Raw genomic sequence first — 112,379 nt, 5'->3', positions numbered from 1 at the left:
GCCCGACCAAGACGATAACGCGGCAAGCACCTGTGCTGAGCGCGCGGCATCTTGCACTTGCATCCCACTTCGACGACGTGAGCTTTGATCTTTACCCGGGCGAGGTTCTTGGCATTGCCGGAATGCTCGGATCGGGACGAACCGAGTTGTTGCACTGCCTGTTCGGGGCCATCGTGCCGGATCAGGGCGAGATCACCGTGAACGGCCAGGTCGTGGCGCGGCCCGATATCCCGACGATGAAGGCGCTGGGCATTGGCTACACCTCCGAAGATCGCAAACATTCCGGCCTTGTGCAGCTCTTGTCCTCACATGCCAACCTGTGTCTTGCCGGACTGGATCGGATCGCACCCAAAGGCTGGGTCAGTCACCGTACAGAAAAGCCGTTTGTCGACCGCCAGATTGCGGGGCTTCACATCAAGGCCGGCGATCCGATGTTACCGGTCTCTTCTCTTTCCGGCGGGAACCAACAGAAAATCGTTGTCGGGAACTGGATGAACAACACGCCCGACATTCTGTTGTTTGACGAACCCGCGCGCGGCGTAGATGTGCAGGCGAAACGCCAGATCTATGAACTCATCTGGGAAAAGGCGCGCGAGGGTCTGAGCTCGATCGTTGTTTCGACCGAATTGGAGGATCTGACCGAATGCTGCGATCGTATCCTTGTGCTGCGGGATGGTCGTATCGCCGAAGAATTCATCAACGAAGGCCTTGATGCCAAGGATATCTATGCAGCTTGCATGGCGGCACCCACAACCCAACAGGAGAGCGATGCATGACGCGCGACAAATTCATTTCCCATCTGCGCCGAAATTCGATGCTGATGATCCTCCTGGTCTTGTACGTGATCGTTGCGACAACGGCGCAGGGCTTTTTCACCCTGAACAACCAGCTGAATATCCTGAGGAATATTGCCGTCCCGGGGATGATTGCCTTTGGCATGGCTCTGGTGATCATTGTCGGAGAAATTGACCTGAGCGTCGGCTCCATGGTGGCCGTGTCCGCCTGTCTGACCGCCTGGATCGTCGAGAAGCTGGCCGGAAACGCCATTGAACCCGCCACCTGGACTGTCATTGCCGCCTTTGCCGGGACGCTGCTGTTTGCGGCCTCGGTCGGGTTCATGTCGGGCAAACTGCGGCAATTGGTTCAGGTGCCGACCTTCATCACGTCTCTGGCGATGATGGCAACCCTTGCGGGCTTGGCCAACCTGATCACCAATGGCGTCCCGATTTCGAGCTTTCCAAGCTGGTATTACGTCATCGGGTCAGGCCGTTTCTGGGGTGTTCCGGTTCCGGTTTTCCTGCTGGCGATTGCCTTTGCCATCACCTTTACCATCTCGAATTTCACGGCGCTGGGCCGGTCGATCTATGCGGTCGGTGGCAATATGGAGGCCGCGCGCCTGTCGGGCATCAATGTCTGGCGCACCAAGACCATCTGCCTGATGATGACCAGTGTCTTTGCTGCAACCGGAGGTATTATCTATTCGTCGCTGGTCAATGCCGGCAATCCGACCATTGCGCGTGGGCTGGAGCTTGAGGTGATCTCGGCCGTGATCATTGGTGGCATCAGCCTGTTCGGCGGCAAGGGGACGATCTGGGGCGCATTCATCGGTGTGCTGTTTCTGGGCGTGCTGCTGAACGCGATGACGCTGTGGGGTTTCAACCCCTATGTGCAGCAAGTGATCAAAGGCGGTCTGATCCTTGGCGCGGTCTTCATCAACTTTTTCATCGACCGAAAGTGACTTGGCTCAACTGGGATAAAGGGCGTGCGCGTCTCACCCGATGTGGTGCGATGCTGACCGACCTTGAGTTTGACCTCCCGGACGGTCGCCGCATTGCGCCTTTGCATAAAGCACCCTGGCTGGGTGAGCTGTTGCCCAATGGTGTGCCGCCGCTGCTTGCCGGGCTGCAAGGAGAGTGGCCCTGTGTTCCCTTTGGCATGGCGCCACAGGGCCCTCTGGCCGGGGATTGGGCCGGTCTCTCCCGCATGCCTGATCCATGGCCGCACGGGTATGCCGCCAATCACGACTGGCGCATAACACCCGATGGCCCGCAGGCGGTGCGTGCAGACATCGCCTATCCGGGGACCGATCCAATCCATCACCTGACACGGCGGGTGAGCGGGGTGAGCGGCAAGGCTGCGGTAGACATCGCTCTTGGCATCCATATGCGCCGCAAGGCCTGCCTGCCAATTGGGTTGCATCCGGTCTTTCGTCTGCCAGCGGCCACCGGACAGGCGCGTCTGTGTCCCGGGCGCTATAAGCAGGCGTTTTGCTACCCCGGTGATTCCGGCGGCCCCCCCGGTATTTCACGCCCCGCGCCGTTCCGGTTGGAAGATCTAACAGGGTTCGGGTTTGATCCAGTGGCGCTGCCCTATCCTGACCGGTCCGAGACGCTTTTGCTCCTGAGCGGCACCGACGGGACCTTCGCGCTGGAGAACCGCGCCGAAGATTATCGCGTCACACTTGATTGGGATGCAGAGGTCTTTCCCTCGCTCATGCTGTGGATCAGCAATGGAGGGCGAAACGCGCCACCGTGGAACGGCCGCCATTGGGCGCTTGGGGTCGAACCCGTTTGTTCCGCATTTGATTTGGGATGCTCGATTTCAGCGACAGAAAATCCCCTGACAAAAACCGGTGTGCAAACGTCGCGCATGCTGACGCCGGATAGCCCATTTGACACCCGCTACAGCATATCCATCGCCGCGCTATAGGGTCTTGGGTGCGGGTCCGGTGCTGTCACGTTCGACGATCTGCAAGCTTAGAGCTGAAAGATCCGGTTTCGCGAAACGCTCCGGGTTGATCCGGTTCAGAAGCGTTTTTGCGGCCAGCTCTCCCAGCAATGAAATCGGCTGATTTACGGTGGTCAGGGTCGGAAAAATATGGGCGCTTTGTGGCAGGTTGTCGAACCCGATCACAGAAATGTCCTGAGGCATTTTCAGACCGCGTTCATGCGCGGCATGGATCGCGCCGATTGCCGCGATATCGGTTGTCCCAATCAGGGCGGTTGGTCGGTTTTTCGCCAGCACGTCCCGCGCCAGGGCGAAACAGGTATCAAAGCTATGCTCTTCGCCAAGAGACACGCTGACCGGTTCAAGCCCCTGAGCCGTCAACGCCTCTTTGATCCCCTCCAGGCGCAGGGTGATGGGTCTTGAATGGGTGGGCGCGCCAATGACACCAATGTTCCGATGCCCAAGGCGCAACAAATACTCTGCCATCAGACGCCCACCTTCCCGGTGATCAACGGATACCAGATTCACCGCGATCTCGTCGGGAGAACGGTCAACGGCGATAATTGGAATATTCTGATCTGACAGCCGCGTGAAATTCTGGTTCGTTGCAACCGACGCTGCGATTATGCCATCCACTTTCTGGCCAATGAGGGTCGAGATATATCGTTTTTCATTCTCTTCATTCTCCTCGGTATTGCAGATCAGGCAGTGGTAGCCGTTTTGAAACAAGGCTTGCTCAAGCGCCTGCGCCAGAATGCCAAAGAAGGGGACATCAAGGCTCGGCAGCAGGACGCCGACGAGCCCGCTGCGACCGCTGCGCATCTGACGTGCGCCAGCGTTTGGTTCATACCCCAGCTCTGCAATCGCCTTCTCAACCTGCGCGCGCGTCTTGTCGCTCACCGAGGCGCTTCTGTTCAGAACACGCGACACCGTTCCAAGCGATGTTCCCGACAGTCTCGCAACATCTTTTACGCTTGCCGGCTGTTGTTTTGGAGGCTTTGACGGCACAGGAAATCACCTTGTCAGTTGTGCACCGAGTTTAAGTGACCGCGACAGTTTAGACCAGCTGTCAAAACCTGCTTCGTGACCTGGTATTGCCTCTGATACTGGTCGGTATTGCATGCGAGAATTTGGGTACATTTCTGGCAGGTGACGAGTGTGCCGATCCCGAAGGAACGGTTCTCGTTTGAAGCTGGCTTGTCCTATAGGGGTTTATAGGCGATGGCGTCGATCTCGACCTTGGCGTCCACCATGATCTGTGAGCGCACTGTGGACCGTGCCGGTCCGCCGTTTGGGAAATAGCTGGCATAGACACGGTTGAAGGTCCAGAAATCACGCGGGTCATCGAGCCAGACGCCGATTTTGGCAACATCCTCCAAGGTGCAATCTGCCAGGGCGAGGGCTGCGATCAGGTTCTCCATAGTCCTGCGAGTCTGACTTTCGATGCCGCCTGCTTCGATCTCGCCGTTTTCCTTCATCGCAACCTGGCCTGAGATGAACACCAGATCGCCTGCGCGCACGGCGGGGGAAAATGGCAGCGGCTGTCCCCCGGCGCCGGTTCTGTCATGGCCGATGCGCTCGATTGTTTTGCGGGTCATGTCGGACGTCCTTCTTTTGATTGCAGTGTTGGTCTGTGCGGGATCGGCGCAACCGCCCCGTAGCCGGTGGTGGACAATGCAGCGCCGAGGTTCGCATGTTCTGCGGCTCTGACGCTGTCGCCATGACGCAGAAGCTCGGACAGGAATATGCCGTTGAAACAATCACCGGCGCCGGTTGCATCGACCGATTCCACAACCGCCCCCGGAACAAATGTGACCCCCTGATTTTCCGATACCGCCACGCCGTCGCGACCCAATGTCAGAGCAACGATGCGCGCGCCGAGGTTGTGATAGAACCGGATTATCTCGTCGGGGCTTTGACGTCCGGTGAGCTGGCGGGCGTCATCAAGTCCGGGAAGCGCAATATCGACGTGGCGCATCAGATCATGTGTCACGGCGCGTGCCTCCTCCAGTGACCAAAGCGCAGTCCGCAGGTTTGGATCAAATGCCGTGGTCACGTTTGACGCACGCGCGGTCCTGACGGCGTGATAGGTTGTGGCGCACATGGTGCTGCTGATGCCCAGATTGATCCCTGAGGCGTAGAATATCCTAGCGGTGCCGATGGCATGTGTTGGCAGGTCGTCGGGGGTCATCCTGCTGGCGGCGGAGTGCCGTCGCCGATATAGAAAATGATGCCCCAGGTCGTCGTGGAACACGAAGTAGAGGCCGGTTTCCCCGTCTGCGACTGTCGAGATCAGGCTGCTATCGACATGCTCGCGGTGCCAAAGCTCCAGCAGCGCCTGGCCAAAGCGATCATCGCCGAGGCGCGATATCAGGGAGGTTGCCGTGCCCTGTCTCGCCGCCGCGATTGCAACATTCGAGACATCGCCGCCATATCCCATTACTAGCTGCCCGTCGGGTTTTTGATTGAACTCGATGAGGGGTTCGCCGAGGCAGACAAGATCAGTCATTTTCCACCTCGCAGATCAGGGCCCGGCGGAGCCGGGTATTCGATGTATGGAAGGGAGGCTGTCACCAGACTGCCCCCCGCGCGGCGACGGGGCAGGCGCCCAGAGATGTGGATCCGCGAATGAGCTCGACCTGATCAAGCATGTTGCTGACCACACAGGCGTGGTTGGGAACGATCCTTAGACGGTCGCCAACGTTGAGATGGATCGCCTCGGCCCGCAGAATGCCGTGTTCCTCGGATAGGCTGTCGACCCGGATATCCGGGCGGCCCATTACGTGGCCATGACCGTTGAGGCCCAGAAGGTCCGAGGTCAGGACTTTGGAGCCGGCGTCAATGATTGCGCGATCTTCGGTCGGGACGGACACCACCGTTGCCAGGACTGTCAGAGCGCAATCATCCCATGTGCAGATGCCCCGCGCCACCAGCGAGCGATCATTGTAGACGTAGGTTCCGATCCTGTATTCGGTCGCGATCGGGACATCCTGCGCCTGCCACATGCCCGGTGAGCCGCCGCTGGACACGACGCTGACTGTCTCGCCCGTTGCGTGAATGCGTGCTCTGGCCTCTGCGAGCCAGTTCTGGACGGATGCGTCTTTTCCAACAGGGGGGTAGGTCATCAATCCGCGAAACGCCAAGCCGGGGCGCGAGGCGATATAGCGGGCCAAGCTTTCAGCTGCCTGAGCGGTTTGCACACCGCAGCGCCCGGCCCCGGTGTCGCACTCGACCAGCACATTCAGCGGGGCCTCGGCGGTTTCGAAGGCCTGGGACAGGCCGTCGACAGTTTCGGTGTTGTCGGCGACAACGCTCAGCTTCACCTGCTCTGACAGGGCCCGAAGCCGCTTCAGCTTGCGCTCGCCAAGAATATTGTAGGTGATCAGAACATCGTCAATTCCCCCTTCGGCCACCATGGCCTCGGCTTCGCTGATCTTCTGGCAGGTGATGCCAACCGCCCCGCCCGCGATCTGGCGCCGCGCCAGAAATGGCAGTTTGTGGGTCTTGATATGGGGTCGCAGGGATAGGTTGTGCCTGTCACAATGGGCTTGAAATCGGGCGATATTCGCTTCGGCAATATCAAGGTCGACAAGGACTGCCGGTGTGTCGATCTGGGAAAACATCATGAGCCCTCCGATGCGTGCGGGTTTTCCACAATCGGCCAGATCGCGCGGGTCAGCCGTTTGTAAGCCGTCTTGGTGGGATCATTCGGATAGGGCCCGTCGACAGCGGCATAGAGGATCTTGGATGCAACTGCTGAGAATGCGCCGTGGAAGTGATTGGTGGATTTGACGACCAGAATTTTCTTGCTGTGGATATCAATGCCCAGATTGGTGAAGAGATCCGGCGAGAATGCCTGACTGCGGTTGGTATTCAGCACAACTTCGATGCCATCGACCCTGATGACAGAACAATCTCCCAGTGGAACAACCGAGGTCCCGAAGCTTTGCACAGCGTTGCGCTGGTTGCGAAGAACGGTCACGACGGCGTCTATCGGATCACCGGCAAATGCAGAGGTCTTGCTGCCAAATCGCAGCTCCAGTTCCGCACCTTCCCCGGCGGCGTGACACAGGCGGACGGCAATGGGATCCCAGATTGTGCCGAAGGCCGCAGAGGTGATGCCCTGGCGTAGCGCTTCTGCGAGGATCAGCGTGGAATCGCCAGCTACGCCGCCGCCCGGATTGTCCCAGACATCGGCAATGACCACGGGGCCGTTTGGTGCATTCTGGGCCAGTCGCAGAGCATCAGCGGGGGGCAGATATTCGGGCTTGGCGATACCTCGAAATGAAAACAACTCCTGCCCCAGCTCGCGGGCAATTTTCTCAGCTTTTGGCAGGTCGCCGTCAGTGATCACGATGATCTTTGCGCCAAGATCGGGGGAATCCCCGGCCATGAACCCGTGAATGGCTGAGATGGACAGAACCTCGCCCGCTGCTTCCATCGCCTTCATCCTGTCGACAAATCCGCGCATCGGGTTGCGGCTGGTCGGCAAGACATCAATCATGCGAACGTCGTAGACTGCTTTTGTTGGTGTGATTTCGCCACGGGCCCTACGCAGGGTCAGGTCTACGCAGGCTTCACCGGTTTCGACAAAATCGGTGTGCGGGAATTCCTTGAACACCGTTATGATGTCGGCATTCTTCACCCGCTTATCACTCAGGTGGCTATGCGGATCGAAGCTGACGCCGATTGTGGTCTCGGGGCCGGCGATCTGGCGCACGCTCTCGATAAGCGATCCTTCGCAATCGACGCAGCCTTCGGCGATCATGGCCCCGTGCAGGCCAAGCACCACGGCGTCCAGAGGCAGTGCCGCCCGGACCTGACCCATAAGTTCCTGCTTCAGCTGGTGCCAGGTGGACGCATTCAGCAACCCGCCGGGTTCGGCCCATGTGGCGGTTCCTTCAATGAGTTCAAACCCTTCCTCTTTGGATCTTCGGCGAAGCGCGGGAAAGACGGCGCTGCACAGGGTCGGAGTGTCAGGGTGCTTTCCCGGAGGGGCGTAGAAGCTCTGCTCGAAATTGGAAAAATCCGTGCGCAACGGGGAAAACGTATTCGTTTCGGTCGCAAGAGATGCGCAGAAGATCCGCATTGTTGTGGTCCAATCCGTAGGGAGATGCCGGAGGTGTGTCTTGGCTTCCGGTGGGCGTTTCCGCCGGATTGCTCCGGCGGAAGGGAGGATCAATCGAGATAGGCGTCAGCGTTTGCCGCGGAGACGGCATCACGGAACTGGCTGAGCAGTTCGCGCGCCTTGTCATCCATGTTTTCGGCGACATGTGCTTCGAACGCAGGCTGAGCCGCCTTTGCCATCGCGGTGCGTTGCTCGGCTGTCAGGGCGGTCACCTCGATTTTGTCCATCAGCCCGGCAAGGCCGCGATCGGATGCCTCGATGATCCGGCTCAGGCCACGGCTGGCCACGACGCAGTTTTCTGCGGCGGTATGGATGGTTGCGCGTTCGTCATCTGTCAGACCTTCATAGAATGCGCGGTTCATCAGGAATGTGTATGGCGAGAACAGGTGGTTGGTCAGCGTCATATACTTCTGCACCTCGGCAAAATTTGCGAAGGAGATGATTGGAACCGGGTTCATCTGACCGTCGATGACACCTGTTTGCAGGCCCGAGTAGACCTCGCCCCAGGACAGTGGATAGGCTTCGGCACCAAGCGATTGCATGATCTTCTGGTGAGATGGCAGCGTCATGGTGCGCACCCGAATGCCGTCAAAATCCTCGAGATTGGCAATCGGTCGTTTTGAGTTGGTGACAGCGAAGAATCCGCCGGTGTCCGGGAAGCCGAGGACGACGACGCCGGGCAGTTCTGCTTCGATATCGGCTTTCAGCGCCTCACCAAAGGGACCGTCGAACACCGCATATGTGGACGCGTTACCCGTAAATGCGAAGGGCAGGTTCAGAATGTCGATGCGCGGATAATAGCTGGCCAGCGCCCCAGTCGATGTCAGTGTCGCCTGGATGATACCGTCCTGTAGCTGCTGCACGTGCTCGGCGGCAGATCCGAGCTGGTTGGACCCAAAAACTTCGACGGTCACCGCGCCATTGGTATCGGCGGCGACGAGGTTCGAAAACACGGCGGTACAAGCATGTGCCGGGTTTTCGAATGGGTCGGTTTTATTGTCATGGCCAAAGCGGATGACGCTTTCTGCGCTGGCAGCATTTGCCGTCGTAATGGCCGCGACGGCCAGTCCCGCGAAAAGAGATTTCATTTTTTCCTCCAGTTGGTTCTTGGTTGGTTGGGTCGTCTTATTGGGCGTAGCCAAGCGCTCTGGGCAGCCACAGGGCCGCGTCCTCCCAGAAGGCAAAGGCGAACAGGATGCCGATTTCCGCGATCAGGAACGGAAGGAGCTTGATCGAAATTCTCTCCAGTTTTTCACCGGTGACGGACGACAGAACGAAGAGGCAGGCCCCCACCGGAGGCGTCATCAGCGAGATGTTGAGGGCGAGAACAAAGATGATCCCAGCGTGGATCGGCTCAAGGCCGACGCTTTCGGTCAAAGGCACCAGAACAGGTGCCAGGATGATGAGAATGGCGGTGATATCCATCACCATGCCGATGAGCAGAAGCAGGCCGATAATGATGGCGATGACCATGTAGCGGTTGTCAGAGAGGCTCAGCACGGTATTGGCAATCAACTGGGGGATACGTTCGAAACTCATCCACCAGCCAAGAATGCCTGCGAAGGCGATAATGACAAAGATAACGCCCATGATGCGCGCGGTGCGCACAAGCATCATGTAAAAGCTCTTGAAGGTCAGCGTCCGGTAAACAAAAACGCCGATGAACAGCGCATAGGCCACCGCGATAGAGGCCGCTTCGGTTGGCGTGACGACACCGCCCAGAATACCGCCCAGAATGATAACCGGCATCGCCAACGCCGTAAGCGAGGACAGGAATGTCTCCCAGATTTCTCGCAGGGTGGCGCCGCGGATGGCTTTCGGTAGGTTTTCGCGTTTGCCGCCGATGACAATCACAACCATGCAGACGAGGCAGATCACCAGCCCGGGCAGCACACCCGCCGCAAATAGTCCCGCAATAGAGACGCCCATCAATGAGCCGTAGACCACCATGAGACCCGATGGCGGAATGGTCGGCCCGATGATTGACCCCGCAGCAGTCACGGCACAGGCGTAGTCGCGTTTGTAGCCCTCCCGGACCATGGCGGGCACAAGCGTACGTCCGAAAGCGGCGGCGTCAGCCGTGGCCGATCCGGTCAGCCCGGCAAAAAACACCGACGCCAGCATGTTGGTATGTGCCAAACCGCCACGGAACCGCCCGACCAGAACCTGCGCGAGTTTGACAAGGCGGCTGGTGATCCCGATGTCATTCATGATCTCGCCGGCCAGAATGAAGAACGGCATGGCAAGAAACGGAAAGATGTTGAGACCGTTGAAGATCTTGCTCGGCCCAACCGCGAGAAAGTTTCCGCCCCCCATCTCGATAAGGCCGACAACCCCGGCAAGACCGATAGCAAAACCAATGGGCATGCCAAACAATACGAGAACGACAAATGCGGCGGCAACGATCATGCTATCGCTCCTCAGCCTGGCCGGGATCCATGACCGGCGGGCGGTCGACATAGGTGCCCAGATCACGCACCAGGACGAGCAGGATCTGCACACAACAGATGGCGGCAGCGGCGGGGATTGCGGCGTAGAACGGGGCCAGGCTCATCCCGAATATCATCGCGTCACGCGGGGCCCCGCTCATCGCGAAGCCGACGCCGTAATAGGCGACGTAGAGAAACAGCAGCAGCGTCAGAACATCCATCAGTATCAGAAGCGCCTGACGCATCCGGACCGGAATGGCATGGATAAATGCGGTCAGCCCGATGTGTTCGCGGCGTGAGATGCCGGAGGACACTGCAAGCATCGCGGCCCAGATCATGAGATATCGGGCGATCACTTCGGGCCAGGGGAGCTGCCAGTGAAGGTAGTAGCGGTCCATAACGCCCAGCCAGACATCCAGCACCAGGGCCAGCATCAATGCCGCGACAATCGCTTCGATCACCGCATTGATTTTCGCGCTTGTCTGCGCAAACGCCTGTCGCATGAACATCCCTCCCAAAAAGGCCGGTAGCGTAACCGAGTTACACGATTACAGGGAAAATTGCGATTATCAAGACTAATTTGTTACTGAGGTCCATTGTTGCTGTTAAAACCCTCGTATGGCGACCCCATCTTGCGGAAATTCTGCGCCCTGTGTAACTTAGTTCCGTTGCACATTCTGAGGGAACTGAAACTTGAAAAGCCCCGCCAACTCGCTGCAGAACCGAGATATCCCGCCGCAAAACGCGCAGCTGAGCCCCGTTGATCTGATCTCCGTCCTTCGTCGCACCGACGGTAGTTTTGCGGCGCAGGAGCAGAAGGTGGCGGATTTTGTGCTGGAGAACCTCAATACCATCAGCTCGATGACAATTGGGGATCTGGCAGACAAATGCGGTGTCAGCAAACCCACGGTTATTCGTTTCTGTCGCAGCCTTGGTTGCGAGGGCTACCGGGATTTCAAGCTGCGGCTCGCTCAGAATGTTGCGGTCAGCGCCCAATATCTGTTCGGCGACGCAGACGATTCATCGAACTCAGGCCATTCAACGCTCGATCAGGTTCTGGGAGCGGTATTTGCCACCCTGAATGTGATGCGGCGTCAGGTTGATGTCGACCAGCTGATGCAGGCCAAAGCCGGGATTCTGGGGAAACGCCAAATTCTGTTTGCCGGAATAGGCGGTGGATCGTCGACAGTCGCACAGGAAGCATCGAACCGGTTTTTCCGCCTTGGCATCCCGTCATTCTTTGTCAGCGACAGCTACGTCCTGCAAATGCGCGCGGCTGCGCTTGGTCCGGAAGACGTTCTGTTTCTGGTGTCGGCAAGCGGTGAAGCGGATGCAATTGTGGGGGCGGCAGAAGTCGCCAATGGATATGGCGCAACAACCATCAGCGTGACGAAACCCGAAACACGCTTGTCATTGCAGACAAAGATCTCAATTCACACCGATCTGCCCGAAGACAACGATATCTATAAGCCAACCGCATCCCGCTATGCGCATCTGGCCATCATCGACACGCTTGCCATGATGGTCGCGCAGGAACAGTCCAGTGAAACCAAGGAAAACCTGAGGCGCATTCGTGCGTCCCTGACCGCCTACCATGGCCGGACAGGCCCGCAACCGCTTGGCGATTGACGACATTCGAGCTGATCATAGGGGCGGGCGCGAGCAAGCTCTTGCAGGCGCGGAGGATATTGATGATCAGATGGTAGCGGCGTCGCCCGAAGGGCCGAAGAGGAAAGGCTCCCGTCGCAGGCCGAGGCAGAGTAACATCCGAATCGTTGCGGATTGCGCAGCTTGGCCGGGTGGGGATGATATGGACATCGAACAGCTAATTGCCTGTCCTGTCTGCGACGTGCTGCACCGCGACCAGGCTGTGGCGGCGCATACGGTGGCCAGATGCGCCCGATGTGGCACGGTGCTGGCGGCCCCCAGAACCGGTGCCATGACCCGGATCGCGATGTTGTCGCTGACCGCTCTGATCCTGCTGGTCGCCGCTGCCGGTTTCCCGTTTCTGGAGCTGAAGGCGCAGGGGTTGTCTCATCGGGCCTCGGTGCTGGATGCGGTCATGGCCTTCTCGCGCGGGCCGATGGCGCCGCTGTCTCTGGCGACCGGTCTCCTGATCGTTCTATTGCCTGCCGCACGCTTCAGCGCGCTGATCTACACCTTGGCGCCGATGGCTCTGGGCTGGCACCCTGCGCCGCGCGCTGCAGCTGTCTATCGCTGGGCGGAGAAGCTGAAACCCTGGGCGATGGCAGAGATATTCATCATCGGTGTGGCGGTGGCCCTTGTCAAAGTCTCCGGCCTGGCGCAGGTCGGGCTGGGGCCTGCGTTCTGGGCCTTTGCAGCGCTGCTGGTGGTGACAATCCTGACCGACAATTCGATTTGCAGGCTGACTGTATGGAAAACACTGAAGACGCGCAGCGCTTCCTGACCGCCGCTGCGGCCGGGCTGGTCGGCTGCCGCGCCTGCGGCACGGCGAACCCAGGAGGCGCGCGGTCCTGCGGCTGCTGCGGCAGCAGCCTGGAGCCTGCCGGGCCGGGTGGCCTCCAGCGTGTCTGGGCCTGGCTCGTGGCGGGGGTGATCGCCTATGTTCCCGCCAACCTATACCCGATGTTGCGGACCACCACCTTTGGTCGCAGCTCCGAGAATACACTGATTGGCGGCATAGCCGAGCTGTTCAGCCATGGCGCCTATGGGGTTGCCTTTATCGTTTTCCTTGCGAGCATCGTAATCCCGGTCGCAAAATTCCTGGCCATCGCCTATCTTGCAGTTTCGGTCCGAAGGCCCGCAGCCTTGGGCAGCCATGGTCGACTGGTGCTCTACGAGATTGTCGAATTCATCGGACGGTGGTCGATGATCGATGTTTTTGTCGTGGCGATCCTGACCGCCCTGGTCCAGCTGGATTTTGCGGCGGCCATCACGCCGGGGATTGCAGCGGTCAGTTTTGCATTGTCGGTTGCCTTCACTATGCTGGCAGCTCAAAGTTTCGATCCGCGCCTGATCTGGAACGCGGAAAAGCGAGAATATGAATGAGCACCCCTGAACCCGCCCCGATGACCATCGCTGCGCAGCGTGTCTCGCCCTGGCGGAATCTCTCTCTGGTCTGGCTGGTACCGCTGGCTGCTTTGGCCGTATCGCTTGGGGTAGCCTGGAAGGCCTATAGTGATCGCGGCGTCCTGATCCGCATCACTTTTGAGAACGCCTCCGGCATCGTGGCCAATGAAACGACAGTGCGCTATCGCGACGTTGTTATCGGCCAGGTCGAGGATGTGGGGTTTGCCGAGGACCTGAGCAAGGTCGCCGTATGGGCGCGTATCGACAAGAAGGTTGCCCCCTATCTGGATCAGGATGCCGCCTTCTGGGTGGTGCGCCCCGAAGTCAGCGCGCGGGGGATCTCGGGTCTCAGCACGGTATTGTCCGGCGTCTACATCGAAGGCGCCTGGGACCAGGACCGGGGCAGTGCCGAAATCAGTTTTGAAGGGGCCGACCGGCCGCCCCTTGTGCAGCCGGGCCGGGGTGGGCGGCGGATTACCCTGCGCACCAACGACGGGCGGATGATCTCCGAAGGCGCGCCGGTGCTTTTCCGCGGCATCGAGGTTGGCCGGCTGGAAAGCCCGCGTCTGACCGTCAGCGGCAACAGCATTGTTGTCGATGCCTTTATCGAGGCGCCCCATGACCAGCGGATCAATTCGGCGACGCGTTTTTGGGATACATCCGGCTTCTCGGTTTCCATTGGCGCCAGCGGGCTGTCGCTTGATGTGGATAGCATCGCTTCGCTGGTGGCAGGCGGGATCGAGTTCGACACGGTATTCGATGGCGGCCGACCGATCAGTTCGGGCGCCGTCTTCGACATCCACCCGGATGAGGCCGCAGCCCGCCGCACGGCCTTTGCCCGTTCGCTGACGGGCGGGGTCGCGGTTTCGGTTGCCTTTGGCGAGTCGGTTGCTGGCTTGACCAGCGGCGCCGCGGTCAAACTTGGCGGGGTGAAGGTCGGCGAGGTCAGCAGTCTGAACGCCGCGATCGAGAACGGGACCGACGAGGCAGAGGTCAGGCTGATTGCCAAACTGATGCTTGAACCGTCGTTGATGGGCCTGCCGCCGGGAGCGGGCGAGACCGAAGTGCTGGATTTTCTGGAGCAGGCGACCGCAGGCGGTCTGCGAGCCAGGCTGGCTGCGGCCGGGCTGTTCAGCTCTGAGCTGATTGTTGAATTGGTCACCTTGGATGCGGCGGAGCCTGCACTCTTCAATCGCAACGCGGAGCCCTTCCCCGAATTGCCCAGTGCGCCCTCGGACCTGCCCGATTTTACCGCAACCGCAGAAGGCGCATTGGAGCGGATCAGCGAGCTGCCCGTCGAAGAACTGATGGCGCAGGCGATCGCGACCTTGGCCAGCATTGAATCCCTGGCCTCCGCTGAGAGTACCCGGCAGGCGCCTGCGGCGGCGGTGGCCCTGCTGGATGAGACCCGGTCGCTGGTTGCGGACCCGGAGACGCGGGCGCTGCCGGGGGAGCTGCGCGCAGCTGTGGCTGACCTTCGCGATATTCTGTCTGAGTTGCAGCAAGGCAGAGCGGTGGCCAGTTTGACAGAGGCATTGGAGCAGGGCAGCCAGGCCGCATCCAGCCTCGCGGCGGCCTCGGAGGAATTGCCGGCGCTGGTCAGCGACTTCCGCGCCCTGGCAGCCAAAGCCAACGCATTGGAAGCCGAAGAGTTTATCCGGTCCGCCAGCCAGCTGATGCAAAGCGCTGACAGCATGATCGATTCCGATGGCGCGCGCGCGCTGCCTCCGGCCCTGACCAGCGCGCTGGATGAAATGCGCCTCACCCTGTCGGAGCTGCGCAGCGGCGGGCTGGTAAACAACGCCAATGCGACAATGGCCTCGGCCCGCAGTGCTGCCGATACCGTCGCGGCCGCAGCCGAGGGGCTGCCGGCGCTCTCAGCCCGGCTGGAACGGCTGGTCGCACAATCCGAGACCTTGATCACAGCCTATGGCGCTCGCTCGAACTTCAACTCCGAAGCGCTGGATGCGCTAAGGGAGTTCAAATCGGCCGCCCGTTCGGTCTCCCAGCTTGCCCGCAAGATTGAACGTGACCCGAATTCCCTTTTGTTTGGAAAGTAAGATGAAAAAAGCCATGTTCCTGACGCTGACCCTTCTTGCGATGGCAGCCTGTGCTCCGACCAATGATGCCCGGTATCTGATCTCTGCGGCCCCGGGCGAGAAGATAGCCAATCTGCGCTCCCGTACGATTGAGGTCCGGCTGGCCTCTCTGCCGTCTTATGCGGCTGCGTCCGATATGGTCGCCGAGGGGGAAGGCGGCGCGCTCTTTGCGCTTGGTGGTGCGCAATGGGCGGATGATCCGGCTCGCGGCATAGCTGCCGCCCTGGCCCGTGGGCTGACGGAACGCACTGGCGCCTCTGCCGCAATCGAACCCTGGCCGCTGAACACCGGCCCTGACACCCGTCTGGATGTAAGGGTGGACCAGGCCTATGCGCGTGCTGACGGAGTATTCGAGCTGACAGGCCAGTTCGCGGTCTCCTCCCCCGAAGGCACAGTGCGGGAATTTGTTAAGCGTTTCGACATCCAGACACCCGTCAGCGGTGAAGGGCCATCCGCAACCGCCGATGCGCTCGCCCTGGCCCTGGCGGACCTCGCCCGACAGATCTCTCTGGCAATGTAGTGGCCTGCCGCGAGGGGGACCATGAAAGGGGCACTGCATCGCCCTCACAACATTGAGCTGAAAGTGTCTATTCGCTGTTGGGAGTCAAAGGACACCGATCAGGCCGCAGCTCACAGGGGGGGTCGGAGGCAACCCGGCCTTGCAGCAGGTTGAAGCGTGCCGGGTACACTCCGGCAACATCGGTCGGGCGCCCTTTGTCAGCGACTGCTGTGGTCACCACCAATGGCGGTTTCCCCGAACCGGTTCCGATAGTCGGTTGGCAGGATGCCTAGCAGTTTCATGAAGCTGCGCCGCATTTTCTGTTCAGTCATATATCCTGACAGCGCGGCGATTTCCTTAATGGGTTTCCTGCTGCGTTCCAGATATATTCGGGCGACTGCAAGCCGCCGCTCTTCGACGAAGCGCGAGGGGGTTTGGCCAAATTCATGTGTGAAATCGCGGTGCAGCGTCCGCTCGGTCGCGCCTGCTATCTCGGCCATCCTGGACACGCTCCAGGCGGCGCTCGGGTCTTGTTCGATGAGGTTATAGAGTTCGGTCAAACGCTTGCTTGATGTCGCCTGTGCCTTGAGCGGTTCTGAGTACTGAGATTGTCCTCCCTGCCTTTGCATGAACACCACCATTTCCCGAGCGACGCCCAAGGCAACCCGCCGTCCGTGATCCACTTCAACAAGTGAAAGGGCGAGATCAATCCCGGCCGTCACACCTGCCGAACAATGAAATTTGCCGTCATGGGTGAAAATTTCGTCCAGATGCCAATTGACACCCGGAAACCGCGCGCGGGCCAAGTCTACCCGTTCCCAATGTGTCGTGGCTTTTCTGCCGTTCAATAGCCCGGCGGAGGCGGTAAGGAGGCTACCTGAGCAGATCGAAACGAACCGCCTTACGTGAGGGTCCATTCGCGTCAGAAAACGTTGCAGGAGCGGATCATCAAGCCGTTGATCGACAACGGGGCCGCCCGGAACGATGAAGACATCCGCCTGGGTCATGGTTGCGAAGGATCCATGAGCGCGGAGGGTCAATCCAGTGTCGGTTACAACATCCGCGCCGTCCTCGCTTACAATGGCAATGTCGTAAGCTTGCCAACCCAAGATCTTGTTTGTGGATGTGAACACCTGTGCCGGACCGGCCACGTCCATCAGAAGGACGCCGCAGAGGCCCATGATGACAACAGATTGAGGGCGCTTTGTCTGATTTTGAAGGCAGATGGTCACGTCTGACATCAGTCATGCAGCCTAGGATGCTGTCAACAGCTTCCTTTGCAGTGAGACCAGCACATGCCACGCCAATTTATCACCGACGTCCCGGGTGTCCCCACATCACGCTCGCCGATTTCTCAAGCGGTCGTTGTTGGGGATACCTGCCATATCTCGGGCCAATTGGCCGTATATGAGGACGGCTACCGACCTGGCAGCGCAGCTGAAGAGACTGACAGGGCCTTCGATCTGGTGTTTAAAATCGCTGCCGCAGCCGGGTTCTCTTTGGAAGAGATCGTTTATGTGGATATCGCGTTTTCTGACATTGAACGGGATCTGGCGGAGGTAAATGAAGTCTGCCGAACGCGGTTCTCACAGTTTCCGGCAAGGACCATCTATGAGGCTGCGCGACTGCCTTATGGTGCAAAAATCAAGATACAGGCCATCGCGATGAAAGACGGCCTGTGATCGAAGAATAAGGTCGCTTTCGGGATGATCATTGGTTTGGCTGCGGTGGCACCTTTTACGGGGGGCTGTCGCCGGGCGGCTCGGTGCGCTCGTCAACCTGTCCAATTCATAGGGCATCGTCTTTGGTATGCGCCTGATGATTGGGCGAAGCTGAAGCGGATACCTGCTATTGATGATAAGACCATGCAAAGGGGTGGGAAACGATGACCGGTAAGACAGACAACACGAAATCCGCGCAGACATCAGCTGCGCGAACCACATCGGCAAGATCAAGCGACGTGGTACGACACCCTTTTTCTGATGTTGCTAGACAGCTGACCGAAGCTGCGCCCTTTGACGTCGTGTTCGAGGCGCCCGAGGTGACCGTGGAACTCTACGCGCCTGTCGGCACGGACAAACAGAAACCGCATGAGCGGGATGAACTCTATATTGTCGCGACCGGTACAGGTACTTTTTCGCGCGGTGACGAGTTGGTGCCATTCGGGCCAGGCGATCTGCTTTTCGTTCCCGCCCACGTGCCGCATCGCTTTGAGAGCTTCACTGACGACTTTAGGGTCTGGGTGATCTTCTATGGAGATGTGCGGTTCAAAGAGACAGGTGCCCATCCGAAATAGCCGCCAAAAGCGGAGCCTGAGAAGCGGCGGAACGGGTGCTGTCCGGTTCAGTCATGATCCCTGGTCCGCAGGTGGCGCTCACATCATGCCACAGCGTCCCGTAATGGTGTGGCGGTCGGTCGCCATCTCGAGATGGAGTGGCAAACTTCGGGCTCCGCTTTCAGAAATTCGGGATGGCTGTCGTAAGGTCATCTTTGACAGGTTATCCAACTGTGTCTCTGCTCGGCGGTTAGGGCGTGTTGGGAGGGCGCGGAGACATGCGGACGATTTTTCGAAAGAGCCTGCTGGGGCTTTTGGGTGGGTTTGTGGTCATGCTCGCCGTCCTTGCGATCAATACGATGCGATATCGGGCTGACATACGGACCGATGTGGCAGCCTATAGCCTGGGTGCGGATATTGGGCAGGCGACGGAGTTGCTGTCTCGGGCTATTCAGTTTGAGACGGATAGCACCAAACCCGATGCAGCTGATTTCAGCGCCTTCACGGATTTTCTTCAGCAGGCGTTTCCGGGCGTCTTTGCAGCTGTGGATCTGGAGATGATGGCTGCGAACACGCCGCTCCTGAGGTGGCAGGGAACTGATCCAGACCTCGCCCCCGTTCTTCTGGCAGCGCATTATGACGTCGTGCCCATCGCACCGGGATCATTGGATCGCTGGGATCATCCGCCTTTCGCCGGTGTGGTTGCCGACGGCTATATCTGGGGGCGCGGGACGTTGGACAACAAGGGCGCGCTGATCGCAATGCTCAGCGCGGCCGAGCATCTCATCCAAGAGGGTTTCACCCCCAAACGGTCTGTCTACTTCAGCTTCGGTGGCGATGAGGAAGTCGGCGGCGACGGCGCGCGGTCTGTCGCCAAACATCTGAACCAACAGGGGGTCCAACTGGCCTGGACATTGGACGAAGGGTCTTTTGTACTCGACAACGTGATCCCCGGGCTCGATGTGCCGGTGGCAAGTATCAACCTGTCCGAAAAAGGCTTTCTGACAGTGAAACTGGTGGCAGAGGCCGAGGGCGGGCATTCTGCTCTGCCACCCAAGATGACGGCTGTCGGGCGTATCGCCCGCGCGGTTGATCGCGTGCAGAATTCACCGCTGGAAGGTGGGCTTGACGGTGTGACGGCTGAGTTCTTTGATGCTTTGGGTCGTCACTTTACCTTGGACAAGCGCGCATTGTTTGCGAACCAATGGCTGTTCAGCCCCCTGCTTGAAACGGGGCTTTCGAATGCGGCCTCGACCAATGCGATGCTGCGCACGACGACAGCGCCAACCATGTTGAGCGGATCAAACAAGGCCAATGTTCTGCCGACCGAGGCGACCGCCACGATCAACTTCAGACTTCATCCGCGGGATACTGCCGAACATGTGATTGCGCATATCGCGAAGGTCATTGACGACCCGGAGATTGACATCGTTTTTGATCCTGCGGCGGTGCGCGAAGCCTCTCCTGTCGCAAGCTCATCTGCACAGGGGTTCGAGGATATCGAGAGTTCGATCCTGTCGGTTTTTGGCGAGATCGCTTCCGTTCCCGGCCTGACAATTGCGGCGACGGATGCCCGCCACTACGCACAGGCTTCGGACAACGCATATCGCATCAATCCGTTCCTGGTCGAAGACGATGATATTGCGCGTTTTCATGGAACGAATGAACGCCTGTCGGTTGCAAACCTGGAGCGCGGGATCAATTTCTTTGGCGCCCTCATAACCAGACAGTAGCGCAGAACCGGCCCGCGGCTCAGCTGTCCCCGCCGCACGGTCGCTATTGAGGCGACCGGCGGCGGGGTTTCCGCGGATCGGGCAGACACCCCTTGTGGATGCTCATAACCCTCGCTGTTCATTTGCAAATGACCGTTCTGACAGTCCGCTACCCCAATTGGCTAATCATTCGGGAGCTGTCATAACAGGGGCAGCTATGGAAACAGGAGACGATTCATATGCTCGTTGTCGGCTGGCAGGAACGGGTTGATCTCCCGCTTCTTGGACTTACGAACCTGAAGGCGAAAATCGATACAGGTGCGCGCACATCGGCGCTTCATGCTACAGATATTGTGACGTTCGAACGCGATGGCGTTCCTTGGGTTCGTTTCCACACACGGTTCGACGATGATTCACACGACACCGATGTGGAATCTCCGATCCATGATCAGCGAGAGATCAAGAACACCAGCGGCATTCCGGAAACCCGGATCGTTATCCGGACCAGATTTCGGATATCGGACCGCTTGTGGAAGATCGATCTGTCGCTGACCGAGCGTACCGAGATGAAATTCCGCATGATTGTGGGGCGCACGGCCCTGCGCGGGCATTCCATCCTGGTGAACCCCGCCAAGCGCAATTTGACGGCACCGAAACCAGCAGCCGCAATCGTCGGCAGAAGGAAAAACTCATGAAAATCGCGTTGCTCGCCAGAAACGCCAATCTCTATTCCCACAAACGGCTGGTGGAAGCCGCCGAGGAACGCGGTCACGAGATCCACGTCATCAATACGCTGCGGTGCTACATGAACATCGCGTCGCGGCGCCCGGAGATTTATTACAACGGGGAAAAACTGGAAGGTTACGATGCGGTCATTCCGCGGATCGGGGCCTCTGTCACCTTCTATGGCATGGCGGTTCTGCGCCAGTTCGAGATGATGGGTGTCTACCCATTGAACGAGAGCGTGGCGATCGGGCGGTCGCGCGACAAACTGCGCTCAATGCAGCTTCTGGCGCGCGACGGGGTTGGCCTGCCGGTGACGACCTTCGCCCATGATCCCAAGCAGACCGAAGAGGTGCTGGAGCTTGCGGGCGGTGCGCCCCTGGTGATCAAGCTGCTGGAGGGGACACAGGGGCTTGGCGTTGTTCTGGCCGACACGAATCGCTCCGCGAAATCGGTCATTGAAGCGTTTCGTGCGACCGACACGAATATCCTGATCCAGGAGTTCATCAAGGAAGCCGGCGGGACCGACATCCGCGCGATCGTGATCGGGGGACGGGTCATCGCGGCGATGAAGCGTACCGGGGCCGAAGGGGAATTCCGCTCCAATCTGCATCGTGGCGGCTCGGCGCAATTGATCAAACTGTCGCCGGAAGAGCGCTCAACCGCCGTGCGGGCTGCGAAATCCATGGGGCTGAATGCCTGTGGTGTCGACATGCTGCGTGCAAATCACGGGGCGGTGGTGATGGAGGTGAATTCCTCCCCCGGACTGGAAGGCGTTGAAAAGGCGACCGGTCTTGATGTTGCGGGCAAGATGATCGAGTTCATCGAGAAGAATGCCAAACCCGGCAAAACCAAAACGAAGGGCAAGGGCTAATGATCAAACGCCCGGGGTTTGATATCGGCGGGGAGCTGATCCCGCCCGGCACCCGGCGCACCGTTGATCTGCCTGTCAGTTCACTGTCAGACCATACGCCGGTGAATATGTCAGCCCATGTCGTTCATGGCAAAACGGAGGGACCGGTTGTCTTCGTCAGCGCAGGGGTGCACGGCGACGAGGTGATTGGCATCGAAATCGTACGGCGACTGCTGAAATCACCTGCGTTGCGGGGCCTCAAGGGCACGTTGATTGTGGTCCCGATTGTGAACTCCTTTGGGTTCATCAACCGGTCCAGATATCTGCCGGACAGGCGGGATCTGAATCGCTCTTTCCCTGGGAACGAGGGCGGATCGCTTGCTGCGCGTCTTGCGCATCTGTTCCTGAAGGAGATCGTGTCGCGCTCTGATGTCGGGATCGATCTCCACTCGGCGGCGATCCACCGGATCAACTATCCGCAGGTGCGCGTGTCGCCGGAGGATGCCGTGGCACGGGAGATGGCGGATGTCTTCGGCGCCCCGATCATCATGGAATCGGCGATACGACAGGGATCCCTGCGAAACTCGGCAAAGGAGCTGGGAAAGACCGTTCTGCTCTACGAGGCGGGTGAGGGTCTGCGATTTGATGAGGTTTCGGTGCGCGCCGGGCAGGCTGGCATTCTCAGGGTGATGAAATCATTGGGGATGATTTCCGCCCGCGGCGTGGCGCCCGCCAAGGCGCGCCCGCAGTTCTGCCCGTCCAGCAAATGGCTGCGGGCGCCGATGGGTGGCCTGTTTCGCAGCCTGAAGGCAGACGGCGATCCGGTGCGCCAGGGCGACGTACTGGGGGTGGTGTCTGATCCCTTTGGCGAAGAAGAAACCGAGGTCGTCGCGCCGTTCGATGGTATCATCGTGGGGCGGGCGGTACTGCCGGTGGTGAACGAAGGTGACGCCGTGTTCCATCTGGCGCGGGTTCAATCCATGAAACAGGCCGAGAATGCCATGGATGATCATTCATCACAGCTCGCGGATGATCCCATGTTCGACGAGGATGAGATCATCTGATCCAGGCGGCATGGGCATTTCAGTGTTCCCACTGTTGTCCGACAGCCCGCGGCGAGACAGGGGGGCTAGGTCGGCGTCGCGGTATTGCGGTCCTGCCTTGGAGATCTGCCAAACTTGCGGGAGTATTCGCGCGAGAACTGCGCCGAGCTCTCGTAGCCGACGGAAAAAGCTATTTCCGACACTTTTGCATCGGTTGACCTGAGCGCGTCGCGGGCTTTCAGAAGGCGCAGATCCTTTTGGTATTGCAGCGGGGATGTGCCGGTCACGGCCTTGAACTGTTCGAAGAAGGCAGAGTTGCTCATGCCGATCCGGTCGGCAAGCTCGCCGATTGCGATTGTCTGCGAGAGATTTGCCTGAAGGTCACGGGTTGCGAGATGGATGCGGCTTGCTGTGCTTTGGTGCCAGAGCAGCCGTTGCAGACCAGCCGCGTGCTGCCCGATCAGCAACCTAGCGTGGACTTCGCGGGCGGTGATCGGGGCCAGCACTTTTGCTGTCTCAGCCCCCTCGCATTGGTTGAGATAGCGCGAGAGGGCGTCCTCAAGGCCGGGATCGGTATCACACAGGCAGATCGAAAACGGGTCGCAAGGAGTGGATGTCGAGGCGGGCGGCACCGCAGATGCCAGAGACCGCAGCACATCCAGGTCCAGTGGGAAGACAAGTGCCGTGTAGGGGTGTTCGGCCGATGCCTGGGTGATGCGCGAGATGACCGGGAGTGTATGGCTGACCACGAGGGACTGGCCCGCGCTGACGGTGAGGCTTCTGTGGTTTGAGCCGACGGATTTTGCGCCCTGCAGAATCAGACATACCAAAGGTCTGTAGACGGTCGACTCCAGCCCCGTGCTGGCGTGGAGGCGCAGCATATGCGTGTTGCTGGCGTCGTGGTGTATCGCGCCATCCCTGACCCCCGACCGATCCAGTATCGCGGTCACCTGTGCGTATAGACTCTGCTTGGCCATGCAGCTTTTCCTCCAGGGCTGCTTCGGACATAGCAGTCGGTGAGGTATCTACATAACAGAAATCACCAGTTTCGGAGGATCAGGCAAGTATTCTGGATAATCGAGAAAGAATAACGGCGGGTCGGAGAGCATTGTGGGATCAGTGATGGTTGTGAACTTCAACAGAGGGGAGATGCACCATGATGGAAAAGGCGACGAGCCGGTGCCTCACCACATCACCCGCCATGTCACGACGCGCGTCGGTATCGAAGAGATGTTCACGCAGAACCCCTGAAGGAGAGCGACTATGAAAACCATTCTGATTACGGGCGCCTCGTCGGGTATCGGGGAAGCCACTGCCAGACACTTTCAGGCGCAGGGCTGGAATGTCATCGCGACCATGCGAAGCCCCGACAGCACGGGCGAGCTGGCGGCACTCGACAATGTCCATCTGGCGCGGCTGGATGTGACCGACCCGGCGTCGATAGCATCGGCAGTCAAACAGGGCATTGAGCGTTTTGGCCGAATTGATGTGCTGCTCAACAATGCAGGCTATGGCGCCTATGGCGCGCTTGAGGCGTTTTCGATGGAGCGGATCCGGCGCCAGTTCGACACCAATGTGATCGGGTTGCTGGAAGTGACCAAGTCCGTGTTGCCGCATATGCGGGAGAACCGGTCAGGCACGATCATCAATATCTCCTCCATCGGCGGACAGATCACATTCCCGCTCGGCACGCTTTACCATGGCACAAAATTCGCTGTCGAAGGTCTATCGGAAGCGCTGCATTACGAACTGGAACCGCTGGGCATCCGGGTTCGGATTGTCGAGCCGGGCATGATCAGAACGAATTTCGGTGGCAGCTCCTTTGATTTTGCACTGGATGACAGCCTGCCTGACTATGCGCCCACGGCTGAGGCCATGGGGCGGGTGTTCAGCAGGCTGGCCTCCAGCCCGTCTGCCCCCGCAACCGTCGCCGAAGTGATCTGGGAGGCCGCCAATGACAGCGGCGACCGTCTGCGCTTTCGGGCCGGGCCAGATGCTGTTGCGCTTCTGGATCAGCGGCATCAGCAGGATGACGCCACATTTATCGGTGGCATCAAGGAGCTGATGAAACCATAGTTTCAACGGTTTCGGCGCTGGCTTTCAGCGGTTGCAAAGTGACGCTGGAAGATCGGGCCGGATATCGGTTCGGGCGGGCCGTTTTACGGCTGGAACACGCGTTTCGGCGCCAGTTTACTCTTTTTTATCGCAAGACCTCTAAATTGGCCTTGGTATGTGTAGATACCATTGGCCATGGGTCCGTTCCCACTGGTCATGAATACTGCGTTTTGATCAGCTAAGGATTGATACCCGCCATGCCCCGTCCAAGTTGGCTCGAAGATCTCCTTGCTACTCTTGTCGGTGGCCGGGGTAATGACAGAATGGGCGGCACCACCGGTGACGATACCATGGATGCCGGTGAGGGAGACGATACCGTTGCCGGTGAGGAGGGCAGCGATGTCATCGACGGGGGCCTCGGCAATGACGTCATCTATGGCGACATGGGGGACGGTTTTGCGCAGGGGGCAAACGCATCACCGCTGACGCTCGACATCAACAACATCCAGAGCGTGGTCCATGACGGCAGCACCGGCTCCGTCGGGAACTATGCGATTTTCAGGGATATCGCCAAGCTTGAGGATGGCACCAGCATCTCCGGCAGGCTGATCCTGCTTGAAAAATCCAACGCCAATATGTCGGTTGAATTCGGCTATACCGCCGGCGCGGAAATCCTCTTGACCGGGAACCAGCCGGGGGATCAGGCCAAATTCCGGCTGGAGTTTTTTGATCCCATAACCGGTGAAACGGTCTATCTGAACTCGACCGCGACCTTCAACGACATTGATGACAACAGTCAAACCGGCGACGCCGAGGCGGTGATCATCGATGGCAACAGTTTCACCTCTTTTGGTATTTCCTCCGATTCCTCGCTGACCACGGGTATCGACGGAAATGTGGTCAAGGCCACCGGATCGGAACTGAACGATTATACGGATCAGGATTCCTGGTTCTCTGCCTCGTTTGAGGATCGTTCGTCGATCGAGTTCACCCTGCAGACCCGTGTCGGATTGTCGGGTTTTACCCTATCGGGTGATATTCTGGACGATCCGGTCACCACGATCATCGAACAGGGCGCCGATACCGTGCTGGCGGGCGACGGCAATGATATTGTCTACGGTCAGGGCGGCAATGACTCCATCATGGGCGAGGAGGGGGACGACCATCTGGAGGGCGGTGATGGCGATGACGTCATGGATGGCGGCGTCGGCGCGGATACCCTGATTGGCGGCGAGGGGGGCGATACCCTCTCCGGCGGTGACGGCGATGACTATATCGAAGGTGGTGCCGGTGATGACCAGCTGTCCACCGGAATTGGCAACGACACGCTGATCGGCGGCGAGGGCAATGACACCCTGAACAACTCGGCCGGTGATGACAGCCTGGTCGGCGGGGTTGGCAACGACAGCATTGTCGCGACCGACGGTTTTGACACGCTGGAAGGTGGTGCTGGCGACGACACCATGTACGGGGGCAATGACGGCGACCTCCTGCTTGGCGGCGCTGACAACGACCTGATGTATGGCGAGTCCGGAAACGACAGTCTCGACGGCGGTGATGGCAACGACGTCATGGACGGCGGCATTGGCAACGATACGTTGATGGGTGGTCTCGGGGCCGATACCATCTCCGGTGGTGACGGGGATGATTACATTGATGGCGGCGATGGCGACGACAGCCTGACCACCGGCCTCGGGAATGACACGCTGATCGGGGGTGCAGGCAATGATACCCTGCGCAACTCGGCCGGTGACGACAGCCTGGTGGGCGGGACCGGCGATGACAGCATCGTCGCAACCGATGGCAACGACACGCTGGAAGGCGGCGATGGCGCCGACACGATGTACGGCGGCAATGACAACGACCTGCTGGTCGGGGGCAGCGGCGCTGACAAGATGTATGGCGAAGCGGATGCCGATACGTTCCAGATGTCGGACGGCTTTGGCAATGACACGATCTCGGGCGGTGAGGCCGGCAATGACTCCGACCACATCGACATGTCAGCAGTCACCAGCAGTGTCACGGTCACCTATACCGGGTTTGAAGCGGGGCAGATCACCGACGGCGCCGATACGGTCACCTTCAGCGAGATCGAACGGCTGACCCTGACGAACCAGGGCGATGTGGTTGATGCCTCCGTTGACAATGCCGGTGTCAATATTGATGCCGGTGCCGGGGATGACACCATCACGCTGGGTAGCGGCCAGGACTCGATCATCGGCGGCGCCGGCGATGACCGGCTGATCCTCACCCAGGCGGGCGGCGTTGATACCGTCGGCGATTTCGATCTCAACGATGACGATGGCAATGGCTTCTACAACGATCAGCTGGATGTTTCGGGGCTGACTGGTGGCAGCGGAGTCGGCGGCGCGGTCATGACCAGCGATGTTGTCGTTTCCGACGATGGTTTCGGCAATGCCCTGCTGACCTTTCCGGGGGGTGAACAATTGGTGCTGCAGGGGGTTACCCCCGCGCAGATGAGCAGCCACAATCAGCTCTATTCAGCGGGGATCCCCTGTTTTACCCCGAATGTCCTGCTTGCAACGCGGCGGGGGGCGGTTCCGGCCGGTCAGATCCGGGTCGGCGATCTGCTGCAAACCGCTGACAACGGCTTTCAGCCGGTGATCTGGGTCGGCAAGCGTCATCTCAGCTCGGCCGAGCTGCTGCAGCGCCCGCATCTGCGTCCCTATTGCCTGCGCCCCGGTGGGATCCTCTCGCCGGAGCGTCCGATGCTGCTGTCACCCCAGCATCGCCTGATTGTCAGTGATCGCGCCCTAATGCCGGATCATTCCCGCGACGAAAAGTTCATCTCGTCGAAATTGCTGGCCGAAGCGGATCCAGACTTCACCTGCCAGATCGCGCATCACGCACCCGTCACCTATGTGCATCTGATGACCGAGCAACATGAGGTTATCTTTGCCGAAGGCATCGCGACCGAAACTTTCTGGCCCGGCCCCGAGGCCATCCGAGGCCTTTCGGTCGATGATATGCGAGAGCTGCTGACCTTGTTCCCCGACCTCGCTGCGGTGCATGGGTTGACCGGCGAGCCCGGACGTAGCCGCGTGCGCGGAGCCTATGGCGATCTTGCACGTCGATCCCTCAGGCGCCGCGACATCGGGCATCTGCACGCGGCCTGACACGGCGCGAGGGCATGGGGTGCTGACGCTCGCGCGACGCGAGGTGCCCGATCTGGGGATCGGCATGACCGCAAGGTGACCACGCCGCGTGACCGCATATCTGCTCGCAGCACATCTTTTCAAGCCATCGTCGCGTGCGGCGGGCGTCATGAGCGGATGGTGGTTGTGCTGTGGCCGTGGTCTTCGGCTCAGGGTCTATTATGCGCTGCCAAAAATGCAAAACGAGGAGATGGTCGCCCATCTGCCGCCCCCCGTTCTGACAGGAGAAAGGACTGCAAGGCGATCTTTCTGCCCAAGGGTGCGGATCAATGCGGCAGTGATTGTTGAGTGAAAACAGCACCGTGCGGCACAGATGAGCCAGTTAACGCTGTGGGGTGAGCCACGCCATCTTACTCATTTCAGAGAGGGTTTGGTGGAGCCTAGCGGGAGCTGTCTGCCGCCACCATTTATCATTCAAAATCAATGACTAATACTGAGTGCTACAGCCAATTGTGTACCACGTGTGTGGTCCACTGAAAAGCCCAATTTCGCTCACGTGATCTCGCGCAGGCAGGGCTTCTGCAAAGGAGCAACGTCTGGTAGCGGAGGAGGGATTTGCGGAGGCATCCTGTAAGGCATTGATTGTAGGGTGATCTATTTTCCGTCAGGTGTACCCATGTGTACCACCCACTTCGCTCACACAGTTTCACTCCTTGCCTCCTGAGAGCCGTCTGCGCCGGAACGTGGAGCGTACATGCCATACCTATGTGGGACCCTGCAAAACGCTTTGCCGATGTCCTCAGCAGACAAGCCAAGCTGCCTGAAGATGTGAAATCGCGACAACGCGCAGAGATAATAGCCGAACCACAACACCTTCTGATAGTCATCGTCTTCCAAGGTGGCGGCTCGGCCATGTGATATGTCGTTCCTGAGCTTTACTAGTTCCTTTGGCTCAGGCGAGCCTCGGAACCCGCTTTCGGACCAAGCCTGTTGCAGTCGTCCAAGGCGCTGTGCCAGAGAGTACCTGTTGGGCGATCTGTGAATAAGGTCGCTAAGTGCCTGCTTGTCCACTTCCGTACCATGCTCGGCGACAACCGCCTTAAGGGACTTACGCAGCGCTCTGAGATCAGAGGAAGATCCGTTTCCAAAGACAGATTGATCAAAGTCTTCTAGGCACCCGATGAACTCACTGAAGGTATTTGCTGACAGCTTCTTCGAATGCTCCATTAGCAGTACCATGTTCATCAGATAGAATAGAGCATCTGGCTGCTCCACCGCAGCGTTCAGTATGCTGCAAGCATCGAGTGTGCAATTGTGGCGTGTGAACAGCGCGTCATGCCATTCTACATGCTCCGTCTTGCTCTTGAAGGCAGGACGTATGAAAAGCTCCGCCACGATGGAACGGCTCTCATCGTTCCAAGTCCGGGTGTGGGTAGTATGGAGCCGATAGGGGGACTGCGCCATACGATGACCCAAGAGAAAACAAAACAGAGTATTAATGCGGCTGATCCGCTTTAAAACGGCTTCGTAGTTGGCGGCCTCTGAGAACTGAAGCCACAACGAAGTACGTTGCGTTACAGAAGTAACTGCGCCTTCATCGGAGGTACGAGCATAGCTATCGACCTGCACATTGGTCTGATCGCTCAATATGAATTCGCACCGCTCTGGCTTATCCACACCTACCTCAATTGCTGGAGGCCCTTTTGTGTCGCGCAAACTAAAGTCAGTATTGACCATCTTTGGCGCATACCAAGAGCTGAATGAAGGCAGCTCCATACTGATGCCTGTAAAGCAGGCCTCGTTTATATCGGTCAGGTGAATGTTCTTTAGTATCGCGCTACCTACGATCCGGGCCTTTGCGCGCATGACCGGCGTATCCACCCCCCAACGTGCACCCGCTTGCGATTGAACCCAAGGGTTAACAATGGTTGTTGGTCGCTGATAATCTAGGTAGCCGGTTATCGTCCCCGTGTCGCAGCTTGGAGCTTGGTAGAGGTCCCCGCCATCAGGGAAGGCTATCACCTCGAGTATTACTCCGTTCTTTTTGCTAAAGCTCAGACGCCCCGGCCAGATGCTGTCATCGTCATGTCCGTCTCGAACAGCAAACCATTCTTCAAAGTTCTCAATCAAACCGCTGCCTCTGAGAACAGAGCCTGTTGCTAACGCGGGTCATGTCGCCTCTCCTTGTTGATCTGCGGCTGCACAACTCGCCATGGCGTGGGTGGCGACGCCACGCTCCTTGGGTTTTGCGCTCATGGACGGAGCGATATCGGCAGCGCAGTATCAGGCGCCGCTGTCTTGCAGTGCGGTCACAGTGCTTGCCCCTTCAGTACACGGTAAACGGTCGCGCGCCCTATGGAAAGTCGCTTTGCAATGTCAGCTACCTTCATACCTTGGCTTCTTAACTGGCAGGCCTGTTCGACTTTCTCTTTCGGCACTGGTGTGCGACCTTTATATTTGCCTGCTAGCTTCGCTTTGGCGATGCCTTCCCGCTGCCTCTCTAGCATCATCTCACGCTCAAATTGAGCCATCGCCGCGAACATGGTTAGCATGAGTTTGCCGCTTGGGGATTGGGTGTCCACCTCAGCACCACCGAAATCGAGGATGCGAAGGGCGACACCCTTGGCTTCCAACTCATCAACGATCTTGAGTAGATGCTGGGTGGAACGTGCGAGGCGGTCCAGTTTGGTGACGACGAGAGTGTCTTTGCACCGGACGAATTTCAGCACGTTCTCCAGTTCTGCGCGTTGGGCGACGGACGAGACTTGTTCACTGAACACCTCCTCGCACCCAGCTTGGATGAGGTCACGCTTCTGGGCTTCAAACCCAGCGACCTGATCGGCGGTTGATGTGCGTGCGTAGCCTACCTGCATGGTGAACCTCCCAATAGCATCTAGAGTTGGAGAGAATGGTGTCTCTCTTTGTAAAAACACCTCATAGAGACAGATTTCAGGCGGCGCGGTCTGTCTCTGATAACCCCGCCCTATAGAGAACGGGGACGGGTCTGCGTCTGTGCGCTGGGCTGCTGCTTCCAGCCGATGTTGAACGCGTTGTCATTCTTGAACCGCTTAGGCTCTGTGCAGGGCAGAGAAGTCATCAGATGGTCTGCAAGGTCCTGCCATCCATCATGGCCCGTATGGCCCTCGTTGAAGGCGGGAACGACGATGCAGGCTGAGGCCCCTGCGTTGCCGACCGCATCGCGTCGGTCCCAGATATGTGCGGCGTAGTTCTTTTCGTTGCTTGCGCATTTGAGGCCTAGCCTGTGCCCTAGCGCATTCAGACGGGCAGAGCGAAAGCCAGAGCGGATGATGATCGGCCCGAACTCAGACACGATGGGTTCCAGCACATTGGCGCACAGCCCGCGCCCCATCTCGATAGCCAGTTCAGCGTCATCGGGCATGTTGACGACGCCATAAGCAGCGGCGATTTCAGAATGGAGGAACTGGCGGAAGGTGAAGTGCTTGGACAGCTTGACGCGCCCGAGCCTTTCCAACTCCCAGAAGGTAGATTTCATGTCAGGCCTCAAGTCGAGAGGGTGCAAAGAGCGGTGTTGCTGGCGCGGTTCGATGAGCGCAAGCAATCCGTAGCCTTTGCACCCGGGTTCATGATCAGGGTTAATTGAACTCTTCGCGAAGCGTGGTGAAGTCGACCTCCCCCGCGAACTCGGCTAGATAGGCGCGCGGGAAATCTGCGACCTGAACATAGTTTAAATCGCCAAGGCTGGTGATGTGAGTTGAGGTCTGACCATCCATCGGAGCAACCACAAGGCGACCATTCTTGAGGCGTGCGACGGTGAATAAATCCCAGTCAGAGATCGCTGAGAAGGATTGCAGCTTGCAGCCCACGACGCGCATGTCGCCAACGTTTTCCCATTTGCAGTTCACAGACGAGTACCGGTCGTTGTCGAAGAAGGGGGACGTGCCCGCAGACAGGTTACCAAGGTAGAAGTAATACAAAGCCTCGCGAGCTTCCTTCGCATCCGCTCGGGAGGTCCCCGCTGCAAGTTCTGGCGTGACCACTGCCCAGCCCTTGCTCTTTGCTCGACAGTAGGTGGGCCAAGGTGCATTCATGGAAAGCTTGTTGAGCTCCCATTCTTTGATCCCTAGCTGAGACGCGAGGTTCGCCGTTAGATCCCGCTGTAACGCGTCATAGCGCCCCGTGATTTCTTTGCGGGCTTCTTCGCCGGGGTTAGCGTTCAGCTCGGCATCACGCTGATGAGATAAGGCGCGTTGTGTCGTGTCCATTTCGCACCATAGCGCGATGGCATCGCCGTTGTTGCGTAGCCGATAGGTGGAGTAGGATTTCCATCCCAATGCTGCCGCCTGTTCAGCGACTTTTTGGGACGGGAAACCCGCGACCTTCCATGCAGGCGCATTTGTCGACTGCGCTGGTGTGGTTGTTGTCGAAGTGGTCGCGGCTGAAGCGATGATTGAGGCTTCAGAACCGGTGGTCTGTGTAGCGGTGAGGCTGGCGTCTGGTGCGGTGCCATACTTCTCCTGCAACACAGCCCCGGCACCGCCAAGGACAACAATGTTGAACAGTGAGATCGCGGCGATCCGAGCGCCTTTCTTTCGGCGGCTCTTGAAGAAGAGCATGACAAGCCCCGCCCAAATGGAGAAGCTGGAGGCGACAGCAATGACTGCAAGTATTATGATAATGACGTTCACGTCTAAACTCCCAACGGTCCAAAGAAACGGCCACCAGAGCGCCTCTGGTGACCGGGGAGTTCGTAAGCCGCCCGTAGACAGCCGCTACGGCCTTTAAGCCGAGGCTCTGGACATACGCCGCAGCCTCCCCGACCATAATGGTTGAGGAGGTGGCATTACGGCTGACACCAGCCGCTACGGGAGGGGTTACGACGCCCCGAGACCGCGCCGTTTTACGCAGTCCTGTCAGTAATTTACCCTGTGCCAAAGCCTAACTCAAGGAGAATGGGGTGTGGCTGACAGGTCATTTCGAGGCATGCACGGGGGTGTCGCGGTCGCTTTGCTGTGGTGTGTAGCAATGGTTCACATGGGACTGACATCAGAGACATACTCACCGCCTGAGCTATGCGTCAGTATCCTGCTCAGATGCGCCTTCGCCACCGTGTACCTCAGCAAGAAGCACTTCTCTGGCACGCCGATATTTCGGGGCAAGAGCGCGCACATGGCCACTGTTGGGGGCTAGGAGTACTCGACGCCTTTGCAGTAGCGCGACAGCCTTGCGGAGCCGCTCCTGTGGCATTGGTGCGGCTCCATTGCGTATCATGATGAGGCTAATCAGCATCTGCTGTGCAGTGGCTATTCGGCGTCTGTTCGCTGCAGTGTTGGCTAGGTCGCGGTGCTCGTCACTCACGGCCCGCATGATCTCGCGGACCAATTCGTAAGGCGGTGCTTGATCTACGTGTGTAGCCCCACCGGGAAGGCCCGGTCGCAACAGGTCAAGCGCTCGGTTCACGTGGGTGGCTGCATCTTCAGCAGTGGCCTCCATCAGGGCGATCATACCCTCAAGGTCTGATGTGGTCTGTGCCGTGAAGGGGAAGTTCCGGTCGTTCAGGCGCTCATCAAGCGCGGTGCGGGCCTCCACTCGGATACGTTTGTTAGTCTTCGCATAGATGACCAGCTCAAGACCTCGTGCCAGATCCACCCTATACCCGATTTCGTTGCCTTGGATGTAGTCGCTTTGGGACCAGTCGCTGATGCGCAGGTTTCTCATATTCTGGCTCAGGGTGCGGATGTATGGGCGCAGGCTTTCTATGGCCTGCAATGGGGTGTCGCACTGGAACTCATGATAGTTCTCGACGCTTTGCAAGCTGAAGCGAGGTAGGAAGCTGAACTGGCTGGGCATGTCAGGATCTTCCAACTGCGCTCGCAGGCGCTGATCGAAGAATTCCAGCCATGCACGAAAGTAATTGTCGCGCAGCTGCCTGTAGTGGGGCGGCTGGGACATGAGGTGACGTCGCACGTCGATGATGACGTTGTCATGATCGGCGAGGGTGAACTCGCCTTCGTGGTTGCCGTCCGCCACGCCGCGCCGGGAGGTGAGTAGCGTTATCTCGGGATAGGTGAACCCCGGTTCATTTCTTTGGGAAGCCGCGTCCCGCAGGTACTGATGGTTGATCATCCGCGTAGGATTGAGGGTTAGCTGTGCAGAGATACGATAAGGCGTCGGTTCGAAGTCATCGGGATCAGATGGCTCTTGCTCTTCAAGTTCCTGCCCGCCCCGGCGTGCCTCGCTTCGCCGCTGGAGGTACTCTTCTCTTTCCTGCCTTAGCCTCTGCAGTTCGATTTCAGGAAAGGGGGTGCGCCCCGCGCGGCTCTGGTCTGAAAAATCCAATGTGCCTCTGGCGAGGGGCAAGCCGTACAATGGACCGTCCTGATCATTGATCGGTTGCCGAGTGAATTGTACGGACCTGCTTCGATACCCATAGTCGCGCGGGGTGTTGAAGATACGTCGGGCAGCTGAGTTCTGGTTGCCGGGGATCGCATGCTCTTCTTGAGCGATTTGGGTTGCCGCGTGACGAGCTTGGTCTGTTATGTCGTGGAAGGTCCAATCTCCATATTTGACGCGCACCTTGTCTTGTTTGGCGGTGTCGGCGCTGACTTGTATCGTGCTGTCAAATAGAGGGAGACGTCTATAGCTCATAGCTTGAACGTCTATATGAGTGTTGTTGGTAGCAGAAGTGTAAATCTGGGGTGGTTAAGAAGGCGGGGTGGTGAGCTATGGGCAGCTTCTAACTTGTGCCATATCTGGGCGAGGGCTGACCTCTGCGCGGTATTTGTATACTAGCATAATCGCCCCATAGTGGCAATGGCCTTAGAGCTTTCCAGACAGCCCCTGTCTGAGTGTCGAGCCTTGCCCCATCGGCTTAGAAGTGGCGGAGGTCCAGCCCTTCCCAAGTGGTACTCCATAGCTCATCATGAGGTCATGACATCAAGCTGCCACCAGCGTAGGTTGTCTATCCCTCTCCAACCAAGTGGGCGTAGGAAACTAACCGGAACGCTGTCGCAAATGATTGAGCGTCAGGCCCTCGTATCTGACCTTGGCAACCTCGCTAGCAGCCGCCTTAAGCGCAAGGCTTGACGCATAGTGATCGGCAGTATCCTTAGATGACCAACCACCGACTTGACGAATGATATCCGGGTTCGCCTTGGCATAAGACATCGCCCCACGAAAGCAGTATCGAAAGCTGTGGAACACCTTCGAGCGGTCACTGATGCCAAGGTCGCGAATGTACCTGCCAAACCAGTCGCCCACATTGCGGGAGACTTTGCCGTCGCTGCGAGCCGGTAGTTCTGGGAAAAGATAGTGCTGCCCTTCAGCTTTGCGCCGTTGGTGAAACTCAAGAAGCCCCAACCTTACCAACTCAGGGTGTATCGGGATACGACGCACGGAGTTGTCATTCTTGAGGTGCTTCCTTCGCCCGGTTTCCAACTGGTCAGTCTCTTCAGCAATGTCCCACTCTGTCGAGATGAAGTGGATACCGTCTTGCTCTCCGATAGCGGCGACCTCGAGCTGGCAAATCTCTTGCAGTCGCATGCCGGAGAAGAGCGCAATCAAAGGCACCCAGTAGCGCGCGTGCATAGGAAAGGCTTCTGGATCGAAGCTCATGCGCGTCCGCGCAGGGCCAGCGTTTTCCTTATACGCCTTGCCAAAGATCATGCTCAACTCAGCATCGGTAAACGGTCCACGCTTCTTCAGGCTTGGTGGGTTGGCAGATTGGGCCTTAAGGCCGAGCGCCACGTTCTTGTCAGCGATTTCCTCAACCACGCAGAACTGCAAGAAGGCCCTGAAGTTTGAGAAGTGCTTGTTCAAAGTAGCAGGTGCGATAGTTTGGCCCTCAGCCATCTCATTGGCGCGGCTGGCCTCTGGAGCGGTCATGTGCCGGAACTCAGCGTGCTTGGCGGCATTGGGGGGAAGGTGCTCCAACATATGCAGGAAGTCGCGCGCATCCTGTCGTGTGATGTCCCGGATCGGTTTGTCCGGCCCGATGAAGTCCTTCATCATCTCACCGAAGGCTTTGAGGTATTCGACGGACTTGAGCCGAAGCTTGCGCTTGTCGGACAGATACTGCTCGAATGTATCCCGCAGGCAGGCGCAGCATTCTGAATGCGCCACAGAGCGTGTGGCCAAGGCGGCGCTGGGCGCAAGGTCCGGCGTGAAGTCGCCACGATAGCGATCAAGGCTTCTGCGTTCTGATCTGAGGGCTTGGCGCATCAGCAAACTGGTTAGTGTGCTGCGTGTGTCACTGGACAAGTCAAAGCCGTGCTCCGTGAGAAGTGCTTTTGCCCGCTGCTGGAAAGCCCCCAAGGCCGATGTGTGGCCGTTCTGGATGACGGCGATGTCCTCCAGCGTGTTGTTTAGCGCCGCTCTCTGCGCCTCGGGATCACCAAGTAGCTCGGTTGCGTTGCGTTCGGCGTCAGCCTCGATCTGGGCAAAGTAGGCTTCGGAAAGTGCAGTCAGGTCTTGCTCGGTCGCAGCGACCGGCTCGCGACTATAGGCGGAACGGATGACTTGGAATGCCGCTTCCAGTTCGTTGCGGAGCGCGAAGTAGGGGGCCTTGGCATCGGTGAGTTTGCGCACATTGAGCGTCTGCTTGAACTCCTTCTTCACGTTCACCGGCTGGCCGCGCTGTACAGTGGTCAACGTATCTCGCCACTTGCTCAACCGTGCACCGGGGTTCACGGCAAGAGCTTTCCAGACGGATGGATCACCTTCAATCAGTGCTGCAATGTCTTGCGGTATGCGTATTCGGACGGCGTAAACACCGCTCGGCTTTCGAACTAGGCCGGGATATGCAGACAAGTCTTCCACACCTCGTGTGTACCACCAATGTGTACCACTCGGGAAGATAAAGCTGTTTGATTTCAATGGCCTCCTGTAACATCAAGTACTTAGGAGGTGTTTGGTGGAGCCTAGCGGGATCGAACCGCTGACCTCCTGCATGCCATGCAGGCGCTCTCCCAGCTGAGCTAAGGCCCCAAACCGCCGCGTTTCGTTTCCGTCTCGCGGTGTGTGACGGTGATTTAAGGGAGGCTGGCGCGGGCCGCAAGCGGAAAATGCACCATCGTCCGAGATTTTTTTGGCAGCTGAATTTCGGCTGTAATTCTGGCTGTCCGGGGGAGGTGGCAGCACCTCCCCCAAGGGCCGTGTGGCCTTAGGAATCGTCGTCTTCAGAGGCGACGTCGGCGATATCTTCAAGCGAGACGTTGTCCTCGTCGTCATCGTCATCCAGGACGTCGTCGCCCAGATCCAGATCGACGTCATCTGCATCATCAAGCACCGCGTCATCGCCGTCGGTGTTTTCTTTGGCCTTGCGGCTTGCCGCGTCTTCGGCGTCGGCTTCGATCATCCGGCTTTTGCCGTTGTTCAGTTCGACCACCTCGCCAGTGTATGGGCTGATGATCGGGTTCTTGTTCAGGTCATAAAAACGTTTGCCGGTTGTCGGGCAAACGCGCTTTACACCCCATTCTTCATTGGGCATGTGGATCCCCTTGATTTTCTGCTGAGTCGGTTCGACGATTCAGGTGCCTTGCCATATGCGCCGGGTGCTGTCAAAGCCTTTGCCAAAAGGGGAGGTCGCCATGGCTGATCATCACCTGCCCGGAGATCCGCCGGTTCCGCTGACGCTGCGCCGCTCGGCGCGGGCGCGGCGGATCAGTTTGCGGATCTCCGGGCTGGACGGGCGGGTGACGCTGACGCTGCCGGCGCGGGTGCCAGAGCGAGAGGCGCTGGCCTTTGCCCAGGAAAAGGAAGACTGGATCCGCGGCCATCTGGCGCGGCACCCGGATCCCATAGAGGTAGGCTATGGCAGCCTGCTGCCCATTGACGGGCAACCGCGACGGGTGGTGGCTGGAACCGGGCGTCGCCTGCTGTTGCAGCCGGGACAACTGGCGGTGCCGGGGGCGGTGAACGGGGCGGGGCCGGGGCGCCGCATCCAGCGCTACCTGCAAGAGCTGGCCCGCGACCGGCTGGCGGCGGCGTCGGATCAATATGCGGCGGCGCTGGGCCGCAGCTATTGCCGGATCAGCCTGCGGGATACGCGGTCGCGATGGGGATCCTGTTCCTCCGATGGCGCGCTGATGTACTCTTGGCGGCTGATCCTGGCGCCACCGGAGGTGCTGCGCTACGTCGCGGCGCATGAGGTGGCCCACCTGGCGGAGATGAATCACTCACCGGCCTTCTGGGCCATCGTCCGAGAGCTTTACGGGCCATATGATGGGGCGCGTGGCTGGCTGCGCAGCGAAGGCAACCACCTGCATCGCTACCGGTTCTGACGGCCCCGGCGCGCGCGGGGGAGGGCTCAGGGCCTCACGCTGTGAGAGCTGTTGACGTGACGTGGTTTTGTGATCACAAGAACCTCATGTCCAATCCCGTTCGCCCCACCGCCGAGCCGCCCACAGGGTCCGCCCATGATCGGGTCTACCGTACCTTGCGCACGCGGATCATGCATGGCGAGATGACGCCAGGGGAGGCGCTGACCCTGCGGGGGATTGGTCGCGAGTTTGATGTGTCGATGACGCCGGCCCGCGAATCGGTACGGCGGCTGGTGGCTGAGGGGGCGCTGTTCCTGTCATCTTCGGGCCGGGTGTCGACGCCGGAGCTGACAAACGAGCGGATCGAAGAACTGGCGGCCCTGCGCGCGCTGATCGAGGTGGAGCTGGCCAGCCGGGCGCTGCCGCGTGCGCATATTGCCCTGATCGACCGGCTGCAAAGCATAAATACCAATGTGGCCGAGATGATCTCCAAGCGCGATGCGGTGGGCTATATCCGCACCAATCTGGAGTTTCACCGGACGCTTTATCTGCGGGCGCAGGCGCCAGCGATGCTGGCCATGGCAGAGACCGTCTGGTTGCAGCTGGGCCCGACCATGCGGGCCCTCTACGGGCGGTTGCGGCGGACCGAGCCACCGCAGAACCACAAGCTGATCATTGCCGCGCTGAAGGCGGGGGATGAGCCGGGATTGCGGCTGGCGGTCCGGTCTGACGTGACCCAGGGGCTGCGGCTGCTGGCAGGGTGAACGCAGGATCTGCGGTGTCCCAATGTCGGCCGGGTGCTCCCGCCGGCTCCGGCCAATTATACCAATTGTCCTCGCAGTTGGGCCTGGCCCGGCGCCATGCGCCGGGCCAGGCCCAAGGCCGCCAGCGGCAGCGGCGTAAGCCGGTGACGCGTGGCCGCGGGAGCGCTTGCGTACCGTTGCTCTGAGGGCCGGCGCTGATCGAGGATCGGAGGGAGCTGGATGACCGATCCCTCCTGTCTGGCCGATGAGGGCGGCGAGACCGGGCCAGCAGTGCGGGCCGCTTTGCTCAGTTGCTGGTTGGCATCCGGTGATGCACCGCTGATGTCACAAAGCCGACCGGGCGAGGGTCGGCTTTGTCGGCTGCTGTAGTGATGGCCATGCGCCCTGGCCCGGGCCGATATCCGCCCGGCGCCGCAAGGATGCGGACTTCAGGGCGGGGAAGGCGTCAGGCCGCCAGCCCCTTGGAGCCGATGTCCAGGAACTTCTGGCGCCGGTCCTTGATCAGCGTGGCGGCATCTTTGCCCTCCAGCTCGGCCAGCATCTCCGCCAGCGCGCCGCGCACCGCCTCAAAGGCGGCTTCGGCATTGCGATGGGCGCCGCCGAGCGGTTCCGGGATGATCTTATCCACCACGGCCAGCTCCTTGAGGTTCTGGGCGGTAAGGCGCAGGGCTTCGGCGGCTTCACGCATTTTCTCGGCATCCTTCCAGAGGATCGAGGCGCAGCCTTCGGGGCTGATCACGGAGTAAACCGAATGTTCCAGCATCGCGACGCGGTTCGCGGTGGCAAAGGCCACAGCGCCACCGGAGCCGCCTTCGCCGATGATGATGGAGATCAGCGGTACACCGATCTTGAGGCACATCTCGGTGGAGCGGGCAATGGCTTCGGATTGGCCGCGTTCTTCGGCACCTTTGCCGGGATAGGCGCCTGCGGTGTCCACAAGGGTCACCACGGGCAGGCCGAAACGACCGGCCATTTCCATCAGGCGGATGGCCTTGCGGTAGCCTTCGGGGCGGGCCATGCCAAAGTTATGGGCGATGCGAGCCTTGGTGTTGGACCCTTTTTCATGGCCAATAACCATAACCGGCTGGTCGTTGAAGCGGGCCAGGCCGCCCATAACCGCCAGATCATCGGCAAAGTTCCGGTCACCGGCCAGTGGCGTGTATTCGGTGAACAGCGCATCAATGTAATCGCGGCAATGCGGCCGTTCGGGGTGACGCGCGACCTGACATTTGCGCCAGGGGGTCAGATCCTTGTAAAGATCGATCAGCAACTGCGCCGCCTTGGCGTCTAGCGCTGCGGCCTCATCTGTCAGATCGGCCTCTTCATTGGCCCGGGCCAGGGCGCGCAGTTCTTCCGCCTTGCCTTCGATTTCGGCCAACGGTTTCTCAAAATCCATGTACTGGGTCATGTCGTCTCACTCGAGCGGTTTGCCCGATATATGGCCTCAAGGGGCGGCGGATGCAACTCAGCAAGATTTGTGAAGTGCTGCTATGGCATCCAAAACCGGTCAGAAGAGGGACGTTTTCCGATGAGCAACTCCTATGAGGACCGCATTCTGCGTGTGCTGGCGTATATCTACGACAACCCCGAGGGGGACCTGTCGCTGGATGCGCTGGCGGATGTCGCGGCGATGTCGCGGTTCCATTGGCACCGGGTGTTTCGCGCCCTGACCGGGGAAACCTGCGCGCAGGCGGTGCGCCGTATCCGGCTGCATCTGGCGGCGACCGCTCTGGTGCAGGGCAGCGCGCGGATCGAGCGTATCGGCGAGGCTGCCGGCTATCCCAATCCACGTTCCTTTGCCCGTGTTTTCGCCGATGCCTATGGGGTGTCGCCCGCTGCGTTTCGCAAAAGGGGCCGTCTTCTGCCGCCAAATCCCAATCTGATTGCCAAAGGAGAACCCATGTTACCCGTTACCCTTCGCACCGAACCCGGCCGCAGGCTGGCCGCGCTTGCCCACAAAGGCGCCTATAGCGAGATTGGTCGCAGTTTCGAGGCCTTTTCCGCGCTTTGCACGGCGCGCAATCTCTGGCCGCAGATGCGCCAGATGATCGGTGTCTACCTCGACAGCCCGGATGCTGTTCCGGATGCGGAGCTGCGCAGCTTCGCCGGGGCCAGCACGGCCGATGACAGTGTCCTGCCGGAGGGGATGGAAGAGGTTGTCTTGCCCGGCGGCAAGACCGCAGTCCTGACTTACAAGGGGCCATACTCCGGGATCCATGCGGCCTATGGCGATCTGTTCGGGGCCTGGTTACCGCAGTCGCAGGAAGAGCCGGCCGATGCGCCCTGTTACGAGATCTATCTCAATGATCCGCATCAGGTCGCGCCGGAGGAGCTGCTGACCGAGATCTGCCTGCCGCTGAAGTGAGTGTCAGCCCTGTAGCAGGATCGCGGCCAGCGAGGCCAACAGCAGCGCCGCCATGGTCCAGTTGAATGCCCGCAGCTGAGCGGGTCGGGTCAGCAGCCGTCGCAGTTGCTGACCCAGAATGGTCCAGGTCGAGGCTGAGAAACAGCCAATCAGCAGATAGGTGCCCGATACCCAGAGGATCGCCGTCACATCGCGGCTGGCTGCATAGAGGGTGATCGCGCCGAGTGCCATTGCCCAGGCCTTTGGGTTGACCCATTGGAAGGCACAGGCCTGAAGAAAGCTGAGCGGTGTGCCCTGTGCCTCGCCGTCCTGCGGCGGGGCCGCATTGGCGACCTTCCAGGCCAGCCAGAGCATATAGGCCACCGACAGGGCGGTCATGATCCAGGTGAGTGGCGGGAAGGCGTCGAACAGCTGCATCACGCCAAGGCCCACTGGCAGGATCATCAGCGGAAAACCGATCGCCACGCCAAGAAGATGTGGCAGGGTGCGCTGGAAACCGAAATTGGCGCCTGAGGCCATCAACATCAGATTGTTGGGACCGGGCGTGAAAACAGTGCCGAAGACAAAAGCCGCAAGGGCGAGGAAGAGTTCATAAGTCATGGCGATGAAAATGCAGGGTCTCGGCATGAATGAAATTGCGTTCTCTGCGTGAATGGATCATGTTTTGCAACAAATGGCGAAACTTGATCAAATAAACGACAAGATATTGCGTGAGCTGACCCGGGACGGGCGGATCAGCAATCTGGAGCTGGCCGACCGGGTTGGTCTGTCACCCTCGGCCTGTCTGCGCCGGGTACAAGAGATGGAGCGCAGCGGTCTCATCACCGGCTACCGTGCGGTGTTGAACCGTCAGGCGCTGGGCGTGGGGTTTGTCACCTATATCGGCGTTGGCCTTGGCGAACACACCAAGGAAGCGCAGGAGGCCTTTGAGGTTGCGATGCGACAGGCGCCGGAGGTGGTGGAGTGCCACAATATCACCGGCACCATCGAATATCTGCTGCGGGTCGAATGCGCAGATCTGCCAAGTTACAAGAAGTTTCACACCGATATTCTGGGCACGTCGCCTTATGTCACTTCGATCACCACCTATGTGGTCATGGGATCGCCCAAGGATCTGCGGGCCTGAGCGCCGGGGTGGTGGTATTTTTGAGTATTTGAGGAAAGGTGACAGGGCTGCTGTCACCCTTCGGCCAGGGCGGCGCGCATGGCGATGGCAGGGGAGGCCAGTACGGGGATCTCCGTTTTTACGAGATCAGCAGCCCCGGCCATCGAGGCCTGCGCCAGGACCACACAGGCGGTATCAGCCACCAAGGCCAGGCTGGTGCTGATCCAAGTGGCGATCTCGGTGTGGAACAACTCGCTGTTGCCATTGGTGAAATGAGGCCAGAGGCCGGTCAGCGGCAGGCTGCGGATCTCGGCGGTCTGGCCGTTTTGGGCGAAGGCGCGTTCGAGCAGCGCAGTGGAGGCCGCGCGGGTGCTGTCCAGGCAGTAGGCGAGCAGCACCGGACCGCCGATCTGGGCGGCGGCCTGCATCATCGGCCAGTCGAGTCGCGTGGCGCCAGCGGTTTCCGCCAGCTCGCCCAGCGTGGTGCAGGTGCACAGGGCGGGACCGGTGACCTGGCGGATCTCGGCAGTGACCTCCTTGCGCAGGGTGTCGTCGATGCCATTTTGCGCCCGTTCCAGCCAGTCGGGCCGGACAATGTGATGCAGTTTTGCCGAGCCGACCAGCGCCTCGAAGGTTGCCACATGGACGTCGGCCGTATGGATGAGCGTGAGGTCGGTCATGATCTGCGCCTGTGGTTGGGCGGGAGCGCGGTTGCGCTCCCGGCTTTCTGGGTCAGCTGTTGCTGGCGATCAGGTCCGATTGGGCGACAATCACCTCGGCCTGTTTGATCGAGGCGATATCGACCAGGCGACCCTTGTAGACGGTGGCGCCTTCGCCGTTGGCCTTGGCGGTTTCCATTGCGGCGAGGATTTCGCGGGCCTCGGAGACTGCCTCTTGCGACGGGGTGAAGACCTGATTGGCCAGTGCGATCTGTTTGGGGTGGATGGCCCATTTCCCGACCATCCCCAGCGTGGCGGAGCGTTTGGCCTGGGCGATATAGCCCTCGTCATCAGAGAAATCGCCGAATGGACCGTCCACCGGCAGGATGCCATGGGTGCGACAGGCGGCAACGATGGCGGCCTGCGCCCAGTGCCAGGGATCGGACCAGTGTTTTTCGCCCGCGCGCAGCATGTAGTAGTCTTCCTGCGTGCCGCCGATGCCGGTGGTCTGCATGCCCATCGAGGCCGCGAAATCCGCCGCACCCAGCGACATGGCCTGAAGGCGTGGGCTGCTGGCGGCGATGGCTTCGACATGGGCGATGCCCGCAGCGGATTCGATGATCACCTCAAAGGATACCGGTTTGCTGCGGCCCTTGGCGCGTTCAATGGCGGTGACCAGCGCGTCGACCGCATAGACGTCTTCAGCGCAGCCCACCTTGGGGATCATGATCTGATCGAGGCGGTCACCGGCCTGTTCCAGAAGATCCACAACATCGCGATACCAATAGGGTGTATCCAGCCCATTGATGCGCACCGACATGTATTTGTTGCCCCAGTCGACCGTGTTCAGGGCCTTGATCACATTGGCGCGGGCGCTGTCCTTGTCGGAGGGGGCTACCGAATCTTCCAGATCGAGGTTGATCACATCCGCTGCCGAGGCCGCCATTTTGGGAAAGAGCTTGGTGTTGGAGCCGGGGCCGAACAACTGACAACGGTTGGGGCGGGCCGGGGCGGCGGGTTGGATGCGAAAACTCATGCTGGTGACCTTTGGGTAATGAAGTGTCAAATTTTCCTTCTGTTTTGGTATTAAATTACGATCCGACCTGCAAGGAATTTGTGCAAGCGCAGCATTGCAGATGCAGAAAGCGGCAGCTCTGACGCGTGCCTGCGGGCGCAACCAAGCAAGGAACGCGCGCATCCGTCGCGAGGATCGAATAATCTTCGTGTAATTTGCGAAAACGTCGAAGAAATCTGCGTTGACCTGCGGATATTGCGCGGAATTCGGGAGCCTCTCGCAGAGCGGCTCTCTTACACTCGCGCGGAACTCGACTTTTACTCAGGAGGCCCCGCCATGATCGAGACCCCGTATCTGCTGTTTCTGGGCGACGCGCCCGATATGCTGGCTGCCAAGGTGGCCATCGGTATCCGTGACTGGCGGCCCGACCATGCGGTGGGCCAGATCCGCCTGCCGGGCTGTGGTGCCGATCTGGGGCTGACCGACATGACGCTGGCAGAGGCCAAGGCCGCCGGTGCCAAGACGCTGGTGATCGGTGTTGCCAACCGGGGCGGCGTGATCTCTCCGGCGTGGAAAGAGGTGCTGATTGCGGCCCTTGAGATGGGCTATGATCTGGCGTCTGGCCTGCACAACCTGCTGCGCGATGAGGGCGATCTGGTGGCAGCTGCCCAGACCCATGGCGGCACCCTGCATGATGTGCGCGTGCCCACTGTTGGCTATCCGATCGCCAATGGGGTGAAGCGCAGCGGCAAGCGCTGTCTGGCGGTTGGCACGGATTGTTCGGTCGGCAAGATGTATACCGCGCTGGCGATGGATGCCGAGATGCAGGAACGCGGGATGAAGTCGTCCTTCCGCGCGACGGGTCAGACGGGTATTCTGATCACCGGCCAGGGCGTGCCGCTGGATGCCGTGATTGCGGATTTCATGGCCGGTGCCGTCGAGTATCTGACGCCGGACAATGAAGACGACCACTGGGATCTGATCGAAGGTCAGGGCTCGTTGTTTCACGTGTCGTATTCCGGGGTGACCATGGCACTAGTGCATGGTGGGCAGCCGGATGCGCTGATCCTGTGCCATGAGCCGACCCGTGAGCATATGCGTGGCCTGCCGGGATATAAGCTGCCGAGCCTGGAGCAGCTGCGTGATACCGCGCTGCCGCTGGCGCAGGTTTCCAACCCGGACTGCAAGGTTGTCGGCATTTCCGTCAACACCCAGCATTTGAGCGAGGAAGAGGCGAAATCCTACCTCGCCGAGGTCGAGGCGCGGATGGGTCTGCCTGCGGTTGACCCCTATCGCCATGGCGCTGGCCGTCTGGTGGACGCGCTGAACGCGGTGTGATCTAACCTCGCTGTCGCCGGGGTGGTCCGACAGGATCGGAGCCTCCGGCGGGAGTATTTCGGGAAAGATGACATCCGGGGCCTGCGTCCTTGCCGGCGCCTTGTCCGGTTGGATCCCGCGCGGTCGGATTTGACCAAATAGAGATTGACTAAAACCGCAGTGATGGAGACAGCCATGCAGATCAGCGTGACCCCCGATACCTTCAAGCTGGCGCAGGTCTTTACCATCTCCCGCGGCTCGCGCACCGAGGCCAAGGTGCTGACGGTCCGCATTGAGCAGGATGGTATGACGGGCTGGGGCGAATGTGTGCCCTATGCGCGCTATGGCGAGACGCTTGAGAGTGTCACTGCCGAGATTGAAGGTCTGCCTGAGACATTTGGTCGTGAAGAGCTGCAATCGCTCCTGCCTGCGGGGGCGGCGCGCAACGCAGTGGATTGTGCGCTATGGGATCTGGAAGCGAAACGGGCGGGCAAGCGCGTCTGGGAGCTGGCAGGTCTGCCGGAGCCAAAGCCCGAGATCACCGCCTATACGCTGTCGCTTGATAGCCCCGAGAACATGCAGGCGCAGGCCGCGAAGAATGCCTATCGTCCGCTTCTGAAGATCAAGCTGGGGACCGCTGACGATATGGCCCGCCTGGAAGCCGTGCGCGCGGGTGCGCCTGATGCGCGGATCATCGTTGATGCCAATGAGGGGTGGAGCGCGGAGGTCTATGCCGATCTTGCCCCGCATCTGGTGCGGCTGGGTGTGGCGCTGGTCGAACAGCCGCTGCCCGCGGGAGAGGATGAGGCCCTGTTGGGGATGGAGCGGCCGGTGCCGGTCTGCGCCGATGAGAGCTGCCATGACCGTGAGAGCCTTGCTGCGCTTGAAGGAAAATATGATGTCATCAATATCAAGCTGGACAAGACCGGCGGGCTGACCGAAGCGCTGAAACTGCGCGAGGCGGCACTGGCGCGGGGCTTTGATGTGATGGTGGGCTGCATGGTGGGATCGTCTCTGGCGATGGCCCCTGCGACACTGGTGGCGCAGGGTGCGGTGGTCACGGACCTTGACGGGCCGCTGCTTCTGGCCGAAGACCGCGAGGAACCGTTGAATTTCGACGCAGCCGGCGTGCACCCGCCGAACGCAGCCTTGTGGGGTTAAGGAGACCAAGATGACCCGTACCGTATATGTGAATGGCGAATACCTGCCCGAGACCGAAGCCAAGGTCTCCATTTTTGACCGCGGCTTTCTGATGGCGGATGCGGTCTATGAGGTGACGTCGGTTCTGGGCGGCAAGCTGATCGATTTCGAAGGTCACGCCGTGCGTTTGAAGCGCTCGCTGGATGAGCTGGAGATGGCGGAGCCCTGCTCGAAGGAAGAGCTGCTGGAGATACACCGCAAGCTGGTTGAACTGAACGGTATCGAGGAAGGCCTGGTCTATCTGCAGGTCAGCCGTGGCTCGGACGGGGATCGTGATTTTGTGTTCCCCTCTGCCGATACCCAGCCGACGCTGGTGCTGTTTACCCAGAACAAACCCGGTCTTGCGGACAGCCCGGCAGCCAAGAAAGGCGCCAAGATCATCTCGATCGAGGACATCCGCTGGGGCCGTCGCGACATCAAGACCGTGCAGCTGCTCTACCCCTCCATGGGCAAGATGATGGCCAAGAAGGCCGGCGCAGATGACGCCTGGATGATCGAGGATGGTCATGTGACCGAGGGGACGTCGAACAACGCCTATTTCGTCAAGGATGGCGTGATCGTCACCCGCCCGCTGTCCAATGACATTCTGCACGGCATCACTCGCAAGGCGGTTCTGCGCATGGCGGAAGAGGCACAGCTGAAAGTGGAAGAGCGCCTGTTCACCATCGAGGAAGCCAAGGCGGCGGATGAGGCCTTTACCACCTCGGCTTCTGCTTTCGTGATGCCGGTTGTTGAAATTGATGGTGTAGCGCTGGGCGATGGTACGCCGGGTCCGATCGCCAAGCGCCTGCGCGAGATCTATCTGGAAGAAAGCATGAAAGAAGCGATCTGATCGCGCTGTTCTGCGAGACCGGAAAAGGCCGCCCCCCGTGATGGAGGGCGGCCTTTTTATTGGTGGTCTGTCGCGCGTCGTTAGAGAAGCGACATCAGCTTGCGGGCTGCATCCTCGGAGGAGGCCGGGTTCTGTCCGGTGACCAGCTTGCCGTCGATGATGGCAAATTCCGCCCAGTCGTCCTGTTTTTCATATAGGCCGCCATTGGCTTTCAGCATGTCCTCGACCAGGAAGGGCACCACATCGGTGAGGCCAACGGCCTCTTCCTCGGTGTTGGTGAATCCGGTGACACGCTTGCCCGCCACCAGCGGTTTGCCATCGGCCCCCTCGGTGTGGCGGAACACGGCCGGGGCGTGGCAGACGGCGCCGACCGGGCGGTCGCTCTTGGCGAACCCTTCGATCAGGCGGCGGCTGTCGGCATCTTCGGCCAGATCCCAGAGCGGGCCGTGGCCACCGGGGTAGAAGATCGCATCGAAACCTGCGTCTGTCACCTCGGACAGCACCTTGGTGTTGGCCAAGGCGCCCTGTGCGGCGGGATCGTCCTTGAACCGGCGGGTGGCTTCGGTCTGGGCGCTGTCATCGTCGCTTTTGGGGTCAAGTGGCGGCTGGCCGCCCTTGGGCGAGGCCAGCGTGACTTCGGCTCCGGCATCTTTGAACACGTAGTAGGGGGCGGCGAATTCCTCCAGCCAGAAGCCGGTTTTTTCGCCCGTGTCGCCCAGTTGGTCGTGGGATGTGAGAACCATCAGGATTTTCATCTCGGGTCTCCTTTCCATATGAAGTTCAGATCAGTCGGCGAGGTGAATGACGCGTTTGCCAAAGGCCTCGCCTCTCAGGAGACCAACGAATGCGGCGGGCGCTTGTTCCAGACCTTCGATCATTTCCTCGCGGTATTTCACTTTGCCGTCCTGTACCCAGCCGGTCATCTGCTTGGCGAACTCCGGGTAGAGGTGGCCGAAATCGTCAAAGACAATGAAGCCGCGCATGGTGATGCGCTTGCGCAGCAGCTGGCCCATCAGATAGTTCATCCGGTCGGGGCCTTCGGGCAGGGCGGTGGCATTATACTGGGAGATGAGGCCGCAGAGCGGGATCCGAGCCGAGGGGTTCAACAGCGGCATCACCGCATCGAAGACGGCACCGCCGACGTTCTCGAAATAGATGTCGATGCCATCCGGGACCGCCTTGGCGAGATCGTCGGCAAAGCTATCAGTCTTGTAATCTATGCAGGCATCAAAGCCCAAAGTGTCGACGACATGCTGGCATTTTTCGGCCCCGCCGGCGATGCCGACAACGCGCAAACCGAGGATCTTGCCGATCTGGCCTACGGTCGCCCCCACGGGTCCGCTGGCGCCTGCGACCACCAGTGTTTCGCCTTCCTTTGGCTGGCCGATCTGGGTGAGACCCGCCCAGGCGGTGAGACCGGGCATGCCCAGAACACCAAGCGCCCAAGAGGGGTTCTGCGGGGTCTTGCCCATATTGATGGTGAGGGTGCCATCAGACAGTGCATAGTCCTGCCAGCCGCCGAAGGCGACAACCCAGTCGCCCGGTTCGTACCCCTGAAGGTTGGAGGTCACGACCTGTGCAACGGTGCCACCCACCATGACCTCTCCGATTTCGACCGGAGCGGCATAAGACGGGGCGCTGCTCATCCGGCCGCGCATGTAGGGATCCAGCGACAGGTATTCGTTGCGCAGCAGCATCTGGCCTTCGCCGGGGGTCGGGATGTCGCTGGTTTCCAGGCGCAGGGTGCTGTCGGTCGGCTCACCCTTGGGGCGCTCTGCGAGGACGAATTTGCGGTTGGTGCTGTCGGACTGTGGCATGGGATGGTTCCTCTCTGATGAAGTTGCGAACTAGACCGATCGTCTAGTGGTTGGAAAATTTTTTTGGCGTGGATCAGCTCTGCGGTGGTGGGAGCATGATCAGGGTCTGGGACATGGCGGTTTCAAACGGCGCGCCGTCCTGGGACAGATGTGCCATGAGGCTGGCGCCCAGCCAGATCTGGTAGAGGGTTGTGGCGGTCTGGTCGGGATCGACACTGGCGGCCAGAGACCCATCCGCCTGCGCGCCGCGAAGGCAGTCGGACAGGCGGGCGACGATCGATTCCACGCCGTGTTGCAGGATCGCGCGCATGTCGGCGGACAGATCGGAAACTTCTGCTGCTAGCTTCACGATCAGGCATTTCTGCTCTGCGTTGCCGGAGATCTGGCGATCTTTCCAGCAGCGGAAATAGCCCAGCACCTGATCCCGCCCCGATTGTTCGGGATCATTCAGCGTGTGCCGGAGCTCTAGCCGGTATTGATCAACATAGTGGCGCAGGAGCGCGCAGCCATAATCCTCTTTCGAGGCGAAATAGTGATAGAAGGAGCCTTTTGGCACCTGCGCCGTGCTCAGCAGCTCGGTCAGGCCAACCGAGGTGTAGCCGCGCTGTGCGGTCAGCTTGCGGCCGGTGTCCAGAATTTGCAGGCGTGTCTCACTCATGACGCTACACATAAGCTGACTAGACCGATTGTCTAGTGGCGCTTGCAGAATTATTTCTGCGGCGGATCAAACCTGCTGAAAATGCGACAAGGCCCCGCGATTGCGGGGCCTTGTTCAGGCTGATGCCAAGTGTGAGGGAGGTGTTACTTGATCATCAGTTGTGGGGAGACGACGTCGATACCCAGTGCCTTGCCGACGGCGAAATAGGTCAGCTTGCCCGCGTGGACGTTCAGACCGTTCAGCAGGTGCGGATCATCGGCGCAGGCCTGTTTCCATCCTTTGTTGGCGAGGTTCAGCATGAAGGGCAGGGTCGCATTGCCCAGGGCCTGGGTCGAGGTGCGCGCGACGGCGCCCGGCATGTTGGCCACGCAGTAGTGCATGATGCCGTCGACTTCGTAGATCGGGTCGGCGTGGGTGGTGGCTCTGGAGGTCTCGAAGCAGCCGCCCTGGTCGATAGCGACGTCGACCAGAACCGCACCCGGCTTCATCTCGCTGAGCTGTGTACGGGAGACCAGTTTCGGCGCCGCGGCACCGGGGATCAGAACCGCACCGATCACCATATCGGCGTCACGGACCAGCTCGGCGGTGGCACCAGCGGTGGAATACTGGTTCTTGAAGTCGCGACCGAAGACATCGTCGAGGTACTTCAGGCGTGTGAGCGACCGGTCGAGAATGGTGACATCTGCGCCCATCCCCGCAGCGATCTTGGCCGCATGGGTGCCGACCACACCGCCGCCGATCACAACAACCTTGGCGGGGGCCACGCCGGGGACGCCGCCCATCAGAACGCCACGGCCACCGTTTGCCTTTTGCAGGGTGTATGCGCCAACCTGCGGGGCCAGACGGCCGGCCACTTCGGACATCGGCGCCAGCAGCGGCAGGCCGCCACGGTCGTCGGTCACGGTTTCATAGGCGATGGCGGTACAGCCGCTTTCCAGAAGGTCCTTTGTCTGCTCCGGATCGGGGGCCAGGTGCAGATAAGTGAACAGCAGCTGGCCTTCGCGCAGCATCTTGCGCTCAACGGCCTGGGGTTCCTTGACCTTCACGATCATGTCGGCGGTGGCGAAGATCTCTTCGGCGGTGTCGATGATGGCGGCACCAGCGGCGACGTAATCCTCATCGGTGAAACCTGCACCCATGCCAGCACCGGCCTGGATCAGGACAGAATGTCCGTGGTTAACGGCTTCACGGGCGGCGTCCGGCGTCATGCCGACGCGGAATTCCTGCGGCTTGATCTCTGTGGGGCATCCGATTTTCATGTAATCACTCCTCCTACATGCTTGCGCTATTATGCCGCAGGCGCAGTGAAAAGTGCTTCTTTTTTGGGCAGATTAAAAAGGTGCAGATCGAAGGTTCTTCGAATATATTGTAACTTTGACGAAGGATCTTTCACTATATGTCACTTGATCACACGGATCGTCGGATCTTGCAGGTGTTGCAGAAGCAGGGCCGGATCTCCAACGCAGAGCTGAGCGAACAGGTTAACCTGTCGGCGTCGGCCTGCCACCGACGGGTCCAGCGCCTGGAGGCGGATGGCTATATCCGCAATTATGTCGCGCTGCTGGATGCACGCAAGATGAACCTGCCCGCAACGGTATTTGTGGAGATTACCCTTCAAAGCCAGGCAGACGAACTGCTGGACGCGTTTGAGAAGGCAGTGGCACGCATTCCGGATGTGCTTGAATGTCATCTGATGGCGGGAACGGCGGATTACATCCTGAAAGTGGTGGCTGAAAACACCGATGATTTCGCCCGCATCCATCGCCAGCATCTGACGCGACTGCCCGGCGTGGCGCAGATGCAAAGCTCCTTTGCGCTGCGTACGGTGTTCAAGACCACGGCGCTGCCGGTCTGATCGGGGCAGCGCCCCTGTGGCAGGGCGGCTTGTAAGGCTCCGTGATCTGGGAAAGACTGCTCCGGCAGAACAAGACGGCAGGATCGTCGCGGGCGGGGGCATATGGACTGGGACTATATCATCATTGGCGCGGGCAGCGCGGGGTGTGTGCTGGCCAACCGGTTGAGTGCCGCAGGGCAGCGCGTGCTGCTGTTGGAAGCGGGAGGCCGGGACAACTACCATTGGGTGCATATCCCGATGGGATATCTCTATTGTATCAACAATCCGCGTACCGACTGGATGTATCGGACCGAGGCCGAGGCCGGGCTGAACGGGCGGGCGCTGATCTATCCGCGCGGCAAGGTGCTGGGCGGCTGTTCCTCCATCAACGGGATGTTGTACCTGCGCGGACAGGCGGCGGATTATGACGGCTGGCGTCAGCGCGGCCTGACCGGCTGGGGCTGGGACGACGTGCTGCCCTATTTCAAGAAGTCAGAGGATTATGTCGAAGGGCCGTCCGATCTGCACGGCTCGGGCGGCGAATGGCGGGTGGAAAACCAGCGGCTGCATTGGGATGTGCTGGACGACTGGATGCAGGCGGCCGCGGACTGGGGGCTGCCAAAGGTCACGGATTTCAACACCGGTAACAACGAAGGAGTCGGTTATTTCCGGGTGAATCAGCGTGGCGGCTGGCGGATGAACACCGCAAAGGCGTTTCTGCGGACCGCCACCGGCGAGACACTGAAGGTCGAGACCGGCGCCCATACACGGCGCATTCTGATCGAAGAGGGCCGGGCGGTGGGCGTGGAGTACAGCCAGGGGGGCGTGGTCAGGACCGCGCGGACGCGGGGGGAAATTGTGCTGTCGGCGGGCGCAATCAACAGCCCTCAGATCCTGCAACTCTCTGGCCTGGGTCCGGCGGAGCTGCTGCGGGCGCATGGGATCGAGGTGCATCGTGACCTACCTGAGATTGGCCGGAACCTTCAGGATCATTTGCAGCTGCGCTGCGCCTGGCGGCTGAGCGGGGCAAAGACGCTGAACACGCTGGCAAACTCGCTGATTGGCAAGGTGAAGATCGCTGCCGAATATGCGCTGCGCCGGTCTGGCCCGATGTCGATGGCGCCCAGTCAGCTGGGTGCGTTTTCACGGTCGCGCCCGGATCTGGCGACGCCGGATCTGGAGTATCACGTGCAGCCCCTGACGCTGGAGGCCTTTGGTCAGCCGCTGCATGACTTTCCGGGGCTGACGGCGAGTGTGTGCAACCTGCGGCCCGAAAGCCGGGGTGAGGTGGCGATCACCAGCGCCGATCCGATGCAGGCGCCGCGTATTGCACCCAATTACCTGTCAACCGCAGGCGATCGTCAGGTCGCGGTCGCCGCGATCCGGCAGGCACGCGCGATCATGGGGCAGTCCGCCATGCGCCGCTATCTGCCGGAGGAGCTGAAGCCGGGCGGCGGATCCGATGAGGAGGCGGATCTGATGCAGGCAGCGGGTGATATCGGCACCACGATATTTCACCCGACCTGTACGGTGCGGATGGGCATCGAGGAGACGGCGCCGGTGGATGGGGCGCTTCGGCTGCGCGGAGTGGCGGGGCTGCGGGTGGTTGATGCCAGTGTGATGCCGGTGATTCCCAGCGGCAATACCAATGCCCCCACAATCATGATCGCGGAAAAGGCAGCTGACATGATTTTGAGTGATCATCGCGCGTAATTGGCGTTTCTCGCACCGTGCCCCCTTGCGCCCGTTCGGATTATTCGATTCCCTGTTCTGACCCTGTCGGCGGTCGCGCCACGGGGAGCGATGGCCTGTTGGCAGTGACGGCGCGGAGTGCCGACGGATCTCTGCGACGGTATGGTGTGACATGAAACAATCACATCCGCCTGCTACTGCCGCGTGACTGACCACTAACCGACCAAGGAGCCCGAGCGTGACCAGCGAGTATGACCCTGATTCCTTTGACTGGCTGGACGCTGAACTTCAGGACACGTTGGACGAAGATTTCGAGATCGAGTTCGCCGAACCGATGCTGTCGATGGAGCTGCGCAAGATCTATCGCTCACAGCATCCGGAGATGCTGGACCGTAAGGTCTATTTCCGCAATCTGCTGCGGTTGCAGGCGGAGCTGATCAAGGTGCAGGACTGGGTCCAGCACACTGGGGCAAAGGTCTGCATTCTGTTTGAGGGCCGCGACAGCGCAGGCAAGGGCGGGGTGATCAAGCGGATCACCCAGCGCCTGAACCCGCGGGTAGCGCGGGTGGTGGCCTTGCCCGCCCCCAGCCGCCGTGAGCAGAGCCAGTGGTATTTCCAGCGCTATGTGCCGTATCTGCCGGCGGCGGGTGAAATCGTGCTCTTCGACCGCTCCTGGTACAATCGCGCCGGGGTGGAGCGGGTCATGGGATTTGCCAGCGATGACCAGGTCGAACAGTTCTTTCAGGACGTTCCCGAATTCGAGCGGATGCTGGTTCGGTCGGGCATCATCCTGCTGAAATACTGGTTCTCCATCACCGATGAAGAACAGCAGCTGCGGTTTCTCATGCGGATCCATGATCCGATGAAACAGTGGAAGCTGTCGCCGATGGATCTGGAGAGCCGAATCCGCTGGGAGCAGTATACCAAGGCCAAGGAGGATATGTTCGAGCGCACCAATATCCCGGAAGCGCCCTGGTATATCGTCGAGGGCAACGACAAGAAGCGCGAGCGGCTGAACTGTATCGAGCATCTGCTGACGAAGATTCCATATAGCGAGGTGCCGAGCGAACGGGTCTCGCTGCCGGACCGGGAGTACAAGCCCGATTACGAACGCCGGGTGCTGCCGGATGACCTCTACGTGCCCAAGATCTACTGACGGCAGGCCGTTTGTCGCGTCTGGACAGCCGCCGGGACCGGGCCCTGGCTGCGCCTGGTCGGGCGGGCGCGCAGGCGTGGTGCGGGGCTGTTAGGGAAAGCGCAGTCAGGGCGCTGTCTACCCGTGGGTTCTGAGGAGAGAAGGAACCCGGAGCGGCAAATGCCTTGGTTGTAAGGGGGTAAGACAAGCGCCTGATGGGGGGGAGACGCTGCCTGCTCCGGGTTTAAACCACCGGGTGTTCCAGATCCGATGGAGCGGGCAGCTGCTGGGGAAACGCTTCAGCCTGCCCGTGCATTAACCAGACTAGCGCAGTTTTCCTGAAACGAACACACGTATTGCGTGTATTTTTTGATAAAATATTAATTTTATAGGCGACGGATTGTCGCACTCGCTATTTTCGGGGAGGGCAAAAACGACAAACCCCCGCGGCAAAGCCTCGGGGGTCGTCAATTTTGCGTCCAGAACTGCGGATCGAAGGGCTCAGAGGAGGCCTTCGCGCTGTGCTTTCTTACGTGCCAGTTTACGGGCACGGCGAATCGCTTCAGCTTTCTCACGCGCTTTTTTCTCGGACGGCTTCTCGAAATGTTGCTTGAGCTTCATTTCGCGGAAGACGCCTTCACGCTGCAGCTTTTTCTTCAGGGCACGAAGCGCCTGATCGACGTTATTGTCGCGAACACTAACCTGCATGTGGTTTTCACCACCTTTCTAAGTTGAGTTGCAAGGATTTGCAGGAGCTGGCCATATAGCAAGGTCGTGCTAGCTTGTCCAGTGCCGGGCAGGGGCGGTGCAGATGCTCCTGTAGCTGTTTGATGCGTCATTGTCGCTGAGCCGAACAGTCCGGGCGTGTCTGTCCGCGCCGCAGGTGATACCCGGTGTCCAGAAGACGCGATTGCGATTAGAGAGAGATGAGATTTCGGAAGGCGATATCATGACGATTGAGGATCACACCGACCCGCGCTCCGTGCCTGAGGCGGGCGACACCATCGAGCGGCTGCTGAATGCCGCATTACTGCATGTGCCCTTTGATGGCTGGAGCGCCTCGACATTCTCTGCAGCGGTGGCGGACGCCGATGTTGCCCCGGCGCTGGCGGAGGCGTTGTGCCCACGCGGCGCGGTAGATCTGGCGGTTGCCTTTCACAGGCGTGGTGATCAGCTGATGCTTGAGCGATTGGCGCAAGAGGACATGACCGGCCTGCGGTTTCGCGACAAGATCGCACGGGCGGTGCGTCTGCGGCTGGAGGTCGTCGACGATAAGGAAGCCGTGCGCCGTGGCACCACTTTGTTTTCGCTGCCACAATACGCAGGCGATGGTGTTCGGCTGATCTGGGGCACGGTGGATGCGATCTGGACCGCGCTTGGCGATTCTTCGGAGGATATCAACTGGTACACCAAGCGGGGATCGCTTGCGGGCGTTTATTCTTCGACCGTGCTCTATTGGCTGGGAGACGACAGTCTGAACCACCAGGCCAGCTGGGAGTTTCTCGACCGTCGCATCGATAACGTCATGCAGTTCGAGAAACTGAAGGCGCAGGTGCAGTCCAACCCGTTGCTGAAACCTCTGCTGGTGGGGCCGAACTGGCTGGCCCAGCAGGTAAAGGCGCCGAGCGCGCGCGACGACCTGCCGGGCAGTTGGTCGACCCCGCGGCGCTGATGGGCGCAACGTTCTGGTTGCCTGTGCCAATGCAACGTCTTTGACGGGCAGCCGTCCTTTGCTAGGCAGTGACAACAGCGGAGGAATGCCAATGACCGAGATGATGCAGGCGATTGAGATTCGCGAGCCGGGTGGGCCTGAGGTTTTGCAGGGCTGTGCGCGCCCGATGCCGAGCCCGGCGCATGGGCAGGTGGTTCTGAAAGTGGCCTATGCAGGCGTCAATCGCCCGGATGCGCTGCAACGCGCGGGCAAATACGCACCTCCCCCGACCGCCAGCGACCTGCCGGGCCTGGAAGCCTCAGGCGAGGTGGTCGCCATTGGCGCCGGGGTCAGCGAGCTGACTGTGGGCGACCGGGTCTGTGCGCTGCTACCCGGCGGCGGCTATGCCGAATATGTCGCGACGCCGGCGGCGCATTGCCTGCCGGTGCCTGAGGGGCTGTCTATGAAGCAGGCGGCCTGCCTGCCGGAGACCTGTTTCACCGTCTGGTCCAACGTCTTTACCCGCGGGGGCCTGCTGGCCGGGGAGCGGTTTCTTGTTCACGGAGGGTCATCCGGTATCGGAACAACCGCGATTCAGCTTGCTTCGCAGCTGGGCGCGCGGGTCTTCACGACCGCCGGATCAGATGAGAAATGTGCGGCGTGCCTGACGCTTGGGGCCGAACGGGCGATCAATTACCGCGATGAGGATTTCGTCGAGGTAATGAAAAGCGAAGGCGGGGCCAATCTGATTCTGGACATGGTGGGCGGCGACTATATTCCGCGCAACGTGCGTGCGCTCGCGGATGATGGCCGCATGGTCCACATCGCGTTTCTGTCAGGTCCGAAGGTGGAGTTGAACTTTGCCCAGGTCATGGCGCGGCGTCTGACGCTGACCGGATCAACACTGCGACCACAGAGCGATCTGGCAAAGGCGCAGATTGCGCGGGATCTGCGCGAGGTGGTCTGGCCACTTATCGAGGCAGGGAAATTCGCGCCGGTGATGGACCAGACCTTTGCCCTGGAAGATGCGTCGGCGGCCCATGCACGGATGGAAAGCTCTGCGCATATCGGCAAGATTGTTCTGGAGGTCGGCGGCGAGGGGTAGGCCCCGCCGCGCGGGCTGATCGTGCTGGCGCGGTTGTCGCCGGCACGTGTCAGGCAACGGCTCGGCGATAGAGATGCCAGGTGGCGTGTCCCAATACCGGGACCACCACGATCATGCCCGCAAACATCGGGATCGCAGCAACCAGCAGCGCAAGCGCGACTATGAGGCCCCAGACCAGCGAGACCCAGAGATTCCGGCGCACCACGCGCAGGGATGTGGCGACAGCGATGGGCAGGCCGACATGCCGGTCCAGCAACAGCGGAAAAGACACAAGGCTGACCGCGAGCGCTGCAAAGGCGAAGATCCCGCCTACGGTGCCGCCGATCACCAGCATTGCCCAGCCGGCACCGGTGGTGAAGATATCCTGGGTAAAGGCCGCCAGAGATGTCGGGGCCTCGGGCCCGAGCGTGCGGTTGTAGATCGCCGCAGCCACCGTCAGCCAGAGGATGCAGAGCGCGGCCAGATATAGGCCCAGCATCAGGATCGACAGGAACGCCGGGGAGCGCAGCACGGCAAAGGCGTCCATCCAGCGCGGTGTGAAACCGGCCTCGCGGCGTGATGACATCTCATAGAGCCCAACGGCGGCGACCGGGCCAACCAGCGCAAATCCGAGGACCAGCGGGAGGATCAACGGCAGGAGGTTCATCGACAGGCTGAGGACAACCAAGGCCACGCCAATCAGCGGGTAGAGAAAGACAAGCGCCATGGCGTCAGACCGGCAGGCCGCGAAATCCTGCCACCCGGCCCGCAGCGCAGCACCGAGGTCTGCCATGTCCAGCTGGAGCACGCGGGGCATCGCGCCTGCCTTGTCACTGCCCAGATGGTCCACCGAAGCGGAGAGATGGGAACTGGTCAGGCCAACGGATTTTGCCAGCCAGCTGATGGGGTTTCCGATGGTTCGTGCCATGATTATTCCTCTCGGGTTCGCGCAGTGCGCGGCAGTCCGGTCAAGGGAGGTGAGCACGACAGGTCCGGATCTGAGGTGCTCTCAGAGTGGTGCATATGCTCAGTCTACCATAAAGACAGCGCAAATTGGGTCACTATGGCGCGAGGGATGCCATTTCCCGGTGCCTCTCCCTGTGCTTCGGCGCAGGAGTCGTCTGGCCGTGCGGATTGCAGCGCTAGCGGATCGGCTCGAACACCGCGTTTTTCTGCGTGCAGTCCCGGATCACATCGCGGCCGCAGGGCACGGGTCTCAGCTCGCGGGACAGACAGATGCGAGCTTCCTGGATGTGGCCATCGCGGCAGGTGATGGTCAGCGTGTCGGGCTTCAGATCGGGGTTGTCCTGCAGAAAGGCCTGCTCCACCAGACTGGCGGGTAGGGTCACGGCTTGGGTCAGCCTGCGAAAGGCACGCGGTCGGTTGATCTCTGCGTAGGCCTGCCGGGAGAGGGCGAAATATTCGCGAGCGGACAGGCCACTACAGGTTCCGTGTTTCTTCCACTGATGCCAGGCGAGGCCGGAGGTCCCCATGATGTCGGCCATCTGCTGCGTCTGCTGGCGGGTCGGCGGCGCCTCTGCGGTGCGGCAGTAGCTCGGCCAGCCACGATGGAACTGCGGCCAGAGCCCATGCAGGGTCCAGCCATGATCGTGGCGGGGGTCGCATTGCTCGGACCGTTTGGCATCGCCTTCCAGCGCACACCAGTTCGGCGACCAGCTGAGACTGAGGACATAGTAGTCGAACTGCCCGGCAATCTCGCCTTCGGCTGTTGCCTGTCTCGGCGATGTCGCGGCAAAGGCGATGCCCAGTCCGACAGTTGCTACCGCAATAAGGGCTGCCTTCAGGGTCCGTTTGATGCCGCGCATTCGCCTCTTTCCTTATAGAAACATCGCGACTATATAGAATTGAAGTTCCCCGACAACGGAAACCGCCCCAAATCGGGGAAGCCTCTTTCAGGCGACGGGAAAGATGTATCTGGGACAACCGTGTTACTAAGGAGATGAGCGCATGGCAAAACCGTTGATGGCCAAGGCGACCGCCGTGTGGCTGGTGGACAATACCACGATCAGCTTCAAACAGATTGCCGATTTTGTCGGTATGCACGAGCTGGAAATCCAGGGCATCGCTGATGGCGATGTGGCTGCTGGCGTCAAAGGGTTCGACCCGGTTGCCAACAACCAGCTGACGCAGGAAGAGGTGGATAAGGCCGAAAACAACCCGCTGCATAAGCTGAAGTTGAAGTTCAACCCGGCTGCTGCCGGTGAAGAGAAACGCCGTGGACCGCGCTACACGCCGCTGTCCAAGCGTCAGGACCGTCCGGCGTCGATCTACTGGCTGGTGAAGTTCCACCCTGAGCTGTCCGATGGCCAGATTTCCAAGCTGGTGGGCACCACCAAGCCGACCATTCAGGCGATCCGCGAGCGGACCCATTGGAACATTGCCAATATCCAGCCGATCGACCCGGTCGCGCTGGGCCTGTGTAAACAGTCCGAACTGGATGCCGCCGTACAGAAAGCCGCCGCCAAGAAGGCTGCCGAAGGTGGTGTGATGAGCGATGACGAACGTCGCAAGTTGGTGTCGACTGAACAGTCGCTGGAGATGGACGCAGAGCCCCGTATGCCGTCGGCGATCGAGGGTCTGGAGACCTTTACCCTCGGTGGCAGCGACAAGCCGAGCCGCGCCGAAGAAGAGGATGTGGTTGACGCTGACAGCTTCTTCAACCTGCCTGCCGGTGGCGATGACGAGGATGACGAGGACGATACGGATCCCCGTTTCTAAGCCACACGCGCCCCTGCACAGGGGTGACGCAAGATAGAAAAAAGCCACGGGATGCACAGCGTTCCGTGGCTTTTTTGCGTTTCAGGCGCCTTGCCTTCGGGGTGGCTGTGGCGTGGATGCTGGCAGGCCGCTGAGCTGCGGGCAGGCCAATTATTCGACCGTCACAAAAAATTCGCCTTTCGGTGCGGATCGCTGCATTTTTCTGACATTTCTGCCTTGACGCGCGGCCGTGGCTGGCGTACCTCGCACCCCGACGGCGCGGTAGCTCAGTTGGTTAGAGCGAACGACTCATAATCGTTAGGTCGGGAGTTCGAGTCTCCCCCACGCCACCATTTCTCCTTGAAAACAAAGACTCGACCACTGGCATAGTGCCGGGTGACTGCGCGGCGTTTCCGCCTGTGAACATCAGCGTCCAGCCGCTGTGTCTGATCAGATATCGCCTGGGCATGGGGCGTGGCCGTGGGCCAAGGGTGGCACGGGCGTGTCAGATGTCCTTGCGGGCGCGCAGGGCCGCCGTGATGGTGCCTTCGTCGAGGTAATCCAGTTCTCCGCCGATGGGCACGCCCTGCGCAAGAGAGGTGAGTCGAACCCGGCCGTTGAGCTGATCGGCAATGTAATGCGCCGTGGTCTGGCCGTCGATCGTGGCGTTGAGCGCCAGAATCACCTCCGTGACGTTCTCGGCCTGAACCCGGTCCACCAGACGGGGAATGCGCAGCTCGTCGGGGCCGACGGCATCCAGCGCCGACAGCGTGCCGCCAAGCACGTGATAGCGCCCTTTGAAGACCGCCGCCCGCTCCATCGCCCAGAGATCCGCGACATCCTCCACCACGCAGAGTTCGCCATTGGCGCGGGTCATATCCTCGCAGATGGTACAGAGATCGCTGGTGCCGACATTGCCGCAGTTGAGGCATTCACGAGCCGTGGCTGCAACGTCACTCATCGTTTCAGCCAGTGGTGTCAGCAGCAGGGCGCGTTTGCGGATCAGGTGCAAGACCGCCCGGCGGGCAGAGCGCGGCCCCAGCCCCGGCAGTTTGGCCATCAGGGCAATCAGGTCTTCGATATCGGTGGTGGAGTTCTTGATCATGCCTAACGCCCCTGTCTGCCCTGCTATATAGGCTGATTGCCCTTGGAAAGCACAAGGGGGCGCAGGCAGTCTGTTCAGGTTTTGTTTTACAGTGCCTGCGGAGCAAAAGAAAAGGCGGCCACAGGGCCGCCTGATCGGGTCTGCATGATGCCGCAGCTTAGAACGGCAGCTTGATATCCTTGGGCAGGCCCATGCTTTCGGTCAGCTTGGCCATTTCGTCCTGCGCCTTCTCGGCTGCCTTCGCTTGGGCATCCTTGATTGCGGCGAGGATCAGGTCTTCGACCACTTCCTTGTCGTCGCCGTTGAAGATCGACGGATCAATATCCAGCGCCTTCAGATCGCCCTTGGCCGAGGCGGTCGCCTTCACCAGACCTGCGCCTGCTTCGCCGGTGACCATGACATTGTGCAGGTCTTCCTGCATCTGCGCCATTTTGGTTTGCAGTTCCTGTGCCGATTTCATCATCTTGGCCATGTCGCCAAGACCGCCGAGGCCTTTGAGCATCTGTTTTCTCCTAAGTGCGAGGGCGCAGCGCGCCGTAAGTCATCCCGGCACATATCGCAACTGCAAGGCCGATGAACAAGTGGGGTGGCGCCAAGCAATCTTCTGCAAGGTCGTAGGCTACCGCATAATTCAGCGCGTTTTCGTACCGGTCAATCGCAACGACAAAGGCAAGACCGGCCCAGAGCACGGCAGCGATTGCGAAGGTCGGGCGGTTTCGTGTGGTCAGAGCGATGCCCGCAAGGGCAAGCAACGCAAGGGACACGGGCAGGGTGGAGAGGCCTATCAACTCATCCCAGGCGGTGGCCGGACCATCACCCGGTTTCCAAGATAGTCGTTCCTTATCACAGACTTCTGCAATTGCTGCAGCGGGAAACAGCGTCATTATACCTGCAAAGCAAGTTACTCTTCTTCGAAGGGATCCCATTCGTCCTCGACCTCTGGCAGGGCGTCTGCTTCGACCTCGGCGGCGAGGTCTTCGGCGGTGCGGATCTTGATGATCCTGGCCTTGGGGAAGCTGTCCAGAACGGCCTGTACGATCGGATGTTGACTGGCCTTGTCGCGCAGGGCGTTTTCAACTGCGTTGTCGCGTTCGGTGATCGTCTCACCACCGCCTTCGTTTGCGATGGAAATGACCCAGCGTGCCTGCGTCCAGGTCTGCAGCTGCTGGCCAAGGCGTTGTGCCAGATCCTTGGGCGCGTCATCGGTGGGCTGGATGGTGATCCGCCCCGGCTGGTAGGAGACCAGCCTCAGGTAGGTTTTGACATATTCCAGCAGCAGGCCATCCCGGCGGACGCGAATCAGTTCAACGATATGTTCAAAGCTGGGGTATCGGGCCAGCGCCTGATCCATCTGCGGCGCAAGGGCAGTGGCCGGTCCGCCGCCCGTGGCGGAGATGGTCTGCGACATCGTCGGCCCGCTGCCAGGGCCGGGCTGATAGCCGGAGACTGTCTGACCCGTGTTGTGGCCGGAGTTTTGATTCTGGCCGGTGTTTTGGCCCGCATATTGCCCGGCATGGTGCCCCTGCGCGCCCGCCTGCGGCAGGGGGGCGCCATTGCCGGGGCCAGCTGGTGGTGGCGGCGGGGTGTCCTGAAGCGTGCGCATCAGCTGTTCGGGGGTTGGCAAATCAGCCACATGAGTCAGACGGATCACGGCCATTTCGGCCGCCATCATCGCGTTGGGGGCGGCGGCAACCTCCTCCAGAGCCTTCAGAAGCATCTGCCACATCCGCGTCAGCACCCGCATCGGCAGGGCTTCGGCCATCTGGCCGCCACGGGCGCGCTCATCGGGGCTGACGGTGGGGTCTTCAGCCGCATCAGGCGTGATCTTCACCACAGAAACCCAATGGGTGATCTCCGCCAGATCGCGCAGCACCGCCAACGGGTCTGCGCCCTCGGCATATTGCGCACTGAGTTCCGTCAGTGCCGCCGCCGCATCGCCGCGCAGGATCATGTCCATCAGGTCCAGTACCCGGCCGCGGTCGGCAAGGCCCAGCATGGCGCGGACCTGATCGGCGGTGGTCTCGCCCGCGCCATGGGAAATCGCCTGATCCAGGAGCGAGGTCGCATCCCGGGCAGATCCTTCGGCGGCGCGAGTGATGAGCGCCAGCGCGTCGTCGGCAATCTGGGCGCCCTCAGCCGTTGCGATCTTGCGCAGGAGGGCAATCATCACCTCCGGCTCGATCCGGCGCAGGTCAAACCGCTGGCAGCGCGACAGCACCGTCACCGGCACCTTGCGGATTTCGGTGGTGGCGAAGATGAACTTCACATGCGCGGGCGGCTCCTCCAGCGTCTTCAAGAGCGCGTTGAACGCGCTGGTCGATAGCATGTGAACTTCGTCGATGATGTAGATCTTGTAGCGGGCCGAGGCGGCGCGGTACTGCACCGAGTCAATGATCTCGCGGATGTCTCCGACACCTGTGCGCGAGGCCGCGTCCATCTCCATCACATCGACATGGCGGCCTTCCATGATCGCCGTGCAATGCTCGCATTTGCCGCAAGGATCGGTGGTGGGGCCGCCCTGGCCATCCTCGCCGATGCAGTTCATGCCCTTGGCGATGATCCGGGCGGTTGTGGTTTTGCCGGTGCCGCGGATGCCTGTCATGATGAAGGCCTGGGCGATGCGATCGGCGGCAAAGGCGTTCTTCAGCGTCCGCACCATGGCGTCCTGACCCACCAGATCGGCAAAGGTCTCGGGCCGGTATTTGCGGGCCAGAACCTGGTATTGACCCGAGGTTTGGTCTGCTGTGTCGCCTGCTGTGTCGCTCATGATGTCTCGTGCCAGATTCGGGGGTCGGTCGTTGATGTCCGGGTAAAGTAGGCAAGCCCGCGCGTGGCGTCCACCGCTGATGGTGGTCGCGGCAGGATAAGCCGTGTGTGCCATCGGGCTTTCAGAAACCATTAGGTGCAGGGCCGACAGATCGCTACATTGGAGGATGTGATCGTCCGGGGGGATTGCTGGCGTAGGATCAGGCGGTGAATTGGCAGTGGGGGCTGACCATGGAGGATGGATCTCAACACGGTGACATCGAAGAGGAGCGGGCCGGGGGCACGCTGATCTTGCACGCGCTTTCGGTGGCGGATGGTATTCTGGCGCTATGCCCGCTGCCTGGTGCAGGGGGCGATTATCGTGGCGATATGGACCACATTCGAGAGTGGCAGCCCGGTTTGGTCATTTCGATGACCACGGAGGAGGAACATGCCGCAGTTGGTGCCGAGACGATCGGGACGGATCTGCAGAGTATCGGCAGCCGATGGATACATTTGCCCGTCCCTGATTTCAGTGCGCCGCCGCCGGAGATCCTGAGCCGTTGGCCGGAGGTCAGCCATCTGGCGCGCAAGGCGCTTGTTGGCGGTGGTCGGGTGCTGGTGCATTGCCGGGGTGGCTGTGGCCGGTCTGGCATGGTGGTGCTGCGGCTGATGACGGAATGCGGCGAGCGGCCGGATCTGGCGTTGGCACGGCTACGGGCCATTCGCCCCTGCGCAATCGAGACCGACGCTCAGATGATCTGGGCGTATGGCCCGAGGCGTATTCCCGGCAAAGGCTCCTGACAGCGGCTGTGTGAAAGGGGCCGGCGCAGGGAGATGCTCCCGCCCGGATATGACCTTCGGCAAGGTCATATCCCGTTGGGCGTGGCGCCGCGCAAGCGCGGCGTGCGGTCCTTTCAAAGCGGCGTTCAGCTGAAAGCTGCGAGCTGCGGAGGGGTGATTCGGGCCATCTGAGGTGCCAGCGGCACAGCCTGTGCCAAGCCGCAGGGGTAATCCGGCAGCTTGGCAAGGGGGAGGCTGTCAGCCGAGGGCAGAAAGAGGGCATCCGCGAAACGGTCAAGACCGGCCAGATCCGCCTCTTGCGAGACACCACAATAAATGCGGATGCGGTCATGTCTGGCGGCAAATCTCGCCTCGCAGGGCCGGTCGCAGGCGGTCAGCTCGCATGTCCCGGCAACTTCGAAATCCTCGGTTGTGACGGCTTTTGCCTGTCCCATGGCGGCGGCGAGGCGCGCAATCATGCGCTCTGCCGCCGGGCAGGGTTGCCCCAGATGCTGGCAGGTGCTCAGGGAATAGCCATGTGTCGTATCAGTCCAGTTCATTGCGCCCTCCGCGCGAAGGAGGGGATGAACGGTCAGAGCTGGCAGGCCAATCGGCGGACATGCAGACCCTGCCAGGACACCCCGCCCGGTTTCGAGTTTCTCATCAGATGGCAGGTCTCCTGACTCGCGGGTCGCGGCAACTTCGGGGCCTTCCCAACACCGTGGGATCCAACGGGATCCGTGGCATCAGTGGCATGGTCCGAGGTTGCTCACCGCTTACAGTTGCGGGGGCAGTCGCGGCATTGATCCGGTATGTCTACCATCTCGCACCGTGTTCCCTTTTCATCCTGATCGCGTGGCAGCGATGCAGGAACCATCTGCCACTAGGGCTAGCGGCTGGCGGGGCGAGTCGTCAAGCGCTACGTCAGGGGATGGGGTATTTCTTCGGCGTATTGTCTACCATATCGGGGCGGAGTGGCGCCCCGTGCCACTATATATAGCGGCAATGCCAGCGCCGTTTGGTGCGGCGGATCAGCGGCCAAACTGGCAAGAGGCAGCTAACTCTGCCGGGGGCGGCGACTGAATGACGGGGATGGTGGGAGGTGAGAGGTTGGACATCGACCCAAGCGGGGCTCGTTGTGGCTGCTTCCTTCCGGATCTGACCAGGTTGGCGAGGCGCTTGCCCGCGCCAACCTCTCACTGGTCGATATAGGAGGGCAGATCAGGAATGGCAAGCCCGTCTGACCGCAATAAGGCGCATGGCAGCGGGCGCATTCAGGCGGGGATCAGAGCTTGACACCGATCCGCAAAAATCCGTCGGCGGTTGTGCCGTACAAATTGTGGCGGGCCGGGTCGAGATCGGTGAGATATGTGCGGGCGCCGGGTCCGGTAAAGATCTCGACCTCGGTCGAGGGGTGACTGGACAGCCGCCAGGGGGGCGGCGCTTGTTCCAATGGATCGCGCATCAGGCGCCCGGCGACATAATCGCAAATCACGTCCCTGACCCGCAGGGGGGGCGTCGGCAGGCGGGTCGCGGCCTGGGCCATCGTGAAGTTGCCGCCGCCGCCAATGCGGTAACTGCTTACTGCTACGGCGAAATGTTGGTTCTCTGGTATTGGAGCCCCTTTCCAGCGCAGATTGCGGATTCGGTGATTGCTGGGGTCAATCAGCTCACCATCGCTGGCAAATCTGGCAGGTACGGAGACATCGATGTCGTATTGCAGCCCAAAGATGACATCAAAGTTGTGACCGGCCCGGTCCGTGTCCAACAGCGGGTCTCCAGAGGTGCCCGGCGCGATCTGATTGAAGAGACCCGCCGACATCTCCAGCCAATCGCGCAGCTGGGCACCATTCAGAACCACCGTGCGCAGCTCGTTCGGGAAGGGCTGGATGTCGACGACATGGCGCATGTACATCTGGCCGGCCGGTACATCTGTGTAGTTGGACGGACCTGACCGGGCGCCGAATTTGCCGGGAGCGGTCGCTGAGAGCAGTGGCAGGTTTCCGGCAACAGTATCTCGCAGGGCGGGGCGCACCGCAGCCGCCTGGGCCCAGGCCACCAGCGCGAGGGCCTGATCGCGACCAAGGAAGGTGAAATAAGAGTGCAGCGGTCTGCTGGTGCTGCCGACAGGCTGGGCCATCCGCCTGCGTGTCTCTGCGTGGTCTTCTGCGAGGGCGTCGACCATGACGGGGTCTTCGGCCACCAGGGGAACGAGCATGCCACCCGCGCCGGCGATGGTCTTGCGCCGGGCGATAGGGCGCAATCTGCAGGTGGTTTTGGTCACGGTCCAGCGGCCCGATTGCAGCTGGACGTGCAGGTCGATCACGCCGAGGTGTGAGCCATGGGCACCCGGCATCACCACAGGTGCGGATACGGGGTGGCGCGGATCCGGCAGGGTCAGATGAGTGTGACCTCCGATGATGGCGTCCAGAACGCCAAGATCTGCAAGCGGGTGGAGTGCGTTCTCAATGCCGTATCCGGTAGTTTGCTCTCCGATACCGGTATGGGCCAGCGCGATGACGATATCGCAGCCCCTGGCGCGCAACGCGTCGGCCTGCCGGGCGGCACATTGCACCATGTCGTCGATGGTGACGCGACCCTGCAGTTGATGCGCGGCCCATTTCAGGGTTTGCATCGGCAGAACCGAGAGCACGCCGATCCGAAGCGGCAGATCCTCCGAACCGGGGAAAACGCGTTCGAGCACTGCGGACTGGCAAAAAGGCAAGGAAGCCTGCGGATCCACCAGCTGCATATTTGAGCAGATGACGGGGCAGGAGATCTGCAGCAAGGCCTGCCTGAGCTGATCCAGGCCGAAATCGAAATCATGGTTGCCGAGCCCGATCGCATCGTAGCCGAGTAGGTCGAACGCGCGGGCAACCGGGGCCGGGCGGGTCTCGCTGAGCTGCATCGGGCGCTCTGCTATCGGGGTGCCGAAGATGCTGTCGCCATTGTCGACAAGCAGTGTCGCGGCGCCTTTGGCAGCGGCTTCCTTGCGCGCCTCAGCGATCAGTGTGGCAACACGAGAGAGCCCCAGGCTTGGGTCGGGGCGATCAGAATAATAGTCGTGACTCAAAAGATTAGCATGCAGATCCGTGGTCGCCAGAATGCGCAGGGATCCGACCTTTTCGTCTTCGGTTTGATCCGATCCTGTCATATTGCGTTTCTTAGCGGTCTCACGGCGAACCTCGGGGTGGCATTGATTGCCAATTTATTAACAAGCCTGTTTGCCTGTTTGAAGCAATCAAATGTGACGCCCGAAAGTCGCTTGTTGCCGAAAATTCTAATCAATCGCGTTGCTTTCCACTTGAGATGCTGCGGATTTACGGTTTTCACCTGTTGCGAGGGGTCAGGATATTTCTAGATCACTGTGGCGCAGAGGAAACAGCTTATCATCTCATAGATGTATTTCTCTGCCAGATTCAGGTGCTGCGACACATCCGTGCGCAGACGTAGCAGCGGGGCAGCGCGATGCGACAGGCGGAACAAGTGACATTTGGTGGCAGCGGTCTGGACCGGGCCGCACAGCTCCGGGATGATCCGGCGGCCCTGACAACACGCTGGCAGAGCGAAAATTGCCGTATCCTTTTGATTTGGAGAGGGAAACCGCTATGTACGTTACCCGATACGGGAGTGGAGAGCGGCGCTGTGCCCGATGCTCTGGCCTGGATCGGGTCCGATCATCCCCTGGCGACGGCTGGTGTGGGGCAAGCGGTCTTCCTGGGATGCTGTGCTGCTGGTTTGGCACGGTTCTCGCTTGATATCAGTGGGTGGCAGCCAGACAATCATGACGAGAGCGCGCTGCGCGGCTTTGTCGACAACAGTGAACAGCGGCACCCGGATTTGCCCACTGACACAGGGTTTGTGGAGCTGCGCCGCATCATGGCACAACTCAGCCGCGAGGACGCCGAACTGGCAGCGATGGCACGGGCGGTGTTCGGCTGGCATCACAGCCATGGGTTCTGCGCCTGTTGTGGCGCGAAAAGCAATATGGCGCAGGCTGGCTGGCAGCGGCTTTGTCCCAGTTGCGGTGCGGCCCATTTTCCGCGTACCGACCCGGTGGTCATCATGCTGATCACCCATGGTGATGCCGTTCTGGTTGGTCGCTCGCCGGGGTGGCCGGAGGGGATGTATTCGCTGCTGGCCGGTTTCGTGGAGCCGGGAGAAACGCTGGAAGCAGCCGTGAGACGCGAGACGGAAGAGGAAACAGGGGTGAAGGTCGGCGCCGTCAGCTACCTGTCCAGCCAGCCCTGGCCGTTTCCTATGTCGTTGATGTTTGGCTGTGCGGGCGAGGCTCTGGGGCGGGAGATCACCATCGACCCGAAAGAAATCGAAGCGGCGCGCTGGGTTTCGCGGCAGGAGATGATGACGGTTTTTGAAGGGGGCCATCCTGAAATTCGCAGACCGCGCAACGGCGCAATTGCACATTTCCTTTTGCAGAACTGGCTTGCAGATACACTGGATTGAGACGAATAGTAGAATTCAGCTCAAGACTGCCATTGGATCTTGCAGATCCGCCGTAACGACAGGATGCCCATGGATTTCTCCAGCAAAGAAGACATCGACGCACCTATCGCCGAAGTCTTTCGGTCGATTTCTGATTTCGAGAGCATGGAGCGGATGGCGTTGCGTCGGGGTGTCGATGTGCAGCGCCTGGGAGATGCGCAGCATCCGGAGAACGGACTGGCCTGGGACATCGAATTTCAGTTCCGCGGAAAGAAGCGCAATCTGCATCTGTCGCTCAGCACCTACGAGCCGGTAACTCAGATGATTCTGAGCGGCACGGGTAGCGGGATGGATGGCACGATGGATATTGAGCTGCTGGCCCTGTCGCCGCAGCGCACCCGGCTTTCCGTGACCCTGACGCTGACACCGAAGACACTGTCAGGGCGTTTGATGGTTCAGTCGCTGAAACTGGCCAAAACCAAACTCAAGCGTGGTTTCAAGAAGCGGGTGTCCGAGTTCGCCAAGCAGACGGAAGAGCGCGTCAATCGTTCAGCCTGAGCGTGGCCCGCGGGCCAACCGGCTGCTGGGTTGGATTCGGGATTACCGATCCGGGGCCGGTAGCTGAGGCCGCCATCGACGCGTTAGCCGCGACGACACCGGTCAGAATCGGTCGTCATTGGCCGGGTAGACACCCAGTATTTCAATGTTGGTGGTGAAATAGGCCAGCTCGTCCATGGCGAGCTGCACATTTGGATCGTCGGGATGACCGTCGATATCTGCATAGAACTGGGTCGCTGTGAAGGATCCGTCGACCATGTAGCTCTCCAGCTTGGTCATGTTGATACCGTTGGTCGCGAATCCGCCCATCGCCTTGTAGAGAGCTGCCGGGATGTTGCGGACCTGAAAGACAAAGCTGGTGATCATGCCGTGGTTGCCACGGCGCTCCAGATTCGGCTCACGTGACATGGTCAGGAAGCGCGTGGTATTGTTGCCATGATCCTCGATATGGCGTGCCAGCACCTCAAGGCCGTAGATCTCTCCGGCCAATTCGCTGGCCAGCGCCGCATGGCTCTTGTCGCCTTGTTCAGCGACATCGCGCGCGGCGCGGGCGTTGTCCGGGCTGACGCGGCCGCGAATGTTGTTTTCGCTGAGGAAACGCGCACATTGCGGGAGCAGCACCAGATGCGAATGAGCGTCCTTGATATCCTCAAGCCGCGCACCAGGAACGCCAAGAAGATTGATATGCACCCGCACAAAGGCCTCATCAATGATGTGCAAACCGCTGTGGGGCAGCAGGCGGTGGATATCCGCAACGCGCCCGTAGGTTGAGTTCTCCACCGGCAGCATCGCCAATTCGGCTTCGCCGTTGCGGACAGCGTCAATGGCATCCTCGAAGTTACGACAAGGCAGCACGTCCATGTCGGGGCGCTCCTTGCGGCAGGCTTCGTGGCTGTAGGAGCCAAGCTCCCCCTGAATGGCAATTCTATGGGTCATAACTGCGACATCCGTGCAAAACTTCAAAAACGGGCGTTTCGTCGCGCTGTCTATACCTTGCCACTTGAGAGGGGAAGCCTTAGACACCCTCCCAGACAGCTGAAATGGACTCGCGATCATGTTTGACACGATGACCCTTACCAAAGCGACCGCAGGCTTTTGCGGCGCTTTCCTCGTGCTCCTGCTAGGCAAATGGGCCGCAGAGGGGCTCTATCACACCGAAGCTCATGGCGAGGCTTCCTATGTGATCGAAGTGGAAGAGGCAGGTGCGGAAGAAGTAGTTGAAGTCGTCGACTTCGGCGAACTGATGGCCGCAGCAGATGTTGGCAAAGGTGCCAATGTCTTCAAGAAATGCTCCGCCTGCCACAAACTCGAAGCTGGTGCCAATAGCACCGGTCCTTACCTCTACGGTGTCGTTGGTCGCCCGATTGCTGCCGCAGATGGCTTTGGCTATTCCGCGTCGCTGGCGGGGATGGGCGGCGAATGGACAGCTGAAGAGCTCGATGCCTTTCTGACCAAGCCGTCGCAATATGCGCCGGGCACCACCATGAGCTTCAGTGGCCTGAAAAAACAAAGCGATCGGGTGAACCTGATTGCCTATCTGGACAGCCTCGACAACTGATTTCAGTTGCCTTTGCCCATGACCAAAAGACCGCGCCAGTTGGTGCGGTCTTTTTGCTTTCGGGGTGTGCTGGCGCGGATTTGATGTCTAGGCAGGCGGGTTCATGCCCTGACATCGGTTGACACACGGGAAATTCAGCCAATCTGAACTTGAATGTAGGGGGTCGGCCCGCTTAGCTTTGGGACAGAGAATGATCCTGGCAGCGAAGGCCGGACAATGGAGGTATTGGCAGATGAAGACGCCCACCACACCGCGTCGTGCCGTTTTGGCCCGAGCGATTGATCCGCAACCGCTTTTTCGGGCCGTGATGACAGGGTTTGCCGCATTTGCGATGCTGGCACTGGCCGCCACCCTGGGACATGCCGAAGACAAGGTAATCAAAAGCCACGGGTTCACCGAATTTGGAGAGTTGAAATATCCCGAAGGCTTTGAACATTTCGACTACGTCAATCCAAAGGCGCCCAAAGGGGGCGAACTGTCTCTGTCGGCGGTGGGCACCTTTGACAGTATGAACCCCTATACCCGCAAGGGTCGGGGCGGCGCGATGTCGGCGGACCATTTTGAATCGCTGATGATTGGATCCTATGACGAGCCGGGATCCTACTATGGGCTGCTGGCCGAAAGCCTTGAGTATCCCGAAAGCCAGGATTGGGTGATTTTCAACATGCGCCCCGAAGCGCGGTTTTCGGATGGAACCCCTGTCACAGCTGAGGATGTGGTGTTTTCCCACAACCTGCTGCTAGAGCAGGGATTGCAGTCCTATGCGGAGGCGGTGAAGAAACGCATCCCCAAGGCCGAGGTTCTTGGCCCGCATCGGGTAAAATTCTACTTTTCGCCGGATTTCCCGCGCCGGGCGATGATCACGCAGGTCGGCGGCACCTCGGTGTTCTCCAAGGCATGGTTCGAGGCAGACCCGGAGAACCGCCGCCTGGATGAGCCGCGTCTGGATCCTGGCATCGGATCAGGTCCCTATGTGGTGGAAACGGTCGATGTGAACCAGCGCATCATCTACAAACGCAACCCCGACTATTGGGGTAACGACGTCAACGTGAACGTCGGGCGTCACAACTATGACCGCATCCGCATCGAGTATTTTGGCGACAGCGTGGCCGCGATGGAAGGGTTCAAGGCAGGCATTTACACCATGCGGCCAGAAAACAGCTCCAAGAGCTGGGCAACGTCGTATGAGTTCGATGCGGTCAAGGAGGGGGATGTGGTGAAGGGGGAATTCCCGGATGGCAATGTCCCGGCCGCCAGTGGGTTTGTGATGAACCTCCTGCGCCCCAAATTCCAAGATCCGCGCGTGCGTGAGGCGGTTCAGCTTGGCTATAATTTCGAATGGACCAATGACAGCCTGCAATATGGGCTGTTCGCGCAGCGCCATTCCTTCTGGCAAGACACAGCGCTGGAAGCCAAGGGCCTGCCCGAGGGGCGCGAACTGGAGGTGCTGAAGGATCTGGGCGATCTCATTGATCCAGCGCTGCTGACCAGCGAGCCGGTGATGGCTCATAGCTCCAACCCGGATCGTCCGGCGGATCGGCGTAACCTGCGTCGGGCCATGAAGCTGCTGGATGAGGCGGGATGGACTGTTGGCAACGACGGTCTGCGTCGCAACGCCGAAGGAGAGCTGCTGAAGCTGGAGTTCCTGATCGATTCGCCGACGATTGAACGGATCGTGCAGCCCTATATCGCCAATCTACGCCAGATAGGGATCGACGCGATTTCCAACCGGGTCGATTTTGCGCAATATACCAGCCGCCGTCGTGAAAAAGACTTCGACATGATCACCTACGCCTACCCGAAATATCTGCAACCTTCGACCGGGCTCTATCAGCAGTTTGGGTCTGACGCGCACGAGTTTTCGGTGTTCAACCCGGCTGGAATGGCGGATCCAGCAGTTGATACGCTGATCGGCGCGATCGTGAAGGCAGAAGACCAGGAAGAACTATATGCCAATGTGCGTGCCCTAGATCGCGTCCTGCGCGCCAAGCGGTTCATGGTGCCGACCTGGTATCTGGATGTGAACTGGGTGGCGTATTGGAATTTCTATGAGCAGCCAGAGACCCTGCCGCTGTTCGATCTGGGGCTGAGTGATGTCTGGTGGGTCAACGCCGAGAAAGAAGCGGCATTGAAATCCTCCGGCGCGTTGAGGTAAGCGCCTGACATGGCAGCCTATATCCTTAGACGTTTTCTTCTGGTGATCCCGACCCTGTTCGGGATCCTCGTCATCAATTTTGCTCTGGTGCAATTTGTGCCGGGGGGGCCGGTTGAGCAGATGATCGCGCAGCTGGAAGGCGGCGGTGACGTCTTTGAAGGCTTCGCCGGGGGCGGCGGGGATGCGGGCAGTGAGGCCGTTGCCGCCAATGACAACTACGCTGGCCGACAGGGGCTGCCGCCGGAGCTGATCGCAGAGCTGGAACGGCAGTATGGCCTGGACAAGCCGCCGTTGGAGCGGTTCCTCCTGATGGTCGGCAACTACATGCGCTTTGACTTTGGGGAGAGCTACTTTCGCAAGATTGATGTGATGGATCTGGTGCTGGAGAAAATGCCGGTGTCGATCTCCCTGGGGCTCTGGTCGACGCTGATCGCCTATCTGATTTCGATCCCGCTGGGCATCCGCAAGGCGTTGCGCGATGGCAGCCGGTTTGACACCTGGACCAGCGGTCTGATCATCGCAGCCTATGCGATCCCCGGCTTTCTGTTTGCGATTCTGCTGCTGGTGCTGTTTGCCGGCGGCTCTTACTGGCAGATCTTTCCACTGCGGGGGCTGACCTCCGACAATTGGGAGAGTCTCAGCCTGTTTGGCAAGGTGGCGGATTATTTCTGGCACATCACGCTGCCGGTAGTCGCCTCGACCATATCCGCCTTCGCCACGCTGACGCTGCTGACGAAGAACTCCTTTCTGGATGAGATCAAGAAGCAATATGTCATGACGGCACGGGCCAAGGGGCTGAGCGAGCGGCGCGTGCTCTACGGCCATGTCTTCCGCAACGCGATGCTGATCGTAATCGCGGGTTTTCCAGCAGTCTTCATCGGTGTGTTCTTCTCCGGCAGCCTGATCATCGAAACGATCTTCTCGCTCGATGGTCTGGGGCGGCTGGGGTTCGAGGCGGCCGTGGCGCGCGACTATCCGGTGATCTTTGGCACGCTGTTCATCTTTGGTTTGATGAGCCTTGTTGTCGGCATTATCTCCGACCTCATGTATGTGATCGTCGATCCGCGTATCGACTTTGAAAAGAGAGAGGGCTGACAGATGGCTTTGTCTCCGCTCAACCAGCGCCGCTGGAACAATTTCTGCCGCAATCGCCGGGCTTTCTGGTCGCTGTGGATCTTCTCGGTCCTGTTTGGCATTTCGCTCTTTGCCGAGTTCATCGCCAACGACAAACCGATGCTGGTCAACTACCGTGGTTCATATTTTACCCCGGTGTTCAATTTCTACCCGGAGACAGTCTTTGGTGGCGATTTCCAGACCGAGGCGGCGTATCGCGACCCTGAGGTTCGGTGTCTGATTGCCTCCGGCGGGATCGAAGACTGCTTTGACGACCCCGAAACTATTCTGGAAGAGATCGAGGCCGGTACATTTTCAGCAGACGGGTTCGTAGAAGGATGGGCCATCTGGCCGTTGATTCCCTATTCGTTTAACACCACGGTCGACCGGCCCGGTGCGGCACCGCTGCCACCGAATGGAGAGAACCTGCTGGGCACCGATGACACCAAACGGGATGTGCTGGCGCGGGTCATTCATGGTTTCCGTCTGTCGATCCTGTTTACCCTGATGGTCACCGGTGCAGCAACATTGGTCGGTATTGCTGCGGGTGCGGTTCAGGGGTTCTTTGGCGGGTGGCTGGACCTGATCTTTCAGCGCGTGATCGAGATCTGGGGATCCATCCCGCAGCTCTATGTCATCATCATCATGTTTGCGATCCTTGGGCGCAGCTTCTGGTTGTTGGTGGTGCTGATGATCCTGTTCAGCTGGACCGCCCTTGTGAGCGTGGTGCGGGCCGAGTTCCTGCGCGCGCGAAATCTGGAATACGTCCGCGCTGCCAAGGCGCTCGGGGTCGGGAATATGACCATCATGTTCCGCCATATGCTGCCCAATGCGATGGTGGCGACGCTGACGTTTCTGCCTTTCATCGTGACGGGCACAATTGGCACGCTTGCAGGGCTGGACTTCCTCGGCTTTGGCCTGCCGTCCTCGGCGCCCTCGCTGGGCGAGCTGACCTTGCAGGCAAAACAGAACCTGGAGGCGCCCTGGCTTGCTTTCACCGCGTTTTTCACCTTTGCCATCATGCTGTCGCTGCTGGTCTTCATCTTTGAAGGGGTGCGCGATGCCTTTGACCCGAGAAAGACCTTCTCATGACCGGTTCAGGCTCTAATCCGCAGAATAGAGGCGTCGCGGCTTCCTGTTCGCCGCCGTGCGATGGTGCGACCCGCAAATGCTCCAACCCATGGGCAATCCGATGACAACACGCGATCAAACTGCGCCGCTATTAAACGTCGAGAACCTGCGCGTGTCTTTCCGCCAGGATGGAAAGGTGACCGAGGCCGTGCGCGGTGTGTCCTTCTCTGTTGGTCGCGGCGAAACAGTCGCGCTGGTGGGGGAGAGCGGGTCCGGGAAGTCGGTGACTGCGCTGTCCACCGTGTCATTGCTGGGGGACAGCGCCACTGTCAGCGGGTCTGTCACCTACGACGGACAGGAAATGGTCGGCGCCAGTGACCGCCGCCTTCGGCAGGTGCGCGGCAACGATATCAGCTTCATCTTTCAGGAGCCGATGACCTCGCTCAACCCGCTGCACTCGATCGAGAAACAGCTGGCCGAGTCGCTGGCACTGCATCAGGGGCTGGCGGGCGCTGCGGCGCGGAACCGGATTTTGGACCTGCTGAACCGGGTTGGTATCCGCGACGCTGAAACCCGTCTCGATGCCTATCCGCATCAATTGTCGGGTGGTCAGCGCCAGCGGGTGATGATCGCGATGGCCTTGGCCAACCAGCCCGATATCCTGATCGCGGATGAACCCACCACCGCACTGGATGTCACGATCCAAGCCCAGATCCTTGAACTGCTCGGGGACCTGAAGGCCAGCGAGGGCATGGGGCTGCTGTTCATTACCCACGACCTGAGCATAGTGCGCCGGATCGCGGATCGTGTCTGTGTCATGCAGGCCGGAGTAATTGTCGAGACCGGACCGACAGCTGAGATTTTCGCCAATCCGCAGCATCCCTATACCCGCAAACTGCTGGATGCCGAACCCACAGGCCAGCCGGAGCCGGTGCCTCAGGCTGCTGAAGAGTTGGTTCGGACCGAGGATCTGAAGGTCTGGTTCCCCATCCAGAAAGGCTTGCTGAAACGTACCGTCGGCCATGTGAAGGCTGTGAACCCGACATCGCTTTCGGTGCGGGCGGGCGAAACGCTGGGCATCGTCGGCGAAAGCGGCAGCGGCAAGACAACGCTGGCTCTTGCCATCATGCGGCTGATTGCGTCGGACGGGCGTGTGGAGTTCCAGGGACAGGATCTGCGCCAGTGGTCTACGAGGGATCTGCGGCGGCTGCGTGCCGATATGCAGATCGTGTTTCAGGATCCTTTTGGCTCGCTCAGCCCGCGTATGACCTGCGCGCAGATCATTGCCGAAGGTCTGGCAATCCACAATGTCGATCAGGATCGGGATCCTCGGGATCTGGTGGCTGAGGTCATGACGGAGGTTGGTCTCGATCCGGCCTTTATGGATCGTTATCCGCATGAGTTCTCCGGCGGCCAGCGGCAGCGGATCGCCATTGCGCGAGCCATGGTGCTGCGGCCGAAACTGGTCGTGCTGGACGAACCCACATCGGCGCTGGACATGACGGTACAGGTTCAGATCGTCAACCTGCTGCGCGACCTGCAAAAGCGCTACGGGCTGGCCTATCTGTTCATCTCCCATGACCTGAACGTCGTGCGCGCGATGTCGCACAAGATGATCGTGATGAAGCAGGGCGATGTGGTGGAGGCGGGATCCGCTGCGGAGCTCTTTGCCAACCCGTCGGATCCTTATACGCGGCAGTTGCTCGCTGCGGCTGGATGAGGGCTTGTTTCGGCGGATAGGCCGGATCCTGAGCTTTGGTTCCGATGGCATGGGTGTCGCGACAGTTTGGCAGATCCGGCTTGCTGAAACGGCTGAGGCTGTCGCCGGCGCCTAACCTGCTGAGATAGCTAACAATGCTGCCCTGCACGCGTTATTTGGTGGGGCAGCCGTCCGGTGGGTTGGCACATCATGCCAACAAACGCGGCGTCGCCAATTGTGATTTGCGCGGCACATGTTTAAGTTGGTGGTTGCAGGTTGGCTTTGGCCTTGGCGCAGATCAAATCGGATCAATCATGAACGCTCCTACCATTCACAATGTGAACTGCGGCGATTGCCCCATTCGTCACCGCGCTGTTTGTGCGCGCTGTGATGCGGATGAATTGGAAGTCCTGGATTCGATCAAATACTACCGTACATATGAGGCCGGTCAGCCGATCACCTGGTCCGGCGACCGGATGGATTTCGTAGGGTCGGTTGTGTCCGGCATTGCGACCCTGACGCAGACGATGGAAGATGGCCGCACCCAGATGGTCGGCCTGCTCTTGCCCAGCGATTTTGTCGGGCGACCGGGGCGCGATACGGCTGCCTATAATGTCGTGGCGACATCCACGGTGGTCATGTGCTGTTTTCGCAAGAAACCGTTTGAGGACATGATGTCCCAGACGCCGCATGTGGCGCATCGGTTGCTTGAGATGACGCTGGACGAACTGGACGCGGCGCGGGAATGGATGCTGGTTCTGGGACGCAAGACAGCGCGCGAAAAAATCGCCAGCCTTCTGTCCATTCTGGCCCGGCGCGATGCGTCCCTACAGCGCCACAAGGACAGCTATCGGCGGGTATTCGATCTGCCGCTCACCCGGGAAGCAATGGCTGACTATCTGGGGCTGACGCTGGAGACAGTCAGCCGACAGGTCTCAGCCCTGCGCAGGGATGGTGTCATTGAACTGGAAGGCAAACGGCATGTGACCGTGCCTGACATGGGCCGCCTGATGGAAGAAGCCGGCGACGACAGCGACGGGGGCTGTCTGATCTGACTTTCCGATAGAGCGCATGAGCAAGGGGCCAGCAACCGCGGCCCCTTCTTTTTTGGACCGCGGCTAATGCGCCATCAGAACCGGGACTTTGGCCTTCTCAAGCATGTTGCGGGTCGCACCGCCCAGGATTGCCTCGCGGAACCGGGAATGGCCGTAGGCGCCCATTACGATCAGATCGGCAGCCGTATCCACGGCGTGGCGGTTCAGCACATCGGAGACCCGGGTCATTGTTTTGCTCAGTACGTCGATCTCACATTTGACCCCGTGGCGTGACAGCATCTGGCAGAGCATTCCACCTGGATCGGAACGTTCTGGACCGTGCTGCGGCGGATCAATCACCACCACACGCACCACATCCGCTGCCTGAAGCATCGGCAGCGCCTTGCGAATGGCGGTCATCGCTTCGATGCTTTCGTTCCAGGCAACCAGAACGGTTTTGGGTTGGTCGGGCAGTGGGCAGTCATCTGGAACCACCAGTACCGGCGCGCGGCCTTCGAATAGGGCGGCCTCGACGATGGCCTCCGCTTCGGCGGGGCGATCCTTGCCATAGGGCTGGCCCAACACAACAAGATCAGAGAACCGCGCCATTCGTGCAACATGACGGCCGATATCGGCCATTTGCGCGACACCGGTCTCGACGTTGAAAGTCACGGCGGATCGCGTCAGCCGCTCGGTGGCGGCGGTTTCGATCTCGGCGACCTCCTCCTTGGCGCGGGCAAGGGTCTCCTGCAGTACCATCGCGTTGGCACCGGCGTAGTAATACCCGGTCTGGGTGCGATCCACCCCCAGGCACAGGGCATCCAGATGGCCGTCGCTCAGGCGGGTCAGCGAGATGGATTGCTCCAGCTGTGATCCGGTGTTTGCGGGTGTGGTCAGCACAGTCAGTAGTGTTTTGTAGGACATATTAACCTCACATGAGTATGAGCGACCGCAACAAACTTGTGGTTGTGCCGCGTGTTGCGCCATTGTGAAGGTGCTTCTCACATTCTGCGGCAAACCGTCTTGATACAGATCAAGGCGTTGTCCGGCGCAGTTTTGCATTTAAGGCTCAGAAAAAATCTGTCTGACGCGACCCAGAGAATCGTGTCGGGCAAGGAAAAGGGACGCAAGATGTCTAATTATATCAAGCTGATCGCGCTTGGTTTGGTCACGCTCTTTGCGATGATCGCGACCAATTACGCGCGGGATTTGGCCTATCAGGTTCATGCGATCATCATCATGATCGTGGCTGGTGGGCTGTTTCTATACACCCTACAACACACCGATGAGCCTGTGACTGCAACGGGATCGTTACAGGGCGAGTACTTTGACAGTGTTGTACGCGCCGGTGTGGTCGCAACCGCGTTCTGGGGTGTGGTCGGGTTTCTGGTCGGGGTGTTCATCGCCTTCCAGCTGGCCTTTCCGGTCCTGAACTTCGAATGGGCGCAGGGGCTGGCGAACTTTGGGCGGCTCCGTCCATTGCATACCTCGGCGGTGATTTTCGCCTTTGGCGGTAACGCGCTGATTGCGACATCTTTTTATGTGGTGCAGCGCACCTCGGCCGCCCGTCTCTGGGGGGGCAATCTGGCGTGGTTTGTGTTCTGGGGTTATCAGCTCTTCATCGTGCTGGCGGCGACCGGATATCTCTTCGGCTCGACCCAGTCGAAGGAATATGCCGAGCCGGAGTGGCACGTTGACCTGTGGCTGACCATCGTCTGGGTTGCCTATCTCGCGGTGTTCCTGGGCACCGTCATCAAGCGCAAGGAGCCGCATATCTATGTGGCCAACTGGTTCTACCTCGCCTTTATCGTCACCGTCGCGATGCTGCATCTGGTCAACAACATGACGATCCCGGTCAGCATCTGGGGATCCAAATCCGTGATCCTTTGGTCCGGTGTGCAGGATGCGATGGTGCAGTGGTGGTATGGCCACAATGCCGTCGGATTTTTCCTGACTGCGGGGTTCCTTGGCATGATGTATTATTTTGTGCCCAAGCAGGCGGAACGACCGGTGTTTTCATACAAGCTGTCGATCATCCACTTCTGGGCGTTGATCTTCCTTTATATCTGGGCGGGTCCCCACCATCTGCATTACACCGCGCTGCCGGATTGGGCGTCGACCCTTGGCATGGTGTTCTCCATCGTCCTGTGGATGCCCAGCTGGGGCGGCATGATCAACGGCCTGATGACACTGTCGGGTGCCTGGGACAAGCTGCGCACCGACCCGGTGATCCGTATGATGGTGATCTCGATCGGCTTCTACGGTATGTCCACCTTTGAAGGTCCGATGATGTCGATCCGCGCGGTGAACTCGCTGTCGCATTACACCGACTGGACCATTGGTCACGTTCACTCCGGTGCGCTTGGCTGGAACGGCATGATCACCTTTGGTGCCCTCTACTTCTTGGTGCCGGTTCTGTGGAAACGAGAGCGCCTCTATTCGCTCAGCCTGGTGTCCTGGCACTTCTGGCTGGCGACAATCGGCATCATTCTCTACGCGGCGTCGATGTGGGTGACCGGCATTATGGAAGGCCTGATGTGGCGTGAAGTGGATGCCAACGGGTTCCTTGTGAACTCCTTTGCCGACACCGTGGCTGCAAAGTTCCCGATGTATGTGGTGCGCGCCCTCGGCGGGGTCCTGTTCCTCGCTGGTGCTCTGATCATGTGCTACAATCTCTGGATGACCGTACGACGGGCGCCGGCCAAAGAGGCCAGCCTGACCGTTGCGGTTCCGGCTGAATAAGGAGGGCCGGACAATGGCAATTCTCGACAAACACAAAATCCTCGAGACCAATGCGACCCTCCTTCTGGTGTGCAGCTTTCTGGTTGTCACCATCGGTGGGCTGGTCCAGATCGCACCACTGTTCTGGTTGGAAAACACCATCGAAGAGGTGGAAGGCATGCGCCCCTACACCCCGCTGGAGCTGGCCGGGCGTGACATCTATATCCGCGAAGGCTGCTATGTCTGCCACAGCCAGATGATCCGCCCCATGCGGGACGAAGTGGAACGTTACGGTCCTTATTCGCTGGCAGCGGAGTCGATGTATGACCATCCCTTCCAGTGGGGGTCCAAACGGACCGGCCCGGATCTGGCCCGTGTGGGTGGCCGCTATTCTGACGAATGGCACGTGGATCACCTGCGCGACCCGCAGTCGGTTGTCCCGGAATCGGTGATGCCCAAATATGGCTTCCTTGAGAACAACCGGATTGACGGCGAATACATCGGCGATGTGATGGCGGCGAACGCTTTTGTCGGTGTGCCCTATTCCGACGAGATGCTGGAAAATGCAGAGGCCGACTTTCGCGCCCAGAGCAATCCCGACGCCGATTATGACGGGCTTCTGGAGCGCTATGGCGAGAAGGTCAGCGTACGCAATTTCGACGGTCAGCCGGGGATCTCCGAGGCCGACGCGCTGATCGCTTATCTGCAAATGCTGGGGACTTTGGTTGATTTCTCGACCTTCACCCCCGCAGCCAACCGCTGATTGGAGGCAGGCATGGATATCTACACTCTGCTTCGGGAATTTGCGGACAGCTGGATGTTGCTCTTTCTGTTCGTGTTCTTCCTGGCTGTTGTGATCTGGGCGTTCCGCCCCAGCAGCAGCAAGGTCTACAAGGACACCGCCAACATCCCCTTCCGGCATGAAGACAAACCCGCCCCAGAAATGGGTAAAGCCAAGGAGGCGCGGTCATGAGCAAGAAAGTGAAGAAGTTCGAGGACGATCCGAATACCACCGGCCACAGCTGGGACGGGATCGAGGAGTTCGACAACCCGATGCCACGTTGGTGGCTCTGGACCTTTTACGCGACCATTATTTGGGGCATTGGCTATACCATCGCCTATCCGGCCTGGCCGGGCATCCAGTCTGCGACTGCCGGTGTGTTGGGCTGGAACTCGCGGGCGCTGGTGGCAGAAGAAATCGCCGCGGTGAACGAGGCGAATGCCCCGATCAACAGCCGCCTTGAGGAGATTGAGCTTGCGTCGATTTCCACCGATCCCGAGCTGAACGGCTATGCGGTCTCGGCTGGTTCTGCGGTGTTCAAGACCTGGTGCGCCCAGTGTCACGGTGCCGGTGCCGCCGGGGCAAAAGGGTATCCGAACCTGTTGGATGACGATTGGCTTTGGGGCGGATCGATCGAGGATATCCACGCGACGATCGCCCATGGGATCCGCAACGAAGAAAGCGACGAGGCGCGTTATTCGGAGATGCCGGCCTTTGGTCGCGATGAGTTGCTGGAGAAGGAAGAGATTGATCAGGTCGTGAACTTCGTGATGTCGCTTTCGGGCGATCCTCAGGATGCGACGAAGGTGGAGGCGGGCGCGGTGGTCTTTGCCGACAATTGCGCCTCCTGCCACATGGACGACGGTACCGGTGACCGTTCGCAGGGCGCTCCGAACCTGGCGGATGCCATCTGGCTCTATGGCGGGGATTACGCAACCCTGACAGAGACCGTCCACAATTCACGTTACGGGGTCATGCCAAACTGGAATACGCGTCTGACCGAGGCGCAGATCCGCGCGGTTTCGGCTTATGTGCACCAGTTGGGTGGCGGCGAATAGCTCTGCCTGTTTCGTGTCGCTGGATATGATCTCTGGGGCTGCCTTCGGGCGGCCCCATCTGCGTTTTGATAAGGCGAATTGTGGCGCATTTTTTTCTTGAAGCTACAGTTGCTGTAGGGTTTAGCAGGGTGGGGCAACCAGATAGGTGACCTCATGTCAGATACCCGCTTCCTTACCGCAACCTCTATGCTGGATATCACCGCGCCAGCAATTTCTGCTTTGATTTCAGCGCGTGGCTGGCAGCAGCTCGCACCCGCTGACCGGATCGGCGCCGCCTATACCTACGTCCGCAATGATATTCTGTTTGGCTATAACATCGCTGATACGCGGACGGCATCGCAGGTTCTGGCGGACGGCTACGGCCAATGCAATACCAAGGCAACCCTGCTGATGGCGCTGCTGCGGGCGCTTGGCATTCCGTGCCGTCTGCATGGCTTCACCATTGATAAGAGCCTCCAGCGCGGTGTTGTACCCGAACTGGTGTATTGGATGGCTCCGCGCAATATCCTGCATTCTTGGGTTGAGGTTCAGCTGGACGGCCAATGGATCAACCTGGAGGGTTTCATCCTGGATCAGGGCGTGCTCGGGGCTTTGCAGGCGGCATTTCCGGGGCGCGACACGCTTTGTGGCTATGGCGCTGGCACCGATTGCCTGCAAGCGCCGATGGTCGCATGGCAAGGGCGCGACACCTATATTCAGAAAACCGGGATCAATGCAGATCTTGGTGTGTTCGATAGCCCGGATGCCTTCTACGCCCGCCACCGGCAGGACCTGCGCGGCATACGCGGTTGGCTCTATCGGAATGCCATTCGTCATTGGATGAACCATCGGGTCGCCGGGATCCGTCGCGGGCAGGTGCCGGTACTGCCAGGTGGGAGCAGTACATTGGAGCCGCAGTTCTCCAGTCCGCTTCTTGCCGCGGACACCGGCCCGTATTCAACAGAGGGAGAGTAGATTTTGGCCGGTCTTTGATCCCGGTCAAATACAATGGACGGGATGCCGGATAGTCTTGCCTCATCAGACAGTGCCACCGATGTGCCCTTTCCAGCGCCGGTGGCCGTCCAGTCCGCCACCTGTCTTGCAGGGAAACGGACCCAGCGTCGGCTTTTCGATCTGTTCGCGCGTTTCCTGAAAAGCCGACGCTCTCGCTATCCTAAGCGTTCATCTCCATGTGCGGTGCCGGTTGCTCAGCCGATTGGGTTCTATCCCGCTGGCCACAATCACGCTAGGCTTGTTCCCGGAGCGCGGGACCGGTGACATCTAGAGGCTGCGCCCTGGTGTCACATCTGCGACGTGGCGACGCGGCCGACCGCGGGGAGAGGAGCGCAAAGGCCTCTACTCTATGGATTTATTGGGCGCGCCGTGGTTTCGGACGGAATGCCGCGCCCGGTTGACGATGTCGTCGCGACGGCAAAGATGTGTTCCGCATACGCGTTTGATCCACGTCAAGGTTCGTCCGGGGCGCATCTGGGACAACCGCTACAACAATGCAAGATTTGGAGTGAGTCCGTGAGCGATTCCGATCCCGCCCCCAGCTTATATGCCGCCAGAGAGCCGATTTTCCCCCGCCGCGTGTCCGGCGCCTTTCGTAACCTGAAGTGGTATATCATGGCGGTAACGCTGGGGATCTACTACCTAACGCCATGGATCCGCTGGGACCGTGGTCCGGCGCTGCCCGATCAGGCGGTGTTGCTGGACCTGGCCAATCGGCGGTTTTACTTCTTCTGGATCGAAATCTGGCCGCATGAGTTCTATTTCGTTGCAGGCTTGCTGATCATGGCAGGGCTGGGGTTGTTTCTGTTCACCTCGGCGCTGGGGCGTGTCTGGTGCGGCTATGCCTGCCCGCAGACGGTCTGGACGGATCTGTTCATCCTGGTTGAGCGCTGGGTCGAGGGGGATCGGAACGCGCGCCTTCGCCTGCACCGCCAACAGAAGCTGGATTTTCGCAAGGCGCGTCTGCGGATCACCAAGTGGGTGCTCTGGCTGTTGATTGGTCTCGCAACCGGGGGGGCCTGGGTCTTCTATTTTGCAGATGCACCGACACTGCTGCATGATCTTGTCACCGGGAATGCCCACCCGGTCGCTTATACCACTATTGCCATCCTGACCGGGACCACTTTCCTCTTCGGTGGTTTTGCGCGTGAGCAGATCTGTATCTACGCCTGCCCCTGGCCACGCATTCAGGCGGCGATGATGGACGAGGATACGCTGACCGTCGGCTACCGCGAATGGCGGGGAGAGCCGCGCGGCAAACCGCGCAAGACCGATGAGCCGGGGCTGGTCCACGGCGATTGCATCGACTGTATGGCCTGCGTCAACGTCTGCCCGATGGGGATCGACATCCGCGATGGTCAGCAGATGGAATGTATTACCTGTGCGCTTTGCATAGACGCCTGCGATGATGTGATGGAACGGATCGGTAAGCCGCGCGGGCTGATCGACTATATGGCGCTCAGTGACGAGGCGAATGAGCGCGCAGGTCATCCACCCAAGAACATCTGGAAGCATATCCTGCGCCCGCGTACGCTGATGTATACGGCACTCTGGGGGGGCGTTGGTCTGGCGCTCCTGTTTGCCCTGTTCATCCGTTCGGACATCGAGTTGACGGTGGCCCCGGTGCGCAACCCGACCTTTGTGACGCTCTCGGACGGCTCGATCCGTAACACTTATGATGTGCGGTTGCGGAACAAGACTGGAGAGCCACGCCCGTTTGAACTTTCGATCAAGGGAGCGCCTGGCATGCAGCTGACGCTGGAAGGCATTGATGGCTCGATCGTTACGGTGCCTGCCGATACCAGCCTGCTTCAGCGCGTTTATATCGTGGCACCGAAATCCGCCGATGCCGCCGCAGCGCGCAGCACGCCGGTGCGGATCTGGGTTGCAGATATCGACAATGGCGAACGTGCGTATAAGGATACCAGCTTTAACGGGAACGGGAGCAGCCAATGACCGAGGGCAAACCGACACGACAGTTCACCGGCTGGCACGCGCTTATGATCTTCGGCGGCGCCTTCACCGTGATCATCGCTGTCAATATCGCGCTGGCGGTCAATGCGGTGCGGACGTTTCCCGGGCTGGAGGTCAAGAACAGCTATGTCGCAAGCCAGAGCTTCGATGCCCGTCGCGATGCGCAGCAGGCTCTGGGCTGGTCAGTCTATGCCTCGGCCGCCGGGGATCAGGTGAAACTGGAGATCACCGATGCCAATGGCGCACCGGTTGAGGTGGCACATTTGGCAGCGACACTCGGCCGTGCCACCCATGTGAAGGATGATCAGACACCTGAGTTTCGCTTTGACGGTACGGCCTATGTCGCAGCTGCGCAGCTGAGCGCGGGCAATTGGAACATCCGAATGGTGGCCCGGGCCGAGGATGGCACCGAATTCACGCAGCGGGTCATCCTGCATGTGGCGCGGTAACTGGCCATGAGCACCGCCTTTGGCCCCCAACTGGCCGCATGCCCCGGCTGTGTCGCAGCGCCAAACGGAGCGGTTGAGCAGGCGCCGACCGAGGCACGTCTGGCCCTGTCGCTGCCCAGTATCCATTGTCAGGCCTGCATCTCCACGGTGGAGCGGGGTCTGAATGCGGTGCCGGGCGTGCGGAGCGCTCGGGTCAATCTCACTCTGAAACGCGCGCTGATTGAGGCCGATCCCGAGGTGCGTGCGCTTGATCTGGTGCCAGTATTGGAACAGCTTGGGTTCGAGGCGCACGAGCTTGACCTGTCGGCGTTGGGCGCGACCGAGACCGATCAGGCGGGACGTGAGCTGCTGATGCGTCTGGCGGTGGCCTTCTTCGCGTCGATGAATGTGATGCTGCTGTCGGTCTCGGTCTGGTCAGGGGCAAGCGATGCAACCCGTGACATGTTCCACTGGATCTCTGCGGCGATCACCTTCCCGGCGATCCTCTTCGCCGGGCAGCCTTTTTTTCGCAACGCCTGGCAGGCTTTGCGGGTGGGGCGGCTCAATATGGATGTGCCGATTGTTCTGGCAATCGTCCTGGCGCTGGTGACCTCTCTGTGGGAGACCTCGCTCTCTGGTGAACACGCCTATTTCGACGCGGCGCTGACATTGACGTTCTTCCTGCTGGCCGGTCGCTATCTGGACCATCGTACCCGCGCCGTGGCGCGTTCTGCTGCCGAGGAACTGGCGGCACTGGAGGTCCCGCGCGCCCTGCGGCTGGATGAGGCCGGGCAACCGGCGGAGGTTGCCGTTGCCGATCTGGCCATTGACGATCGTATTCTGGTACGCCCGGGCGGTCGGATGCCTGTGGATGGTGTCGTCCTGGACGGGCAGTCGGAACTGGATCGCTCTTTGCTGACCGGTGAAACGCTGCCGGTTTTTGCCGAAGTTGGGAGCCTTGTTTCGGCGGGTGAGGTCAATCTGACCGGACCCTTGGTTGTGCGCGCGACCGCCGTCGGGGCCGAGAGTTCCCTGCATCAGCTTGCCGATCTGGTCGCCATCGCAGAGTCCGGGCGGTCACGCTATACCTCGCTGGCGGATCGCGCGGCGAAGCTATATGCGCCCGGGGTTCATATCCTGTCCGCGCTGGCCTTCCTTGGCTGGTATCTCTTTACCTTCGACATGCGAGTGGCGCTGAATATTGCCGCTGCAGTGCTTATCATCACCTGTCCCTGCGCGCTGGGGCTGGCGGTCCCTGCGGTGACAACTGCGGCCTCGGGGCGGCTGTTCAAAAAAGGCATGTTGATCAAACACGCAACTGCGCTGGAACGTCTCGCTGAGGTCGATATCGTAGTTTTCGATAAGACCGGCACGCTGACCAATGGCAACCCTCAATGCGATGACTTCGACCAGCTGTCTCTGCCAGATCAGCGGTTGGCCTATGCGCTGGCACAGGGGTCTGATCATCCGCTGTCGGTTGCAATCTGCCGTGCTGCGGAACAGGCCGGGATTGAGCCTGCGTTGCTGACAAGGCAGGAAGAGGTGCCGGGATTTGGCACCGGGGGGCAGCACGGGGGGCAGCGGGTGCGTCTGGGGCGCGCGGCATGGGTTGGCGCGGCGCCGGGGCAGAAGACCGCCGCCTATCTTGATCGCGGTGATGGTGCGCCACAGGCTTTGACGTTTTCGGATAGTCTGCGTCCCGGCGCCGCTGCGGCGGTAGAAGCGTTGCAGGCGGCGGGAAAGGACGTCTGGCTGATTTCGGGTGACACTGAAGGAGCGGTGAGCGAACTTGCAGGCCGCCTCGGGATCCAGAACTGGATGGCCTCCGCCTTGCCGCAGGATAAATGCGATCAGGTCTCGGCCCTGTCCAGCGCGGGCCACCGGGTGCTGATGGTCGGTGATGGTTTGAATGACACTGCTGCGTTGGCGACAGCACATGTGTCCATTTCGCCCGCTTCGGCGCTGGATGCAGCGCGGGTTGCGTCGGATATCGTTCTGCTGGGACTGGATCTGGCCCCCATAGCCGAGGCCTGCAATGTCGCGCAGAAGGCAACCCGGCGCATTCGCGAGAACTTTCGCATTGCGACACTCTACAACGTGATCGCGGTTCCCTTGGCTGTGGCAGGGCTTGCGACCCCTCTTGTGGCTGCCTTGGCGATGTCGACATCGTCGATTACAGTATCCCTGAACGCGTTGCGCCTGCGCTGATGATGACCGCAGGCGACCGGCAGGCCAATTCAAGAGAGCCAAGATGAGCGTACTTACCTATCTGATACCGATCTCCCTTTTCCTGGGGGGCGTGGGACTTGTCGGTTTTCTCTATACTGTGCGCTCGAACCAATATGACGATCCAGAAGGTGATGCGCGCAGGATTCTCAGCGACGAATGGGATGATCACCCCAAGCCGTGATTGAACGCTCGCGTGATGGCACGGACCTGCAAAAGAAAAGGCGCCAGAAGGCGCCTTTTCCTATTGGCTTTGTGGCCCGCTTCAGGAGGGGCCGACCGTTTCGCAGGTGATGTTGCGGGCAGAGAGGCGGCGGCAGGCGAGGGCCGCACTCTCCTTGGTCATGCCAAGAAAATTGGCATCAAAGCCACGAGGTGTCTTAACAACTTTGCGCAGGCTGCCATCGAGGGTTGCCATTTCGGCAAGTGCCGTGCGCAGCAGCACTTTTTCGGCCTGATAGCGGCTGCCGTAGCGGCCCACGTTGATACCCCAGTAGCGCCCGCCCGAGGTCGAGAGCCGGGTGACAACCACCGGTTCCGGCTCGGCTGCGGTCTGGTTCGTGGCCAGCCGTGCAGGACGGGCCATGGGGCGCAGACCTACAAAGGGGCGTGGCCTGGCAATCGGAGCAGCCGTTTGTTCGGCTACGGCCGCTACGATTTCTGCCTCGGCGATGGCCGCCGTGATGCTGGCCTGTAGGACATCGCGATCCAGCTTCGGCGGTGCCTCTGCTGCTGGGATTTCGCTGGTGGTCGTCTCGGTCTCAGCCTCGGTCTGAGCCTCGGCCAGCACTGTTGCGGCCTCAGGTTCAGCGGCGCCTGGACGGCGTCTGGGGCGCAGGCTGGTTTTCACCAGACCCGAGACGCGGATGGTCTTGCCTGCCGCCCCGTCGGCTGCGGGTTCGTCAGCGCTGGCCAGCTGGGTGCCAAGACCACGATTGCCCTGGTAGGGCGGGCGCGCCGGCCGCCGCAATTTGGCGCTGCTTGGCGCGCGGCGAAACCCAAGATCGAGGAGTTCGGCGACTTTGGCATTACGAGAGGTTGATGATTTGCCGCCAAAAACAGTGGCAATGATCCTTTCGTTGCCACGTTCTGCGGAGGCGACGAGATTGAAACCTGCGGCCCGGGTGTAGCCGGTCTTGATCCCGTCGGCACCGCGATAGGCCGCAAGAAGACGACGGTTGGTGTTGGGCACGTTGCGCACACCGGCATCCGCCGAACGGCGCGAGAACAGATTGTAATACTCGGGATAATCATAGAGCAGATGCCGCCCGAGCGTGGTCATGTCACGCGCGGTGGACAGATGCCCGTTCTGGGTGAGGCCATGGGCGTTTTTGAAGGTGGTGCGAGACATCCCAAGCGCCTTGGCCGTGCGGGTCATGCGGCGGGCGAAGGCGGCTTCGGATCCGGCGAGTGTCTCGCCAATGGCAGTGGCGGCATCATTGGCGGATTTTACGGCAGCGGCCCGAATTAGGTAGCGAAAGGCGATGCGCTGTCCGGCCTTCAAACCCAGTTTCGATGGTTGCTCGGATGCGGCGTTACGGCTGATCTTGACCTCTGTATCGAGGCTAATCTCGCCGTTGCGAATGGCTTCAAACGCAATATAGAGCGTCATCATCTTGGTCAGAGAGGCCGGGTGCAGCCGGGTGTCTGCATTTCGGGAGTGCAGGACTTCGCCCGTCCGGGCGTCGATGACCATCGCGGCATAGGGGGCTGCCATCGCACTGGGCGGCGCAGTTGCGACCATCGATAGGAAAATAACCAGTCCCAAGACCCAACGCCCCAAACGGGAATACACCCGCAAAGCGCGGATCAGCGGAGTCCGCCTGACCTGCACGATATCTGCCATTTTTGCCTCTTGTCGCCGGTTTTCCGACTGACGTTTTTGCCTGTATTAAAAAAGCGTAGCACAGGGTCACTTTGGAATAAACAGCCCGGTTTTTAAGGAAAAATCGAGTTCAGAGTTTGCTCTTCGACATCTAGTGGTGCGCTGCAATGATGACCACTAGATCGGCGGTTGGTTAAGGAAGTGTTAGCGAAAAAAATTGCTGCGGCGCGTGCTATTGGCGGTTGCACGCCTGCGTCTGGTGCCCTGCTGCAACAAGGCACGGCCGACACGCCGCCCATTGAGCGATTCCAGCAGGGCATGACGGGCTGAATCCGCGAGTCTGTCAGGGGTGATGCGGTCCTGTCGTGTAGAAGGGGCCCATGTAGGCCAGCTCCAGAGAGAAGGCGCAGGGGGTGGAGATTCGTGCTGTGATTGCGGTTTTCAACGCCGCAAGCAGCCTGTTGGAAAACGCGGCATCGCGATGGGGTTTCACCAGAACGGAGACCTTCACCACAACATGGCTGTGATGATAGGCGTCGGTCGGATAGCCGCGTCCCTTGCAATCACCGGCCCCATCGTCGTGGGATAGGATGACCTGTTCGATTTCGGCCAGGATCGCGGGGATGTCGAGATCCAGATCGCTGCTGTATTTGATTTCGGCGTGGGGCATTGGTGTGTCCGTTTGTTAGGTGATGAAGGCGAGAGTCGCGATAGCGCGGATCAGCCGATCTCGGCCACCAGCGCGGGCAGTGCGCCCAGATCCGCGATTTCGGTGTATCGAGGGCTTTGGGTCGGCGCCGGAGCAAACTCGACCTCCCAGATCAATCCATGCGGCACATATGTGCCCCAGCCGCCTGCCTCGATTGCCGGGACCACGTCCGAGCGCATGGAATTGCCAACCATCATCGCCCGCTCCGCGCCATCGCCGTGGCGCAGGAAAATATCGGCATAGATCTGCGGCGTCTTCTCCGAGACGATTTCGACCCCGTCGAACAGATCACCCAGCCCGGATTGCGCCAGCTTGCGCTCCTGATCCAGCAGGTCGCCTTTTGTGACCAGCACCACCCGGTGGCTGTCGGCCAGAGCTTCAACCGCTGTCCGCGCGTTCTCCAGCAACTCGATAGGGTAGGAGAGCATCATCTGCCCGGCGGTGATCAGCTCCTGTATGACGCAGGCAGGCACCTGGGCCTCTGTCACGTCAATGGCGGTTTCAATCATCGACAGGGTGAACCCCTTAACGCCATATCCATAACGCCCGAGGTTCTGTTTTTCCGCTGCCAGCAGCCGCTCCCCCAAAGCCTGCGAATCGAGATCATCGGGAACGTGATCCATCAGCAATTCGGCAAAGCGGTCCTGGGTGATGCGGAAAAATCGTTCATTATGCCAAAGGGTATCATCGGCATCGAAGCCAATTGTTGTCAATTTTCGAGTCAATCCGACACTCTCAATCCCTTTTCCTATCCATCAGAAAGGCTATATAAGCGGGACATCAAAATCCATCCACGATCGGAAGTCTGTGCCAATGCTGCCTACGCCAGTTATGATGTCGGATCATTCAGATGACGATACCGATCTCGGTGTCCTGACCAAGACCCGACCCAAAACGCAGCGTCCGCCGCGCTACAAGGTGCTGTTGCTGAATGACGATTACACTCCGATGGAGTTCGTGGTCATGGTGCTGGAACGGTTCTTCAGCATGACCCATGCCGAGGCCTTCGAAGTGATGCTCACCGTTCACAAGAAAGGCGTCGCGGTGGTCGGCGTTTTCAGCCATGAGATCGCCGAGACAAAAGTGGGGCAAGTGATGGATTTTGCCCACCGCCATCAGCATCCGTTGCAATGCACGATGGAAAAAGAAGAATAAAAAGAGGCTTTTAGATGTCTGTTCGCCTGTCCCTGGCCGTCGAGACGGGCGGATTTTCCGTGCCCGACTCCGGCCGCATCGTTGTGTTTCACCCGCTGTCCGACCTTGACCTGTCGGCGCTGCCAAAAGAGCGGCTGCTGATCGTACAACCCTTTGCGCCCGATCATATTGCGCTGGCGGGCCAAGGCTACGATTGCGTGCCCGAGCTGCCTGCGGACGAGCGGTTCGCGGCAGCGGTTGTTCTCTTGCCACGGGCGAAGGCTCTGGCGCGCGCGCTGCTGGCCAAGGCCGCCGAGGTCTGCGACGGCCCCGTGCTTGTCGATGGTGGCAAGACCGATGGGGTCGATTCGGTGCTGAAGGCGCTGCGTGCCCGCACCGAAGTGTCGGCCCCGATATCAAAGGCACACGGCAAGGCGTTCTGGTTCGACGCGACGCACTCCGATCTGGCGGACTGGCAGGGCGCAGCTGCCCAGGTCGAGGGTGGTTTTCAGACGGCTCCCGGTGTGTTCTCCGCCGATGGCATTGATCCGGCTTCGGCTCTGCTGGTCGCCGCACTGCCGGAGAAGCTGGGCCGCAATGTGGTCGATCTTGGGGCCGGGTGGGGCTATCTCGCCGCTGCGATCCTGCAACGCGAGGGCGTGACGGCGCTGCATCTGATTGAGGCCGATCATAATGCCCTCAGCTGTGCGCGAAAGAACGTCAGCGATCCCCGCGCCCACTTCCACTGGGCCGATGCCCGCAGCTGGTCTGCGCCAGAACGGGTTGATTGCGTCATCTCCAATCCGCCGTTCCACACCGGGCGCACGGCAGAACCGTCGCTCGGACAGGCGTTTATCACTGCGGCGTCCGGTATGCTGGCACCGTCAGGGTCGCTCTGGATTGTTGCAAACCGGCATCTGCCCTATGAGGCGACGCTTGCCGAGCAGTTCGTAACAGTCGATGAGGTCGCCGGGGACAATCGGTTCAAGGTTCTGCGGGCCAGCCGACCGCGTCGTCACCGTCGCTGACAACGACCAAACACAAAGGGTGGTTCCCTTGTTTCTGTCGGCAGTCTAGGTTGCTGAAAAACGGGCTGGTGCCGTGGCGCCCCCCGGATCCTGACGGAGATCATTCATGTCTTTTTCCATTTCCGGCAAAACGGCCATCGTCACCGGTTCGGCCAGTGGCATCGGTCTTGCCATTGGCAAGCAATTCGCAGCAGCCGGTGCCAATGTCATGTTTGCCGATACCGATGAGGCGGCGCTGCTGAGCGAGCTTGGCACGCAAGCGGATGAAAGCAATATCCGGTACTTTGCCGGGGACCTTCGGGAACGGCTGACCATTGCCAATCTTTTGTCGGCAACCATTGATGCCTTCGACGATATCGACATCCTGGTCAATGGCGCACGGCAGGTGGTGCCGACCGATCCGCTCGACCCGGAAGACAAGTCGATGGAGCTGCTGCTCAACGAGACGCTGTTGCCGACCATGCGCCTGTCGCAACAGGTCGCACGGCGGATGATCAAACAGGGTGAGCAACGCGACAATGGCGGGCCCAATGGCGCCATCATCAATCTGTCATCCATCGCCGCGCGCCGCTCGCACCCGGAACTGCTGGCCTATTGTGTGGCCTCGGCTGCGCTTGATCAGTTGACCCGGTCGCTGTCGGTTTCGCTGGCCCCTCATAGGATCCGGGTCAACTCCATTGCGTTCGGCTCTGTAATGAGCGCGTCGATGCAGGCGACGCTCAAGGATAATCGCGCCTATCGGCAGGATATCGAACGCCATACCCCCTTGGGGCGTATTGCCTCTCCCAGTGAACTGACCGAGGCGGCGCAGTTCCTGGCCTCTGACGCGGCGGCCTTTATGACAGGCCAGATCGTTACCCTGGACGGTGGCCGCACGCTGCTGGACACTGTCGCGGTGCCGGTCCATTAAGCGGCTTTCACCTTTGCGCATATAGGCGACCAGATGAGCATTGAAATGATCGACGAAAAAGCCCGAGCGGCAGCTTGGTTCAGATCCTTGCGTGATACGATTGTGGCCGCCTTCGAGGCGCTGGAAGACAGCCATGCCAGCGGCCCTTTCAGTGATCAGCCTGCCGGCCGTTTCGAGGTCAGCGAAACCACGCGCTCTGCCGAGGATGGCAGTGATGCCGGTGGTGGCCTGATGAGCGTGATGCGCGGCGGTCGCGTCTTTGAAAAGGTCGGCGTGAATATCTCTGAGGTCTACGGCACATTGGGTGAGCGCGCCCAGAATGCCATGGCGGCGCGCAAGGGCATTCCGGGGATGAAGGACGATCCGCGCTTCTGGGCCTCTGGCATCTCTCTTGTGGCACATATGCAGAACCCCCATGCCCCCGCGGTCCATATGAACACGCGGATGTTCTGGACCCCGCATGCCTGGTGGTTTGGCGGGGGGTCTGACCTGAATCCATGTATCGAATACGATGAGGACACCGCCCATTTCCACCGCATGCAGGAACAGCACTTGGCGGCCCATGGCGCCGGGCTGTATCCCCAGCTCAAGGCCTGGGCGGATGAGTATTTCTACATCCCTCACCGGCAGAGGGCGCGCGGGGTTGGCGGCATCTTCATGGATGACCGCAACAGCGGCGACTGGGAGGCAGATTTCGCCCTGACGCAGGATATTGGCCGCGCCTTCCTTCCTGCCTATCTGCCGTTGGTCGAAAAACGCAGGCCGATGGCATTTGGCGCAGCGGAGAAAGACGTCCAGCTGGTCCATCGCGGCCTCTATGCCGAGTATAATCTGGTCTATGACCGCGGCACCAAATTCGGCCTGGAAACCGGCCATGACGCCAATGCCGTCCTGATGAGCCTGCCGCCGATGGCGAAATGGGTCTGATCAGGGCGCGCGATCTCCTGCTGATGGCGCGGGCGCGCTGTCTTGATCATTGCTCTGAACGGGCTGGCGGGCTTTACTGAACCAAAGCGAAAATCGCAGAGATCGGGCAGGTCGGGATGAGCAGATTTTGGTGGGTGCTTGCAGGGATGATGGTCCTTGCCGCTTGTAGCGGCCGAACAACACCGGTTGCGCCACCGACACCGCCAATAGGCCAGCCGGTGCAGCCCGGAGAAACCACCGCCAGCCTTGCCGCGGCGCGGGCGCGGCTGATCACCCACCCTAAATTCGCCGACAGCGATCCGCACCCCTGGGACGGGCGTACGCCATGGTCGTACCCCATCCATGGCATCGACGTCTCACGCTGGCAGGGGGACATCGACTGGCGCCGGGTTCGGGCTGCAGGCATCAGCTTTGCCTATCTGAAGGCAACTGAAGGCGGTGATCTCACCGATCCGAAATTCCGCGATCACTGGCGTGCCGCACGACAGGCGGGCGTCAAACGCGGCGCCTATCATTACTTCTACTTCTGCCGCCCGGCCGCGGAACAGGCGCGCTGGTTCATCCGTCATGTCCCCCGCGACAGCGCGGCCCTGCCGCATGTGCTGGACATGGAGTGGACGCCGCATTCTCGCACCTGCACCAAACGTCCCTCCGGCGCCAAGGTGCGGGCGGAGGCAAAGCGGTTTCTGGACCTTCTGGAAGCGCATTATGGCCAGCGGCCTGTGCTCTACACGACGGTGGATTTCTACCGTGAGACCAGCATCGGCCGCCTGCGGGATACTGAGTTCTGGTTGCGCTCGGTCGCGGATCACCCGCATGTCACCTATCCCGGTGCGCTCTGGCGGTTCTGGCAATATACCGGCACCGGACGCGTGCCCGGGATCACTGGCAACGTCGACCTCAACGTCTTTGGCGGCGGGCCAGAGCGTTGGCTGCGCTGGTCGGGGCAGATCTGAGCTGCACCGGCCGGGCCATCTTCTGGCTCAAAATATCCCGGAGCGCGAGGCAGCGCCTCGCATTCTACTGCCGATCCTGGTGCTTCCAGTCGAAAAAGCCCGCTCCGGCCTGCGCCAGAAGTTTCGCGGCCATCTCGCGGCCCAGCTCCGCACCGTCTTCGAGCGCACAGGTCTGATCGTCATTGATCGCTTCCGATCCGTCAGGGCGCAGGACTTCGCCGCGCAGCCTCAGGCTGTTGCCCTCCAACGTCGCAAGACCAGCGATCGGGGTCTCGCAAGAGCCATCCAGCGCGGCAAGAAATGCGCGCTCGGCGGTCAGGCGCAGCCCGGTCTCGCGGTCATGCAGAGCCGCCAGCATATCACCGATACGGCTATCGCCCTGTCGGCGCTCAATGCCAATGGCACCCTGGGCGACGGCGGGTAGCATGTCTTCTGGGGGGATGGCGGTTGCCGGAACCTGATCGGCGCCAAGACGGTTGAGCCCGGCCATCGCCAGAAAGGTGCATTCGGCCACACCATCGCGCAGTTTGGTCAGCCGTGTCTGCACATTGCCACGAAATTCCACGACCTTGAGATCGGGACGCCGATGCAGAAGCTGTGCGCGCCGCCGCAGTGAGGAGGTGCCAACAACGGCGCCTTCGCGCAGCTCCGCGATGGATGAGACATCGGCGCAGATGAAGGCATCACGCACGTCTTCACGCGGCAGATAGGTGTCCAGCAGCAACCCCGCAGGCTGCGCTACGGGCATGTCCTTCATGGAATGCACTGCAATGTCGATGGCACCGGACAGCAAGTCCTCTTCGATCTCCTTCGTGAACAGCCCCTTGCCACCCAATGTCTTCAGCGGTTTATCTGCCGCGATCAGCGCCTGATTGTCACCGCTGGTCTTGATCACGACAATGTCGAATGCGTCCTGTGGCAGATCGAAGGCGGCCATGAGCCGGGCGCGGGTTTCATGGGCCTGGGCCAGCGCCAAAGGCGAACCGCGGGTGCCGATTTTCAGGGGCGAAGCGGGGGAGGGCAGATCGATCTGTGTCATATATCGACCCTTAATCGCGACATAATGCCATGACAAGCACCGGTCCCGCTGCCCTTGACAATTTGCCGCCAAGGCTAGACCTCAGATGCAACACAGATATGAGGGTGATCATGGCCGAACAGAAGAAGCTGCTGCGCGCATTGGCGGGCGAGACACAGGATGTGCCGCCGATCTGGATGATGCGCCAGGCGGGCCGCTATTTGCCCGAGTACCGCGCCACCAGGGCTGAGGCCGGCGACTTTCTGTCGCTCTGCTATAATCCAGAACTGGCGACTGAGGTGACGCTGCAGCCGATCCGTCGCTACGGTTTCGATGCAGCGATTCTGTTTGCCGATATCCTCTTGGTGCCGCAGGCACTCGGGGCTGATCTTTGGTTCGTGACCGGCGAGGGGCCGCGCCTGTCGACGGTCACAACGGAGAGCGATTTTGCCAAGTTGGGACCGGTCAGCGACATCCATGAGACGCTGAACCCGATCTATGAAACCGTGCGGCTGCTCTCGGCTGCCTTGCCCCGCGAAACCACGCTGATCGGCTTTGCCGGAGCGCCCTGGACCGTCGCGACCTATATGATCGCGGGACGCGGCACGCCGGATCAGGGGCCTGCGCATCTGCTGCGTCAGGAAAACAATTCGCTGTTTGAGGCGCTGCTGGACCGTATCACTGAGGCGACGATCGAATATCTCTCGATGCAGATCAAAGCCGGTGCCGAAGTGGTCAAGATCTTTGACAGCTGGGCAGGATCGCTCAGTGGCGAGGCGTTTGAGAAATACGCATTGGCTCCCTGCTGCCAGATCACTGCCGCGCTGAAACAGCGCCATCCCGAAATTCCGGTGATCGGTTTCCCGCGTGAGGCGGGGGAAAAATATGTCGGTTTTGCCAGGGCGACGGGTGTCGATTGTGTGGCGCTTGATAACTCCGTTGACCCCGAATGGGCGGCGGCCAATGTGCAGGTTGACGGCTGTGTTCAGGGCAATCTTGCCTCGCGCCATATGGTGACGGGGGGGCAGGAGCTGATTGATGACACCCACCGTATCGTCAAAGCTTTCGGCAAGGGGCCGCATATCTTTAACCTCGGCCACGGGATCACCCCGGACGCCGATCCGGACAATGTGCAACGGATGATCGACGCGGTGCGCGGCAGCTGACCGGGCCGAACAGAGCTGTCCGGCGATCATGTTCGTCTTGCGCGCTGAGGCCAATTGCGGCATCAGCGCGTTTTCCACTCACGCCGAAAGGGCAAGTCGATGGATTACAAGAAATCTGGAGCCCCCAGAATGGGCAAAAACAGCCCGCGTCATCAGGAGCATAATGCCAAGGGCAGCGCCAAGAACCCCTATGGTGCGCGCGAAACCAAAGCCGAACTCCTGGCGCGGATGAAAGCAGCGGCGGAGAAGGCCAAGAAAGACAGCTGATCCTAGCGCTGCCGTTGCCTCAGCTCCGCCAGTATCTCGGAATTGTGCTGGCCACGTGCCGGGGCCGGTGGGACCTCCCAGCTGTCCTGACCAGAGAACCGTGGCGCCGCAGCGGCCTGGAGGCCATTCTCAGCTGTTACCCAGGTCCTGCGCTGGTTCATCGGATGTGCCTCTGCCTCGATGGGTGACAATACCGGTGCCACGCAGGCGTCGCTGCCCTTGAATAGCCTGTCCCAGTGGTCGCGCGGCTGCGCGGCAAAGATACCGGCCAGCCTTGCGCCCAGCACCGGCCAGAGGCTTTTGTCGTGCTGCCGGGCGAATTGGGCATCCTCGCTCAGATCGAGGCGCGACAGAAACTCGGCGTAAAACTGTGGTTCCAGACATTGCACGCTGATGTACCCGCCATCGGCGCAGACATAACAGCGGCTCCAATGCGGCCCATCCAGCAGGCTTTTCCCACGCAGGCTGCTGAACTGTCCGGCCTGCTGCAATGTCATCAACAGGTTCATCATATGGGCCGAGCCATCGTAAATCGCGGCATCGACGACGCATCCGGCTGGCGTGTCGCCGTGACGGGTTTCGCGCCTTACCAGCGCTGCCAGAATACCCGCGACCAGATAAAGCGCGCCACCGCCGATATCGCCCACCAAAGTCGCCGGTGGCTGGGGAGGGGTGCCGGGCGTTGCATCATACCAAAGCGCCCCGGACAGCGCGATATAGTTTAGGTCGTGACCGGCGGTTTCGGCCAAGGGGCTATCCTGCCCCCATCCGGTCATACGCCCATAAATAAGGTCGGGGTTGCGGTCGTGACATGTGATCGGCCCCAGCCCCAGCCGCTCCATAACACCGGGTCGAAAGCCCTCGACCAGCGCATCGGCAGTCTCGACGAGATGCAGCAGCGTTTCGACGTCAGCCGGCGATTTCAGATCCAGCGTGATGGAGCGTTTGCCGCGATCAATGATCGGATGTGCAGGCATCAAACCCGCACCCTCGGCTTTGCGGTGAACGCATATGACATCCGCGCCAAGATCCGCCAGCATCATCGCGGCGAAGGGCGCAGGGCCCAGCCCTTCGATCTCGATTACACGAATTCCTGTCAGCATGGCGGGCCTCCTGTCGGGTAATGTCGGATGATGTCGCGACCTTGCCGTCAGCCTAGCGGCTTTCTGCCCGGCCCCAAGAAGACCGTTGCGGCACATCCCGAATACTGCTGTTTTCGGATCAGATTTTTCTGAAGAAAGCGCTTGAAGCTCCAGCTGCTGTAGCAATTACATAAGCAGCCGACACGATGTGATGACAAAAAAGGTGACATTGGAATGGCTAGGGATGCGATTGAGCAGCTGGAGTGGCGGGTAACCGGAATGGACTGTGGGTCCTGCGCGACCAAGGTGCGTGGCGCGGTTGAGCGACTGCCGGGTGTCAGCGGCGTCGAGGTCGCCATGATGTCGGAGCGGCTGCGCCTGGAGCTTGATCCACGCCAAGGCTCGGTGATGGCCGTCGAGAAGGCGGTGCGCGGGCTGGGGTTTGGTGTCACGGCAAGCAGCACTGCACCAGCTGGCACCTCTGCGCCCTGCTGTGGCGGCGTACAGCACGCCGATGCCGCCGATGCAGTGGCCCCGCCTTGGTATCACAGTGCCAAGGGGCAATTACTGCTGGTGACGGGGCTGCTGCTGGCGCTGGCCTGGAGCATTAAGCTGCTGGCATCGCCTACGGTTGGTCTCTGGGCGTTCATGCTGGCGACCCTGATCGGAGTGGCTCCTGTGGCGCGGCGTGCCTTTGCGATGCTGCGGGCGGGGATGCCCTTTACCATTGAAATGCTGATGTCGATCGCAGCGATTGGCGCCCTGTTTATCGGTGCTGCCGAAGAGGCGGCACTGGTGGTGTTTCTCTTTGCCGTGGGTGAGATGCTCGAAGGTCTGGCTGCCAACAAGGCGCGGGATGGTATCCGGGCGCTTGCGGATTTGGTGCCAAAGACGGCGCTGCTTGAAGGTGGTGACACCCTGGAGGAGATCGCCGCAGATCGCCTGCGGGAGGGGCAGATTGTCGTGGTGCGCCCAGGTGACCGCGTGCCTGCGGATGGCGAAGTGATCAACGGTATCTCGGGCGTCGACGAAAGTCCGGTGACGGGCGAGAGCGTGCCCAGCCTCAAGGAACCGGGATCCGAAGTCTTTGCCGGATCAATCAACACCCAGGCGGTGCTGCGGGTGCGGGTGACCCGCGCCGCAGCCAACAACACCATTTCGCGGATTATCCGGCTGGTGGAAGAGGCAGAAAGCGCCCGTGCGCCGACAGAGCGTTTCATCGACCGTTTCAGCCGGATCTATATGCCGATCATCGTGGGTATCGCGCTGCTGGTCGCATTGGTGCCGCCGCTGGTCTTCGCGATGGATTGGGACACATGGATCTACCGCGCCCTTGCCCTGTTGTTGATCGGGTGTCCCTGTGCCCTGGTGATCAGCGTACCCGCTGCCATCGCTTCGGCGCTGTCGTCCGGTGCGCGCCATGGGCTGCTTCTGAAAGGGGGCGCAGTGATCGAGGCCGCCGCCCGCACCACCGATGTTGCATTCGACAAGACAGGCACGCTGACCCGTGGGCGACCTCAGGTCACCGATATCGTTGTGGTTCAGGGCAGTGAGGGCAGCGTTCTGCAACTCGCCGCAGCGGTCGAGCGGGAGTCGAGCCACCCTCTGGCCGAGGCGATCTATGCTCGAGCTGTCGAAGCCGGGGTAGATATTCCTCCGGTGCAGGAAGCCCACGCGGTGCCGGGGAAGGGGGCCTCTGCCAAGCTCGGGTCGGTTGTCATCACCGTCGGATCGCCGCGCTTTGCCGCAGAAACAGGTGTGATGGCGCAGGCTTCCATGGTGCAGGCTGCCGAGCTTGAAGCCGAGGGGAAGACCGTTGTCGCCCTGTTCAGTGACGAGGTTCTATATGGATTGATCGCGCTCAGGGACGAGCCGCGCGAAGATGCGGTGGAAGCGATGCGCGCGCTCCGACAGATGGGGATCACCGCAACGATGCTGACAGGGGACAATGCCCGCACGGCAGCCGCCATCGCCGGCCAGCTGGGGATTGATCACCGTGCAGAGCTGATGCCGCAGGACAAGGTAGCGGCCCTGCAAGAGCTGACACAGCGCGGTCAGGTCATGATGGTCGGCGATGGGATCAATGATGCGCCCGCGCTTGCGACAGCGCAGGTTGGTGTCGCGATGGGGTCTGGCACGGATGTGGCCCTTGAGACCGCAGATGCCGCGATCCTGCGCAACCGGGTCAGCGATGTGATCGGCATTATTCGCCTGTCGCGCGCCACTTTGACGAATATTCGCCAGAACGTTGCCGTGGCACTGGGGCTGAAAGGCGTGTTTCTCGTGACATCGGTTCTGGGGATCACGGGCCTGTGGATCGCGATTCTGGCCGACACTGGCGCCACGGTCCTGGTGACGCTTAATGCGCTGCGGCTGCTGTCTTTCAGACCCTCGCCAACGTCGAAGGAGCGCTAAGCACAGGCGTGGACGACAGTCGCCGACTGAGGGAGAGATCAATAATGCGGAGGACGTTCGTCGCCAATGACAACCCCGCCGCCACCGTCCTGCTCGCGTGAAGCTTCCCGCTGAAACAGCATGGCGACACGATGGGTCAGCCGGTCAATCTCGGATTGCTGCCGGTTGACCACATCGCTCAGCTCATCGACGGTGCGCGTCAGGTGGGCGATCTGTTCTTCGAGATGTTGCATCGGTTTCTCCCTTCGGGTCTGCCGCTGTCATAGGGGCAGTTGCGTGCAGGGTCCATGCTCGGTTGTGCCAACGTCGCCGCCTTGGGTTGCATGGAGATCAGGCAACAACGGCACGGCCATAGGGCCTGCGAGCTCTGCCGCCTTGCTGTTGGGCCGCCCTTGGGCTAGACCGCCGGGCGAGTATCTGACCCATTTGACACCCCGAGGAGGCCAAGATGGCCAAAGTCAAGAAACAGCCCCGCCCCAAGGCGATCACGCCGAAGGGCTTCCGTGACTATTTCGGCGAAGAGGTGAGCCAGCGCAGCGAGATGTTGCGGGCCATTGCGGGTGTCTATCATCATTACGGGTTTGATGCGCTGGAGTCTTCGGCGGTGGAAACAGTCGAGGCACTGGGCAAGTTTCTGCCCGATGTCGACCGCCCGAACGAGGGTGTCTTTGCCTGGCAGGAATATGACGAAAGCGGCAACGGCGACTGGATGGCGCTGCGCTACGACCTGACCGCCCCGCTGGCACGGGTCTATGCCCAGCACCGCAATGATCTGCCGACGCCTTACCGCCGCTATGCGATGGGGCCGGTCTGGCGCAACGAGAAACCGGGTCCGGGCCGCTATCGCCAGTTCTACCAGTGCGACGCGGATACCGTTGGAACCGCCTCCATGGCCGCCGATGCCGAGATCTGCGCGATGTTGTCCGACACGCTGGAAACCGTCGGCATTCCGCGCGGTGACTATCTGGTGCGGGTGAATAACCGCAAGGTGTTGAATGGCGTGCTTGAGGCGATGGGCCTTGAGGCGGGCGATGCCAAACGTGACGACGTGCTGCGCACCATCGACAAATTCGACAAGGTGGGCGAGGCTGGTGTCCGCGAGCTGCTGACCAAGGGGCGTCTGGATGCCTCCGGCGCCTTCATCGACGGCGTTGGCCTAAGCGATGACCAGGCAGCACCCGTGCTGGCGTTCCTGACCTCCAAGGGCGCTGACGCCGCCAAGACCCTTGCCAACCTGCGCGCCGCCATTGGGGGTAGTGCGATTGGCGCGGAGGGGGTCGCCGAGCTGGAGCAGATCGGCGATCTGCTGGCCGCTGGTGGGTATGGCGCTGACCGCATCGATATCGACCCTTCGGTCGTGCGGGGCCTCGGCTATTATACCGGCCCGGTTTACGAGGCCGAACTCACCTTCGAGATTCTGGATGAGAAGGGCCGTAAACGGCAGTTCGGCTCGGTTTCGGGCGGTGGGCGTTACGACGATCTGGTGAAGCGCTTCACGGGTCAGGAAGTCCCGGCGACCGGCGTCTCCATCGGTGTTGACCGGCTCTTGGCCGCGCTGCGCGAGAAAGGCCGGATCGAGGCAAAGACCACCGGCCCTGTTGTGGTGACGGTGATGGATAAGGCGCGTATGGCGGATTACCAGACCATGGTGGCCGAGCTGCGCAATGCAGGCATCCGGGCTGAGGTCTATCTTGGCAATCCCAAGAACTTCGGCAATCAGCTGAAATACGCGGACAAGCGGAACTCGCCCATAGCGGTGATCGAAGGCGGTGAGGAAAAAGATCGCGGTGTGGTGCAGATCAAGGATTTGATCCTCGGCGCGCAGATTGCCGAGAACGCCACCCTCGAAGAGTGGAAAGAGCGTCCGAGCCAGTTTGAGGTGCCACGCGGTGATCTGGTCTCCAAGGTGCGCGAAATCCTTGCAGGGCAGGGCTGAACGATGGGTGATCGTCTGAGCGCTCTGTCGCTGGCCGCGCGGCTGCGCATGAGTTTCGAGGCCGCCGGGGCAAGGGTGGTCGAGCCGCCGTTTCTACAGCCTGCCGAAACGCTGCTGGATCTATATGGCGAGGACATTCGCGCCCGTGCCTATGTGACCTCCGATGCGCTGCGCGGGGAACAGATGCTGCGCCCCGATTTCACCGTGCCGGTGGTGCAGATGCACATGAGCCATGGCGCCGAACCGGCGCGTTACACCTATGCGGGCGATGTGTTCCGCCGTCAGGAACATGACGAGGATCGCGCCAATGAATATCTTCAGGTTGGCTATGAGGTCTTCGAACGCAACGATGCCGCCGGTTCTGATGCTGAAGTTTTTGCGCTGATTGCGCTCCAGCTTCGTGATTTGCCGGTGCGTGCGGCTACCGGAGATATCGGTATCCTGATGGCTGCGGTGGAGGGGCTCAACACCACCAGGCTGCGCAAGGCTGCGCTCATGCGCCACATCTGGCGGCCGCGCCGGTTCCGGGCGATGCTTGACCAGTTTGCTGGCCGCGTCCCTGTCGCCGAAAGCCGTCGCAAGCTGTTGTCGACCGAAGGCGTTCTGACCGGGCAAGTGCCTGCGATTGGCAAACGCCGCCCGGCGGAGGTGGATGCGCGCGTCGATGCATTGCGTGCGGATGCAGCCGCCCCGCCGATTGCAGAGAACGAACTGGCCGCGCTTGAGGCGCTGATGGCGGTGCGGGAGACTATCCCCTATGCCTCGGAACAGCTGCGCGATATCGCCGTGGATCTGCCAGCGATCAACCCGGCGCTTGACCGGCTGGACGCCCGGACAGCCGCGATGAAAGCCCGAGGCATCGATGTGGACAGCCTTGACTTCGAAGCCTCCTACGGGCGGACATCAATGGAGTATTACGATGGTTTCGTGTTCGGGTTTTACGCCGACGCGCGACCCGATCTGCCGGTGATTGCCAGCGGCGGTCGCTATGACGCGCTGACACGGCAGCTGGGGCAGGGAGCAGAGATCCCCGCCGTCGGCGGCGTCGTTCGTCCTGATCTGATGCTGCTCTTGGAAGGGGCACAATCATGAGCCTGAAGCTTGGTGTGCCGTCCAAGGGACGGCTGATGGAAAAGACCTTTGAATGGTTTGCCAAACGCGGCATCATCCTGTCGCGTACCGGGTCAGATCGTGAATATGCCGGTGCGGTTGATGGGATCGACGGCATCGATCTGGTGCTGCTGTCTGCCGGTGAGATGCCGCGCGAACTCGCAGCGGGGCGGATTCACCTGGGCGTCACCGGTACTGATCTGGTGCAGGAAAAACTACCGCTCTGGGAACAGCAGGTCGAAGAGATTGCAGGCCTCGGCTTTGGTCACGCTGACCTGATCCTTGCTGTGCCGCAGATCTGGGTGGATGTTGAGACCATCGACGATCTGGACGCGGTCGCAGCGGCGTTTCGGGCCAAACACGGCCATCGGTTGCGGATCGCCACGAAATACCATCGCCTGGTACGGGAATTCCTGATGGATGCCGGTGTCGCGGACTATCAGCTGGTTGATAGCCAGGGCGCGACCGAAGGGACCGTCAAGAACGAGACCGCCGAAATGGTCGCAGACATCACATCAACTGGGGAGACCCTGCGGGCAAACCATCTGAAGCTGATGTCCGACGGGCTGATCCTGCGGTCGCAGGCAACACTTTGGCGCAGCCGCGTGGCGAAATACAGCGCTGGTGAAAAAGCGTCTCTGAGCGAGCTTCTGAAACGTCTGCACGGTTGATTGCAGCACGCCAACGTCGGCGGGCCTATCGGGCGGGTTAGAGCCACATGTCTGCACATGCTTCCGAGAGGCCGCCCGCGCACCCCGTGGCGGCCTCTCTGTTCTTTTGTGGTGGGGGTTCGGTTAGGATCGTTTACCGGCGGCGCGATGGCTTGCGCGCCATTGGATCACGCAGATGTGCATCTCCCGCGAGCGGCGCCGCCAACCGCTCATTTGAAAATCTTCCGTCGGCCTCTACCTGAATACCTTGGACACGGGGGGCGAGGGCCTGTTTGCGTGATCTCAGTATTGTGCATCTCGCCTCTCTTTGTCCGATCAACAGGGAGAGATAGATATGATATCAACCAAAGCCGCTGCCAAAGCGGCACTCACCGCTATTCCGCTGCTATTAGCTGCCAGCCCGGCGGCACTCGCCCAGGACACCAGCATGAGCTTCTTCGTGACCAGCGTCGGTTCGGGAAAAGGCGGCGATCTGGGTGGGCTTGAGGGCGCCGACGCCCATTGCACCAATCTCGCCGAGGCGGCAGGCGTCACTGGCAAAACCTGGCGCGCCTATCTCAGTACCCAGGAAGAGGGCAAGCGTGGTATCTCGGCACGTGACCGGATCGGAAGCGGCCCCTGGCATAACGCCAAAGGGGTGCAGATTGCCGCCAACCTTGATGAGCTGCACCTCAATCCGAATATCGTCAAATCCACAGGGCTGGATGAAAACGGCAATCTGGTGAACGGGCGTGGTGACAAGCCAAATGTTCATGACCTGCTGACAGGGACCATGGCTGACGGCACGGCCTATTTCCCGTGGATGGAAGGCGACAAAACCTGCAGCAACTGGACCAGCTCCGGCGAGGGCAGTGCAACGGTTGGGCATCATGACCGGCATGGTGGCGGCAATACATCTTGGAATGCGGCGCATGACTCGCGCGGCTGCTCGATGGAGGCGCTTGCGATGACCGGAGGAGCCGGCCTCTTTATGTGTTTTGCGACAAACGGCGGCTGACCTGTTCAGACCAAGCCCGAAAAACATAAAAGGCGCCCCAGGGCGCCTTTATATTTGGTCGGAGCGAGAGGATTCGAACCTCCGGCCCCTGCCTCCCGAAGACAGTGCTCTACCAGGCTGAGCTACGCTCCGACCGTGGCGCGGAATTACACGGCAGCGGCTGGATATGCAAGCCCTATTCCGCCGGTTTCTCCGGGCTTTGCCGTTTCAGCATGAGCGACACATTGGTGCCGCCAGCCGTGTACCCACGGGTCCGGGTGCGCAGGACCGGGGTGTTGTCCGAACGCCCGCCAAACGCTTCGCGCAACACGATGAAAATACCGCTGGCAATAATGATCGCGGCACCGACCAGTGTCATCAGGTCGACCTTTTCATTGAACAGAACCACGCTGAATATCGTTGCCCAGATGATCTGTGAATATTGCATGGGGGCGACAATCGCCGCCTCGCCAATGGTATAGGCGCTGACCGTCAGCAGGGTCGCGCAAAAGCCGAACAGAGCGACGACTGCGATCCCGCTGAAGGTCACGCCATCCATCGGGACGTAGACCAGCGGCAGAGCCAGGCCCATAACCGCAAAGGTCATCAGCATCGGGTAGATCATCAATACCACCCGGCGTTCGTCGGCGCTGATTTTACGCAGTACAACCGATTGGAAGGCCGCACAGAGTGCGGCGAAGAGCGCCGCCGCATGGCCGAGGCCAAAGCTGGTCGCACCGGGGCGCAAAACCACCATAACGCCGATGAACCCGACCACAACGGCCGCCAGCCGTGGCAAGCCGACACGTTCGCCCAGAATCGGGATCGACAGCAGTGTAATCAGAAGCGGCGTGGCAAATAGCAGGGCATAGGTCTCGGCGAGCGGCAGCTCTGAAAACGCATAAAAGGCGCTGGCCGGAATCACCGCCATCGTCGCCGACCGTGCCGTCATCCACCAGGGGTGGACCGGTCGCAGGTGGCCTTGGGTTGCATCCTTGACCAGCATCAGTACCAGCAGCGGAAATGACAGAAGACTGCTGAAGAACACCAGCTGAATCGGCGACACATCTGCGCCAAGCACCTTTACCACCACGTCGTGGGTTGAAAATATCGCATAGGCCAAAAGAGCAAGCAGGGCGGCTTTTATGTTCATGGGACAATCCGACTAAGCGCAACAGGGCGGGGGAGCTTTTGCACTATAGCGCTAACATTATCAGGAAAATACTAAAACCCGTTCGCGCGCATGGAGCCGCACGCCCTAGGTTCGCCGGCCTCCTGCACCGCGGATATGAAGGTCCGGCGAGGGCTGGCTACGGTGCTGCGAGGGCCCGATATGGCCCTCGCGCTGATCAATGGATCGAAACCTTACAGGCTCGCGTCGAGGGCGCCGATGATCGCATCGCCCATGTCCGAGGTGCTGATCGGCGATACGCCTTCTTCGCCCAGCAGGTCGGCGGTGCGGTGGCCATCAGCGAGAACTTTTTCGACCGCCGCTTCAAGACGATCAGCCTCGGCGCCCTGATCAAAGCTGTAGCGCAGCGCCATGGCAAAGCTGAGGATGCAGGCGATCGGGTTGGCCTTGCCCTGGCCCGCGATATCCGGGGCGGAGCCATGAACCGGCTCATAAAGCGCTTTCGGACGGCCATTGGCCATCGGTGCGCCAAGGGACGCAGAGGGCAACATGCCCAGGCTGCCGGTCAGCATAGCAGCACAGTCGGACAGGATGTCACCGAACAGGTTATCGGTCAGGATCACGTCAAACTGCTTGGGTGCGCGCACCAGCTGCATGGCGCCATTATCGGCATACATGTGGGACAGCTCGACCTCGGGATAGTCCGCAGCAACGCGGGTCACCACCTCGCGCCACAGGATGCCGGATTCCATCACGTTGGCTTTTTCCATCGAGCAGAGTTTCTTGTTCCGGCGCATCGCCAGTTCGAACGCAGAGCGGGCGGCGCGCTCGATCTCCGACTCCGTATAGCGCTGGGTATTGATGCCGACGCGCTCATTGCCCTCTTCGAAGATGCCGCGCGGCTCGCCGAAATAGACGCCGGAGGTCAGTTCGCGCACGATCATGATATCGAGACCCGCGACGATATCCTTCTTCAGAGAGGAGAAATCCGCCAGCGCGTCAAAGCACTGCGCCGGGCGCAGGTTGGAGTAGAGATCCATCTCCTTGCGCAGGCGCAGCAGCCCACGCTCCGGCTTCACAGAGAAGTCGAGATCGTCGTATTTCGGGCCACCCACGGCGCCCAGCAGGACAGCGTCGACCTCCTGCGCCTTTGCCATGGTCTCATCCGCCAGCGGTTTGCCGTGCACGTCATAGGCGGCACCACCGACCAGATCCTCGCTCACATCGAACTGTAGATCGCGCTTTTCGCCATACCAGGTAATGACCTTGCGGACCTCGGCCATGACTTCGGGGCCGATCCCGTCGCCGGGCAGAATCAGAATCGATGGGTTGGACATAGGGATACTCCTTGAAAGCTTGCAGCCGGGGGTAACGGCACATCGCCCGTGGGTCAATGTTCCGGGCGCATATAGCGCGCCATCGCTTTGTTTTTATGGCTGAGAGGGCGGTTCCTGCGCCATCTTGTTGCCGTGACCTTAGTTCTGGATTTGCAAATCTGTCCAGACCAGCGCGTGACGGCTGGCAGGGCGCTCAGAACCGCTATAGCGATCCGCGATGTCTTCGGCCCATATCAGTCCCGAGGCGACGACCTGCGCAGACTGTGACGGGAGGATGTAGTCTACGCGCATACGGCCGGATCTGCCCCAGTTTACGGTTTCCGCGCCTCCGGTCTGATCCACCGGGCGCGGGTCCTGTAGCCTTGGGTCGCGGAGCAAATCTGCAATGGCCTGCCGATAGCCTGCCCCCCGGTCGGGATCAAGGTTCGCACCGCCAGCGATAACCCAGGGTTCGGCGGGAACGGGGCCAAGCCGGCCATCCAGCAACACCTGCCAGAGCCGGATCTCATCCCGGTTGCGCAACGCGTTACGACCCTCAGGGCCGTCAAACAGCGGCGGTGTCGCCTGAAAGGTCAGGACAGACAGTTCAGAACCATCGGGCAACAGGATCGGGACGATCCAATGGCCGGTGCTTGGCAGGCGCTGGATCGCTAGCGCCTGTGGGCTGGGAAACGGACGACCATCGGGGTGGGCAGGAAGGATGGCTCCGGGAAGATCCCGCCACAGCAGATCGGAGAGATCGCGCGCCTTGGCATGCAGGATCGGAAACCGCGACAGCAACGCAAGCCCGCCCTGTCCGGTGAACCGGCCATAGCCCTGCGCATCCCGGGCGGTCGAAGGCTCCCCGTCTCCGTCCATGTCCAGCCCGGTGTGCAACCCGCTATTGGGACGTGGGGCATAGATGTGATCATAGCGGGGCAGGCGTTTGTCCAGCTGATCGCGCAACTCGGCGATGGCGTGACCATCGTGATCCCAATCAATGCCCTGCAACAGCAGGATATCAGCCTCTGCCGCACTTAGGCTGTCCAGAATGGCGGTGATTTGTGGATCTTCGCCGCGGCGCAGATCGCGCAGCAATAAACCCGGCCCTTTGCGCGACAACTCGGTGTTGAAACTGGCGATACGGATCAGTGGCTTGACCTGGGGCTGGGCATGACAAATCAGCGGAAAGAGGGCGGCCAACAGCAGGATGGCCAGCGCTCTCATGCGGTCTGCAACGCCTCGGAACTGGCGTATGCAGCGCGGCGCTTCTGTGCGATCAGGTCGGAGACGCGCAGCATCGCAAGACCGCGCATCACCATGGAGGCAGGCACAAACGCCCAGGCGGCGACGACCCAGACCAGCGTCTGCGGGGCGGACAAAAGACCGGGATCGACCAGGCCCGAGGCCAGTTTCACAACGGCCGGAAGCGCAAAGGGAAAAAGCACCCCGCCAACAATATTGATGCGCGCATCCCGTTGCAGTCGTTCGACCACATCGCCGCCGGTTGTCGGGTCAAAGAGCGGCAGATTTGTCCAGACGTTGAATGGCCCATTGCCGAGCGGCCAGTCATAAAGCCGGATCGCCAAAGCAAAACCAGTGATCGCAAGCAGTGCAACGATATAGGTCAGCGCTGCCGCTGCCATCACCCGGGTCACCAGTTCAGGCTCCACATGCGCTGGCATCATCAACCCGATAAGCTGGACGGGGGAAAAGGCAAAATCCAGCGTAGTTCCTAACCAGGACGCCAGCCCATGCACCAGCGACGTCAGGGCTGTTGCCTCGATCGGGTGGCGCGCCAGCAGACTGACCAGAATGACAATCAGCGCCAAGGCGATAAACCGCATTCGGTTCAGCGGCGGGGCTTCGCGAAACTCGACGAAACTGGGGTAGCTTGAGAAATATTCGGCAAAAGTCAGCGCCGCTGCGAGGATCGCAAGAAGGGCAATCACCTCAGGTGATCGGGTTGCCGTATCCGGCAACAACAGCGATGGCATTGCGATCAGCAATGCAACAAAGATGCCGCGGATGGCCGCGCCTGTAATCCGTGCAATCACGCTTCGATCCCTTCAAACTGGACTGGCCGGTGCATTGCCGTGCCGTTGTTCCAACTTGATGCTCGGAGTCGTTTCTTGGTGAAACGTTGTTGCCGAGCGCTGCCTCATTTCTGCCTTATTTCTGCCTGTCAGCGGGAATTTGCTCAAGTTTGATGACGTGATTTGGGATCCTTCCGTGTACTTTGGGTTGCAGACTGGTGCCGGTTTGCATCAGTTGCATATCTTGAGTTGCAATGAAAACAATGGCTTATCGACTTCTTCACAAGATATTGTGGAATGTCAGCCGTAAAGGGCTAGTAGAATCGTTTCACGGGACGAGGGGGCGCAGCTCAGTCCAGTCAGCGCACTGACAACCGCCGCACCATCTGACCGGGGGAGCCATGACCAGAGAGATTGCCGCACGTTACACCAGATTCGCGCAGGTGGAGGCGGCAGGCCGGTCGCTGATTTACGAACGGCTTGCATTGCAGGTAGCCCGCTCGCCGCGCTGTCTGGCGTTCCTGTCAGCGCTCCCTGCGGATCGCCAGCAACCGAATCTGCTGTTCGCGGCACTGCGTTCGGTTACAGGCGATATCCCATGCGATGACCGGCTGGATAGGGCAATCCACGAGCAGGGGGATGATATCGCAGCCGTGATGCTGTGCCGGACAACCCAGACGAACGAGCCGGGACGCTGTGCGGTCCTGTTGCCCGTATTGGCCCAGATCACGGGACCGATTGCCCTGATTGAGGTCGGAGCATCCGCAGGGCTTTGTCTGTTGCCGGACTACTATGGCTATGATTGGGAACGTTATCAGCTGCCGCCGTCGCAGCAAATCGGGGTCCGTGCCCCTGTGATGATCTGCAATGCGTCACCCGGTACAACTTTGCCGCGGGCGCATCCCGAAATCATCTGGCGCGCGGGGCTGGATCTGAACCCGCTTGATGTCAATTGCGAGGCGGATGTCCGCTGGCTCGAACACCTGATATGGCCCGAACATCAGTCGCGCCTCGACAGGCTGCGCGCCGCTATCGCCGTTGCCAGGAAGGCTCCTCCGTCGATTGTCGCCGGGGATCTGACCCAGGATCTGCCTGCTCTAATTGCCAAGGCACCTTCCGAGGCGACGGTTGTCGTCTTTCATACAGCGGTGGTGACTTATGTTGCCGATCAGGGCCAGCGCGACGCCTTCGCGGAAATGATGTTGAACAGCGGGGCGATCTGGATCAGCAACGAGGGTACGCGCGTCTTCCCGCAGTTTGCGGACCGGGCGGGACCGGTGCGGGACAATATGTTTCTGCTGACGCAGAATGGCCATCCGCTGGCCTGGACCGGCCCGCATGGCCAGGTGATCGAGTGGCTGCCAGAAAATCGTTGAAACCTCGAGTTTGCCGATTTTCGCCCGCGATCCGCCTCATGGAAAAAGCCGCCCATGCGGGGCGGCTTTTCTGTGCATAGTCGGTTTGAACCGTCGGGTCAGACCCAGGGGCGCTCCTGCGCGGCCTTGTCTTCAAAGCTGGCGATGGAC

General features: G+C 60.4%; 107 protein-coding genes, 3 tRNA genes, 1 other RNA gene and 1 riboswitch (2 of these 112 only partly in view). Of the genes, 61 read left to right on the top strand and 50 right to left on the bottom strand.

Annotated elements, in window-relative coordinates:
• The 3 genes in view from VWZ81_RS12715 to VWZ81_RS12705 are tightly spaced (at most 50 nt apart) and all read left to right on the top strand, a layout consistent with a single transcriptional unit that may run on beyond the window.
• On the top strand, window positions 1-776 hold the 3' portion of the coding sequence (locus VWZ81_RS12715) for a sugar ABC transporter ATP-binding protein (protein ID WP_416542802.1). 736 nt of this gene lie to the left of the window's left edge; 776 of the gene's 1,512 nt are visible here — the last part of the coding sequence; its start codon lies beyond the left edge, outside the window; its stop codon occupies window positions 774-776.
• Window positions 773-1,738, top strand: a complete 966-nt coding sequence (locus VWZ81_RS12710) for an ABC transporter permease (RefSeq protein WP_340546636.1) — start codon at window positions 773-775, stop codon at window positions 1,736-1,738. The genes VWZ81_RS12715 and VWZ81_RS12710 overlap by 4 nt, the downstream gene beginning before the upstream one ends.
• Before the next feature lie 50 nt (window positions 1,739-1,788).
• Entirely contained in the window at window positions 1,789-2,709 is a 921-nt protein-coding gene (locus tag VWZ81_RS12705; protein ID WP_416542801.1) for a hypothetical protein, read from the top strand.
• Here VWZ81_RS12705 and VWZ81_RS12700 read toward each other — a convergent pair.
• From VWZ81_RS12700 to VWZ81_RS12665, 8 genes are all read right to left on the bottom strand, one after another.
• Entirely contained in the window at window positions 2,704-3,735 is a 1,032-nt protein-coding gene (locus VWZ81_RS12700; RefSeq protein ID WP_416535580.1) for a LacI family DNA-binding transcriptional regulator, read from the bottom strand. The genes VWZ81_RS12705 and VWZ81_RS12700 overlap by 6 nt on opposite strands.
• A 194-nt stretch (window positions 3,736-3,929) precedes the next feature.
• Entirely contained in the window at window positions 3,930-4,325 is a 396-nt protein-coding gene (locus VWZ81_RS12695; protein ID WP_340546639.1) for a RidA family protein, read from the bottom strand.
• Window positions 4,322-5,236: a sugar kinase gene (locus VWZ81_RS12690; RefSeq protein ID WP_416542800.1), complete on the bottom strand. Its 915-nt coding sequence runs from the start codon at window positions 5,234-5,236 to the stop codon at window positions 4,322-4,324. The genes VWZ81_RS12695 and VWZ81_RS12690 overlap by 4 nt, the downstream gene beginning before the upstream one ends.
• A gap of 61 nt (window positions 5,237-5,297) precedes the next feature.
• Window positions 5,298-6,353, bottom strand: coding sequence for a D-TA family PLP-dependent enzyme (locus VWZ81_RS12685; protein WP_416542799.1), 1,056 nt, complete (start codon window positions 6,351-6,353; stop codon window positions 5,298-5,300).
• Window positions 6,350-7,816, bottom strand: a complete 1,467-nt coding sequence (locus VWZ81_RS12680) for a M81 family metallopeptidase (RefSeq protein WP_416542798.1) — start codon at window positions 7,814-7,816, stop codon at window positions 6,350-6,352. Before VWZ81_RS12680 ends, VWZ81_RS12685 begins: the two co-directional genes overlap by 4 nt.
• An 89-nt stretch (window positions 7,817-7,905) precedes the next feature.
• Entirely contained in the window at window positions 7,906-8,943 is a 1,038-nt protein-coding gene (locus VWZ81_RS12675) for a DctP family TRAP transporter solute-binding subunit (RefSeq protein ID WP_340546643.1), read from the bottom strand.
• 37 nt (window positions 8,944-8,980) lie between these two features.
• A complete protein-coding gene (locus VWZ81_RS12670) occupies window positions 8,981-10,264 on the bottom strand; it encodes a TRAP transporter large permease (protein ID WP_340546644.1) in 1,284 nt (427 codons plus the stop codon).
• Window position 10,265: 1 nt separating this feature from the next.
• Window positions 10,266-10,787, bottom strand: a complete 522-nt coding sequence (locus VWZ81_RS12665) for a TRAP transporter small permease (RefSeq protein ID WP_416542797.1) — start codon at window positions 10,785-10,787, stop codon at window positions 10,266-10,268.
• 190 nt (window positions 10,788-10,977) lie between these two features.
• Here VWZ81_RS12665 and VWZ81_RS12660 point away from each other — a divergent pair, with 190 nt between their 5' ends.
• The 5 genes from VWZ81_RS12660 (at window position 10,978) to VWZ81_RS12640 (ending at window position 15,954) form a co-directional block, all read left to right on the top strand.
• Window positions 10,978-11,913, top strand: a complete 936-nt coding sequence (locus VWZ81_RS12660; protein WP_416542796.1) for a MurR/RpiR family transcriptional regulator — start codon at window positions 10,978-10,980, stop codon at window positions 11,911-11,913.
• Window positions 11,914-12,094: 181 nt separating this feature from the next.
• Complete coding sequence (locus tag VWZ81_RS12655) at window positions 12,095-12,712, top strand: paraquat-inducible protein A (RefSeq protein ID WP_340546647.1); 618 nt, start codon at window positions 12,095-12,097, stop codon at window positions 12,710-12,712.
• Entirely contained in the window at window positions 12,679-13,314 is a 636-nt protein-coding gene (locus VWZ81_RS12650; RefSeq protein ID WP_416542795.1) for a paraquat-inducible protein A, read from the top strand. The genes VWZ81_RS12655 and VWZ81_RS12650 overlap by 34 nt, the downstream gene beginning before the upstream one ends.
• On the top strand, window positions 13,311-15,395 hold the full coding sequence (locus VWZ81_RS12645) for an MlaD family protein (RefSeq protein ID WP_416542794.1): 2,085 nt from the start codon (window positions 13,311-13,313) through the stop codon (window positions 15,393-15,395). The genes VWZ81_RS12650 and VWZ81_RS12645 overlap by 4 nt, the downstream gene beginning before the upstream one ends.
• A 1-nt stretch (window position 15,396) precedes the next feature.
• On the top strand, window positions 15,397-15,954 hold the full coding sequence (locus VWZ81_RS12640) for a PqiC family protein (RefSeq protein ID WP_416542793.1): 558 nt from the start codon (window positions 15,397-15,399) through the stop codon (window positions 15,952-15,954).
• A 197-nt stretch (window positions 15,955-16,151) separates the two neighbouring features.
• Here VWZ81_RS12640 and VWZ81_RS12635 read toward each other — a convergent pair whose 3' ends face one another.
• On the bottom strand, window positions 16,152-17,174 hold the full coding sequence (locus tag VWZ81_RS12635) for a GlxA family transcriptional regulator (RefSeq protein WP_416542792.1): 1,023 nt from the start codon (window positions 17,172-17,174) through the stop codon (window positions 16,152-16,154).
• Between the two features lie 54 nt (window positions 17,175-17,228).
• Between VWZ81_RS12635 and VWZ81_RS12630 the strand changes: the two genes are divergently transcribed.
• The 6 genes from VWZ81_RS12630 to VWZ81_RS12605 all read left to right on the top strand — a co-directional run bounded on the left by VWZ81_RS12630 (window position 17,229) and on the right by VWZ81_RS12605 (window position 22,560).
• Entirely contained in the window at window positions 17,229-17,615 is a 387-nt protein-coding gene (locus tag VWZ81_RS12630; RefSeq protein ID WP_416542791.1) for a RidA family protein, read from the top strand.
• A gap of 203 nt (window positions 17,616-17,818) precedes the next feature.
• A complete protein-coding gene (locus VWZ81_RS12625; protein ID WP_416542790.1) occupies window positions 17,819-18,229 on the top strand; it encodes a cupin domain-containing protein in 411 nt (136 codons plus the stop codon).
• A 257-nt stretch (window positions 18,230-18,486) separates the two neighbouring features.
• On the top strand, window positions 18,487-19,941 hold the full coding sequence (locus VWZ81_RS12620; RefSeq protein ID WP_416542789.1) for a M20 family peptidase: 1,455 nt from the start codon (window positions 18,487-18,489) through the stop codon (window positions 19,939-19,941).
• Between the two features lie 218 nt (window positions 19,942-20,159).
• Entirely contained in the window at window positions 20,160-20,615 is a 456-nt protein-coding gene (locus tag VWZ81_RS12615) for an ATP-dependent zinc protease (protein ID WP_340546655.1), read from the top strand.
• Window positions 20,612-21,517 (top strand): 30S ribosomal protein S6--L-glutamate ligase, encoded by a 906-nt coding sequence (rimK, locus tag VWZ81_RS12610; protein WP_340546656.1) that lies wholly within the window; start codon window positions 20,612-20,614, stop codon window positions 21,515-21,517. Before VWZ81_RS12615 ends, rimK begins: the two co-directional genes overlap by 4 nt.
• Window positions 21,517-22,560, top strand: coding sequence for a succinylglutamate desuccinylase/aspartoacylase family protein (locus VWZ81_RS12605; protein ID WP_340546657.1), 1,044 nt, complete (start codon window positions 21,517-21,519; stop codon window positions 22,558-22,560). The genes rimK and VWZ81_RS12605 overlap by 1 nt, the downstream gene beginning before the upstream one ends.
• A 65-nt stretch (window positions 22,561-22,625) precedes the next feature.
• On the opposite strand, the gene VWZ81_RS12600 is transcribed toward VWZ81_RS12605, so the two are convergent.
• The gene (locus VWZ81_RS12600) at window positions 22,626-23,516 is read right to left on the bottom strand and encodes an AraC family transcriptional regulator N-terminal domain-containing protein (RefSeq protein WP_416542788.1); all 891 of its coding nucleotides are present in this window, start codon (window positions 23,514-23,516) and stop codon (window positions 22,626-22,628) included.
• Between the two features lie 286 nt (window positions 23,517-23,802).
• Here VWZ81_RS12600 and VWZ81_RS12595 point away from each other — a divergent pair, with 286 nt between their 5' ends.
• The gene (locus VWZ81_RS12595) at window positions 23,803-24,615 is read left to right on the top strand and encodes an SDR family oxidoreductase (RefSeq protein ID WP_416542787.1); all 813 of its coding nucleotides are present in this window, start codon (window positions 23,803-23,805) and stop codon (window positions 24,613-24,615) included.
• 236 nt (window positions 24,616-24,851) lie between these two features.
• Window positions 24,852-27,731, top strand: a complete 2,880-nt coding sequence (locus VWZ81_RS12590; protein WP_416535561.1) for a Hint domain-containing protein — start codon at window positions 24,852-24,854, stop codon at window positions 27,729-27,731.
• A gap of 675 nt (window positions 27,732-28,406) precedes the next feature.
• Here the strand turns inward: VWZ81_RS12590 and VWZ81_RS12585 are convergent.
• The 8 genes from VWZ81_RS12585 to VWZ81_RS12550 form a co-directional block, all read right to left on the bottom strand.
• Complete coding sequence (locus tag VWZ81_RS12585; RefSeq protein WP_416542786.1) at window positions 28,407-29,840, bottom strand: HEPN domain-containing protein; 1,434 nt, start codon at window positions 29,838-29,840, stop codon at window positions 28,407-28,409.
• 179 nt (window positions 29,841-30,019) lie between these two features.
• Window positions 30,020-30,583, bottom strand: coding sequence for a recombinase family protein (locus VWZ81_RS12580; RefSeq protein WP_416542785.1), 564 nt, complete (start codon window positions 30,581-30,583; stop codon window positions 30,020-30,022).
• Between the two features lie 110 nt (window positions 30,584-30,693).
• A complete protein-coding gene (locus VWZ81_RS12575; protein WP_416542784.1) occupies window positions 30,694-31,224 on the bottom strand; it encodes a hypothetical protein in 531 nt (176 codons plus the stop codon).
• 100 nt (window positions 31,225-31,324) lie between these two features.
• The gene (locus VWZ81_RS12570) at window positions 31,325-32,377 is read right to left on the bottom strand and encodes a hypothetical protein (protein WP_416542783.1); all 1,053 of its coding nucleotides are present in this window, start codon (window positions 32,375-32,377) and stop codon (window positions 31,325-31,327) included.
• 382 nt (window positions 32,378-32,759) lie between these two features.
• Window positions 32,760-34,337 (bottom strand): hypothetical protein, encoded by a 1,578-nt coding sequence (locus tag VWZ81_RS12565; protein ID WP_416542782.1) that lies wholly within the window; start codon window positions 34,335-34,337, stop codon window positions 32,760-32,762.
• A gap of 345 nt (window positions 34,338-34,682) precedes the next feature.
• Complete coding sequence (locus VWZ81_RS12560; RefSeq protein ID WP_416542781.1) at window positions 34,683-36,497, bottom strand: site-specific integrase; 1,815 nt, start codon at window positions 36,495-36,497, stop codon at window positions 34,683-34,685.
• A 101-nt stretch (window positions 36,498-36,598) separates the two neighbouring features.
• A tRNA-Ala gene (locus tag VWZ81_RS12555) sits at window positions 36,599-36,674 on the bottom strand.
• A 175-nt stretch (window positions 36,675-36,849) separates the two neighbouring features.
• Complete coding sequence (locus VWZ81_RS12550) at window positions 36,850-37,176, bottom strand: TIGR02300 family protein (protein WP_416535560.1); 327 nt, start codon at window positions 37,174-37,176, stop codon at window positions 36,850-36,852.
• Window positions 37,177-37,276: 100 nt separating this feature from the next.
• Between VWZ81_RS12550 and VWZ81_RS12545 the strand changes: the two genes are divergently transcribed.
• Both VWZ81_RS12545 and VWZ81_RS12540 read left to right on the top strand, forming a co-directional pair.
• Entirely contained in the window at window positions 37,277-37,969 is a 693-nt protein-coding gene (locus VWZ81_RS12545) for a SprT family zinc-dependent metalloprotease (protein WP_340546681.1), read from the top strand.
• 86 nt (window positions 37,970-38,055) lie between these two features.
• Window positions 38,056-38,712: a GntR family transcriptional regulator gene (locus tag VWZ81_RS12540; RefSeq protein WP_340546682.1), complete on the top strand. Its 657-nt coding sequence runs from the start codon at window positions 38,056-38,058 to the stop codon at window positions 38,710-38,712.
• 445 nt (window positions 38,713-39,157) lie between these two features.
• On the opposite strand, the gene VWZ81_RS12535 is transcribed toward VWZ81_RS12540, so the two are convergent.
• Complete coding sequence (locus VWZ81_RS12535; RefSeq protein WP_340546683.1) at window positions 39,158-40,120, bottom strand: acetyl-CoA carboxylase carboxyltransferase subunit alpha; 963 nt, start codon at window positions 40,118-40,120, stop codon at window positions 39,158-39,160.
• Between the two features lie 120 nt (window positions 40,121-40,240).
• Here VWZ81_RS12535 and VWZ81_RS12530 point away from each other — a divergent pair, with 120 nt between their 5' ends.
• Window positions 40,241-41,077, top strand: coding sequence for an AraC family transcriptional regulator (locus tag VWZ81_RS12530; protein ID WP_416534627.1), 837 nt, complete (start codon window positions 40,241-40,243; stop codon window positions 41,075-41,077).
• Between the two features lie 3 nt (window positions 41,078-41,080).
• Here the strand turns inward: VWZ81_RS12530 and VWZ81_RS12525 are convergent, their stop codons facing one another.
• The gene (locus VWZ81_RS12525) at window positions 41,081-41,677 is read right to left on the bottom strand and encodes a LysE family translocator (RefSeq protein ID WP_340546685.1); all 597 of its coding nucleotides are present in this window, start codon (window positions 41,675-41,677) and stop codon (window positions 41,081-41,083) included.
• A gap of 73 nt (window positions 41,678-41,750) precedes the next feature.
• Here VWZ81_RS12525 and VWZ81_RS12520 point away from each other — a divergent pair, with 73 nt between their 5' ends.
• A complete protein-coding gene (locus VWZ81_RS12520; RefSeq protein WP_416534626.1) occupies window positions 41,751-42,203 on the top strand; it encodes an Lrp/AsnC family transcriptional regulator in 453 nt (150 codons plus the stop codon).
• Window positions 42,204-42,256: 53 nt separating this feature from the next.
• Here the strand turns inward: VWZ81_RS12520 and VWZ81_RS12515 are convergent, their stop codons facing one another.
• Together VWZ81_RS12515 and VWZ81_RS12510 are read right to left on the bottom strand one after the other, a co-directional pair.
• Window positions 42,257-42,862 carry a hypothetical protein gene (locus tag VWZ81_RS12515; protein WP_416543220.1) on the bottom strand — a complete coding sequence of 202 codons (606 nt, stop codon included), beginning with the start codon at window positions 42,860-42,862 and terminating at the stop codon, window positions 42,257-42,259.
• A 52-nt stretch (window positions 42,863-42,914) separates the two neighbouring features.
• Entirely contained in the window at window positions 42,915-43,877 is a 963-nt protein-coding gene (locus VWZ81_RS12510; protein WP_416543221.1) for an L-malyl-CoA/beta-methylmalyl-CoA lyase, read from the bottom strand.
• A 315-nt stretch (window positions 43,878-44,192) separates the two neighbouring features.
• On the opposite strand from VWZ81_RS12510, the gene dgcN reads away from it, so the two are divergent.
• The 3 genes from dgcN (at window position 44,193) to VWZ81_RS12495 (ending at window position 47,205) form a co-directional block, all read left to right on the top strand.
• Entirely contained in the window at window positions 44,193-45,194 is a 1,002-nt protein-coding gene (dgcN, locus tag VWZ81_RS12505) for an N-acetyltransferase DgcN (RefSeq protein WP_340546689.1), read from the top strand.
• Window positions 45,195-45,368: 174 nt separating this feature from the next.
• On the top strand, window positions 45,369-46,334 hold the full coding sequence (gene dgcA, locus VWZ81_RS12500) for an N-acetyl-D-Glu racemase DgcA (RefSeq protein WP_340546690.1): 966 nt from the start codon (window positions 45,369-45,371) through the stop codon (window positions 46,332-46,334).
• Window positions 46,335-46,344: 10 nt separating this feature from the next.
• Window positions 46,345-47,205, top strand: coding sequence for a D-amino-acid transaminase (locus tag VWZ81_RS12495; protein WP_340546691.1), 861 nt, complete (start codon window positions 46,345-46,347; stop codon window positions 47,203-47,205).
• An 80-nt stretch (window positions 47,206-47,285) separates the two neighbouring features.
• Here VWZ81_RS12495 and VWZ81_RS12490 read toward each other — a convergent pair whose 3' ends face one another.
• The 4 genes from VWZ81_RS12490 to ald all read right to left on the bottom strand — a co-directional run bounded on the left by VWZ81_RS12490 (window position 47,286) and on the right by ald (window position 50,939).
• Complete coding sequence (locus VWZ81_RS12490; protein ID WP_416543222.1) at window positions 47,286-47,960, bottom strand: type 1 glutamine amidotransferase domain-containing protein; 675 nt, start codon at window positions 47,958-47,960, stop codon at window positions 47,286-47,288.
• Window positions 47,961-47,990: 30 nt separating this feature from the next.
• Entirely contained in the window at window positions 47,991-49,022 is a 1,032-nt protein-coding gene (locus tag VWZ81_RS12485; protein ID WP_340546693.1) for an NADP-dependent oxidoreductase, read from the bottom strand.
• 73 nt (window positions 49,023-49,095) lie between these two features.
• Entirely contained in the window at window positions 49,096-49,680 is a 585-nt protein-coding gene (locus VWZ81_RS12480) for a TetR/AcrR family transcriptional regulator (RefSeq protein ID WP_416541107.1), read from the bottom strand.
• A gap of 143 nt (window positions 49,681-49,823) precedes the next feature.
• Complete coding sequence (gene ald, locus VWZ81_RS12475; protein ID WP_416543223.1) at window positions 49,824-50,939, bottom strand: alanine dehydrogenase; 1,116 nt, start codon at window positions 50,937-50,939, stop codon at window positions 49,824-49,826.
• 137 nt (window positions 50,940-51,076) lie between these two features.
• Between ald and VWZ81_RS12470 the strand changes: the two genes are divergently transcribed.
• The 3 genes from VWZ81_RS12470 to ppk2 all read left to right on the top strand — a co-directional run bounded on the left by VWZ81_RS12470 (window position 51,077) and on the right by ppk2 (window position 54,362).
• Complete coding sequence (locus VWZ81_RS12470) at window positions 51,077-51,535, top strand: Lrp/AsnC family transcriptional regulator (protein ID WP_014875917.1); 459 nt, start codon at window positions 51,077-51,079, stop codon at window positions 51,533-51,535.
• Between the two features lie 102 nt (window positions 51,536-51,637).
• On the top strand, window positions 51,638-53,227 hold the full coding sequence (locus VWZ81_RS12465; RefSeq protein ID WP_416541108.1) for a GMC family oxidoreductase: 1,590 nt from the start codon (window positions 51,638-51,640) through the stop codon (window positions 53,225-53,227).
• A gap of 217 nt (window positions 53,228-53,444) precedes the next feature.
• Window positions 53,445-54,362, top strand: coding sequence for a polyphosphate kinase 2 (gene ppk2, locus VWZ81_RS12460; protein WP_340546697.1), 918 nt, complete (start codon window positions 53,445-53,447; stop codon window positions 54,360-54,362).
• Window positions 54,363-54,842: 480 nt separating this feature from the next.
• On the opposite strand, the gene rpsU is transcribed toward ppk2, so the two are convergent.
• Window positions 54,843-55,049, bottom strand: coding sequence for a 30S ribosomal protein S21 (gene rpsU, locus VWZ81_RS12455; protein ID WP_005614280.1), 207 nt, complete (start codon window positions 55,047-55,049; stop codon window positions 54,843-54,845).
• Between the two features lie 241 nt (window positions 55,050-55,290).
• On the opposite strand from rpsU, the gene VWZ81_RS12450 reads away from it, so the two are divergent.
• Together VWZ81_RS12450 and VWZ81_RS12445 are read left to right on the top strand one after the other, a co-directional pair.
• Complete coding sequence (locus VWZ81_RS12450) at window positions 55,291-56,013, top strand: COQ9 family protein (protein ID WP_416543224.1); 723 nt, start codon at window positions 55,291-55,293, stop codon at window positions 56,011-56,013.
• Window positions 56,014-56,104: 91 nt separating this feature from the next.
• The gene (locus VWZ81_RS12445) at window positions 56,105-57,097 is read left to right on the top strand and encodes an NAD(P)H-quinone oxidoreductase (RefSeq protein ID WP_416543225.1); all 993 of its coding nucleotides are present in this window, start codon (window positions 56,105-56,107) and stop codon (window positions 57,095-57,097) included.
• A 49-nt stretch (window positions 57,098-57,146) separates the two neighbouring features.
• Here the strand turns inward: VWZ81_RS12445 and VWZ81_RS12440 are convergent, their stop codons facing one another.
• Both VWZ81_RS12440 and VWZ81_RS12435 read right to left on the bottom strand, forming a co-directional pair.
• Window positions 57,147-58,004, bottom strand: coding sequence for a DUF2189 domain-containing protein (locus VWZ81_RS12440; protein WP_416538207.1), 858 nt, complete (start codon window positions 58,002-58,004; stop codon window positions 57,147-57,149).
• Between the two features lie 214 nt (window positions 58,005-58,218).
• Entirely contained in the window at window positions 58,219-58,902 is a 684-nt protein-coding gene (locus tag VWZ81_RS12435; protein ID WP_416543226.1) for a ribonuclease T2 family protein, read from the bottom strand.
• A 142-nt stretch (window positions 58,903-59,044) separates the two neighbouring features.
• Between VWZ81_RS12435 and VWZ81_RS12430 the strand changes: the two genes are divergently transcribed.
• Window positions 59,045-59,815, top strand: a complete 771-nt coding sequence (locus VWZ81_RS12430) for a DUF1013 domain-containing protein (protein ID WP_340546702.1) — start codon at window positions 59,045-59,047, stop codon at window positions 59,813-59,815.
• Between the two features lie 255 nt (window positions 59,816-60,070).
• Window positions 60,071-60,147: transfer RNA gene (locus tag VWZ81_RS12425), tRNA-Met, on the top strand.
• 152 nt (window positions 60,148-60,299) lie between these two features.
• On the opposite strand, the gene recR is transcribed toward VWZ81_RS12425, so the two are convergent.
• The 4 genes from recR to VWZ81_RS12405 all read right to left on the bottom strand — a co-directional run bounded on the left by recR (window position 60,300) and on the right by VWZ81_RS12405 (window position 63,666).
• Window positions 60,300-60,899 carry a recombination mediator RecR gene (gene recR, locus VWZ81_RS12420; protein ID WP_416534616.1) on the bottom strand — a complete coding sequence of 200 codons (600 nt, stop codon included), beginning with the start codon at window positions 60,897-60,899 and terminating at the stop codon, window positions 60,300-60,302.
• A gap of 157 nt (window positions 60,900-61,056) precedes the next feature.
• Complete coding sequence (locus VWZ81_RS12415; RefSeq protein WP_019298230.1) at window positions 61,057-61,401, bottom strand: YbaB/EbfC family nucleoid-associated protein; 345 nt, start codon at window positions 61,399-61,401, stop codon at window positions 61,057-61,059.
• Between the two features lie 10 nt (window positions 61,402-61,411).
• The gene (locus VWZ81_RS12410) at window positions 61,412-61,783 is read right to left on the bottom strand and encodes a hypothetical protein (RefSeq protein ID WP_260082097.1); all 372 of its coding nucleotides are present in this window, start codon (window positions 61,781-61,783) and stop codon (window positions 61,412-61,414) included.
• A 17-nt stretch (window positions 61,784-61,800) separates the two neighbouring features.
• Window positions 61,801-63,666, bottom strand: coding sequence for a DNA polymerase III subunit gamma/tau (locus VWZ81_RS12405; RefSeq protein WP_416543227.1), 1,866 nt, complete (start codon window positions 63,664-63,666; stop codon window positions 61,801-61,803).
• Window positions 63,667-63,896: 230 nt separating this feature from the next.
• Here VWZ81_RS12405 and VWZ81_RS12400 point away from each other — a divergent pair, with 230 nt between their 5' ends.
• Window positions 63,897-64,448 carry a protein-tyrosine phosphatase family protein gene (locus VWZ81_RS12400; RefSeq protein ID WP_340546844.1) on the top strand — a complete coding sequence of 184 codons (552 nt, stop codon included), beginning with the start codon at window positions 63,897-63,899 and terminating at the stop codon, window positions 64,446-64,448.
• A 125-nt stretch (window positions 64,449-64,573) separates the two neighbouring features.
• Here VWZ81_RS12400 and VWZ81_RS12395 read toward each other — a convergent pair whose 3' ends face one another.
• From VWZ81_RS12395 to VWZ81_RS12385, 3 genes are all read right to left on the bottom strand, one after another.
• Window positions 64,574-64,987: a hypothetical protein gene (locus VWZ81_RS12395; protein ID WP_416543228.1), complete on the bottom strand. Its 414-nt coding sequence runs from the start codon at window positions 64,985-64,987 to the stop codon at window positions 64,574-64,576.
• A gap of 91 nt (window positions 64,988-65,078) precedes the next feature.
• Window positions 65,079-65,320, bottom strand: a riboswitch (cobalamin riboswitch).
• Window positions 65,321-65,527: 207 nt separating this feature from the next.
• Window positions 65,528-65,626, bottom strand: an RNA gene (gene ffs / locus VWZ81_RS12390) — signal recognition particle sRNA small type.
• 86 nt (window positions 65,627-65,712) lie between these two features.
• Window positions 65,713-67,581 carry a 5'-nucleotidase C-terminal domain-containing protein gene (locus VWZ81_RS12385; protein ID WP_416543229.1) on the bottom strand — a complete coding sequence of 623 codons (1,869 nt, stop codon included), beginning with the start codon at window positions 67,579-67,581 and terminating at the stop codon, window positions 65,713-65,715.
• A gap of 314 nt (window positions 67,582-67,895) precedes the next feature.
• Here VWZ81_RS12385 and nudC point away from each other — a divergent pair, with 314 nt between their 5' ends.
• Both nudC and VWZ81_RS12375 read left to right on the top strand, forming a co-directional pair.
• Window positions 67,896-68,891, top strand: a complete 996-nt coding sequence (gene nudC, locus VWZ81_RS12380) for an NAD(+) diphosphatase (RefSeq protein ID WP_416543230.1) — start codon at window positions 67,896-67,898, stop codon at window positions 68,889-68,891.
• Between the two features lie 69 nt (window positions 68,892-68,960).
• A complete protein-coding gene (locus VWZ81_RS12375) occupies window positions 68,961-69,428 on the top strand; it encodes an SRPBCC family protein (protein WP_340546709.1) in 468 nt (155 codons plus the stop codon).
• 102 nt (window positions 69,429-69,530) lie between these two features.
• Here VWZ81_RS12375 and VWZ81_RS12370 read toward each other — a convergent pair whose 3' ends face one another.
• Window positions 69,531-70,364, bottom strand: coding sequence for a prephenate dehydratase (locus tag VWZ81_RS12370; protein ID WP_340546710.1), 834 nt, complete (start codon window positions 70,362-70,364; stop codon window positions 69,531-69,533).
• Between the two features lie 118 nt (window positions 70,365-70,482).
• Between VWZ81_RS12370 and VWZ81_RS12365 the strand changes: the two genes are divergently transcribed.
• The 6 genes from VWZ81_RS12365 (at window position 70,483) to fnrL (ending at window position 78,079) form a co-directional block, all read left to right on the top strand.
• Window positions 70,483-70,986 (top strand): c-type cytochrome, encoded by a 504-nt coding sequence (locus VWZ81_RS12365; protein ID WP_340546711.1) that lies wholly within the window; start codon window positions 70,483-70,485, stop codon window positions 70,984-70,986.
• 232 nt (window positions 70,987-71,218) lie between these two features.
• Window positions 71,219-73,141, top strand: coding sequence for an extracellular solute-binding protein (locus VWZ81_RS12360; protein WP_416543231.1), 1,923 nt, complete (start codon window positions 71,219-71,221; stop codon window positions 73,139-73,141).
• A 9-nt stretch (window positions 73,142-73,150) separates the two neighbouring features.
• Window positions 73,151-74,236 (top strand): microcin C ABC transporter permease YejB, encoded by a 1,086-nt coding sequence (locus tag VWZ81_RS12355; RefSeq protein WP_340546713.1) that lies wholly within the window; start codon window positions 73,151-73,153, stop codon window positions 74,234-74,236.
• Window positions 74,237-74,239: 3 nt separating this feature from the next.
• Complete coding sequence (locus VWZ81_RS12350; RefSeq protein ID WP_340546714.1) at window positions 74,240-75,346, top strand: ABC transporter permease; 1,107 nt, start codon at window positions 74,240-74,242, stop codon at window positions 75,344-75,346.
• Window positions 75,347-75,434: 88 nt separating this feature from the next.
• Entirely contained in the window at window positions 75,435-77,045 is a 1,611-nt protein-coding gene (locus VWZ81_RS12345; RefSeq protein ID WP_416538247.1) for an ABC transporter ATP-binding protein, read from the top strand.
• Window positions 77,046-77,338: 293 nt separating this feature from the next.
• Window positions 77,339-78,079, top strand: a complete 741-nt coding sequence (fnrL, locus tag VWZ81_RS12340; RefSeq protein WP_416543232.1) for a transcriptional regulator FnrL — start codon at window positions 77,339-77,341, stop codon at window positions 78,077-78,079.
• A gap of 63 nt (window positions 78,080-78,142) precedes the next feature.
• Here fnrL and VWZ81_RS12335 read toward each other — a convergent pair whose 3' ends face one another.
• Window positions 78,143-78,982 (bottom strand): universal stress protein, encoded by an 840-nt coding sequence (locus VWZ81_RS12335; RefSeq protein WP_416543233.1) that lies wholly within the window; start codon window positions 78,980-78,982, stop codon window positions 78,143-78,145.
• A 207-nt stretch (window positions 78,983-79,189) separates the two neighbouring features.
• Between VWZ81_RS12335 and ccoN the strand changes: the two genes are divergently transcribed.
• From ccoN to ccoS, 9 genes are all read left to right on the top strand, one after another.
• Complete coding sequence (gene ccoN, locus VWZ81_RS12330; RefSeq protein ID WP_340546717.1) at window positions 79,190-80,800, top strand: cytochrome-c oxidase, cbb3-type subunit I; 1,611 nt, start codon at window positions 79,190-79,192, stop codon at window positions 80,798-80,800.
• Between the two features lie 13 nt (window positions 80,801-80,813).
• Window positions 80,814-81,542, top strand: coding sequence for a cytochrome-c oxidase, cbb3-type subunit II (gene ccoO, locus VWZ81_RS12325; RefSeq protein ID WP_340546718.1), 729 nt, complete (start codon window positions 80,814-80,816; stop codon window positions 81,540-81,542).
• A gap of 12 nt (window positions 81,543-81,554) precedes the next feature.
• Complete coding sequence (locus VWZ81_RS12320; RefSeq protein WP_416543234.1) at window positions 81,555-81,752, top strand: cbb3-type cytochrome c oxidase subunit 3; 198 nt, start codon at window positions 81,555-81,557, stop codon at window positions 81,750-81,752.
• Complete coding sequence (ccoP, locus tag VWZ81_RS12315) at window positions 81,749-82,618, top strand: cytochrome-c oxidase, cbb3-type subunit III (RefSeq protein ID WP_340546720.1); 870 nt, start codon at window positions 81,749-81,751, stop codon at window positions 82,616-82,618. The genes VWZ81_RS12320 and ccoP overlap by 4 nt, the downstream gene beginning before the upstream one ends.
• Before the next feature lie 153 nt (window positions 82,619-82,771).
• Entirely contained in the window at window positions 82,772-83,572 is an 801-nt protein-coding gene (locus VWZ81_RS12310) for a transglutaminase-like domain-containing protein (RefSeq protein WP_416541117.1), read from the top strand.
• A 555-nt stretch (window positions 83,573-84,127) separates the two neighbouring features.
• Window positions 84,128-85,567, top strand: coding sequence for a cytochrome c oxidase accessory protein CcoG (gene ccoG / locus VWZ81_RS12305; protein WP_340546722.1), 1,440 nt, complete (start codon window positions 84,128-84,130; stop codon window positions 85,565-85,567).
• Complete coding sequence (locus VWZ81_RS12300; protein WP_416543235.1) at window positions 85,564-86,034, top strand: FixH family protein; 471 nt, start codon at window positions 85,564-85,566, stop codon at window positions 86,032-86,034. Before ccoG ends, VWZ81_RS12300 begins: the two co-directional genes overlap by 4 nt.
• 6 nt (window positions 86,035-86,040) lie before the next feature.
• Window positions 86,041-88,221: a heavy metal translocating P-type ATPase gene (locus VWZ81_RS12295; protein WP_416543236.1), complete on the top strand. Its 2,181-nt coding sequence runs from the start codon at window positions 86,041-86,043 to the stop codon at window positions 88,219-88,221.
• Between the two features lie 43 nt (window positions 88,222-88,264).
• On the top strand, window positions 88,265-88,423 hold the full coding sequence (gene ccoS / locus VWZ81_RS12290) for a cbb3-type cytochrome oxidase assembly protein CcoS (protein WP_024095921.1): 159 nt from the start codon (window positions 88,265-88,267) through the stop codon (window positions 88,421-88,423).
• A gap of 81 nt (window positions 88,424-88,504) precedes the next feature.
• Here ccoS and VWZ81_RS12285 read toward each other — a convergent pair whose 3' ends face one another.
• The 3 genes from VWZ81_RS12285 to VWZ81_RS12275 all read right to left on the bottom strand — a co-directional run bounded on the left by VWZ81_RS12285 (window position 88,505) and on the right by VWZ81_RS12275 (window position 91,498).
• Window positions 88,505-90,085: a D-alanyl-D-alanine carboxypeptidase family protein gene (locus VWZ81_RS12285; RefSeq protein WP_416538220.1), complete on the bottom strand. Its 1,581-nt coding sequence runs from the start codon at window positions 90,083-90,085 to the stop codon at window positions 88,505-88,507.
• A gap of 322 nt (window positions 90,086-90,407) precedes the next feature.
• Window positions 90,408-90,734 (bottom strand): hypothetical protein, encoded by a 327-nt coding sequence (locus tag VWZ81_RS12280; RefSeq protein ID WP_416538221.1) that lies wholly within the window; start codon window positions 90,732-90,734, stop codon window positions 90,408-90,410.
• A 50-nt stretch (window positions 90,735-90,784) separates the two neighbouring features.
• Window positions 90,785-91,498, bottom strand: a complete 714-nt coding sequence (locus VWZ81_RS12275; RefSeq protein ID WP_416543237.1) for an HAD family hydrolase — start codon at window positions 91,496-91,498, stop codon at window positions 90,785-90,787.
• An 88-nt stretch (window positions 91,499-91,586) separates the two neighbouring features.
• On the opposite strand from VWZ81_RS12275, the gene clpS reads away from it, so the two are divergent.
• The 5 genes from clpS (at window position 91,587) to VWZ81_RS12250 (ending at window position 95,728) form a co-directional block, all read left to right on the top strand.
• Window positions 91,587-91,928, top strand: coding sequence for an ATP-dependent Clp protease adapter ClpS (gene clpS, locus VWZ81_RS12270; RefSeq protein WP_340546728.1), 342 nt, complete (start codon window positions 91,587-91,589; stop codon window positions 91,926-91,928).
• 14 nt (window positions 91,929-91,942) lie between these two features.
• Window positions 91,943-92,935: a class I SAM-dependent methyltransferase gene (locus tag VWZ81_RS12265; RefSeq protein ID WP_416543238.1), complete on the top strand. Its 993-nt coding sequence runs from the start codon at window positions 91,943-91,945 to the stop codon at window positions 92,933-92,935.
• A gap of 106 nt (window positions 92,936-93,041) precedes the next feature.
• The gene (locus VWZ81_RS12260; protein ID WP_340546730.1) at window positions 93,042-93,845 is read left to right on the top strand and encodes an SDR family NAD(P)-dependent oxidoreductase; all 804 of its coding nucleotides are present in this window, start codon (window positions 93,042-93,044) and stop codon (window positions 93,843-93,845) included.
• Window positions 93,846-93,878: 33 nt separating this feature from the next.
• Complete coding sequence (hemF, locus tag VWZ81_RS12255) at window positions 93,879-94,772, top strand: oxygen-dependent coproporphyrinogen oxidase (RefSeq protein WP_340546731.1); 894 nt, start codon at window positions 93,879-93,881, stop codon at window positions 94,770-94,772.
• 116 nt (window positions 94,773-94,888) lie between these two features.
• Window positions 94,889-95,728, top strand: a complete 840-nt coding sequence (locus VWZ81_RS12250) for a GH25 family lysozyme (protein WP_416543239.1) — start codon at window positions 94,889-94,891, stop codon at window positions 95,726-95,728.
• A gap of 64 nt (window positions 95,729-95,792) precedes the next feature.
• Here VWZ81_RS12250 and hemC read toward each other — a convergent pair whose 3' ends face one another.
• Complete coding sequence (gene hemC / locus VWZ81_RS12245) at window positions 95,793-96,767, bottom strand: hydroxymethylbilane synthase (protein WP_416543240.1); 975 nt, start codon at window positions 96,765-96,767, stop codon at window positions 95,793-95,795.
• A 110-nt stretch (window positions 96,768-96,877) separates the two neighbouring features.
• Here hemC and hemE point away from each other — a divergent pair, with 110 nt between their 5' ends.
• A complete protein-coding gene (gene hemE / locus VWZ81_RS12240) occupies window positions 96,878-97,912 on the top strand; it encodes a uroporphyrinogen decarboxylase (protein ID WP_416543241.1) in 1,035 nt (344 codons plus the stop codon).
• A gap of 129 nt (window positions 97,913-98,041) precedes the next feature.
• A complete protein-coding gene (locus VWZ81_RS12235; protein ID WP_340546850.1) occupies window positions 98,042-98,179 on the top strand; it encodes a hypothetical protein in 138 nt (45 codons plus the stop codon).
• Between the two features lie 2 nt (window positions 98,180-98,181).
• On the opposite strand, the gene VWZ81_RS12230 is transcribed toward VWZ81_RS12235, so the two are convergent.
• Window positions 98,182-99,282 (bottom strand): CaiB/BaiF CoA transferase family protein, encoded by a 1,101-nt coding sequence (locus tag VWZ81_RS12230; RefSeq protein WP_416543242.1) that lies wholly within the window; start codon window positions 99,280-99,282, stop codon window positions 98,182-98,184.
• A 213-nt stretch (window positions 99,283-99,495) separates the two neighbouring features.
• Between VWZ81_RS12230 and VWZ81_RS12225 the strand changes: the two genes are divergently transcribed.
• Entirely contained in the window at window positions 99,496-101,676 is a 2,181-nt protein-coding gene (locus VWZ81_RS12225; protein ID WP_416543243.1) for a heavy metal translocating P-type ATPase, read from the top strand.
• A gap of 38 nt (window positions 101,677-101,714) precedes the next feature.
• Here the strand turns inward: VWZ81_RS12225 and VWZ81_RS12220 are convergent, their stop codons facing one another.
• Window positions 101,715-101,909: a SlyX family protein gene (locus tag VWZ81_RS12220; protein WP_340546737.1), complete on the bottom strand. Its 195-nt coding sequence runs from the start codon at window positions 101,907-101,909 to the stop codon at window positions 101,715-101,717.
• A 215-nt stretch (window positions 101,910-102,124) separates the two neighbouring features.
• Here VWZ81_RS12220 and hisS point away from each other — a divergent pair, with 215 nt between their 5' ends.
• From hisS to VWZ81_RS12200, 4 genes are all read left to right on the top strand, one after another.
• Entirely contained in the window at window positions 102,125-103,612 is a 1,488-nt protein-coding gene (hisS, locus tag VWZ81_RS12215) for a histidine--tRNA ligase (RefSeq protein WP_416543244.1), read from the top strand.
• A 3-nt stretch (window positions 103,613-103,615) separates the two neighbouring features.
• Window positions 103,616-104,704 (top strand): ATP phosphoribosyltransferase regulatory subunit, encoded by a 1,089-nt coding sequence (locus tag VWZ81_RS12210; RefSeq protein WP_340546739.1) that lies wholly within the window; start codon window positions 103,616-103,618, stop codon window positions 104,702-104,704.
• Entirely contained in the window at window positions 104,701-105,393 is a 693-nt protein-coding gene (gene hisG / locus VWZ81_RS12205; protein ID WP_340546740.1) for an ATP phosphoribosyltransferase, read from the top strand. The genes VWZ81_RS12210 and hisG overlap by 4 nt, the downstream gene beginning before the upstream one ends.
• Before the next feature lie 334 nt (window positions 105,394-105,727).
• Window positions 105,728-106,390, top strand: coding sequence for a hypothetical protein (locus VWZ81_RS12200; protein ID WP_416534599.1), 663 nt, complete (start codon window positions 105,728-105,730; stop codon window positions 106,388-106,390).
• Window positions 106,391-106,445: 55 nt separating this feature from the next.
• Here VWZ81_RS12200 and VWZ81_RS12195 read toward each other — a convergent pair.
• From VWZ81_RS12195 to VWZ81_RS12175, 5 genes are all read right to left on the bottom strand, one after another.
• Window positions 106,446-106,522, bottom strand: a tRNA-Pro gene (locus tag VWZ81_RS12195).
• Window positions 106,523-106,565: 43 nt separating this feature from the next.
• Entirely contained in the window at window positions 106,566-107,522 is a 957-nt protein-coding gene (locus VWZ81_RS12190; RefSeq protein ID WP_340546742.1) for a DMT family transporter, read from the bottom strand.
• 212 nt (window positions 107,523-107,734) lie between these two features.
• On the bottom strand, window positions 107,735-108,838 hold the full coding sequence (gene leuB / locus VWZ81_RS12185; protein ID WP_340546743.1) for a 3-isopropylmalate dehydrogenase: 1,104 nt from the start codon (window positions 108,836-108,838) through the stop codon (window positions 107,735-107,737).
• A 138-nt stretch (window positions 108,839-108,976) separates the two neighbouring features.
• Window positions 108,977-110,044 (bottom strand): endonuclease/exonuclease/phosphatase family protein, encoded by a 1,068-nt coding sequence (locus VWZ81_RS12180; protein WP_416543245.1) that lies wholly within the window; start codon window positions 110,042-110,044, stop codon window positions 108,977-108,979.
• The gene (locus VWZ81_RS12175; RefSeq protein WP_340546745.1) at window positions 110,041-110,874 is read right to left on the bottom strand and encodes a hypothetical protein; all 834 of its coding nucleotides are present in this window, start codon (window positions 110,872-110,874) and stop codon (window positions 110,041-110,043) included. The genes VWZ81_RS12180 and VWZ81_RS12175 overlap by 4 nt, the downstream gene beginning before the upstream one ends.
• 380 nt (window positions 110,875-111,254) lie before the next feature.
• Here VWZ81_RS12175 and VWZ81_RS12170 point away from each other — a divergent pair, with 380 nt between their 5' ends.
• Window positions 111,255-112,229, top strand: a complete 975-nt coding sequence (locus tag VWZ81_RS12170) for a DUF2332 domain-containing protein (protein WP_416543246.1) — start codon at window positions 111,255-111,257, stop codon at window positions 112,227-112,229.
• Between the two features lie 98 nt (window positions 112,230-112,327).
• On the opposite strand, the gene leuD is transcribed toward VWZ81_RS12170, so the two are convergent.
• A protein-coding gene (leuD, locus tag VWZ81_RS12165; RefSeq protein WP_416534594.1) for a 3-isopropylmalate dehydratase small subunit crosses the window boundary here: on the bottom strand, window positions 112,328-112,379 show its 3' end. The gene runs 554 nt beyond the window's last position; only the last 52 of its 606 coding nucleotides appear in the window; the start codon falls outside the window, past its right edge — the gene reads right to left on this strand; it ends in the stop codon at window positions 112,328-112,330.

Source organism: Phaeobacter sp. JH20_34 (assembly GCF_048056095.1).
GTDB classification, from domain to species: domain Bacteria; phylum Pseudomonadota; class Alphaproteobacteria; order Rhodobacterales; family Rhodobacteraceae; genus Phaeobacter; species Phaeobacter bryozoorum.
The sequence above is the reverse complement of the archived record's forward strand: the minus strand, read 5'-3'. Positions and strand labels throughout refer to the sequence as shown.

Bases quoted from the DNA above. Each gene is read 5' to 3' on its own strand.
- VWZ81_RS12710 (WP_340546636.1), top strand. From the start codon at position 773: ATGACGCGCGACAAATTCATTTCCCATCTGCGCCGAAATTCGATGCTG.
- VWZ81_RS12705 (WP_416542801.1), top strand. From the start codon at position 1,789: ATGCTGACCGACCTTGAGTTTGACCTCCCGGACGGTCGCCGCATTGCG.
- VWZ81_RS12695 (WP_340546639.1), bottom strand. From the start codon at position 4,325: ATGACCCGCAAAACAATCGAGCGCATCGGCCATGACAGAACCGGCGCC.
- VWZ81_RS12690 (WP_416542800.1), bottom strand. From the start codon at position 5,236: ATGACTGATCTTGTCTGCCTCGGCGAACCCCTCATCGAGTTCAATCAA.
- VWZ81_RS12685 (WP_416542799.1), bottom strand. From the start codon at position 6,353: ATGATGTTTTCCCAGATCGACACACCGGCAGTCCTTGTCGACCTTGAT.
- VWZ81_RS12680 (WP_416542798.1), bottom strand. From the start codon at position 7,816: ATGCGGATCTTCTGCGCATCTCTTGCGACCGAAACGAATACGTTTTCC.
- VWZ81_RS12675 (WP_340546643.1), bottom strand. From the start codon at position 8,943: ATGAAATCTCTTTTCGCGGGACTGGCCGTCGCGGCCATTACGACGGCA.
- VWZ81_RS12670 (WP_340546644.1), bottom strand. From the start codon at position 10,264: ATGATCGTTGCCGCCGCATTTGTCGTTCTCGTATTGTTTGGCATGCCC.
- VWZ81_RS12665 (WP_416542797.1), bottom strand. From the start codon at position 10,787: ATGCGACAGGCGTTTGCGCAGACAAGCGCGAAAATCAATGCGGTGATC.
- VWZ81_RS12655 (WP_340546647.1), top strand. From the start codon at position 12,095: ATGGACATCGAACAGCTAATTGCCTGTCCTGTCTGCGACGTGCTGCAC.
- VWZ81_RS12650 (WP_416542795.1), top strand. From the start codon at position 12,679: ATGGAAAACACTGAAGACGCGCAGCGCTTCCTGACCGCCGCTGCGGCC.
- VWZ81_RS12645 (WP_416542794.1), top strand. From the start codon at position 13,311: ATGAGCACCCCTGAACCCGCCCCGATGACCATCGCTGCGCAGCGTGTC.
- VWZ81_RS12640 (WP_416542793.1), top strand. From the start codon at position 15,397: ATGAAAAAAGCCATGTTCCTGACGCTGACCCTTCTTGCGATGGCAGCC.
- VWZ81_RS12635 (WP_416542792.1), bottom strand. From the start codon at position 17,174: ATGTCAGACGTGACCATCTGCCTTCAAAATCAGACAAAGCGCCCTCAA.
- VWZ81_RS12630 (WP_416542791.1), top strand. From the start codon at position 17,229: ATGCCACGCCAATTTATCACCGACGTCCCGGGTGTCCCCACATCACGC.
- VWZ81_RS12625 (WP_416542790.1), top strand. From the start codon at position 17,819: ATGACCGGTAAGACAGACAACACGAAATCCGCGCAGACATCAGCTGCG.
- VWZ81_RS12620 (WP_416542789.1), top strand. From the start codon at position 18,487: ATGCGGACGATTTTTCGAAAGAGCCTGCTGGGGCTTTTGGGTGGGTTT.
- VWZ81_RS12615 (WP_340546655.1), top strand. From the start codon at position 20,160: ATGCTCGTTGTCGGCTGGCAGGAACGGGTTGATCTCCCGCTTCTTGGA.
- rimK (WP_340546656.1), top strand. From the start codon at position 20,612: ATGAAAATCGCGTTGCTCGCCAGAAACGCCAATCTCTATTCCCACAAA.
- VWZ81_RS12605 (WP_340546657.1), top strand. From the start codon at position 21,517: ATGATCAAACGCCCGGGGTTTGATATCGGCGGGGAGCTGATCCCGCCC.
- VWZ81_RS12600 (WP_416542788.1), bottom strand. From the start codon at position 23,516: ATGGCCAAGCAGAGTCTATACGCACAGGTGACCGCGATACTGGATCGG.
- VWZ81_RS12595 (WP_416542787.1), top strand. From the start codon at position 23,803: ATGAAAACCATTCTGATTACGGGCGCCTCGTCGGGTATCGGGGAAGCC.
- VWZ81_RS12590 (WP_416535561.1), top strand. From the start codon at position 24,852: ATGCCCCGTCCAAGTTGGCTCGAAGATCTCCTTGCTACTCTTGTCGGT.
- VWZ81_RS12580 (WP_416542785.1), bottom strand. From the start codon at position 30,583: ATGCAGGTAGGCTACGCACGCACATCAACCGCCGATCAGGTCGCTGGG.
- VWZ81_RS12575 (WP_416542784.1), bottom strand. From the start codon at position 31,224: ATGAAATCTACCTTCTGGGAGTTGGAAAGGCTCGGGCGCGTCAAGCTG.
- VWZ81_RS12565 (WP_416542782.1), bottom strand. From the start codon at position 34,337: ATGAGCTATAGACGTCTCCCTCTATTTGACAGCACGATACAAGTCAGC.
- VWZ81_RS12550 (WP_416535560.1), bottom strand. From the start codon at position 37,176: ATGCCCAATGAAGAATGGGGTGTAAAGCGCGTTTGCCCGACAACCGGC.
- VWZ81_RS12545 (WP_340546681.1), top strand. From the start codon at position 37,277: ATGGCTGATCATCACCTGCCCGGAGATCCGCCGGTTCCGCTGACGCTG.
- VWZ81_RS12540 (WP_340546682.1), top strand. From the start codon at position 38,056: ATGTCCAATCCCGTTCGCCCCACCGCCGAGCCGCCCACAGGGTCCGCC.
- VWZ81_RS12535 (WP_340546683.1), bottom strand. From the start codon at position 40,120: ATGACCCAGTACATGGATTTTGAGAAACCGTTGGCCGAAATCGAAGGC.
- VWZ81_RS12530 (WP_416534627.1), top strand. From the start codon at position 40,241: ATGAGCAACTCCTATGAGGACCGCATTCTGCGTGTGCTGGCGTATATC.
- VWZ81_RS12525 (WP_340546685.1), bottom strand. From the start codon at position 41,677: ATGACTTATGAACTCTTCCTCGCCCTTGCGGCTTTTGTCTTCGGCACT.
- VWZ81_RS12520 (WP_416534626.1), top strand. From the start codon at position 41,751: ATGGCGAAACTTGATCAAATAAACGACAAGATATTGCGTGAGCTGACC.
- VWZ81_RS12515 (WP_416543220.1), bottom strand. From the start codon at position 42,862: ATGACCGACCTCACGCTCATCCATACGGCCGACGTCCATGTGGCAACC.
- VWZ81_RS12510 (WP_416543221.1), bottom strand. From the start codon at position 43,877: ATGAGTTTTCGCATCCAACCCGCCGCCCCGGCCCGCCCCAACCGTTGT.
- dgcN (WP_340546689.1), top strand. From the start codon at position 44,193: ATGATCGAGACCCCGTATCTGCTGTTTCTGGGCGACGCGCCCGATATG.
- dgcA (WP_340546690.1), top strand. From the start codon at position 45,369: ATGCAGATCAGCGTGACCCCCGATACCTTCAAGCTGGCGCAGGTCTTT.
- VWZ81_RS12495 (WP_340546691.1), top strand. From the start codon at position 46,345: ATGACCCGTACCGTATATGTGAATGGCGAATACCTGCCCGAGACCGAA.
- VWZ81_RS12490 (WP_416543222.1), bottom strand. From the start codon at position 47,960: ATGAAAATCCTGATGGTTCTCACATCCCACGACCAACTGGGCGACACG.
- VWZ81_RS12485 (WP_340546693.1), bottom strand. From the start codon at position 49,022: ATGCCACAGTCCGACAGCACCAACCGCAAATTCGTCCTCGCAGAGCGC.
- VWZ81_RS12480 (WP_416541107.1), bottom strand. From the start codon at position 49,680: ATGAGTGAGACACGCCTGCAAATTCTGGACACCGGCCGCAAGCTGACC.
- ald (WP_416543223.1), bottom strand. From the start codon at position 50,939: ATGAAAATCGGATGCCCCACAGAGATCAAGCCGCAGGAATTCCGCGTC.
- VWZ81_RS12470 (WP_014875917.1), top strand. From the start codon at position 51,077: ATGTCACTTGATCACACGGATCGTCGGATCTTGCAGGTGTTGCAGAAG.
- VWZ81_RS12465 (WP_416541108.1), top strand. From the start codon at position 51,638: ATGGACTGGGACTATATCATCATTGGCGCGGGCAGCGCGGGGTGTGTG.
- rpsU (WP_005614280.1), bottom strand. From the start codon at position 55,049: ATGCAGGTTAGTGTTCGCGACAATAACGTCGATCAGGCGCTTCGTGCC.
- VWZ81_RS12450 (WP_416543224.1), top strand. From the start codon at position 55,291: ATGACGATTGAGGATCACACCGACCCGCGCTCCGTGCCTGAGGCGGGC.
- VWZ81_RS12445 (WP_416543225.1), top strand. From the start codon at position 56,105: ATGACCGAGATGATGCAGGCGATTGAGATTCGCGAGCCGGGTGGGCCT.
- VWZ81_RS12440 (WP_416538207.1), bottom strand. From the start codon at position 58,004: ATGGCACGAACCATCGGAAACCCCATCAGCTGGCTGGCAAAATCCGTT.
- VWZ81_RS12435 (WP_416543226.1), bottom strand. From the start codon at position 58,902: ATGCGCGGCATCAAACGGACCCTGAAGGCAGCCCTTATTGCGGTAGCA.
- VWZ81_RS12430 (WP_340546702.1), top strand. From the start codon at position 59,045: ATGGCAAAACCGTTGATGGCCAAGGCGACCGCCGTGTGGCTGGTGGAC.
- recR (WP_416534616.1), bottom strand. From the start codon at position 60,899: ATGATCAAGAACTCCACCACCGATATCGAAGACCTGATTGCCCTGATG.
- VWZ81_RS12415 (WP_019298230.1), bottom strand. From the start codon at position 61,401: ATGCTCAAAGGCCTCGGCGGTCTTGGCGACATGGCCAAGATGATGAAA.
- VWZ81_RS12410 (WP_260082097.1), bottom strand. From the start codon at position 61,783: ATGACGCTGTTTCCCGCTGCAGCAATTGCAGAAGTCTGTGATAAGGAA.
- VWZ81_RS12405 (WP_416543227.1), bottom strand. From the start codon at position 63,666: ATGAGCGACACAGCAGGCGACACAGCAGACCAAACCTCGGGTCAATAC.
- VWZ81_RS12400 (WP_340546844.1), top strand. From the start codon at position 63,897: ATGGAGGATGGATCTCAACACGGTGACATCGAAGAGGAGCGGGCCGGG.
- VWZ81_RS12395 (WP_416543228.1), bottom strand. From the start codon at position 64,987: ATGAACTGGACTGATACGACACATGGCTATTCCCTGAGCACCTGCCAG.
- VWZ81_RS12385 (WP_416543229.1), bottom strand. From the start codon at position 67,581: ATGACAGGATCGGATCAAACCGAAGACGAAAAGGTCGGATCCCTGCGC.
- nudC (WP_416543230.1), top strand. From the start codon at position 67,896: ATGCGACAGGCGGAACAAGTGACATTTGGTGGCAGCGGTCTGGACCGG.
- VWZ81_RS12375 (WP_340546709.1), top strand. From the start codon at position 68,961: ATGGATTTCTCCAGCAAAGAAGACATCGACGCACCTATCGCCGAAGTC.
- VWZ81_RS12370 (WP_340546710.1), bottom strand. From the start codon at position 70,364: ATGACCCATAGAATTGCCATTCAGGGGGAGCTTGGCTCCTACAGCCAC.
- VWZ81_RS12365 (WP_340546711.1), top strand. From the start codon at position 70,483: ATGTTTGACACGATGACCCTTACCAAAGCGACCGCAGGCTTTTGCGGC.
- VWZ81_RS12360 (WP_416543231.1), top strand. From the start codon at position 71,219: ATGAAGACGCCCACCACACCGCGTCGTGCCGTTTTGGCCCGAGCGATT.
- VWZ81_RS12355 (WP_340546713.1), top strand. From the start codon at position 73,151: ATGGCAGCCTATATCCTTAGACGTTTTCTTCTGGTGATCCCGACCCTG.
- VWZ81_RS12350 (WP_340546714.1), top strand. From the start codon at position 74,240: ATGGCTTTGTCTCCGCTCAACCAGCGCCGCTGGAACAATTTCTGCCGC.
- VWZ81_RS12345 (WP_416538247.1), top strand. From the start codon at position 75,435: ATGGGCAATCCGATGACAACACGCGATCAAACTGCGCCGCTATTAAAC.
- fnrL (WP_416543232.1), top strand. From the start codon at position 77,339: ATGAACGCTCCTACCATTCACAATGTGAACTGCGGCGATTGCCCCATT.
- VWZ81_RS12335 (WP_416543233.1), bottom strand. From the start codon at position 78,982: ATGTCCTACAAAACACTACTGACTGTGCTGACCACACCCGCAAACACC.
- ccoN (WP_340546717.1), top strand. From the start codon at position 79,190: ATGTCTAATTATATCAAGCTGATCGCGCTTGGTTTGGTCACGCTCTTT.
- ccoO (WP_340546718.1), top strand. From the start codon at position 80,814: ATGGCAATTCTCGACAAACACAAAATCCTCGAGACCAATGCGACCCTC.
- VWZ81_RS12320 (WP_416543234.1), top strand. From the start codon at position 81,555: ATGGATATCTACACTCTGCTTCGGGAATTTGCGGACAGCTGGATGTTG.
- ccoP (WP_340546720.1), top strand. From the start codon at position 81,749: ATGAGCAAGAAAGTGAAGAAGTTCGAGGACGATCCGAATACCACCGGC.
- VWZ81_RS12310 (WP_416541117.1), top strand. From the start codon at position 82,772: ATGTCAGATACCCGCTTCCTTACCGCAACCTCTATGCTGGATATCACC.
- VWZ81_RS12300 (WP_416543235.1), top strand. From the start codon at position 85,564: ATGACCGAGGGCAAACCGACACGACAGTTCACCGGCTGGCACGCGCTT.
- VWZ81_RS12295 (WP_416543236.1), top strand. From the start codon at position 86,041: ATGAGCACCGCCTTTGGCCCCCAACTGGCCGCATGCCCCGGCTGTGTC.
- ccoS (WP_024095921.1), top strand. From the start codon at position 88,265: ATGAGCGTACTTACCTATCTGATACCGATCTCCCTTTTCCTGGGGGGC.
- VWZ81_RS12285 (WP_416538220.1), bottom strand. From the start codon at position 90,085: ATGGCAGATATCGTGCAGGTCAGGCGGACTCCGCTGATCCGCGCTTTG.
- VWZ81_RS12280 (WP_416538221.1), bottom strand. From the start codon at position 90,734: ATGCCCCACGCCGAAATCAAATACAGCAGCGATCTGGATCTCGACATC.
- clpS (WP_340546728.1), top strand. From the start codon at position 91,587: ATGCTGCCTACGCCAGTTATGATGTCGGATCATTCAGATGACGATACC.
- VWZ81_RS12265 (WP_416543238.1), top strand. From the start codon at position 91,943: ATGTCTGTTCGCCTGTCCCTGGCCGTCGAGACGGGCGGATTTTCCGTG.
- VWZ81_RS12260 (WP_340546730.1), top strand. From the start codon at position 93,042: ATGTCTTTTTCCATTTCCGGCAAAACGGCCATCGTCACCGGTTCGGCC.
- hemF (WP_340546731.1), top strand. From the start codon at position 93,879: ATGAGCATTGAAATGATCGACGAAAAAGCCCGAGCGGCAGCTTGGTTC.
- VWZ81_RS12250 (WP_416543239.1), top strand. From the start codon at position 94,889: ATGAGCAGATTTTGGTGGGTGCTTGCAGGGATGATGGTCCTTGCCGCT.
- hemC (WP_416543240.1), bottom strand. From the start codon at position 96,767: ATGACACAGATCGATCTGCCCTCCCCCGCTTCGCCCCTGAAAATCGGC.
- hemE (WP_416543241.1), top strand. From the start codon at position 96,878: ATGGCCGAACAGAAGAAGCTGCTGCGCGCATTGGCGGGCGAGACACAG.
- VWZ81_RS12235 (WP_340546850.1), top strand. From the start codon at position 98,042: ATGGGCAAAAACAGCCCGCGTCATCAGGAGCATAATGCCAAGGGCAGC.
- VWZ81_RS12230 (WP_416543242.1), bottom strand. From the start codon at position 99,282: ATGCTGACAGGAATTCGTGTAATCGAGATCGAAGGGCTGGGCCCTGCG.
- VWZ81_RS12225 (WP_416543243.1), top strand. From the start codon at position 99,496: ATGGCTAGGGATGCGATTGAGCAGCTGGAGTGGCGGGTAACCGGAATG.
- VWZ81_RS12220 (WP_340546737.1), bottom strand. From the start codon at position 101,909: ATGCAACATCTCGAAGAACAGATCGCCCACCTGACGCGCACCGTCGAT.
- hisS (WP_416543244.1), top strand. From the start codon at position 102,125: ATGGCCAAAGTCAAGAAACAGCCCCGCCCCAAGGCGATCACGCCGAAG.
- VWZ81_RS12210 (WP_340546739.1), top strand. From the start codon at position 103,616: ATGGGTGATCGTCTGAGCGCTCTGTCGCTGGCCGCGCGGCTGCGCATG.
- hisG (WP_340546740.1), top strand. From the start codon at position 104,701: ATGAGCCTGAAGCTTGGTGTGCCGTCCAAGGGACGGCTGATGGAAAAG.
- VWZ81_RS12200 (WP_416534599.1), top strand. From the start codon at position 105,728: ATGATATCAACCAAAGCCGCTGCCAAAGCGGCACTCACCGCTATTCCG.
- VWZ81_RS12190 (WP_340546742.1), bottom strand. From the start codon at position 107,522: ATGAACATAAAAGCCGCCCTGCTTGCTCTTTTGGCCTATGCGATATTT.
- leuB (WP_340546743.1), bottom strand. From the start codon at position 108,838: ATGTCCAACCCATCGATTCTGATTCTGCCCGGCGACGGGATCGGCCCC.
- VWZ81_RS12180 (WP_416543245.1), bottom strand. From the start codon at position 110,044: ATGAGAGCGCTGGCCATCCTGCTGTTGGCCGCCCTCTTTCCGCTGATT.
- VWZ81_RS12170 (WP_416543246.1), top strand. From the start codon at position 111,255: ATGACCAGAGAGATTGCCGCACGTTACACCAGATTCGCGCAGGTGGAG.